Here is a 115,343-nt window from a genome sequence, read left to right as displayed (position 1 = left end):
TTGACCTCGATCTCCTCTTTAAAATATTCTATTAGCCTATTGATAATTTTACCATTTTTAAAGGAATCAAAAAAGAGAGCCTTCCAGTCAAATTGATACTACTGCATCTATATAGCTAACAAAACGAATATTCGATGTTATTCTCACCGTTATACACTACGTTACATATTGCCCGTTTCATTAGCCGAACGCTCCTGACGCACGCCTACTCTCCGAAATTCACCCTTCAAGTAGTGTATATCGTATGCATTATCTTATCATGCAAGCGATGCATAAACCGCATAGAATCGATGTTTACTAACTATGTATAAACGGTGATATGACAGTGCCATGACTGCGGTACGTTCGCTTGAAGCGAATTTTTTAGCTTAACTCGCTTGTAACTGGACTCTCAGTTAAGTTATAATGTTGCTATAAGGATACAAAAAGTATCAATTTTGATAAAAAGGTTCGCATATGATTCTGATGGTGGAGTGATGAAAGTCGCTTTCGGGGATACATGAGTTCACTTAAAGTTAACCTGCTAGATTATTTTTTTTATATGCATGTTGCCTAAGGGGCAACAATGAGCTAAATGTTCTCAAAATGAAGACTTCGCATACCTAATTAGCAAACTACAGGTTTATAAGTAATATTCTACATTAAATGTGGAATACTATATAAAGAAAAAAGTCTCTCAAGTGCTACCAACACTGAAAGACTTTAGATAAAAATATTACTTTTTAGAGTTTATGTATGCTACTAGGACAGTCACTACCAATGACATCATGCCTAGTACAACACTAAACATTGCGCAGACCGCAAGAATAGTTGTTTCGTGCATTTTACTCACCACCTTACGAAGCTTGTCGTACTACCAATACGACGGGCTTTTTTCGTATATTCGTATTATAACCTATCTTGGTTATAGATTCCAAAAGTTATTTTCTATACAAAAAACCACCTTTTTATATAAGGTGAGTTTTGTATACATATATAGCGTGTTTTGTTGAGAAGAAGGAGAAAAGCAATTTACATGAATCTATCAAATACATACCTGCCGAAGATTAAGCGACATGACCGTGTACAGGAAAATAAATTAAAGGAAGTACAAGGTGAAAATACGTCGCATTGATGCGGAAAAGGGAAATAGGTAATTATGCATTAGCGAATCCTGATTAGAGAAAACAGGGTTTAAGTTACGCATAGAGTAGGAATTACAGTAATTGCTTTTGTGGGTATTATTTGTATAATGAAATAGTATTGTATACGTATATATGAAAAAAGGGGGAATGGCAATATGAAAAAAATATTAAAAGCTTTAGGGTTAGTGTTTATTGGATTTATCTTGGGTATAGTAGTAGCACCTAAAGGAGACAATTCAAAAGAAACTGTTAAGGAAGTTGTAAAGAGTGAGGAAACTGCCAAAACAGAAACGAAGTCAAGCGGACAATCAAAGAAAGAATCGGCAAAACCTGTTGAAAAAGCTCCTACGCAAGTGTTTGAAGATGATCGTGTTAAAATTAGCTTTGTAAAATTGGATACAGAGGGTGTTAAATTTCTTGTAGAAAATAAGACAAACGTCAACATTACTATTCAAGCTGATAGTGTATCGGTCAACGGGTTTAGCGCTAATAAAATTACGATGAGTGATAATGTTGCTCCTAACTCTAAAGGATTTGTTACTGCTCGAACTTCTGAATTAAAGGATGTTGGTTATCCAGAAAAGGTATCAGGAAGTCTAAGAGTAATAGATTTTAAACAAAGCTTCAAAACGTATAATGCTTCGTTTACAGAAATTGCTGTTCAATAAAATAGGTAGAGACGATTGTTATTACCATTATACGTACATTTAAAGTTATCGGGCTTAAAATTCGATGGAGGGGTTGCATATCAGTGTTACGAGCGCTGGTATTGCAGCCTTTTTATTTATATACTACATCTCATAATTTGAATATAATTGTTAATGTAAACTCGTGTAATTTTATCGATGAAACGGCGATCCCTTGCTGCTCTAGGGTTACGTGTAATGTGGATAGTTACAATGATTTACGTATATACGAAACTCATAGGGATCGGTACTCGTCGCTACATTTCGGTAGTACTTCGTGTATATCGCTAGTGATTTATGATAGATTGCGTATAGTGATCGTTGTACATCGTTACATATGTGTAGTGCTTCGTATAGATCGCTAGGATTATCTGCGCATTTTTCTTGGCTGCATCAGCGCGCCGCCATATAGAGAGAGCTACTTTGAACTTAGGGGGTTGCGATTTCCTGCGCACAAAAAAGACACCGATGTTATTTCGCCGATGCCTCGTACTCTTTTACCTTCTTATAAAATGTTGCTTTTTTCATATTGACCGCTGCCATAAACTCGACTGCCATGATCTTCTTCGCTTTCCAATCGCTATATAATCGATCCCAGTCCGCAGGAAGCTCCATAACAGGGCGTCCGAGGTGTTTTCCTTTTTCCTTTGCTGCGTCGATGCCTTCACGTTGACGATCCTTTATCGTTCTGCGTTCCTGCTCGGCGATTGACGTATAAACTTCGATGATAATGTTATTAATCATTTCGATCACCCAGTCTTGCCCCGCAGGAACGTCCGTCATTGTCGTAGGAAGGTCGATAATTTTAACGCGAATCTTTTCTCGTTTGAAGTATTCGAGATACTCTTTGATCTGCGCTTTATTACGTCCCAGTCGATCGATGGATTTGATGTATAATGTATCTCCTTCTCGCATAGCTTTAAGCATATTCTGAAAGCCCTCGCGATCCATATCCTTTCCACTTGCTTTATCACTATAGATATATTTCTCATCTGTTACATACGGCTGCAACGCTTTATATTGTCTGTCTAAGTTCTGATCATTTGATGAAACCCTTAAATATGCGAAATTAATTGCCATAATGAAAAGCCCCGTTTCTTTTTAGTGTTAACTTAAATATACACCAACAGTCTACAAACATCAATTATTTTATAGACGTACATAAAGGTTTGTTTTTACTAGTTAATAGACGTGTATATGAGCATTTTCTCAGGGTCTACAAACGTGTACCTTTTTAGACTACTACCCACGACGCATATTTATATAACAATAGCCCGCTATATGTTTTGTGTTATGATACACTGCCATATCATTCGACCAACCCGACCAACCTACGAAGAACACGCCACCATACCTAGCCACGTATCTGATCGACCAACAGGCGCCTACCTATTCGGGATAGCCCGATATGTATACCCCGATATAGGTAGGCTCACACGACTTTATATGCTGCATTATAACGTCTCACCTAATACGATTATGCTCGAATAACCTAGAAGCTTGTACGGTCTAATCTAAGGTATCTGATAGGGTATTGTACGTTGGTACATAACCGCAGGCTATCATACGACTACACTACGATGTACTGCATCAGCGCAGAGATAATCGTAAAGGAATTGAAAGCAGAAGCGATTTTCTTCGATTGTCTTCTTCTTTAATTGTTATCGATTGAATTCGATTGATAAAAAGATTGTGATCATCTTTCTTATTTGAATTAAGTTTCGAATGATTAAAGTCTTATCGATTAAGTTCGTGCGATTCTTTTCGATTGAAGTTATCGATTGCAATTCGTTTCTTCTTTCTTCTTCGCATCGAATTAAGTTATCGATTAAGTTTCGTTTATTGTTTCTTCTTCGTATTTCTTTTCATGAATCTTTCTTCGATTAGGAACTTCGAAACTCTTTTAAAGGCTCTCGCTCGCTGACGAGCGAAGAGGACGACCACCACGGCACGAGCCAGCCCATGAAGAAAAATCTCGCCACCCCCCAAAGCCACCCACCGAGCCGTCGCAGGAGTCCCTTAGAGATAGTATTTGTGATTTTTGAATCAGGGGGTTGATCTCTCGCGAAGTCCTGACGCAGCCCAGCGAATTGCCTTTTACCCAATCCCCGCCGAGTTTCTACTATTATAGATCCGAAAAAATTTCCGCATATATTTTTTGAAATCGGGTAGTTTTACGCCCGATAGATCGATTCGGTGCGCCAATATTTTTCGCGGCATTCACCCAAACTCAACAAAGGTGAGCGTTTATGTACGTGTAAGCAGAAAAAATAAAATAAATTGAAACTTTTTTCGCATAGTTAGCCGAAAACGTGGGCGTACTCAAGTCTATGTTTAGACAGGGGGGATTGACGGCATGATTAAGTTTTGTGCGTGTTCGCTATCTAAATTAAATATTGTGCGTGTATAGGTGATAAAAAGCGTGCGAGTGAATGGGCTAGAGTTATGTGTTAATAAGAATTAAAAATAAGAATTAAGAATAAGAAAATATATTTATTCTTTTATTTAAAAAGATACGCAGCAATAAGGAGGAAACGAGAAATGAAGGCAGAGAAAATAAGGATTGATGCGTGTACAGGAATATATAACAAAGAGACTTCGAAGGGTGCATTTTATCGCATATGTCAGGATCTCGATTTTTATCAATACATTCCGCAGTATAAAGCTTCGATGTCGATACTATACGGGATTATTGCAAATTATTATAACTCAGAACGCGGCTATGCGTATCCGACTCAATATCAGTTATTAGAAAGATATGCGACATCGATCGGAACGCTGCGCAGTCATCTGCGGACATTGGAAGAGGTCGGATTAATTACGATCTATAAAAGTAAGATCGGCAATAATAACTGTTACGTTCCGCATATTCCGTTATCTAAAGAGAAGCTATTCGAGAAATGCCCACAGGTAAAAGCGATCTATGACGAGAAAATGACGTGGATCAAGAGGCGCGAGCATGAAGATCGTAACAGGTTGGACGATCTAAATTCGAAGATTAAGGAACGTCAGAAAGCGGGCGAGGCTGCGAAATTAGAAAAAGAAGCCGTGGCAGATCAGGAGAGTATCGATAATCTTAGCTTTTAAGGAGGGCGACGAATGTTTTTAGGATACATAGAGATTCCCGCAGCGGATCGGCGATATCTAGATTTATCCGATGTGGAAAAGCGAAAATTAGAGAATAAGAAGGCTAGAAAAAGGCGACAGCGACACCGTAAAGTCGATGATTATTCTAAGAAACTAGGAATAAGGGAAGCGGATCTAATGATCCAATTGTCTGCGGACTGTACTGAGATCAATTCAAAAACAACGGACGATCGAAAATTGTATAATAAGCCGCAGAAAAATGAAAAAAGTTTTATCGAAATCAAATTAAATTACGGACGTGATCCCAATAACTGGGACTACGAAACTAATTGCCCGCTATAAAAATTAATGGAGGTAATACAAATGCGAGAAAAAGATCTAATAATCGAGTTAAATCCAACACTCATGATACAGAAGGTTGCCGAGATCATCGATGCGAGAAGGAAACGCGATGAATTGGCGGATCGCATCGACGTATTAGAGAAGGTCAAGGCGCTTGTACTGCTACCTAATATCGGAATGGTAACGACAAGACAAATCGCCGAATTCTACGAAGTGCCATTAAAAACGATCCAAAAAACGTATTCACGTTTTAGAAAAGAGATTCAAAGCGACGGGTATATGTTAACAACAGGAAAGAAACTACTAGTAGACAAACTGTCTACCCGTGCATATACCGTGGAACACGGCTTATATAGATTGGAATTAGACGACGGATCGACTGCGGAAATACCTAACTCAACGATCGGACTATTTTCAGCTCGTGCCGTACTACGATTCGGAATGCTACTACACGGTAGTAAGGTTGCGGAACAAGTTCGAACGCAGTTATTAAATATCCGAGATAATGCCGACAACCAAACGAGAACAAAGGCTATCGATGCCGAGTTAGTCGAATTACGTGAAAAGGCTGCGAAGTATGATGCATTAATTGGCGATATGCCCGTCGAGGTTATCGAGTCCTACGAAACTATCATTAAATACGAGAAGGAAAAGCGAGAAGCAGCAGAACAAAAAGTAACGAAATTCATAGAGGACGATAGCTTAGTGCCATTCGATCATATCGGCGTAAATCATTTGGACGGGATGTCCTCGAATGCACTGCGATCCATATTACAACTTTTAGGCGTACTAGGGCAGCGCAAGACTGGCGGCATTTACCGACCAATCGGCGAGTATAGAAGAAAGAAATGGTTTAGAATCCACGAAACTAAGCGCGAGTACAACGGCGCGATCTATCGACATCTATACGTAACGCGTGCGGGCATCATCGGAATTATAGAGCTAGTCGAAGAATATGAGAGCGGGGGTGATATCGATATAGCGTAAAAACAGTGTCCGTATTGCCGAGAAAGCTACGCTATGCGGATTGTCCTAGCTAAATCGACCACGGAAAAAGAAACGATGTAATAAAAACTAAAGAAAATGTAACAACGTATACAATAAATACCGAGATAGTTGTACATAAGTATGTAGGGAATAAGCAACGGGTTATCACTTTTTTTCTGTCATTTTGATACTATCCGATTATTTTTAAAGTGGCGGGGGTTCTCTCCTTTCCTCGTCGCTATCCATTGGATCGGTTAACGATTGGATCGCGTTAATACGATCACGGACGATCCGTTTTTAACCCCTTTTCGCCATCGCAGGAAATCACATAAAATCGCCAGTCTCCTATATACTGCGGTAGTGCTTGATTATATTACGGAAAATTACGGTTGAGGGCAAAATAAAAGACCAAATTCGGCAACATACGAAAAAGGTCAACTTGCATGTAACGCGGATTATTTGCCCGATTCGCATACCTAATTTTTATTTAAATATACGATGTAACGTTGTTCATAACTTAATAGGATAACGGCACACGAGGAAAAGAGGAATGTTAATGTATCAAATTACGAGCGACAAGCTTCGATTGATCCGAGCGCTAGCGGGCGTCAGTCAACGAGAGTTTGCCGACCTTATCGGAGCAGACAAGAAAAGCGTATCAGCGTGGGAAGTAGGTCGATCGATAGCGAGTCAATATAGCGTTAAAAAGATCGTTCAATTCGTGGGCGAAGATAATTACAAACAATTAGATTCCCTATTCTATGCGATGGAAACGCAGGAATTAACGCAGCGGTTACAAAGAAAGGTAGCGACTAGATCATGATTGTTAACTATCATGGTGAGCATCTAACGATCGGACACGACGAAGATGTTTTAAAAATAGTCGATGGGCTCACATTCGAGCCGACGCCGCTAAACGATCAGGAAAAGCCGATTGGAGTCAATGAACTCCGATGGCTATACGAGCAGGCGAGACACAAGAAAACGCGCGATACCGCTGCACTATATGCGATCAGCCGCGTTAATTATATCTATCAGAACGATAAGAGAAAATCAAACAAATAATAAAAACTAATCGGGGGTATTACAAAATGAAAACATCTAAACAACGAATTCTAGAGGCTAGAGAAATCAAAAAAACACTAACAGGTGAAGTACTGGGAATGGTGCAACTATACCGCGATCAAAAAACGAAGATCGGAGAAAATAAAATGTTATCCGCGGACGGGATTGCACACGAAAAGAAACGACTACAAGAAAAACACGAAGTAGCTGCGATATCACTTCTAAATGATCGCCACAATAAGTATAAACACGCGCTATCAATGGCGAAGGCAATCGCTGAGAAAGAGCTCGTAAAGCAGTTGCCGAAAGTGGACGAGCACGCACAACGCTTATTCGATGCGGACTTAATCCAATTACGCGGAAATATTATGTTGAATTTCGATCATAATCGCAGCGTCGAGCATTTAAAAACGCTAGTGGAAAAGGCTTCGAAACACCCATCGTTAGCAGCGAGCGTACAAGAGGAATTTTTAACGCTAAGCCAATTGGTAATCAGTCGAGAGCCTAACGGACTAGAGGTGAAGAAACTGCGATACGGATTACTAAACGAATTCAATAAATTAAACAAGGCGAGCAAGCCAATCGAACACCAAGAGGCGCTACAAACGATCGCAGCAGTATCGGAAATGGAAAAGATGCAATTCGCATCAGAGCCGATTTTAGGTCGTCCATTCGAAGAAATCAGCGGCAGACATACGTTAATGGAATATGCGAATAAAACAGACGATTATTTAACAGATCATCGCGATCGCGTTCTAAAGGTACAAATGCAAAATAAAGATATGCAGGGCGCATTAATTACCGAATAAAACGATCAAATAAATAACAAGGCTGCGGGAACGATCGGTATACCACCGAACGTCCCGCGCTGATTAAATCGGAGGTATTACAAAATGAAAACAGTAATCGAAATCGAAGCGAAGCAAGGCGAGCAAATTAAACATCGCAATATTAGTCGTATCATGTACGGAATTAACGACCGTTACGGCAATGATATCACGGTTAAATTCAAGACGGACGGTACTCACACGGTCGAGCAAAATAAGAAGAAGTAATAAATGTCAGGGGCGGACGATATCGCCCCAACTATTGTAATTATCGGGGGCTACGAAATGACACGATTAAGAAGAGCGAGATTCTTAGACCATTTAGACAAATTAACGAAATCAGATAAAGAAAATGTAGGTACTATGTTACGAGTAGGGGCGGAAATATACGGTCGCGACGGTTTTAATCTAGTACGTTGCGAAGAGTCTAGCAAATGGCAAGTATATAGGAAGGTTAAGCGAGGTAATGCGGGCATTGACGCATACGAGAAACGCCAACGAGGCTATACAAGCGACGAATGCTTTTAGGATACGTATAATGAAATGGAGAGGCTTGTTATGAGACTAAAAGACGTGAAAATTTCAATCGATCTAAATTCGAAGAACTTCGAGTGACTTCATAAGGGAGTAATTGTATGTCAGCAAGATCGGGCAAGAGGTCGATAGGTTTAGCGAAAATGGGCGGGGATCATCTCGCCTTTCTTTCTTTTAAAATGCAATTATGCATTTATATTTATTTCGCAAATTGCGAAACCCTATAATAGAAAGAGAAGCATAAAAAGGGGGAAAACAACTATGAATATAAAAGATTTATTACAGATGTTGAAAGAAAATAGAATATTAATAGTAGCAAAACAGATTGAGATAAGTCACAAGAAGTTATCCAAAGCACTGAAAGCAGCGGGTTATGAATATAACCGCGGTTTAGGTTGGCATTTTACGTCTAAAGGCGAACAACCTTTGGATGTGGATATTAGAGAATTTATAGTAGATACTGATAATTCACGATCGGAAACTCTAAACGAGGGCTTAACGAAAAATGAAGTGAACGTGCTGCGAGAGATAATTAACGGATGGGATGCGACTAAAACCGCAGTTAATCATATCGCTCAACAAAAGGAGAAGGTTTCGAAATCTAGCGATCCGCAGAAGAATACAAATGCGATTCATTCTTTATATGTGCGTATCGGAAAAAGTGAAGCGAGGGAGAGAGCCAGCAGAACGGTGAATCTCGACAAGGAAGCGTGTACCATGTTAGATAGATTCGAAGATAAGCATCGTTTGAATCGTGATGAAATTGTAGAGATTGCGCTCTATGAATTTTTCGAGAAGTATAAGGCGCAATAATTGCGAGAGGGGGGCGTGGATTTCATTATCTACGTCTTTTTTTTTTGATAAATTCGTCGGAAACGCAATTTATTGCGGTATTTATTTAACGAAATCCACACTTTACGGCTTGTACAAATAGTAAGATGTGCGGTAAAATGTGGATAACGATAAACATCGTTAAGAGTGAACGGTATCAACAACCGTATTGAACAAAAACATTCCTCATTATACGTTTTCAACCTCTAAAGTATCGTAATTAAGCGAACACGGCTTTTTATTATCGATACATAGTCCACATCCCAATATCTTTAAATCCTAATCGCTTATAAATTCGTCCGGCAGCTGGATTGTTATAAAATAAGCAAAGCGTTCGGCCTTCTTTCGTAAAGTCTTGGATCATTTTCTGTAATATGAGCGAAGCATATCCATTCCCGCGATGATTCGGATGTGTACAGACTCCAACAACCATAGCCGATAATGAATTTTCAGCGGATGTAGAGGCGGATGCGATGATTGCACCGTCTTTTTCAATATAGTATGTACGTCCTGTATTTGTTTCGATAGCTTGCCTTAAAATTTTTTCTGATTCATTAGCAGTCGGGAATTCAGCGATGTTCTTTCGTAATTTCATAATTCGTTCTATATCATCGAGTGAGGCAAGTTTAATTGTTTCATGAATTGGTGTGCTAGGTAAGTTGTTGTCATCTAGACATTCGCAAAAATACATTTCATTTTTGGTACCTAGTTGTACACTTGGAGCAGTTTCAAATCTTTCTACAATAGTCGACTTGCCAGAGAGCTTAAGCGGCTTATATGCGGAAAGAAGTGCCTCATAGTAAGTAACGACAAACTCATCTTTACTATACGGTATAAATGTATCGTGAAAGCGAAGTAAAATCGATTTTAATGTTCCATTCTCTTCGAATGCTCCCCATAATTCTTGAAAGTCTGTTTCGTAACCGAAAGCTTCTATATCTCCAATAATAAACAGGTTAAGGGCTGCTTCTTCTTTTAGAAAAGAGAATACTTGTTCATGGTCTTTCTTTGTTAATTTTCGCATCATAACGAATCGACCTCTTTTTTCATTTTTCTAAATATTACAACTTTCAATTTTTGAAATCAATATAAAATTTTATGTTTAGTTCACAAAGTTTCGGAAAAACTAGGAAAGATATGACAAAGGAGGTTATGAACGGTGGATCATCCAATTCAAGGATTAATGAAAGCAGCAATGGAAAATTTGAAGGAAATGGTCGATGTAAATACGATTGTTGGAGAGCCTGTTCAAACGGCTGACGGTGGTGTAGTGTTAACGGTTTCTAAAGTAGCGTTCGGTTTTGGAGCAGGAGGTTCTGATTTCCAGACGAATGATGGACAAAGAGCGAGTGGTAACCCTGCATTTGGTGGCGGTAGCGCGGGTGGAGTTTCAATTACACCGGTAGCATTTCTAGTTGTGAATAAAGACGGGGTAAATATTCTTCATTTACAAAATGCGACACATTTAGCGGAAAAAATGATTGAATTAGCTCCACAAACAATCGATAAAATCCAATCGATGTTCCAAAAAGAAGAAAAGAAAGAGGAAAATCATCACCATCAAAACCCAGATGATATCCTTTAAAAACGCCTGCTTATGAGCAGGCGTTTTTTCTTGTAATCAGTATGTAATAAAACACATGAAATTGTAAATAGTTTTTGAAGTTTTTTCTATGTTTCTAAAATTTTTCATGTTAAAATATGCTATAGAATTGAAACATACAAAACGAAGGTGGCTAGGTGCTTTGTCTGGAGGATCTGACCAAGTAAACAATATGATATATATTAATGGTAATCGTCGGGGTCATTGTTTTATTACATCTGGAATTACGTTTAAAGAGTTTGCAAGTAACATCCCTTCACCGCTTCATCAAGTATTACTTTTAAAGCATAATTTTGAGTGGACAGATTTTCATTATCATACTTTATTTGAATATGTCGAGGAAGAAAACATACATAAACTCATTCAAGCAGAGATTGATGAATTTGATGAATTTTGTTGGGTAGATTTTGATGATGCAAGCGATTTAGATGAGTTAGAGCCAAAAGAAATTGCAGAATTATTATATTTGGCTCACAAAAAAGAACCACTTGGAAGAACGTTTTTCCCGTTACTGAAAAATAGATTCGTTTATTTTTCACATGATGACGGTTGGTACAACAAAGTGTATTACCGTAGAATCGGTGATTTTGTAGGAATGCTAAGTAAAGTAATTCCATATAAACTCGGTTCGTTTGGAAAGAAACGTTTTACTTTCTTCCAAAAATCAAAAATTTTCCCAGCAATTTCAAAGGAAGTTATCCTTGGGCTTGTTCCGTTAATGGAAGATGGGTTATACATTGATTTAGCGGGGAAAATTGAGTCAAGAAGAGGTCTTGAGATTCCGGTATATGTAGTAGGATCATTCGAAAGTACGGATGAGGTACTAGATAATATCGATGAATTGAAAGCGGACGCAACAGAAACAGGTTGGCTCATTTTTGATAAGAAAGAACAAGAGTGGCAATGGGTAGTAGACTAAGAAAACTTGGCGCATGAAGTCAAGTTTTCTTGTCTTTTGAAAGGAGAACAAATGAAGAAATATTATACAATTGTGGGTATGGTAAGTATTATTCTCGTGGCGATATTACTTATAACTTGTCCGAAAGAATCAGATTTCAAATTGTATTTAGAGGATAAGTATGCATTGAAATGTGACGAGAGTAGCTTTGAATGCACGCAAAATGTAGATGAAAAAAAAGAAAAATTACAGTTTGAAAGTATTGATGCGCGAAATGGTGTTTTCTTTATGACTGTAAAGCAAACGTATAAAACAGAAGCTGGTGTTACAAAAGAATATAGCGGAGTAGGGATGTTTGGTACATTTCTTTTTGTTTCAGAGAAGACTTTCTAGTAATAGAAGGTCTTTTTTTTATGTTTATGTTCATATAGATGAAGTAAGACAAGCATAGGAGGGGTATTAATGAAGAAGGAATGTATCGTTTGTGGTGGTGAGGAGTTTTTTTCTTCAACATTATATGCACGTACGAAACAAGATTGGGCATATGCACCAAATATGTACCGATTCGAAAAGGTGTTTATTGAACAAAGGGACGAAGAAAATTATCCAGTCTTTCAAGAAATTACAGCCAAGCATTGTTGTGGATGCGGTCATATCATGTTGTATCATGAATGAACACACCAAGTATAACTTGGTGTGTTTTTTTTAAAACGCTGATAAAGCAAGCGGATATAGTAAAGTGAATAAAACAGAAAAACTGCCAAAGCCAATTGCGGTATATCCAAGTGTTCTCGCTCCAAAGTTGACAGCTAATAAGCCGACTAAAATCGCAAGGGAGCCGAGTGTAACAGGATAAAAAGCAATGGAGAATAACGAAAGAAATAATGCGACATAGCCTATCATTGCTCCGGTATTTGTACCTTCTATTTCATTTGCAATTTCTTTGCGCTCATGTCTAATCGGAATACCAGCTGGTGATATTTCAGCTGCATACTCTTCGTTTTTTTCACCACTTTTAAAATGATGATTCCTCTTTCTTCGCATGTACATCCCTCTCTTTCAATTGGGTGTATCTATAGTATCTTTCATAAGGAAAAGAACATGAGTATGAGTTAAACCCAAGTAAAGCAAAAATTGGAGAAAATAGATGCCGTTGTTATCCTGTACATCCCGCTATTTGCCGTGCAGTAAGGCTCCTGCCTCAAAATTCGGCTGGAGCAAAGAAGTTAGGTGGGAGCCGGATTGCCTGTAAAAGCCCGATTGGTGAGAGCTAATAATCAGTGGGGGACGAACAAAATCCCCACTGATTAAAGTTTCACTTTATCTCCTTATGAAGATAAACAGGAATTTTGGAAAATGATGTAGAATGAAATGAATGATAATAACTGAAGGTAGGGGAATGTATGGCGAAGTTTAATTGGCATGAATCGGCAGAGAAAAAATGGGATAACAATGCAGAGTTTTGGAATCAAAATAGTCAAGAAATGTGGGATAGCGGGAGCAGGAGTACAATCATTCCATTTTTTGAGCAGTACGTGGAAAAAGAAGCACGAGTGTTAGATGTTGGCTGTGGTGATGGATATGGTACATATAAATTAAGTATTACTGGGTATAAAGCAGTTGGAGTGGACTTATCGGAAGTGATGATTCAAAAGGGTAAGGAACGCGGAGAGGGCTCAAATTTATCTTTTATAAAAGGTGATCTTTCTGCATTACCATTTGAAAATGAGCAATTTGAAGCAATAATGGCAATTAATTCTTTAGAATGGACTGAGGAGCCATTACAAGCATTAAATGAAATAAAACGTGTTTTAAAGAAAGATGGATACGCATGTATTGCAATTTTAGGACCGACAGCAAAACCGAGAGAGAATAGTTATCCGCGCCTATACGGCAAAGATGTTGTTTGCAATACAATGATGCCTTGGGAATTTGAACAGTTAGCGAAAGAACAAGGTTTTGAAGTTGTAGATGGCACCGGCGTATATAAGCGCGGAGTAAATGAGAAGATGTTAGGTCAACTGCCTACAGAGTTACAACAATCGTTAACATTCTTATGGGTATTTATGTTAAAAAATGTATAACAAAATCAAAGAATTTTTAGGAGGTAAATAAGTGCAGAAAATACAAAAAACTGATACAATATCATCAGAACCAATTAAAGGGGGACTAGGGTATATGACAACTACTACAACAGTTAAATCTGATATTGAAATCGCACAAGAAGCAAGTATGAAGAAGATTCAAGAAATTGCAGCTAATTTAAATATTTTAGAAGAAGAACTAGAGCCATACGGACATTATAAAGGCAAGTTATCTCTTGATATTTTTAAGCGTTTACAAGATGAGAAAGACGGTAAAGTTGTTTTAGTAACAGCGATTAACCCAACTCCAGCAGGAGAAGGTAAATCAACAGTAACAGTTGGTTTAGGTCAAGCTTTTAATAAAATTGGTAAGAAAACAGTAATTGCACTTCGCGAACCATCTCTTGGACCAACAATGGGATTAAAAGGCGGAGCAGCAGGTGGCGGTTTTTCACAGGTTGTACCAATGGAAGACATTAACCTTCACTTTACTGGAGATATCCATGCGATCACAACTGCCAATAACGCGTTAGCGGCGTTTATTGATAATCATATCCAACAAGGAAACGTACTTGGGATTGATACGCGTAAAATCGTTTGGAAACGCTGTGTTGACTTAAATGATCGTGCCCTTCGTAACGTAGTAATTGGCCTTGGTGGACCGGTTCAAGGTGTACCACGTGAAGACGGTTTTGATATTACAGTAGCATCTGAAATTATGGCTGTATTCTGCCTTGCAACAGATATTCAAGATTTAAAAGCGCGTCTATCTCGCATTGTTGTCGCTTATAATTTTGCAAATCAACCAGTAACAGTAAAAGATTTAGGTGTAGAAGGTGCGTTAACATTATTATTAAAAGACGCATTAAAACCGAACTTAGTACAAACATTAGAAAATACACCAGCTATCATTCATGGCGGACCATTTGCGAATATCGCTCACGGTTGTAACAGTGTTATCGCTACGACAATGGCAGCAAAATTAGGTGATTATGTTATTACAGAAGCTGGATTCGGTGCGGATTTAGGTGCTGAGAAGTTTTTAGACATTAAAGCTCGTGCAGCTGGCATTAAACCAGAAGCAGTTGTTATTGTTGCGACTATTCGTGCGCTTAAAATGCATGGCGGCGTAGCAAAAGATCAATTAAAAGAAGAAAATGTAGATGCATTAGCAAAAGGAATGGAAAACTTACAGAAACATGTTGAAACAATTCAAAGCTTCGGTGTTCCATTCGTAATTGCTATTAACAAATTCATTACTGATACAGATGCAGAAGTTACATACTTACAAGAATGGTGCAATGAGCGTGACTATGCAGTATCCTTAACGGAGGTTTGGGAGAAGGGTGGCCAAGGCGGAGTTGACCTTGCTGAGAAAGTGTTAAAAGAAATTGAAAAAGGTGAAAACAACTACGCACCACTTTATGAATTAGAATTACCATTAGAAGAAAAAATTCGTACAATTGCTCAAAAAGTGTACGGTGCAAAAGATATTGAATTTGCTCCGAAAGCACGTAAGCAATTAGCTCAATATGAAGGAGAAGGTTGGAGTAACCTACCAATTTGTATGGCGAAAACACAATACTCTCTTTCTGATGATGCAACGAAATTAGGTCGCCCATCTGACTTTATCGTTACAATTCGTGAATTAAAACCATCTATTGGTGCAGGGTTTATCGTTGCGTTAACAGGAACAATGTTAACAATGCCAGGTCTTCCGAAACAGCCAGCTGCGCTGCAAATGGATGTAAATGAAGATGGAAAAGCAGTAGGTTTATTCTAAAAGGTTGTAATTCATCTCGTTTATCTGTAAACTATATATACATCAAGTGGCGCCTTTCCATCGAAAGGCGCCTGTTTTTTGGAGGAAATTATGTTTGATCCAACTGCTTTTGAAAATTTAAAGGTAATTGTGGAAGGAGCTGTCTATGATTTCGATTTACACGGTGATATTCTCGTAACAGATCGAAAAGATGTGATGGACCTTGCTTCATTAAGTCGTATGTATAGTATTTCATTTCAACTAACAGAACCATTTAAAACGATGGTAGAGGCGACATTTTCACTATCTGTTGATGCAAAGAATTTATCAGGTGAAATATTAGAAGTACCTCAGTTTATACCAGGTTGTGAAATGAAGCTGGAATTCTCGTTCGAAATGGAACAACCAGAGGTAGGATGCGAAAAAATTGAAGCTTTATTGCATTCTATCTGGGGAAAAGAGCGAATGATTACGCAGAAAATTTCATACGAATATAATAAGCAAGCGATTTCATATCATAATAAGGTAGAGGTTCTATTTCAAAAAGCAATTACAGAAGACCATGTTGATGATTTAATAGCTGTTATTTCACACATGATAGAAACGGTGCGAACAATACAACATTTTCTTCAAAAATAGAGATAAAGGAGAAAAACAAATGATAAAAGATATGCAACCATTTTTACAACAAGCTTGGGAGAAGGCTGGTTTTAAAGAGTTTACTGAAATTCAAAAACAAGCAATTCCAACTATTTTAGAAGGACAAGACGTTATTGCTGAATCTCCAACTGGAACAGGAAAAACATTAGCGTACTTATTACCACTTTTACATAAAATTAATCCTGAAGTTAAACAACCTCAAGTTGTAATTTTAGCGCCAACTCGTGAACTTGTTATGCAAATTCATGAAGAGGTTCAAAAGTTTACAGCAGGAACTGAAATTTCAGGTGCATCTTTAATTGGTGGTGCAGATATTAAGCGCCAAGTTGAAAAATTAAAGAAACACCCGAGAGTAATTGTCGGTTCACCAGGCCGTATTTTAGAATTAATTCGTATGAAAAAGCTAAAAATGCATGAAGTGAAAACAATTGTATTTGATGAGTTTGATCAAATTGTAAAGCAAAAAATGATGGGCGCTGCACAGGATGTAATTAAATCAACGATGCGCGATCGTCAATTAGTATTCTTCTCAGCAACAATGACAAAAGCGGCAGAAGATGCAGCACGTGATTTAGCAGTTGAACCACAATTAGTACGTGTAACACGTGCAGAATCAAAAAGCTTAGTTGAGCATACGTATATCATTTGTGAGCGACGCGAAAAAAATGATTACGTAAGAAGAATTATGCATATGGGCGATGTAAAAGCAGTTGCTTTCTTAAATGACCCATTCCGTTTAGATGAAATTACTCAGAAATTGAAATTCCGTAAAATGAAAGCAGCAGCTCTTCATGCAGAGGCAAGCAAGCAAGAGCGTGAAGCAACGATGCGTGCATTCCGCGGTGGGAAATTAGAAATTCTACTTGCTACTGATATTGCAGCACGTGGAATAGATATTGATGATTTAACACATGTAATTCACTTAGAGTTACCTGACACTGTAGACCAATACATTCACCGTTCAGGACGTACTGGACGTATGGGTAAAGAAGGAACAGTAGTTTCTCTTGTAACACAACAAGAAGAACGTAAATTACTGCAATTTGCGAAAAAACTGGGTATCGTGTTTACGAAACAAGAAATGTTCAAAGGAACATTTGTAGAATCGAAACCACAAGAACCAAAGAAAAAGAAACCAGCATTTACTGGGAAGAAAAAACCTAGATAAATGAATGGAAAGACGTAACTATGCGTAGTTACGTCTTTTTTGTTTGTAAGTTGTCACATAGTAATTTCAAATATATCAACGATTCTATAGGGGATATCGATTTATCGAAAAAAAACGGCAATAGTGTTAGTTTCTAATTTTGTATGTGCATTGAATGGAATGAGTCAGTCGATAAATTTCGTGAAGAAACACATATAAAATATAAAGGATTAATAAGAGCACCTGTAGAAAGCTACTTAGAATATCAAAACCATTAGGGGGAAAATAAATGATTCATAAAGTTGGACAAATTATGCTATATGTAAATAATCAAGATGAGGCAGTAAATTTTTGGACTGAAAAAGTAGGGTTTCATGTAATTGCAGAGGAAGATAATAAGCAAGGAATGAGATGGATTGAAATTGCTCCAACTAATGATGCTGAAACGAGTATCATACTACATAACAAAGAAGTTATTTCCAAAATGAGCCCGGAATTGAATCTTGGTACACCGTCTTTAATGTTCTTCTCAGAAAATCTTGATCAACTATATAAAGATTTAACAAATAAAAATGTTACAGTTGGAGAAATGGTAACTATGCCTTCTGGTAAAGTGTTTAACTTTGCTGATAGTGAAGGGAATTACTTTGCGGTTATGGAAAAAAATAAATAATTATATAGTTATGTAAAAATCCCCCTTGTATATAATGAGGGGGATTAAATATTTGAAGTAAATTTTTTGTTAGCGAGTTGTTCTATAAAAAATGTTCCTTTTTCAATTGCAGTCTCAATATAACCAACGATTTGATCAAATGAAAACACTTGTAAGTTTTCGTGCAAGTGTTGCTCAGGGTATAGCATATCTTCAAAAAGGTATTTTCGAAAAGCTAAAACGTTTTCTTTAGAAACTTCTTCGATATCCACAATGTGAGCCTCTTGATTGAGAAGAGAGAAGAGTTGTTGTTCTTTATCGTAATGATGAAGCAACTTTGCGTTCAACAATTTAAAATCGTTATAGTACATAGGAGCGATAGTTTTGTCATTTTCTATTCTATTTTTTAGCCAAGGTAGAAAAAATCCACTTAGCCAATTATCATCGGCAATGAGGTGGGTATAATAGCCTAAGAGGAAAGGGGAATCCATATGAACTTTATATTTATGAAAAAAAGAATTGAAATCTATCCTTCTCGTATAGTTCTTCGTTGTGCCAGCGTAAAAATGTGAGGTTCCTTTTTCTTCTTTTGAATGCACCGCATCAGGGGCTACACCTCCAAGTAAGAAAGAAGTTTTATCTTGAATAGATAGTTTCTCTGCAATACCGTTAGCGATAATAACATGCATAATTCGTGATCCCATGAATAACACCTCTATTTCAAGTATTCACTCTAGGGAGCTGTCTGAACGTTTAGTATTACTTTCCCTGTACTTTGTCTACTTTCGACCCATTCATGTGCTTTCCCTGCGTCTTGAAGAGGAAAAGATTTCGTAGCTTTAATTTGCAACCTTCCATCACGTAAATAACGGAAAACTTGATTCGCAGTTTCTTGAAGCAATTCAGGACGTTTTTTCCGTGTAGTGCCAAAGCTGAAACCGAGTATAGAACGGCAACTTGCGTGTAAATCTTTCGTTTGAAAACTACCAACTTCTCCGCTAGCATTGCCGAAATGGACGAGACGACCGTAATAAGCAAGGCATTTTAAACTTCTTTCGGACACAGTACCAGAAATAGAATCTAAAACAATATTAACGCCTTCTCCGTTTGTAAGCCGATTTACCTGCTCTACAAAATCTTCATCTTGATGACAAATAACATAATCAGCGCCAGCATCTAAAGCAATTTTTCTTTTTGCTTCACTTCCGACAGTCCCGATTACTTTTTTAGCCCCTAATAATTTTGCGAGTTGAATCGCGGTAGTACCAATTCCTCCAGCAGCTGCATGAATTAGAACAGATTCACCTTGTTGAAGTCTTGCAACATTTGCAAGTAAATTGTAGCTTGTAAAAGATACGATAGGGCAAGCGGCTGCAGTTTGGAAATCAACTTCATCAGGTAATACGAAAGTAAGATTTTCATTTGCAACAACATATTCAGCGTAAGAACCATTTTGAGGAAAAGTAATGACTCGTTGGCCAGGATAAATGTTTTTTACATGAGAACCTACGCGTTCTACAATACCAGCTGCATCTATCCCTGGGATAAAAGGTAAGGCTTTGTTTCCTTTTTTGCCATAACGTGATTTAATATCGGCAAAATTAACACTAGTAGCAACAACGCGAATTAAAACTTGATTATCTGAAATTGTAGGAATATCCATGTCTGTATATTTCAACACTTCAGGACCACCGAATGAAGTTACAACGATAGCTTTCATATACATCCTCCTAAATTTGACTATATATATTATTTTAAATATTCATTAGGAATTGGAAAATTATATAATTGTTATGAAAGGCTATAAGTGAAGCTTATGAACTCATTGGATCATTATATTAATGTATATAAAAAAAATTTGAAAAAATCGAACGAAATATCAATTACTTGCCAATATATAGTGTATGACAAGGGAGGGAAGGTACATGAAGGATGAAACGGTGTATACAGATTTAATCCAATTAACTTTATCAGGCAATAAAGAAGCATATAGCGAATTGTATGATAAAACGATTCAAGAAGTATATAAGACAGCACATTTTTTAATAGAAGATAAAACGGATGTAGATGATATCGTTCAGGAAATATACATACAGCTATATGAATCGCTTCGTAAATATGATAGCGAGAAGCCATTTCGTCCTTGGCTAATTGGACTTGCAATTAAACAAATTCATTCTTATAGAAGAAAGAGATGGATGCGACTGCGAATTGTAAAAAAAGCAGAAGAGCAAAGAAAACCAGTACAAATGGATTTTTCTAGCGATGTTGTAAGTAAACTATCAAATCAAAAACTAATCGAACTCATTCATAAATTACCGTATAAATTGAAGCAAGTTATTATTTTGAGGTACTTACACGATTACTCACAAGAGGAAGTAGCACAAATATTACATATTCCAATCGGTACTGTGAAATCTAGAATCCATGCCGCATTAAAGAAACTACGCCAAAAAGAACAAATAGAAGAAATCTTTTTAGGAGAGGTAGGGAATGTGAAATGAGTTTAGATTGTAGAGTTAGAGAATCTATACAAGAAGAAGCGAAGGGGATTGTTGCTCCGCCGGAGTTAAAAGAAAAGTAATCGTTCAAATAAAAATGAAGAGCGGGGGGAGTAAAAGGAAGAAGCGCCTTATCGCAGGAGTGCTTGCAGCCGCATTTTTAATCCCGACAACTGGTTTTGCTTATCAATCTATTATGGCAGATGGTATATACGGGTCGTTTGAAAATTTAAAGAAGCATGCCGGAGCTATAACATTAGAAGGATACATGCGTTTTAATGCAAAGTTATCACAAGCGAAAGACGAAATGGGTGCAAAGGAATATGAAGAGTTTTCAAAAGAACTAAAGAAATTAACAAATGCAAAGCTTGAGTACGGGGATTCGAACGGTAATATTGATTATGATCAATTATCACCAGCTAAAAAAGAGGAATTGAAAAAGGTAGAAATGGAGCTTCAGCCGTATTTTGATAAATTAAATGGTCATAAATCTAGTAAAGAAGTATTAACTCCTGAAGAGTATGAACAATATATGGAAGCATTAATGGCGTATCAAACCATATTAGTAAAAACGAAATCGAGTGGCGGAATAACAGCAGACAAAGTACCTGAGGCGTACAAAGAAAAATTTATTAAAGCAGAACAGTTTATGGAGTATGTAGATGAAAAGGTGAGATAAGTAAAAAACTCATAGCTTTAGCTTTGAGCTTTCCTTATTGGAATGTAAATATATTAACCACCTATTCCTCTTGCTAGCAAGAGGAAGTATACAAATGCTAGTATTACACCATTTAATGCAGTACCAACTATTCCGAATAACCAATTTTTTGATGCTATCGCAAAAATAATGCCGAGTAATGAAAGTATACTTAGAATCATAATGATTAACGTTAAATTCGCATTAGGGCCTCTTAAAATAAAGAAAGAACATATACTTGCAATAAACGTTAGAAACGAGAAAGTCCCTAATTTCATAATAAGTCCCCCTTGTTTGAAATGTATTTTGATTTAGTTCACGACTTCCTTTAATTTAACATAAATTTCCTATTGTGTATTAATTATATGAATAATAAAAAACGAGTATAAAATCTACGGGATTTCATACTCGTTTTGCTATTATTTAAATTTCCTTACGGCATATATAGCGACCTTTACAAGTAATATCGCAATTATAAATAAGCCGCCGTAACTAACGATACTTAAAAATTGGTCATCAGTTATATTTTTTCATATTCGCATTGTCCTTTTGGATAAAACAATCTAAAAGTGAGTAACCAGCTATTAAGCTAATAATGGTAACGAAAGTTGTATTTACAAGAATAATATTAGTTAAATAGGGTAGGTATTTGCCAACTGGTGAAAAGAGTAGAGCTGGAGAAAAGGAAATTAATATTGTAGGGACTGTAATAGCGATAAACTTATCCGGCTGAAAGCCCCAGTTGTGTTTACTTGTTTCGTGATTAATGGATTGAAGGAATCGTAATAAAATGCCGACCAAAAGAGGGAAGAGTGTATAGTAGAATAACCTTGGATAAAAGTTAAAGTGCACTTGCGCATCTGTTTCTAAATAAAATTGAATTTTCACTCCTACAAATAATAATAAGATGATAAATAATGTAAAGCAGAGGTAAAGTATCACTTTTTGCATTCCATTCCACCATCCTTTACTAAAAATATATTCAAGGAACGAAGATATATACGAAAACTGCGTTGTATATATCTTCGTTTTCAATTAGTTAGTTGTGGATTTTGTTTGTTTCGTTAAGTAATCAATAATGCCCATTGCACTAATTTCTATATCTAGATGTAAAATGTTATAAACGGAATGATTTGATGGAACGTTTAACTTTGTAAGATGAGAAGAGATTTTATCCATTAATAAAGTTTGTAAAGCTTTAGTCGCTTCATCGAAATCATTATACTTTTCAAAGACCTCTTTACCAGTACCAACGAAAATAGGTAACCAATGTTCAAGTTGGTTATATACTTCTGTAACATTGGATGATGCGCCGTAATGACCGAAATAAATAGTAGCTACATTCATACTTTGAATATGATTTTTAGAAGCAATCATCGCATCTGGCTGGAATTGTGAAGGAGACGTTGATGGTAGATATAGTTCTACATCAAGATCTGCGAGTTCTCTATAATAAATTCCTATTGTATCGCCAGTAAAAATGCCGTTTGTTAATGAATCATGAATGCTAATATGGTGCTTCGCATGTCCCGGTGTATCGTAAAATGTAAGTGTACGGTCTTCTGAAATTTTTAACGTATCACCATGTTGTACAATACGAACACGTTCTTCTTCAATTGGAAGAATGGGATCAAAAAGTTTATCAAAATCTTCTTTGTACACAGCTTTTGCACCTAAAATGAGTTTTGTTGGATCAATCATATGACGAGCACCGCGAGAATGCACAAATAAAGTAGCATTTGGACATTTTTCCATCATTAGCCCAGCTGCGCCTGCATGATCTAAATGAACATGTGTAACAATGATGTTTTTTACATCTTTTAAATCAATATGTAATTGTTGTAAGCCATCTAAAATGTAAGGAAGAGAAGGGGCTGCACAAGTTTCAATTAAAGTAATTTCGTCACCTAATAAAACGTACGTACCTGTTCGTTCAATATGTTGTAAATCGTAATCATCAATAAGATATAGGTGAGAAGATAATTGTTCTACTTTTTTCATCTTTACCACTCCTTATATACTTTTATGTTTTTTATTATACGCTAAAAATGCAAAAAGGCAGAAAACGAAAGCTCGTCTTCTGCCTTTTTCTATCGCTGTTATTTCGTTTGTTCTTTATTGATAGACATAACGAACAGTCCAACAATACCTCCAACTATTGGAAGCATAATCTCTCCTGCTAAATTAAAGTAGGAGCTTAAGAATAAACCATTTACATCGATTACCCAACCAGTAACATACAATAACATCATATATAGTACGAAATAAAACTCGCGATTTGAAATTGTTTCATGTTGTGCAGTTTTCATAATGAACACCATCCTTTTCTTTTATAATGGAAATATAAACTGTCACAGTTTGTTCACAATTCAATTGTAAAACTTTCCATCATAAAAGTCTAGTATATTGTGTCGAATTTTTGAACAAAAATAAAGCGCTATCATTTTAGTGTGTAAGTACGTAATAAGAGCTGTATATTCACGAATGTAGTATAGTAAAAACATAGAATGATAGTGAAGAGAGGGGTAGGAACAATGACAGTTTATGATTTTTTAGCTAAAACAATAACAGGAGAAGATAAATCGTTAAAAGATTACGAAGGAAAAGCACTTCTTATTGTAAATGTAGCTAGCAAATGTGGTTTTACACCGCAATATAAAGGATTACAAGAAGTATATGATAAATATAAAGATCAAGGATTAGAAATACTAGGTTTCCCTTGTAATCAATTTGGAGGACAAGAGCCGGGAACGGAAGCTGATATTACTAGTTTTTGTGAATTAAACTATGGTGTGAATTTCCCGATGTTTGCAAAGATTGATGTGAAAGGTGATAAGGCTCATCCTCTGTATACATTCATGACAGAACAAGCACCAGGTTTACTTGGTATGAAAGCAGTGAAATGGAACTTTACTAAGTTTCTAATTGGAAAAGATGGGAAAGTAGTAGGGCGTTTTGCGCCGCAGACGAAGCCGGTGGATTTAGAGGTTGAGATTGAAAAGGTACTTGGGGAATAACTAGGAGTTTCACTTTATTAAAAAACGCCTCAAAGAACTACTTTGTTCTTTGAGGCGTTTTCTTTAAACTCACATTATCAAGATTAAATCACTGTATTGAAGTCATTTGATTTAGGTGGAGAAGCTGCTTTTTTCATAAGCACTTCCCATAAGTGTACGGATTTCTTCCATTCGGCTGCGACCGGGCCCTTTTGATACATAGCGTTCTCATAACTGAAAGTAAGTTGTTGCATATCGGCCGAGTTGTAAAGTGTATCGATGCGAAGAGCGTATTCTCGGAATGTTTGACTTTCACCCCGTGGTATGCCAATTCTCGCAAATTGTTTTAAAAGTGCACCGTAAGCTTTTGGATAAACAGCATCATCTTTTCGGTATTTATAGAAATGAATAATAAAAAAAGTAATCCATTTCATTCTAGTAATGAAGAGAATGTATACCATGATACTAACCGGTATCATAGAGAGGAATACGTACCACCAAGAAAAACTAGTTTTAGAATTTGTAATCTTTTTAGTAGAGGCTTCCTCTGTAGTTTCTATTAAATTTTTGAGTTTTGCTTCATTGTTCCGCTCTTGCATTTGCGCGTTTTGAGAATTAGTTTCTTCGCTATTTTGTGAAGCAGGAGCAGGAGTATTATTTGTGAAATTATAGGGATTTGTAAATCCTTTTGTTGGTTCGAATGGAATCCACCCGTATCCTGGAAAATATACTTCGACCCAAGAGTGTGCGTTATCGTTCGCGATTTTATAAACATTCTCACCTTCAGCACTAGCACTTGTATTCTGGGGAGTTCCTTCTGTAAATCCTTTTACCCAGCGGGCGGGAATTCCGGCAGAACGAAGTAGTACAATCATAGACGTTGAAAAATTATTACAGTAGCCGCTTTTCGTATCGAAAAGGAATTGATCTACATAATCTTGGTTTTTGGCAGGAAATAAGACATTCGTTGTTTCGTATACAAAAGAGTTGTCTGTGAAGTACTTTTCAATAGCTAATACTTTATCATACCGGTTGTCTTTATCATTTGGGTTCTGGTGCAAATAATGAACAAAGACCAAACAAGACATAGATTCCTATCGGAATCAGCTCTTAGGCAGTTACGTCAAACACCTGATGGATACATATATTCTGATTTTGAACAGACTGATCCCTTAATTTAAGTTGCCTTTTTTTGATCATATGCATGGCTTCTATTCCAGCAATCATTTTTCTAGCTGTTTGCAATGATTTCAATCCAAGCATATTTCGGATCCGTTTTTTGATAAACCGATGGTCTTGTTCAATAATATTATTTAAATATTTTTTCACACGAAGTGGCGTACAGTGTGATATGTACTTTTCCTCTTTTAATTCTCGTATCGCAACCGGATAAGCTTTGTCACCATCTGCAGTAATCGTACGAGGTTTTGCCGCATGACAAGAAGCCAAAGCTTTCTTTAGAAAGCGCTTGGCTGCCTTCGTATCTCTTTTCTGACTCAAGTAAAAATCAATCGTGTTTCCTTCAGAATCAATCGCACGATATAAGTACATTTTTTCTCCTTTTATTTTCAGATAGGTTTCATCAACTCTCCAAGAATCATTCGTTGGTTTCAAATATTTTCGCATACGCTCATTTAAAACTGGTCCATATTGATGAACCCAACGCATAATGGTTGTATGGGCTAAGGATAATCCTCGTTCCTCCATCATTTCCACCAAATCGCGAAAACTTAGGTTGTACCGCAGGTACCAACGTACAGTTAGCAAAATAATATCTGGTTGATAATGTTTCCACTTAAATACATTCTCTGTTTCCATACTGATCACGCACCTTTTATAGAATAGTACTATCAGTCTATCCAAGATTTACAAATTCATTGCACAAGCTTTAGAGTTTTTGCACCAGAACCATTGAAAGTGTTACAAATAAAGTAATTCGGCGTGAATGTGGTGCGGTTACTACTTTTATTGGTACTGTTAGGGAATTTACGAAAGGACGTCGTACGCTTTATTTAGAGTATGTAGCTTATAAAACAATGGCGGAAAAACAGCTTGAGAAAATTGGTACTGAAGTAGGAGAGAAATGGCCTGGGACATATGTGGCAATTACACATCGCATTGGTACATTGCAAATTTCTGACCTTGCTGTTGTCGTCGCTGTTTCTACACCACATCGGAAAGCGGCCTATGAGGCGAATGAATATATTATGGAGCGTATAAAACAAATTGTTCCGATTTGGAAGAAAGAGTTTTGGGAAGATGGTGAGTCATGGATAGGTGATCAGTTAGAGAAAATAGCATATGTAAATGGCGAGCCTGGAAAGGAGATGAGAATATGATTGAAGTATTATTATTTGCACATTTGCAAGAAGAAGTAAGCAAACCGGCCTTGCACATAGATTGTGAAAATATTACGGTTGCTGAACTAAAGGAAGTTCTGGTTAAGGAATATAACGTAGCAATTTCAAACGAGATTACGGTCGCCATAAATGAAGAGTATGCAAATGAGGATGACATCATTCAAACTGGCGATATTGTAGCGATGATTCCGCCAGTAAGTGGTGGTTGATTCTTTTCAGCCTAATCATGTTAGGACGTGATTAGGCTGGAGAGAATGAATATAACGATGAATACATAGGAGGGAACAGGATGAAAAGTCCTAATTTTCAATTAAGTTTACAAACTTCTAATCTAGTTATCGGTTTTATGGTATGGGTTATCTTATCATCATTAATGCCATATATTAAAGCGGATATTCCATTAACTGCGGGACAAATCTCTATGGTAACAGCAGTACCGGTTATTTTAGGTTCTATTCTTCGCATTCCAATTGGTTATTGGACGAATCGTTACGGAGCAAGAAAATTGTTCTTTATTAGTTTTATACTTTTATTATTCCCTGTCTTTTACATTAGTATTGCCAATTCTATGATGGATTTAATTATTGGTGGATTATTTGTAGGGATCGGTGGTGCTGTATTCTCTGTAGGAGTAACTTCTCTACCGAAATACTTCCCGAAAGAGAGTCACGGTTTTGTAAATGGTATTTACGGTGTGGGTAATGCCGGAACAGCAATTACTTCTTTCTTAGCACCTGTCATTGCAACTTCAGTTGGCTGGAGAACGACAGTACAGTGTTATTTAGTTTTACTTGCAGCATTTGCACTTATGAACTTTTTATTAGGCGATCGTAAAGAAAAAAAGGTGAATACACCATTAATGGAACAAATAAAAGGTGTATATAAAAATGAAAAACTTTGGTTTTTATGTATCTTTTACTTTTTAACATTCGGATCATTCGTCGCATTTACAGTATATTTACCAAACTTTTTAGTGTCTCACTTCGGATTAGAGAAAGTAGATGCAGGCATGCGGACAGCTGGATTCATCGTATTAGCAACAATGATGCGCCCGATTGGTGGCTGGCTCGGTGATAAATTTAATCCATTTAAAATATTAATCTTCGTATTTATCGGTTTAACACTGTCTGGTATTATTTTATCATTCATGCCTAGCATGAACGTGTATACGTTTGGTTGCTTACTAGTTGCATTCTGTGCAGGTATTGGAAATGGAACAATCTTTAAGCTTGTTCCAATGTACTTCTCTGAGCAAGCAGGGATTGTAAATGGGGTTGTGTCAGCTTTAGGTGGACTAGGAGGGTTCTTCCCGCCATTAATTTTAACATTACTATTCCAACTGACAGGTCATTATGCAATTGGATTTATGGCGTTATCAGAAGTAGCGCTTGCTTGTTTAATCATCACCGTGTGGATGTATAGCCAAGAGAAGCTGTTAGTGATGTTAAAGAATCATTAATAAGGAAAAAGAACCGTCCCAAAGTATATTGGGATGGTTTTTTTAGTAATAGGCTTCAACGTGTTTTTATTGCTATCTCAACAAACGCTTGTTTTCTAAAAGAATGTGGTTTAAAAACAGAAGGGTTATGGAATTTTATGTTAAAATATAGATGTCAGAAGTTATTCAATTAAAGGGCTGGTTAGTTAAAGGAATCTTAAAATTCTTTCAAAGATCGAACTAATTTTTAGAATGCAAATATTTAATTGGATCGGGGTGTTTAGATGAAAAAACTATATAAGTCCACTAAAGATAAACAAGTATCAGGTGTATTGGGTGGCTTAAGCGACAAGTATGGAATTGATGTAAGTATCCTTCGCATAGTAACTGCATTATCAGCATTCTTTACTAGTGGATTTACAGTGTTAATTTATATAATAGCTGCAATTGTTTTACCTACAGATAAAGAAATAAAGGGATAAATGTATGAACTCAAATATAATTCAACAAACGGGAACTTTAAAGGAACAAGTAGATAAAGGTACTCCGCCTCTTACACGTCTAGGATACCAGCCTTTGGTGGTAAGAATCCCACTGACGTTAGTCAGCTGGCCCTTTTAGAGGTAGGAGTGTCAATTGTCTGTCTAATAATAAAAAGAACAAACGTCTATAAAAAACGTTTGTCCGAAATTAATTAATATTTCATCTAAGAGATAAATTACGATTTGTTAGTACGAGAAAGCTTTTTTATAAGTTTAGGAAATATAGATGTTAATTCTTGCTTCATACGCTTCGTAAACGATGGATCCTTACCTGAAGTTGAAATCGTTACAACATATTCATCATTTCGGATGATACCAGGTGTGTGAAATGATGATTCTGTACCATCACTTACAACGTTAACCCATTGGAAATCATGGGCGGCTTGTTTGACCATCATATTTACAGCGTGTTGATTTGTAGCTGCATAAATAAGGTGAGCATCTTTAATATCATCATTACTAAAAGTTTTTTGCTTCCAAGTAATATAAGGAAGTTCCTTCATTTCCTCGCAAATTTCTGGGCTGACAACGGTGACAAAAGCGCCTGTATCTTTTAATCCAGACGCTTTTCGATATGCAATTTTACCTCCACCAATGATAACGACCACTTTTTTATTTAGATTAAGCATAAGAGGGTACATGTTATACATACACACATTCCTCCATTCGTTCTAATAATGTTAATTTCATATATGTATCAAACTGAAGGCAGTTACAAGTTGTAACGTGATCATATTTTTTTGTATGCAATTTGATTTTTTGAAGTAATAAACCGGTAAAGAGAAGATACGGCATGACATATACATGGGACGCAATCGATGTTATAGTCTTGAGCTCAGCAGTAAAAGAGGGAGTTCCTTTCGTTAAAAAGGAACAACATACTGGCATACCGAGTTTTCGTTCGACAGCTGCTCCGATTTGTTGTAATTCATAAATGGGTTGAGGATCACTGCTACCTCTCCCTACGAGTAAAATACTACTACCTTGCAGCGGCATAGTTTCACGTATTCTTTTTACTACAAGTTCAACCATATGTGGATGCGTACTAAAAGGTGGTACAACTGAAAATGTTATATGTGGATATTTCTTTTGTAGTTGCTCTATTTCAAAAGGAATATCACTTTTATAATGAGCTGCCGCAAATAATAAAACAGGTACAATCATTATTTCAGTTGCTCCCTCAATTATTGCTTCTGTAACTACATCTGAAATGGTAGGAGTTGTTAGTTCAAGAAAAGCTATTTTTTGAATTCTTTCGTTACGTTCTTTCATAACAGATTGAATAAAGTGAATGAATTGTTCGTTACCTTCTTGTAGTCGGCTACCGTGTCCAACATATACAATTCCTTTCATCGTACCACCATGTCTTTCTTCATAATAATATCTTGTAATTGATGATCTACGTTATGAAACCCGACTTTATTTGCATAGTGTAAAGTTGGAATATCAGTATACGAGAATGGGAGAGTAAGAATATCGATAAAGTTAAGGCGTTTTATTTCTGCTAGAAACGTATCAATAGAAGCGCGTCCTTCAAATACAATGCTATCCCATGAGAATTCAGAAAGCATACGAGAATGAATTTCATCGAAGCGATGATCAATTGTATACTCATGAGTCATCATATAAGAACCAGCACCAATTTTTTCTTGAATAAAACCAATTCGATTAATGTTTCTGCCTAAATAAATAGTTGTATCGGAAGAGAACGTTGCTTGTTTACTTAACAATCCATATTGCATAAGCTTTTCTTGAACAGAAAGGCTCATATATTGAAGTTCCGCTTGTAAGGATCGAATGTCTTTATGGTTTTTACTGCATGATTGCATCAAAATTTCTACACTTTCAGCTGAACAAAATACAAGGCGATCAACGTTAAAAACTTCATTGATTTGTTCAGAGGTTAATGTGTATTCTTCCTTTTGGAAAGTTGGGATTTGATAAATTTCTGCACCGGATTCTTGTAACTTTTGCTTCATTAAACTTGTTTTATTTGTTGCGGATGCAAATAAAATTTTCTTGCCGTGCAACGGTTTCCGTTCTTTCCATGTGATTCGATTACGTAAGGAAACGACATCACCAACAATTGTCATAGAAGGGTTAGAAATATTTTCGTTTTTGACGACATGAACAATGGTTGAAAGTGTGCCTGTTACAACGCGTTGCTTTCCAGTTGTACCCCACTCAATGACTGCTACTGGCGTATCGTCTTTTTTTCCTGCTTGTAGTAAGTTTTCACAAATTGTAGGTAAGTTTTTTATACCCATGTAGTAGGCAATCGTGTCGCTATTGTGAGATGAATTATATTTTCCATGATCGGTTAAAGGACCTTTTGCATGTCCAGTTAGTAAAGTGACGCTATTACTGTAGTTACGGTGGGTGAGGGGGATACCTGCATAGATACTAGCGGCGATGCTAGATGTAATACCTGGTACAATTTCATATGGAATGTTTGCTTCTGCTAAAGTTTCTGCTTCTTCACCAACACGGCCAAAAATAGATGGATCTCCGCCCTTTAAGCGGACAACGGTTTTTCCTTCTTTCGTAAATTGAAGGAGGTGGGCGTTAATCATTTCTTGTCGCATAGTATGATTGTTTGGCATTTTTCCACAATAAATAAGTTCACAAGTTGGCTTAGTATAGCTAAGGAAGCTAGGATTCAATAAGCGGTCATATAAAACAATATCTGCACGCTTTAAACAATCTATCGCTTTTTTTGTAATAAGCCCTTCATCACCTGGTCCTGCACCAACTAAATATACATATCCATTCATATTCGCACCTCGTTTATTTTTATTTAAAAGGAAGCCAGGGGGAGGCTTCCTTTTGTAAATTACATGTTTATCCCGCTATTTGCCGGGCAGTAAGACCCCCACCTCAAAATTCAGCGAAAGCAAAGTAGTTAGGTGGGGATCAACTGCCCGTAAAAGCCCGATTGGTGAGGGCTAATAATCAGCGGGGGATGAACCAATCCCCGCTGATTAAAGTTTCACTTTATATAAATGTCACCATCAATGACTTCTACTTCGTACGTTTGAATACAACCGTCATCAGGTTTTTGAACTTCACCTGTTAGTAATGAAATTTTCCAATCATGTAGTGGACAAAAGACGAATTCTCCAGATACAATGCCTTCTGCTAACGGTCCGTTTTTATGAGGACAACGATTTTCTACTGCTCGAATATCGCCATTTGAAAGGCGGAATAAGGCGATAGACATACCTTGCATTTGTACCTCTTTACCGATTTGAATAGGAAGATCTTCTGCTCGCATAACTTTTATTTTTTCTTTCGTTTGTAACATATGGATCACAGCTCCTTATTTCACAGTTTCTACTTCATACATCGCTTTTAATGATTTCGTTTCTAGTGCTTGTCCCCAAGCTTCTTTATATGTGCCACGAGCTGTTTGGAAACGCGCATTTAACATCGTGACCATACTTGTATTTTGTAGTATTTCTTTTATATGATCGAAGCCTAATCTCTCTGTCCAGTAGGCAGTACGCTCTCCGTAAATACCAGTTTCACGATAATATTGCATGTAAGCTGTAGCGATGCGAAGGACATCATCTTCAGTAGGGACAATCATTACAAAATCAGCCTCGCGTACTTCAGTACCACCATTTCCGCCAATATAAAGTTGGAATCCATTTTCGACACAAACAACGCCAAAATCTTTCGTCAGTACTTCCGCACAGTTACGTGGACAACCTGTTACACCCATCTTCATTTTATGAGGTGTATCTACCATTTCTAATGATTGTTCAAGTAACATACCAAGTCCTAATGAATCTTTCGTACCGAATCGGCAGAAGCGAGAACCAACACATGATTTTACATTACGTAGAGATTTTGAATACGCATATCCCGAAGTCATATGTAAATCAGCCCATACGTTAGGTAAATCTTGTTTTTTAACACCATATAAGCCGATTCGGCTAGCACCAGTAATTTTCACAAGAGGAACATCATACTTTTTCGCAACTTCAGCAATTTTCATTAAATCATCAGCTGTTGTAACGCCTCCGTACATACGTGGAATAACAGAGAATGTACCATCGTGCTGGATGTTACCATTCATTCTTTCATTAACGAAACGGGACGATTTATCATCTTCATATTCTTCTGGAATCGCCATACGTAAATAGTAGTTTAAAGCAGGACGACATTTTGAACAGCCGTCTTCATGTGCAAAACCAAGAACATTTCGTACTTCTTTTGGAGATTTTAAGCCTTTCTTGTGAATGGCCGCTACGACTTCATCACGGGATAAAGGTGTACATCCACACATACCGGCAGATTGCGCTGAGGCATCAAAAGCATCTCCAAGTGTATGAGATAAAACTTGTTCCACAAGCGGACGACATTTACCACAAGACCCTGCGGCTTTCGTACAGCCTTTAACTTCTTCAAAAGTCGTTAACTCTTGTTCTAAAATGGCGTGAACGATTGTACCTTTCGTAACACCATTACATCCGCAAATCGTGTCATCAGCACTCATAGTAGCAACGTTAAGTTCACTTTCTTCACCAGCTTTGTGAAGAAGGGAAGCTGGTGTATATTCTTGTATATCTTCTTCTTTCTTTAACATGCTAAAGAGGCGTGTACCATCAGCAGTATCCCCGTATAAAACAATACCAACGACTTTATTGTCACGAATTAATACCTTTTTATAGGAACTTTTACATTCATCAAAGATTGATATTGCTTTCGTTTGATCATCTTCATATATTTGGCCAGCAGAGAATAAATCACAACCTGCAACTTTTAATTGCGTACCGACGATACTGCCCACATATCCATCAGTTTGTAAATTTGTTATATGCTTAGCTAATGTTGAACCTTGTTCATAAAGAGGTGCAACAAGTCCATATGCGATACCATCATGTTCCGCACATTCGCCAACTGCATAAATGGATTCATCATTTGTTTGCATATAGTCGCTGACTACAATACCGCGATTTACAAGTAAACCAGCATCTTTTGCTATTTGAGTATTCGGACGTATTCCGACAGCCATTACGATTAACTCACAATCTACAACTTCACCATCTTCAAATAGAATGCCCTCAACATGGTCTGTACCAAGAATCTTTACCGTTTTCTTTTCCATTAGAAACTTCATGCCTTGCGCTTCTAAATCTTCACGTAATAGAGAAGCTGCTTTGGCATCTAGTTGTTGCTCCATTAAGCTTGGCATTAAATGAACAACATGTACGTCCATTCCTAAATCAATAAGACCTCTTGCAGCTTCTAAACCAAGTAATCCACCACCAATGACAACGGCCTTTTTCTTTTCTTTAGCGGTATCAATCATAAATTGTGTATCTTCAATAGTTCGAAATCCTGTTACACCAGGAAGAGTGGAACCTTCGACTGGTAAAATAAAAGCACTAGAACCTGTTGCGATAATGAGTTTGTCATATGTAAGAGTACGACTCTTTTCTGTGATAATGATTTTATCTTCGCGGTTAATACTTTGAACTCTTTCATTTGTATACAAAGTTATTTCGTTTTCTTCGTACCAACTATATTCATTCATAATGATATCTTGCATATTTGTTTTGCCTTGTAAAACATGAGAGAGCATAATGCGGTTGTAGTTTGGATGCGGTTCATCTCCAAAAATAGTAATCTCATATGAATCACTATCATGTTTTAATATTTCTTCCATACAGCGTATGCCAGCCATACCATTTCCGATCATAACTAAACGTTTTTTCATATTTATTTCCCCTTCTATGTGAAATGCTGAACAAAGTATTATATTCTCATTATAGAAAATCAAAAAAGGGGAAGATGTGATGTTTATCACATTTTTATAATGATTCACAAATTGTTAAAATTCGAGTTTATGTGAAGCGAGAAGTGAGAGGATAATTTATTAATATAAGTGGAGAGGCGAGGTGGGGCAGTGTGGATGTTTTTCACGTAATGAAAAAGCAGGACATGAGTAGAAATGCTCATGTCCTGCTTTTATTTATGCTTTTGTAATGGCACGCGGAAATAAAATATTATTTTCTAAATGAATATGCTCAAATAAATCAGATTCAATGGCTTCAAGGCGCTGGTAAACAAGGCGATAAGTGCCGCAAGCTCCTTCTGGTGGAGTAAAGTCATCTGTCACCTTACGAAGTTCTTTAATAATATTGCCAGCGTGGTTATGTTCATTCTCCAACTCATCTACTACTTTACGTAACTTTGTATAGTTTTCATCAGTTGGATTTTGTTCGAAGTCTAAAATTAATGGGAAATCTTCCGTTTCTTCTTTAATTAAATGCTGTTCTAATTCAATCTTAAGTTCATGAAATAGTTTATGAATTTGAGCTAAATGAGGCTGATTTGCCCCATGAACACGTAATACCTTAGTCACATATGGACTTAACTGTGGCAACTCTTCATTTAAATAGCGATGATGCTTATTTATAATATAATCAATCAATTCGCGATAAGAAGCAGTTTTCCAATCAATTTTAGATTCATTTAATAGTTTCGTTTTAGGATAAAGCGTATTTAACTCTGTGATTACCTCAGAAGCTGATAAATTTCTTTCATTAATTGCATCAATAAGTGGTCTATTACCACCACAACAAAAGTCTATTCTATATGATTTAAAAAGGTCACTAGCTTTCGGAAATTGTGTAACAATCTCACCAACAATAGAAGTTTCAGTAAATGTATGTTCCATATGAATGCCTCCATAAAGTTTAAATGTAATATCTAAATCAAGAATAGCGATAATTTAAAATCAATGTGGTGATTGAAATCACTTATTATGTGTCATTTTTGAGAATAATAAAATGAGTTTTATAAAGGGGAGAGTAATTAGTCTCAATACTTTACGATAATAAAAAAAGAAGCTTAGTAGAAGCTTCTTTTTATTACTATTTTTCACACGCGATTCCATCGCCATCACGATCAAGATGAGAGCTATAACCAGGTTGTCCTTTATAAATAGGAGCTTTTCCAGCTTTTTTAACTTCAGTACAATTTTTATAAGTTATATTACTATTGTTACTTGCAGCCGGTTGTGTTTGAGCTTGCTGTGCTTTTTGCTGCTCTTCTTGTTGTTTGCGAGCTTGTTCAGCGGCTTGGCGTTGTTGTTCATCTTGTTGTTTACGAGCCTGCTCAGCAGCTTGGCGTTGTTGCTCTTCTTGTTGTTTACGGGCCAGTTCTTCGGCTTGGCGTTGTTGTTCTTCTTGTTGTTTACGGGCCTGTTCTTCAACTTGACGCCGTTGCTCTTCTTGTTGTTTACGAGCTAGTTCTTCAGCTTGGCGTTTCTCATCCTCTTGCTTACGAGCTAGTTCCTCAGCTTGACGTTTCTCCTCTTCTTGCTTACGAGATTTTTCGTCCGCTTCTTTCTTTTCTAATTCCTTTTTCTTTTCGTCATCTTTTTTCTCTTCACTATTAGAAGCGACTTGTTTATTCGTTGCTGCGTTTTTTCAGAAGAAGGACCTGAAATACCTAATAGCGCAACAAAAATGACAAATAAAATAGCTGTAATAATAAATTGTTTTTTTGCTACACCGGTTTTCTTAATTACAGATAAGATTGCTAGAACAAGGAAGAAAATAAATAAAACAAAGCTTAAAATAGAAAAGAATTCAACAATTGGGTGATTAGAAGTCTCTGCGCCAGTTATTATTAAGACGATTGAAATCATAAAAAGAATAACGGTAGAACGACCATATTGTTTTACTTTACCATTTTTCTTAAAGAACGAGATGATGCAAAGAATTAAAAGGATAAAAGCAATAAAAAATAAAGCCGCACCAATATTACTCAAAACTACCATTTTCATACCTCCATTTGTAAGATTTTCTCTATTGATTATATAGGGATTTATTGGATATTACACGTTTTATATTAATTTAGAAAATTAATATTTTTAATGGACGTATAAACATTTATTTTATATATGAGGAAAAATAGATATATTTACTATTACTTTTTGAAAGAGATTTCATAAATTATAGTATATCGATTGAAAGGAGGAGATTTGAATGGAATTTCAATTATTAGTGAATTGCGTGTTACAAGAAGGGAATGCTTACTTTTTAGTAACAAAAGTAGATGATGTTATTACGTTGAAAGTGCCAATTACAGCAGGAGTAGCAGGTTTATTTTTAGCTTTAGGTGTACCAAGATGTTCTTAATCTAGCTTTTGATAGTAAAAGGATGAGGGACAAGCCTTACCCTTTTACTATTACATAATTTTTTTATGTAAACTAAATGAGTTTTTTAATATTATTTTTGCCATAGCACGTTTAAAACAGACATGCATATACTATAATGTTTCATTGGCCTTTGATGAGAAACGATAGTTTTAAAAAGTGTATCGAAAGTAGAAGTGATACTTTTTTTAATAATGAAAAAATATGAGGTGCTAGTATATATGAAAAGACGGACGTATGATATTCCAGTCGCGTTGCGAAGAGAATGGTTTTTAATAGAGTTAGCGCATTTAACAAAGAAATACGGAATTGAAATTGCAAATGGTAAAATAGAAGATGCACCATTTCTAAGAGATCAAGTTACAGAATTGAAAATAGGAGCTGGTTTGCAATACGATAAATATGATGATGAGTACATCATCGAGTTTTAAATAAAGAAGCTGCGTATAAAAGGTTATTAAAGAGACCTTTTATACGCAGCTTTTTTGTAAAGAGAAAGCTTTATTGAGAAATATTTAAAACGCTTCTTGCAAAAAGGAATGAAGGAATGTTGAGAGAATAACGTTTGATAAAAAGGCAGAAGGGGTAGTTTCTGTTTTAACAGCTTCTTCGGATGTAGAAATACAACTAATATCTCCAAAAGGAAAAGTTTATACAAATAAAGATAGTGCTGTATCTACTGGTGAAGGTGAATCTTTCTATACAGGAGCGACTATAAGAACATTTAAATTTGATAAAATGGAAGCAGGAGAATGGCAAGTTAAAATGATGGCGAAGCAGCCGAAAGATGCATATTTAATCGTAACCGATTACAAAAAAGATGCTCCGTTCGTCCTTCAAATGCCGGCAAAAGTTAAAGTAAATAAAGCAGAGTATAAACTCAAAAAATCACCTGTAGCTCCAGAAATGAAAGGCGATCTTTCAGTAACAGTAAGAGTAATTAATAAAGATGGAAAGTTAGTTTCTGAATCAAATGAATCACAAAATATTAATACAAATACATTTACAGGTGCTTTGAAAAATATAGAACAGCCGGGTGTATATAACGTTACAATTGATATAAAAGGGATGAATAAGGAAGGACAACCTTATAATCGTACGATAGTTAAGTCGGTTTATGTGGAAAAGTAAGAATGAATAGGACTTAATATGAAAAGTGCCGGAATCTTGTGTTAGAAAGATTTTGGCACTTTTTTTAATTTAATAGATTAATAGAAAAGTGAAATGGGAGTTTATGTACTATAAGAGAGATGATAGGAATCGAAGAATACTGTTATTCAATAAAAAAGATGCTGAAATAGCATCTGAATGTGAGGGAATAGTATTAACTTAGTTTTGTAACTGTTAATTCAACTGAATTTATACCATTATCACAAGTTACAATACTTTGATGATTGAAACCACTATTATTTCTAAGTTGAAGAGTTGAATTAGCGGGTACCGTAACAATAGTTTCTCCAACTAGTTGAAGGCATTCGTTATTTGATGAAGTATTCATTTGAAAAGCGAAATCACCTTGACTATTAGCAAGTGGATTGTTATTTAAAAATATAGTTATGACTGGAATATGGGGAAATACAGGATTTAACGTAGTGTTAATACTTGAAATGAAAGAAATTCTATAATCACCAGCTTTACTAAATTGTATAGTAGTCGGATTTAGTAAGGAAACTCCTCCTGCCAAAGGGCCAATGTGATTAAATGGAAAAGGATCGCCAAAAGGGACAGTTATAAATTCAGTTTGCCAAAAAGTGCCGTAAGCAGGCTTAGATGATTTATGTGAATGGTCGCATGAACATTTTTTATATGAACTAGAAGAAGAGTGGCATGAACATCTTTTATATGAACTTGAAGAATGATAGTATGAACCCAATATATTACCTCCTATTATTAATAAATGTATAACACATAGTAGTTTATGCAATCGAAAAGCAATTGGCGTGTATACTTGTCCATATATAAGGTAATAGATTTGGGATAAAAGGCTGGCATAATATAAAGTGCTCTAATGAGGAGATATAGTTTTCAAAAAAGTGGAGTTAGAATATTCTATGTAATGAATTTCGGAGAAGAAAAAGGATGAAAATTTAGCAGATAACTCTATCCAAGGTTTTAAAATGTTGAAGTATTTAAACTTTAAGATAGTATATCGCCAAAGTAAAGAAGAGAAGTATTTAAAGGACAGCATTTTAGTGAAACAGAGAAATGGATAAAGCGATGATTAAGTTTCCAACTTAGTCGTCGCTTTTTATTTATGTAGTTGTGCAGGAAGAAGGCAAAAAATATCGAATGAATGTAATTATACAGAATTGTTTGTATTTAGTATGAATAGTAGTTAAAGATACGTTAGTTATATTTCAAACAGTAAGAAAAGAGAGATTAAATAATAGAGGGAGCAACTTACATGGAAAATATATTAAAGGTATCCTCAAAATCAAGTCCGAATTCAGTGGCAGGTGCAATAGCGGGTGTACTAAGAGCAAGTGGCAATGTAGAAATCCAAGTAATTGGAGCTGGTTCTTTAAACCAAGCGATTAAAGCGATTGCGATTGCAAGAGGTTTTGTCGCTCCAAGTGGAATTGACTTGGTTCTTGTTCCAGCGTTTCAAGAGGTTACTATCGATAATCAAGAAAGAACAGCAATCAAATTAATTGTAGGTCCTAGAAGAAAAAGGTCTTAATAGCGAGCACTAATATAAGGGGATTTGAAAAGATCAATAGACTCCAAAAAGTTAGACACGTTATTTCATTTGACAGTCCCTTGGGCTTGGATACAGTATTGTACCGAATTCATGACTTTTAATTTCCACTTATATTTATCGGATTTTTCTAGAAACTTAAAAATGCCAAATCCTTTGTGACATAAGGGATTTGGCATTTTTGAAGTTTTTATGTATTTAAAATAAATACTAAAACTGCTCATTCTTCTCTCAAGATCCTACGATATAGACTTATAAACCTTGTCATATCAAGATTTATAGACTCTGTTATTTATTAATTCTCACATTTTGCTCACATTAGAATTTTTCGGTTTTTATTTAATGTTTTCATAAGGTTTTATTACATTCTCAAAATTTTCTGCGGCCTGTTGCTGCATGTATTGTGTGATATGGCTATATTTATACCATTGCTATCAGATTTACGTGAGAATGGTCAAATTTAGCAAGATGCGGATTTAATAGCATTCTTATACCGTGAAGATTACTATGACCGCGAGACAGAAAATAAAAACATAACGGAAATTATTTTAGTGAAACAGAGGAACGATCCAGTTGGTCCAGTGTCTCCGGTAGATCCGGTTGTTCCAGTCGGCCCTGTAGGAACTTGAAAAGGTTGCATAGGCGGGAATGTAGGTCCAATCGAACCAGGGTTTAATGCAGCAGAAGATAAAAATTCGTCCAATATAATTCACCTCTGAAAAATTCGTATTACTAATAGTAAATGTGGGAGTAGAGCCAAAGGAAATGGACAAGCGTTGAATATGTGAAATTTAATAAAATCGTTATTTTAGAGAAAGGGGTTATTGGAGAAGAGTTTCAGCTAGCCCCGAACATAGCCCCGATGATAGTAGCAATAATAATGGAAAAGAAGGGGTAGAAAATACTTACAAGTATAAAAACTATAATAGCAAAATTCCTTCCTATACCTTTTGGAGCAAAAATAATTAAAACCAGTGATACAAATATTAAATAAATTAAATTACTATCACTATAAAAATTGAAAAATACGATAATAGTTAACAAAATTGAAATGAAACCGAAGTATTTTCTCATTACTTTAGCCTTTCTTGAAAAAAATAAATGATACAGATTATACCATAAATGAATAAGGTTGAAGTGAAATTTTAACAAAAACGCTATTTTATTAGAAAAGGAGAATGAAAAGTGAACTTAAAGGAGTACGTCGTTTATAAAGGTGAATCATTCGTGTGTCTCGGGACCATAAAGGAATGCGCTCAACATATGGGCGTACTTCCTGAAACGGTTCATTACTATACAACACCAGCCTATCAAAGGAAGTTAGCAAAGCGGAAGAGAGTTAGAAATTACTTAACTGTTTCAATTCTTGAGGAAGATTAATATAAAAATTTCATTTTGTCGAAATAAAAACCCTAGTTTCCTAGGGTAATGGTATAACAGCTCAATATATTTTAATCTTTTATATTGTAACGTAATATTACGTTGAAAACATCAGGTGAATGTAACCAATCGCAGAAAAAGAGCAGCTAGCAAAAGCTAACTGCTTAATACAGAGGAGAGAAGAATTACAGGGACAGTTAAATGAGTTCTGGCTTATCGCCTGTGTATAGCATTTGCGAATTATTAAATTTTATTCAGGAGGAATGGATTTGAAAAGATATCGCGTTGAATTTACTGAAACTAAATCTTATGAAGCATTTGTGGAAGCACCTGATCTAGATAAAGCAATTGATAAAGTTCGTAATGGTCTTGTAGAGGATGAAGAACTAATTGCAAAGGATGTATTTACAAAATAAGAGCAGCTAGCTTAATTAGCTAGCCACTTGTTGTACAAAAGAAAAATAGGCCCTACAAGTTGGGATGTGTAGCTTTAAAGTTACAGTTTTAGTATAAACCGGATTAGAAATGTTATGCGGAAGTGAATGGAGAAAAGCTTCATTTTAGTAGTAAGTGTTCTTTTTCCTAATTACTTTAATAAATTTAATGGTTTTTCAGGTTAATTTAATATAAATTTCATGTTCTGGCTCTAAATGGATTAGTATGTGAGCACGATTAAATTTTTTCTTGATACTTTGTTCTATTCGATCACATAACTCATGCGCTGTTTTGATGTCATAGTGAGATAAAACAACAAGGTGAAAATCTATGTATTCCATTGAACCTGAGCGTCTTGTGCGAAAATCATGAAACTCAATATATTCATCTTTATAAGTTTCAATGATATTTATGATTTTTTGTTCTTCTGCTGGTAATAGACACGCATCAATTAATGGAGGGAAGGACTCTTTCATTAATTTGAAGGCTTCAGTCATAATATAAACAGCTAAAATAATTCCAATGATTGGGTCTAGGAAATACCATTTAGTTAAACTAACTAAAAATAAGCTAATTGCAACACCTAAGGAAGTGTAAACATCAGTGAGTAAATGTAGTGCATTAGATTTCATTGCAATTGAATTTGTTTTTCAGCAGTTTTGTTAACAATTCGTGATACTACAGAATTGATGAGTGCTCCTATCAACATAACGACTATTCCTAAAAATGGGAGTTGAATTGGTTCAGGGTTTATCAATTTAAGAACACATTCATAAATAATCCAAAAACCAGCTATGAAAATTAGTAATGTTTCAATTGTTCCGGATATGTTTTCCACCTTTCCGTGTCCATAGGGATGGATTTTATCCGCTGGTTTATTTGAAATTCGGACAGAAAAGAAAGCGATGATTGAAGCTAATAAATCTAATGATGAATGAATAGCCTCGGAAAGAATAGCGACTGAACCAGTAAATATACCAATAACAACTTTTAAAACAACAACAAAAGAGTTACTTAATACTGATAAAAAAGCTACTTTTGATGAATCCATTGTTATTTATTCCCCCTAAACTCTTATGATTTACCATTTTATGTTATCAGTTCGAAATACAGTGGGTCTATAGCAACCTTTTTGTGAAAGACAATAAAAATTGAAGTGCTCTTAATATGTTTCCTTTAGGCATATTTAATTACAAAATTGAAATATAAGTGAACAGAATATAGTCCGGCTAGAAAACTAGAGGACACCAATTCACTAAAGCAGCAATTTAAACTGTTTTAGGAATAGGTGTCCTTTTTATTTTGAAAAGGGAGATGGGGAAATGAAGGCATTAAAGGATCAGCTACGTGAGTGGAAAAAGCAATCGAAACAAGCAAAGAAGAAAAATAAGAAAAACAAGAAAAAACGAAAAGGAAAATTAAGTACTCGTGACATTGAAGATTTAATGGGGATTCGTGGACCACGTTATGAACGTAGACGTGGAGATTTAAGACAAAAGTAATTAAAAAATAAAAAGGGGTGGTCTTACATGACTAAACAATTATCTTTCTTACCAAAAATCGATAGAACAGCAACGCAAGAAGAATTAGAGGGTGTGTTGGAAAGCGTACGTATACATAGGTAATTTGGGATGATGCGTAAAGAAATGAAAGTCACTCCTTCTTATGAAATGCGTGAGCACGGTCCTACACATGCAGTTGGTAAGCCGTTAGAAGATATTGCCATAGCGAATATTCAACAAAGTAAACGAGAAGAGTTGCTTGAAAGAATGTCATTACGTATTGATCAGTTTTTAAATCGATTAGGAAATGGACGTGCAGGAAGCATCCAAAGAGATATTATTTATAAACGTTATCTAGAAGAAGAGGATGTATGTGATTATATGGTTTATAACGAAATAGGGATGTCAGAGCGCACTTATCGACGTTGGAAGTCTAAAGCGTTTTATAAACTTGCTTTTGCACTTGGATTAGAAGTTTACGAGACAGAAGAAAAGGGAGGTAATGAATAATGAATTTCGTTCAACCAATACGTGATTCAGAGCAAATACAGCAGCTAAAAGATTATTTTAAGGAAAAGAGCTTACGTAATTACATTCTCTTCATTATGGGAATCAATACGGGTCTGAGAATCTCGGATATTTTGAAATTGAAGGTAGGGGATGTCAAAGGTAGTCATATATCTATGAGGGAAAAGAAAACAGGGAAACAGAAACGAATACAAATCACTGCAGCACTGAAAAGAGAACTTAAATGGTTTATTGAAGAAAGAGAAGACAATGAGTATTTATTACAAAGTAGACAAGGTAAGAATCGTCCAATTGGTCGTAGCATGGCATATAAGATACTAAGTGGAGCAGCGGCAGAGTTTGGATTAGATGAAATAGGAACACATACGCTAAGAAAGACGTACGGATATCATATGTACATGCAAACGAAAAACATAGCATTACTCATGGAGATATTCAATCACTCTTCAGAGGAGGTCCCGTTACGTTATATAGGTGTAAATCAAGATGCAATGGATAAAGCAATGACTAGGTTTAGAATCTAATCATTGCTTTTTTCTTTTTAAATCTAGGGGTATCACCCCATGTCCATCAACTTAAGAAAACAAGTTACCCCAAAACGATAAAAATGAGCTGAATTCTTATAAATAACTGCAAAATAATAAAATTTTTGTTTTGTGGACACTTCAAATTACTAGATTGATGATAACGTGGCGGGACTCCTAAAATAGGATTATAATTAGCATTGCTTTTAACAATGTGACAATGATTATTGTCACACTTCCATTTCGGTTACGATCTATTTTGTTATTTAAGGCGTTAAAAGAAAACTTCAGAATAAATAGGTAATTTATGTTAAAATATAAAGAAAAATGAAAAATGATAAATATTATTAATTATGAAAAGGGAAATATTATAAAATTAGAATTTAATTCGGAAGGATTGAGTTTATTTATATATTCTTAGGAGTGATGGAATGGATAATCCTTATAAAATAGCTGTAATTGGTGGCACTGGTAAGGTAGGTCGTTATATAGCTTCAGAATCGTTAAAAAATGGCTACCAAATTCGTATGCTTGTTCGGAATCCTAAAAAATTAAAGTATAACGATGATAAAATTGAGATTGTAACAGGTACTGCGGAGAATGTAGATGCAATAAGACAACTACTCGAAGGTTGTCATATTGTTATAAATTGCTTTGGTCAACCTATGAGAGATACACCTATATATAGCAAAGTTACCAGAGATATACTTGAAGTAATGAAAGAAAAGGATATTAAGAGATATATTGGCGTTACAGGAGGTTCTCTCAACATTATAGGAGATAAAAAAAGTCTTTTAAATAAGATTGGAGCAAAAATGTTTGAAGTGCTCTTTTCCAAAATGATGAAAGATAAAAGAGAAGAGCTGAATATTCTTTTGAAAAATAAAGACCTTGATTGGACACTAATAAGACTGCCTTTTGTAAAGGAGGGTGTTGAAGTAAGAGCAGTCAAAGAAAGTCTTATCGATATGCCTGGGGCAATGATTTCAAATAAAGAAATAGCAAATTTTATAATTAGCCAGATTGATAATAAAGAGTATATTCATAAAACACCTTTTATTGCGATTTAATATAAGGGTAGCGTCACATCGCCATCAAGCTAGAAAATTGTATCCATAAAACGAAAAAAACGCTATTCTTTTTGTAGAAATATACAGAAAGGGGGCGTTTTTGTTATGAATTTATCGATTTTAGATGAACTAGAATTGTTCTCTAAAGAACTACAACGATATATGTCACCGTATGCTTTGGAACAGTTAGCTAGAGAGATAGGATTTGTTCAACGAAAAAGTAAATATCGTGCACAAGACTTAGTGGCTTTATGTGTTTGGTTAAGCCAAAATATAGCTCATACTTCATTGACACAATTATGTAGTCGATTAGAAGCTAACACAGGCATTTCCATGAGTCCGGAAGGACTCAATCAACGCTTTAATTCTCGGGCTGTACAGTTTTTACAACAAATATTAGCGTATTTACTTAACCAACAATTTCATTCCTCCAACTCAAACAAGATTCCAACTTTGTATACAAACTATTTTCGTAGTATTCGTGTATTGGATTCTACACATTTTCAGGTTCCAGATAAATTTGCTTCTACATATCAAGGTTCAGGAGGTAGTGGTCATAGTGCTGGTGTGAAAATTCAATTAGAGTACGATTTGCTTAGTGGTCAATTTTTACATGTTCATGTAGGTTCGGGAAAGCAAAATGATAAAATTTATGGTTCTACTTGCTTAACGTCTCTTCAACCGCACGATGTATGTATACGTGATCTAGGATATTTCGATTTAAGAGATCTACATACGATAGACGAGTGTGGTGCTTATTTTATTTCACGATTAAAGCTCAATACTCGTATATATCAGAAGAATAGAGAACCTGAATACTTTCAAAATGGAACAATAAAAAAGCAATCTGAATACATCCAACTAGATATGGAGCAATTCATTGACCAATTACAGTCAGGTGAAACATATGAAACTTCCTGAGATTTATATTGGAATGTATCAAAAACTTCCTGCAAGACTAATTCTGTACAAATTAACTGAAACGCAAATGAAACGTAGACAAAAGGATTTAGCATCTAAAGAACATAAGAAGCAAATTACCTATAAAGAACGCAGTAAGCGACTTAGTGCAATTAACTTTTACATTACAAATATTCCTTTGGAATATCTACCAAAGGAACAAGTATACGATTTTTACTCCTTACGATGGCAAGTTGAACTTATCTTTAAAACATGGAAATCATTCTTTCGTATTCATCATTGTAATTCTGTAAAATTAGAACGACTAGAATGTCACTTATACGGACAATTAATTAGCATCTTTCTTTGTTCCTCCACTATGTTCCAAATGCGCCAATTACTCCTCAGCAAGAAGAAACGAGAATTAAGCGAATATAAAGCGATTTATATGATAAAAGATTATTTTCCACTTATTTATCAATCTCTACAAAAAGACACCCAAGAATTAACAAAGATATTGTCTCGGCTGTTTAATCTCTTACAGAAAAACGGACGAAAATCCCATAGGTATGAGAAGAAAACAGTCTTTGATATCTTAGGCGTCGTATATAACTTTTCTATGTCTCACAATCATGTAGCGTAATCAAAAAAACTGAAACCCGATAGGGTTTATTTGGTATGCAAATCTTTCAAGAACTTACACTAGATCTTTAGAAAAAAGAAAAAATCTCACATGAAATTAAACTTATATAAGCTTAGCTTGATAGGCATGGGGTATCACCAACAATTACTAAATCAATGATAACGATTGATAATAAAGCTAAAAAAACTCCAATGTATTCACCACAATTTATACTTAAAACAAATTGTGTACAGCGATTAATAATAATATAAATCCACTTAAAGCTGTGCTAAATTGTCCTAATGTCCAAGATCCAATTTTTACATTTGCAACTTTTTTTCCTAATTTAACTCCTAACCAAACAGTTAAAAAGCTGAATATTGCTGCTGATAATGAAATAGCAAATGGAGATAATTTTAATAGCCCTGCACCTAGTCCATTCGTTAGAGCATTCATAGATATAGCAATACCAAGAACAATTGCTTCAAAAAAACTAATATTTCCTGATTTATCAAGGTCAGCTTTTTCAGGAGATTTTAAATATCCAGTAATAACATTTGAAACAGATTCATCGTCATCAAATACTTCTTGATTAACTTTCTTTTTTCTTGGAATTGTCATTAAAATAATTCGCAAACCAATTACAAACAAAAACACTGTACCAATAACGTCAGATAATGTACCAGGAAAAACTTTTGAAATATATTGCCCAAATAAAATACCCATTTCACTAAAAACAAAAGCAATAATCGCAATTATAAAGTTAGCTAAAAAACCTATACGAATATTACGAATACCATAAGATATGCCTACTCCAAAATTATCTATACTAGAGGATAACGAAAGTAATAAAATGGTGATTAAAGCTGTTATAGCCACAATTATCATACTCCCTTTTTGTTCTATGCTGAAACAGCAAGCTATTTTCTGGGTTATTGTATGATATATCAAAAAAAGAGTTCCTATAAATGCCCTTTTAAAAATATTTTTCTACTAGTATTGTGTTTTTTGCTTAGTGTTGTTTTTTCAAAAATGCTGGTGGTACTCCTATACAGTTACTCATAAATTCCGTACTGTGTAACTCAAAAGAGAAAGTTTAATTAAGTCAATGATTGCAAGGGATTCAATGAAGGGGTCAGTTACACACAATATAAGATATGGGTAAGTCATTAAGATAAAATACATAAGAGTGAAGAATGAAAATAAGTGGCAGAGTCGTGACCGCTTTTTGGCAGGAAATGTGCCGGTCGTTTTGGAATGAACGTGATATATTTGTATTGTGAGAAGTGACGGAAAACATTTTTTCACGTTCCTTTATAATTCAAATGGATCGTTAGGCTATGGGTGATGGTTGAGGATTGAATGAGATGTTGTTTCTTGTTTTCAATTCCAAAGTCAAAATCTGTTGTGTAAACGGAGAAGGGCTTTTGCTCTTCTTCCAGTTACTTAATATTGTTGGACGGATAAAAGTAAACAACATTAGGTGGTTGGAAGAAGAATAAAACTTCATTTACCGTATTTATATTAATAGCATAAGATTTTGACGAAAGGGCACCTGGCGCAGGGTTGCTCTTTTATTATGCGGAAAGTGTGTGATTTATCTGATATTTAAAAAAGTATATTATCTTGCTCGATGTACATATTAAGTAACGTGTTTAATACCATACATAAAAGGCGGGAGAATATGAGTGAAAATAAGAAAAATGAAGAATTAAATAAGGTAAAGAAGTATTATTTTAATGAGGATAATCAACCAGTAGCTGGTATAGAGTTAACTTTGCCGCCTGATATAGGAAGTTTGTTAGACCCGAAATCAGATAATGATGAAAGTAGAGAAAGTAATAATGAATAAGTTTAATCTAAGCATCTATTCGGGTGCTTTTTATTTTATAGATAAGGAGTGGGGATAGATGTGTGAGATGCGTACAGAAACAAGATATTTCAATCGTTCTGAATGTTTAGCGTGTGGTCATCAAGATAAGGTGTATCATCCATCTAAAGAAGAATATAAAGAAGTAACTGTTTGTCCGAAATGTAACGGTGCTTTTGTAGATATGTTTAAGTTAGGGAAGTACAAACAATCGGATATCGATGCTGTTCCTATTGTGCTTTATAAAGGCGAAGAGATAAAAGGTAGAGTAAGAGTTAGCTTTGATTGGAAGACAAACTACAATCGTAAATCAGGTTCTTACATTCACGTTGAACCAGATGAACAAGGTATTAACACAAAGATTATACAGCATAATCATCCTATTGTGGAAGAACAGGTAGAGTTCTTTCGGTTATGAAAGAATACAAAACCAAACAACAGAAGCGTAAGTTCTATGACAGTGGTGAGTGGAAGAGCATACGCGAACAAGTAAAGAAGCGAGACAAGCTAGATGGTTTTTCTAATTTTAACGATAAATCTAGCATTACTGCCATTTGTCCACGAGTTGCATTATCACCTGGATTAAAATATCCTTCTGGAGTACCATTAATAATGCCTTTTTCTGATAAATAGTTAATCTCTTTAATTGCCCAGTGGCCAGCTTGGACATCAGGGAAAGATTTAGCACTTGCAAGATTAGGGATGAATAATGATAAAACCATTACAAGCGCTATTAGTAATAAACTAAACTTCTGCAAAATATCGCCTCACTTTGTATATGTTTTAACCCACTTAACTTTAGCATTTCTTACCAATAATTCAAAGCTTAATAGAGTAATATATAATTTTTAGTGCTTTCCCTACAACAGGGTGTTACCTATGTCCATCAAGTTAAAGAATCAAAATCTCCCTATAACGAAATTGCTATTCATTATTGACTACGGATAATGAATAGCAATTTCGTTTTGTTAATCTTACATGTATAGAACATACATTTTTTTTAAAAGTAAAGACACTGGTACAAGAGACAGGTTCTTTTTTACATTTAATATACTAAATGCAAAAAAAAGGAGCTTGATTATTTATGCCATCAAAAAATAGAAATTGTTTCAATCCTTGTGAATTTCCTTATTCATTATTTCCTTGTGCATTTCCTTGTGAATTTCCAGAGCCTGTAAAACCAATAGACCCTACCAAATTTGATTATATCGTGATTGGTGCCGGAACTGCTGGAGGGGTAATTGCCAAAGAATTAACGGATGACAAAAGTACTTCTGTACTAGTGCTGGAAGCAGGAACAAATATGACGAATGAACTAAGTAACCCTAGCATTCTTGCTACCATTAATACAACCCGCGGTAACAGGTTTAGCTTTAATGTTACTTCTGAACTAGAATCAACTATTGCACGTACACTTATTGCAACAAATGGTCGCACCATAGGGGGAAGCTCAGAAATTAGTGATATGTACGCCGTACGTGGGAGTAAAGAGTTGTATAACCAGTGGGCAAGCCTAGTTGGTGATCAATGGAGTTACGACAAGATTAGCGCTTTATTTGTAAAAAATGAAACCTATACAGGAACGACACAAAGCCCTAATGAACGAGGAACACAAGGGCCGATTTTTATTAGACAGCAGAATATCCCCCCTAATGGATTGATCAATACGTTAGTTCAAGCAACAAACACTGTATTGGGAACACCGATTGTTGTGGACTATAATACCGGCATAAGGGATTGTACATTTTATAAAACGCAATATATTCAAAAAGAGATTAGCCCTGGCCAATTTGTCCGATCCTCAACGGCAACAGGCTATTTAAATGACCAAATTGTCAGCAAAGGAAACCAGTCCCATCCAGATGAATTTGGAGTTGGTGGAAGAAATCTGGTTATTTTAGCTAAAACAACCGTTAACAAAATCTTATTTAAGAAAAAGATGGGTTGAACATTGCTGTTGGTGTTGAATTTGTCAAGGATGGCGTTTCACATAGAATGTTTGCAAGAAAAGGTATTATCATCTCTGCAGGATTTTTTTCCTCAGTCATTCTACAACGTTCAGGAATCGGTAAATCGGATGATTTGGCTAAAGCAGGTATACCAACATTGATAGAGAGTCCGAATGTGGGGCACAATCTTCAAACCCAGAATTATATTGGATTAGGGGTTGAGATAGATACTTCCCAAATTCTTCCGATATTTTTTACTGATCCCAACTATCCACTTATTCTAGGTGCTTTCCAAGCAGAGAATCCAATGAATCTATTAGAAAGTCGTCGTCTCCAACTGATAGGAGCTCCTCTCCCATTTTTTCTTCCTGCTTCAGATGTGATCAGCAATGGTTGGAGTTTAGATTTAACTTTTCAAACCACTCCAAGTATCATGAGTTTTGGTATGGTAGACGTGAAAACAAAAAGCCGGGGTACAGTGCTAGTGGAACATAGCGATCCAGAGGCTTATCCATCTCTTAACTTCAATCCGTTGGAAGATCCTAATGACCTAACGTATATGGTCGATCAATATAAGAGAATTTATAATATTATTGTAGAGGCTAGAGATCCACTGAAATACCCAAATAACGGCATCGGGAAGGTTGTATATCCTCCAGAGAGTATATTACAGCTACCTGACAACGATCCTAACAAACAACAGCAGCTTGAGAATTATGTCAGAGCCTCTTACACGAACTTCTCTCTGGGCGGGCATTGTCGGATGGGACGGACGATTCAAGAAGGGGTTGTCGATGGATTCCTTAATGTGTTTGGCACCAAAAATCTTAAGGTTGCTGATCTTTCCATTTCGCCTATTTTACCGGATGGTCAGCCGTCCGCCGCTGCTCAGATGATCGGACTAAATACGGTACGTTTTATAAAAGAGAATCCCTCCTCATATGTAATGACAGATAAGGAACTTGAAGATTATGAAAATGAGATTAAAAAAGCATAAATTAAATATTTATTCAATGTTTTTATTTTAATTTTTTGCTCACATTTTGCTCACAAATTATATAAAAACACGTGAAAAAATATGAAATGAATTTTTATAGTAAAATATGGCGAAATAAATAAAAGTGCTATAAATGCTTATTTAAAGGGCATTTATGGCACTTTTTTATTTTTATATTAAACAATATGAACAACTCTAAAACTGCTCATTCTTCTCCCAAGATTCTACAATATAATGCGCAATCGTCGGATTAAACCCTTTCCCAACTAAAAACATAATCGCAGCAACTTCTGTTAAAGCATGTTTGTGTGATGTATGCTTCGCTTCATTTAAACCGTAATCTACCCAAGGTTTTACGAAATCAAGTACAGGTTTCTTTAAAGGTAAAAACTGTGTGCCGACAACTTGCTGGATTTGTTGTTGCGTTGGTTCTGTAATAGGTCCAGGTGGTAAAATTTGAGGCTGTGTAATATCGAGTGTCGGTCCAGGAGGTAAGATTTGTGGTTGTGTCGGATCAATTGTTGGTGGTGCAGGTGGTGAAACACGTGCGTCATAGTGTGGTTGATACATTTGTTGTTGGTATTGCGGTTGTTGTGGCTGAGTTGGATATGGATTTTGTTGATATTGTTGTTCTTGATTTTGCGGTGCTGTATATGGATTTTGCTGATATTGTTGTTCTTGATTTTGCGGTGCTGCATATGGATTTTGAGGATATTCATAATTTGGACGTGTGTCATATGGATTTTGTTGATATTCAGCTTCTTGATTTTGCGGTGTTGCGTATGGATTTTGTTCGTATTGTTGTTCTTGCTGTTGAAGCTCTTGTTCCTCATATTGTTCTGTGTATCTTTGTTCCTGCTGCTGAGGATAAAATGGTTGCTGTGGATAAGGCGGTTGATTATTATAGAACATATTGATTCCTCCTTCATAATGATGCCTACCACCTAGTGTATGGGCGGACAAGAAAATATGTGATGAAAAAATGTAGGCGTGTTACAATAAGTAACTGGGTGAAGATAAAATGATAAAACAAGAAAAATAAAAAAGACAATAACTTTCGTAAAGCATATTTTAGAAAAAGATGCGAGTGGGCATGATTGGTATCATATTGAACGCGTACATAAATTGGCGATTTCTTTATCCGAGCAAGAAGGAGGAAATCGTTTTATAATTGAAATGGCAGCATTACTTCACGATGTGGCAGATGAGAAGTTAAATGATAGTGAAGAAGCAGGAATGAAAAAAGTTTCTGATTGGTTAGAAGAGTTACATGTTGAAGAAGAGGAAAGTAAGCATGTTCTTCATATCATCGCCAATATGTCTTATAAGGGTGGTCACGGTGGCACAGTTGAGTCACTTGAAGGGAAAATTGTTCAAGATGCGGATCGCTTAGATGCTCTTGGTGCAATTGGAATAGCTCGTACATTTGCATACGGAGGAGCGAAAGAGAGATTAATGTATGATCCCACTGTTCCGCCTCGTGAAGTGATGACGAAAGATGAATACCGAAAAAATAACGATCCATCTTTAAATCATTTTTATGAAAAACTTTTAAAATTAAAAGACTTAATGAATACGAACGCGGCAAAACAAGAGGCTGAAGTTCGTCATCGTTATATGGAAGAGTTTATTGAACAATTTATGAAAGAGTGGAATGCACAAATATGAAAATGTTAACTGTGGAGAACTTATCGAAATCATACGGAGAAAAACCGTTATTTGATGGATTATCATGTAGTATTACAGAAGGACAACGTGTCGGAATTATTGGTGTAAACGGTACTGGTAAATCGACATTATTAAAAATTATTGCAGGGTTAGAAACTCCTGATACAGGTGATATGACGCATTCACGTGGGTATACAATTAGTTATTTATCACAGCAACCAGAGTTTGATGAAAAACTAACAGTATTAGAGCAAGTGTTCCATGGTGATACACCTTTAATTCGTCTTCTTCGTGATTATGAAAAAGCACTATTAAATATCGAAAAAGATCCAAGTAATGAAAAAGTACAGGAACAATTATTTGCAGTGCAGCAACGTATGGATGCAATGAGTGCATGGGAAGCAAATGCAAATGCGAAATCTCTTTTAACAAAATTAGGAATTACAGATTTCACTGCAACTGTTGGAAATTTATCTGGTGGACAGAAAAAACGTATCGCAATGGCACAATGTTTTATTGAAACACCTGATCTATTAATTTTAGACGAGCCTACGAACCATCTTGACCATGAGACAGTTGAATGGTTAGAAGAATATTTAGCAAGATATACAGGTGCGGTATTACTTGTAACCCATGATCGTTATTTCTTAGATCGTGTGACAAACCGTATTTTTGAATTAGATAACGGTAAACTATATAGCTACGAAGGAAACTATAGTACATTTTTAGAAGCGAAAGCACTTCGTGAAGAGCAAGAATCGGCACAAGAATCAAAACGCCAAAATTTATATCGTCGTGAATTAGCATGGATTCGTCGTGGTGCAAAAGCCCGTTCTACGAAACAAAAGGCGCGTATTCAGCGTTTTGATGAGCTAAAGGGACAAGAAGGACCAGCAGCAAAACAGTCAGTTGATATTGCACTAAGTGGAAGTCGTCTAGGAAAGAAAGTACTTGAGTTAAAAGATGTAACGAAAAAATTTGGTGATAAGACGGTATTACATAATTTTAATCATATTGTGAAACCAGGCGATCGTATCGGAATTATTGGGGCGAATGGAAGCGGGAAATCTTCTCTATTAAATATGCTTGCAGGCAAGTTATCTCCTGATAGTGGTGAAGTTGAAGTAGGACAAACTGTAAAAGTTGCTTATTATACGCAAGAAAATGAAGAGATGAATTTAAACCAGCGTATGATTGAATACATTAAAGAGATTGCAGAAGTTATTCATACAACAGATGGAAAAGTAATTGGTGCATCTCAAATGTTAGAACGTTTCTTATTCCCGACGCATTCACATGGTACACCGCTTGGTAAACTATCTGGTGGTGAAAGAAGACGTTTATATTTATTACGTATTTTAATGGGAGAACCAAACGTACTATTACTTGATGAACCTACGAATGATCTAGATACACAAACATTAACAGTACTAGAAGATTATTTAGAAGATTTCCCAGGTGTCGTTTTAACTGTATCGCATGACCGTTACTTCTTAGATAAAGTAGTAGATGAACTGTTCATCTTTACTGGCGGAGGCGAAGTGCGTGAGTTCCTAGGTAGTTATACAGATTATTTAGAAATGGAAAAAACGAAAGAACTTATTGAAAAAGCGGAAGTTCAAAAAGAGAAAAAAGTAGTAGAAGAAGCTCCAAAACAACAACGTAAACGTAAACTTTCATACAATGAGCAGCGTGAATGGGAAACAATTGAAGATACAATTGCCGAACTAGAAGAGAAAATTGAGTCAATTGGAGAAGAACTTTCGAAAGTTGGATCTGACTTCACAAAGGCACAAGAATTATCTGAAGCACAGCAGAAAACAGAAGAAGAGCTAGAAAAAACGATGGAAAGATGGAGTGAGCTATCAGACATCGTTGAAGGATTAAAATAAAAACAAGCTGCATATATTGAAAAGTAAAGAGAAAAACTTTACACTATTGGTAGAACCTATTTTAGGAGGGAAAAAATGAGAACATCTAATCCAATGTTGAAAAAAGAGGCATTTCGTAAAGAGGGAGCAAGCGCTTCTGCGATGACTATTGGCGGAACAGTAGGCAAAACGTTTATAATGCTTATCTTGCTACTTGCAACGTCTGTCTATTCATACATACAGATGATGCAGGGTACGATGAAAATGCCAGTGTTAATTGGTGCATTAGTAATTGCGGCAATCATCGCATTTGCATCTATCTTCTTCCCGCGAATGGCACCAATTGGGGCGCCAATTTATGCGGCGGTAGAAGGAGTTGTATTAGGAAGTATTTCAGCAGTTTATACAATGAAATTTGGCGATTCTATCGTTTTAAATGCTGTATTACTTACAATTTCAATTCTATTTGCAATGTTAGTTTTATATGCAACACGCGTTGTAAAGGTAACTGATAAATTCCGTACGGGTGTAATTGCAGCGACAATGGGAATTATGGTTATGTATTTAATCGTATTCTTATTAAATATGTTCGGTGTAACTGTTCCATATATTCACCAGGGCGGTACAATCGGTATTATCATTAGTGCGGTTGTTATTGTAGTTGCTGCATTAAATTTATTACTAGATTTCGATTTAATCGAAAGCGGTGCACGTAGCCAAGCTCCAAAATATATGGAATGGTACAGTGCAATGGGTCTAATGATGACTCTAGTATGGTTATACTTAGAAATTCTTCGTTTCGTTTCTTACTTTACGAAAAATGACTAATGAAAAAATCCTGCATGAAATGTGCAGGATTTTTTATTTTCAAAGATATATTGAAAATATGGATGTTATCAGCTTGAACTGAAGAGGGTGGAGGAATATGATGAAAGAGAAAAAAGGGATTATGAAAAAACTATTTTCTAAAAGTTTTTTCATAGAACTAGATGAAGCTTTAACGTATCCATCATCAGAAGTTATTACTTCAGCGATTGAAGGATACGCAGCTGAATGCAATGAAAGACTAACATTTGAGAGTAAAACTAAACCGATTACTTTTTACTTAGAAAATGTAATGTACTGTGCTGAAATAAAGATGGCTCGCGGTGGATATTACATCTCTTGCAGTGAAGTATAATTTTTTGAAACCTTACATGTTTAAACTATGTAAGGTTTCTTTTTTTCTTTTGTAAGGTATAAAATAATACTTTTTACATACAGAAATAACTTTTTCCGTTTTTTACCTTTCGCATATTTCTCTTTACAATGAAGAAAAATATGTGAGGTGGTATAACTTATGATGAATCGAGTTGTATTAATCGGTAGATTGACAAAGGAGCCAGAATTATACTACACAAAGCAAGGAGTCGCTTATGCACGAATATGTGTTGCGGTGAATAGAGGATTTCGAAATAGTTTAGGTGAACAACAAGTCGATTTTATAAATTGTGTCGTTTGGCGAAGGGCGGCTGAAAATGTAACAGAATATTGTACGAAGGGTTCACTTGTTGGGATTACAGGGCGTATTCATACGAGTAATTACGATGATGAACAGGGAAAGAGAATATATAGAACTGAAGTTGTGATTGAGAGTATTACATTTTTGGAGAGAAGACGTGAGGGTGCATCGCAATAAAACGTAAAGAGCATTAATAATTAAGAGGGCTATGTAGTATAGCCTTCTTAATTTTGACTGATACCTTCCCAAACAACATCTAACTGTTGATTGAGTAAATTTTTCGTATTTATTTCATTAGCATGTAATAGCGAGTGGGACATTAGTGTATAAAAATAAGTACTCATAATAGTAGAAGTGATGATATTTGTATCCCATGGACTGTGTAATGTTCCTGTCTCTTTCGCTTCTGTAATAATAGAAGACAAACTTTCTTGTAGCTGGTGTATACTTTTTAATTCATTTTCTACTAAGTAGTTAGATTTAATAATTTCAAAGACGGCATGCTTCATTAATTCACCATGCCCAGTAAATCGATCCAGTAAATCTCCTAAAACAAGTTTGATTCGCTCTTTCGGATGTTCCACATTTGAATATGTTTTTAAACTTTCATTCCATAGTTCAATTTGAGAATCACCTAAAAATAATAATATGTTTTCTTTTTTCGGAAAGTAGTTGAAGAAAGTTCCTTTTGCAATCCCGCATGCAGTAGTAATATCTTGAACCGTTACATTTTCGTAACCGCGTTCTTGAAAGAGTTGTACTGCTTTTAGGAATATAAGTTCTTTTAATTCTTTTTTTCTCGTTTCTCTAAGCATATTATCTACTCCTAACATAAACAATTATATCTGTTTATTAGATAATCTCAAACGAAATTGTATTTCATAAACAAATTTACTGTTTAATGAAGTTTAATACAATCATGGGAGTTTTTAGGTCGTGTTGTATTTGAAAACCCTTTGTGGATGTAGCGTTAGAGTTTTCCGTTATTGTAATTGTATCGTCATCATTTACCAAAATTAATAAAGTTTTTATAGATTGATCTTCATATACAATTTCCATTTTACTTGATATGGATTCCATAGTTTGTTTAGTTAAAGAAACCTCTTTAGGTGTACCTGCTTGAATAGACTTAAGCATTTGTACAATAAACCCTTTATTATTTGTTTCGGCTTTTACTGTATTATTTTCCTTCACATTTAACAACTTTACATCTGTTATTTCGTCTGTTTTCAATGTTAGTTTTGAAACTTCTTTAGTTGAAGGGGAGGAAGTACATCCAAGTAAATTAATAATTAATGTAGTTGAAAGAAGGGTAGAAAGAATTCTGTTCATACTTTTTGCCACTTTTCGTTGTAGTTTCTTGTTATAAATGAAAATTGTATAGTTCATGTGCTTGCTTTTCAGAAACCCATTTCGGGATATGTTTCATTACTTCGTTTCTTACTATAATCAAAGGTTTACTTTCCATTTGCGCCATTTTTCCAACTTTCCATGCAGTGTTTGAGATTTTTTCAATTCTATCTCGTCTTTTTTGTTCGTATTCTATAAATGCTTGACGATAGTGGGCATTTTTTTTGATACATTCTGCAAGGATGATAGCATCTTCAATTGCTTGACACGCCCCTTGACCTAAATTAGGTGTAAGTGCATGGGCAGCATCTCCAATAAAGACGATGCGTTTGTCAAAAAATTGTTTCATTGGAGTGATGTCTACAATATCACGATGAATCATATTAACGTCAGATGCGTTTTTTAAAATAGCTGGGATGGGATTATGATAATTTTTGAAATGATTATATAAATCTGCTGTTGTGTAAGCTGTATATTTTTGATCTCTAGCTTTGGCGTTTATGAGCGCATACCAGTATACTTCGTTGTTTGGAAGAGGGACAATGCCAAATCGACCGTTTGTTCCCCATGTTTCAATAAAATCATTTGTTAGAGATAGATTATGAGTTGGAGTTACACCACGCCAACACGTATATCCGGCATAACGATAGCCATCGTTTTGTGTTACTTGTTTTCGGACGACAGAATGAATACCATCAGCAGCAATGAGTATATTGCCGAATGCTTCACTACCATCTTGAAATCATATTTTTAAGGCGTTTTCTTCATTTTGTTCTATTTTTACGCACTCTTTTCCCCACTCGACAGTACCTTCTTGTAGTTCGGAAAGTAGCAATTGATGTAAATCTTTTCTATGGATGGAGTACATTTTTGGATAACAAGCTGGAATGGTCAATTTACTAAATATAGTTCCTTTTTCGGATACAAGGTTAAAACCGTCACTTTCATTGCCGAATTTTTTTATTTGCTCAGAAATCCGGTATGGTTCAAGTGCTTGCATCGCATTTGGGGCAATGATAATACCTGCACCAGCAACAGTAGATTCAATATTTTTGTCATACACTTTTACATCTAATCCTATTTTTTGTAAGGAGATTGCTGCGCAAAGACCAGCAATACCACCACCAATAATCATGACATTATTCATTTGTTATCCCTCCACTTTTAAATGACTTTGATCATAAAATGACTATGGTCATTTTATGAGTTAAGATTAATACCTTTTTTGTTATTGTCAATTAGACTTTTAACTATAGTTCCGGAACGATTAGGTGAAAATAGTAATAATTGAAATTCTAAAAATGTAGAAGAGGAATTAGTAAAATTAAGCATCCGAGTAGGAGTATAGAGGAATAACATGTTACAATACAGCTAAGAACACGCAATAAAGGAGAGTATTTTTACGTGAAAATTAAAGCAATTGAACCAACGCCAAGTCCAAATACAATGAAAGTTATTTTGAATGAAGTATTACCTTCAGGAGCGCGTAATAATTATACAAATGAAAATAAAGAACAAGCACCAATGCAAGTGCAAGAAATTTTGAAAATTGAAGGCATTAAAGGTGTATATCATGTAGCCGACTTTTTAGCAGTGGAGCGAAATGCAAAGTATGACTGGAAAGTTTTATTACAACAAGTTCGTGCTGTTTTCGGCGAAGAAGTAGTGGAAGAGAGCGAAGAACAACAACTTGCTCATTTTGGGGAAGTGAAAGTGTTTGTTCAAATGTTCTTTACAATTCCAATGCAAGTGAAGTTAACAGATGGAACATCGGAAGAGCGTGTAGGCTTACCTGATCGTTTTAAAGAATCCATTATGAAAGTGCAAATGTCTGCACCTAACGTTGTGAAAGAGCGCAAATGGGTAGAGCAAAGTACACGTTACGGTAATTTTGAAGAAATCGGGAAAGAAGTAGTAGAAGAAATTGTTGCTGCTTATTCAGAAGAACGTGTAAATGAAACGGTTAAAGAACTATTGAATCAAGCGGGTGCTGTTGAAGTAACGATTCAAAAGCGTGAGCCATATAAAGTAACAGAAGAGATGATGAAAGATTCTGACTGGAAAAACCGTTTTGCAGCATTAGAACAAATGGATCCTACTGAAGAAGATATTCCAGTGTTGAAAATGGCATTAGATGATGAGAAAGTATCTATCCGCCGTTTAGCAACAGCGTATTTAGGTATGGTAAAAGGTGATGGAGTATTGCCGTTATTATATAAAGCGTTATTAGATCGTTCTGTAAGTGTTCGTCGTACAGCAGGAGATTGCTTATCAGACGTAGGTGATCCAGCAGCGATGTTCGTTATGATTAAATCTCTGAAAGATTCAAGTAAATTAGTACGCTGGCGTGCAGCAATGTTCTTATTTGAACTTGGTGATGAAAGTGCAATTCCGGCACTAAAAGCAGCAGAAGATGATCCAGAGTTTGAAGTGGCGATGCAAGCGCGTTTAGCTTTAGAACGCATTGAAGGCGGCGAAGAAGCAAAAGGATCAGTATGGAAGCAAATGACGGAGTCTCGTAAAGGGGAATAGTTTATGATTGTTTTCTATGATAGTTGGTGTCCGATGTGTACAGCAGTTGCAGAGCGTACGAGAAGATTAGATAAAAAGGGTAAGATGAAATTTGTCTCATTTCGAGATGAAGATGTAGTTGAGAAGTATGAACTTTCTCAAGAATTACAAAGTAAGATGGAACAAAGATTGTATATTTTAAAAAATAATAAGTGGTATGACGGAATTCATAGCATCAACGTATTAGCAAAAGCCGTTCCATCTTATTGGTTTGCAGTGCCTTTTATAAAGCTATCTATCGTACTTGGATTTGGAAGTAAAGTATACGATTATATCGCTAACAATAGAAAACTTGTCCCAGTTGGACATTGCCGTGAAGGGGTTTGTGAAATCCCTACAAAAAAATGAAATCATCGTTATCTTTCTTTTGCACCTATTAATAGAGCGTGATATGATGAATTTGGAATGAAAGTTGAAGGAGAGATTACAAGATGTCAAATGCTTATGAAGAATACATGCGTCAAATGGTAATTCCAATGCGCCAAGAATTAGTGCGCTCTGGATTTGAAGAATTAACTACAGAAGAAGCTGTTACAGAATTTATGGAGAATGCATCAGGTACAACTTTAGTAGTTGTAAACTCAGTTTGTGGTTGTGCAGCTGGTTTAGCACGTCCATCAGCAGGTCAAGCGGTTGTTCGTGCTGAAAAACAACCTGATCATCTTGTAACTGTATTTGCAGGTCAAGATAAAGATGCTACTGCAAAAATGCGTGAATACTTCGGAGAAATTCCTCCATCTTCACCATCTATGGCATTACTAAAAGGAAAAGAAGTTGTTCACTTCATTCACCGTCATGAAATTGAAGGTGCAACTATGGACGAAATTATTACGAACTTAGAACAAGCTTTCGAAAAGAATTGCTAAAGAAGGGGGAGAGTAAATCTCCCTCTTTTCTTTATATAGAGGTGAAATAATGATAGTAACAACAGCGGGAAGAACAAATAAAGAAATGACAGCTTATGCAAATAAGGTAGCAGCAGAATTAAATAGTTCTTTCGTTATACGTAATGATATACCTGTACATAAATTGCATGAACAGCATGGACAAGATGTGCTTGTTGTAGGGAAAAATCGATTAGCCATTTATCCAAAAGGAACGGAAGAATCGTTTTTCTTTCATCCAAACTCAGCAATGTTTCGTGTGAAAAGGTTAATGCGCGGAGAACATGATCCGTTTATACAAGCTGCCAAATTAGAGAGCGGAATGACAGTATTAGATTGTACGCTCGGTATGGCATCAGATAGTATTGTAGCTAGTTATATTGTTGGTGAGAACGGAAAAGTAACAGGGCTTGAAGGAAATGAATATATGGCTTACATCATGGGAAAAGGCTTGCAAAAGTGGTCTTCATCCGTTTCTGAAATCGATGAGGCAATGCAAAGAATCGATGTAAAACAAACTGAGCATTTCGCATTTTTAACGCAATGTGAAGATAATAGTTATGATGTTGTTTACCTTGATCCGATGTTTGAAGAAACTGTCATAGAATCAGATGGAATAAAAGGATTAAAACACTTCGCTTTGTATCATGATATTACTGACGAAACAATTGCGGAAGCGAAGCGTGTGGCGAGAAAGCGTGTCGTTCTGAAAGATCATTTTCGTAGTTCTAGATTTGAAAAACACAATTTTCACGTATACAAAAGAAAAAGTGCTAAGTTTCACTTTGGTGTAATTGACCCTTGCTAATTGTTTGAAAAGATGTATAATAAGCAATAATTAATTAAATATACTGTCTGTGATGAAGAGAGTAGTCTTTTTCAGAAGGAAAGCGAGCTAGGGATGGTGTGAGCCTAGTGCAGAAGAAAAAGATGAAGCGCACTTCGGAGACGCTTCTTGAACGAATAGTAGAGTAAGCCGAGGCCCCCTGTCCTCGTTATAAACGGGAAAGTGGTTCGGAATGAACAACAAGGGTGGTACCACGGGTTAAAACTCGTCTCTTTTTTAGAGACGAGTTTTTTGTGTTTAAAAAATAAGGAGGTTGTAGTATGGATTATAAAACGCAGTTTGTGAAAAATTTATCAAATATTCTTGCGAATGAATTAACACAAAATCAAATTTTAGATTTAATCGAAACACCAAAACAAGATGAATTCGGAGATGCAGCATTCCCATGCTTTTCACTAGCGAAGCAATATAAAAAATCACCAGCTATTATCGCAAAGGAAGTTGCGGAGAAATTAAATGATCCGTTCTTTACGAAAATAGAGGCCGTTGGTCCTTATGTAAATGTATTTTTCAATCGTGAAACTGTAAGTGATGCAGTATTAAAAACGATTTTAGCTAAGAAAGAAGAGTACGGTCAAAATCACTTTGGATGTGAAAAAACGGTAGTTATCGATTATTCCTCTCCGAATATCGCGAAACCTTTTTCAATGGGGCATTTACGTTCTACAATGATTGGTAATTCGCTGAAACATATCGCCGAAAAATGTGGGTATGAAGTTGTCGGAATCAATTATATTGGCGATTGGGGCACGCAGTTTGGGAAGTTAATTACCGCGTATAAAAAATGGGGAAATGAAGAGGTAGTTAAAGAGGATCCGATACGTGAGTTATTTAAGTTATATGTTCAATTCCATGAAGAAGTAAAAGAAGACGAAGAACTAGAAGAAGAGGGGCGCGCTTGGTTTAAAAAATTAGAAGAAGGTGATGAAGAAGCAGTCGAGCTTTGGAACTGGTTCCGTCACGAATCTTTAAAAGAATTTTCACGTATTTATGAACTTCTCGGTGTGGAATTTACAAATTTTCAAGGAGAAGCTTTCTATAATAATTTAATGGAAGATTTTATTGGAATTTTAGAAGAACATGATTTGCTTGAAGAATCAGAAGGCGCATTAGTCGTTAATTTAGAAGAAGAAGGAATGCCGCCATGCTTAATTAGAAAATCAGATGGTGCGACTATTTATGCAACACGTGATTTAACGGCGGCTTTATATCGTCAAAACACATATGGATTTGATAAAGCACTTTATGTAGTTGGACCAGAACAAAGTTTACATTTTAATCAATTTTTCACTGTATTAAAAAAGCTAGGCTATACTTGGGTTGATGGAATGGAACATGTACCGTTCGGGTTCATATTAAAAGATGGTAAGAAAATGTCGACACGTAAGGGCAGAATTATTTTATTAGAAGAAGTGTTAGAAGAAGCTGTTGCACTTGCGGAACAAAATATTGAAGAGAAGAATCCGAATTTAAAACAAAAAGAAGAAGTGGCAAAGCAAGTAGGTGTTGGAGCAGTTATCTTCCACGATTTAAAAAATGAGCGTATGCATAATATTGAATTCTCATTAGAAAATATGTTGAAATTTGAAGGGGAAACGGGACCGTATGTACAATACACACACGCGCGTGCTTGTTCTATTTTAAGAAAAGAAAGTGTAGAATTTGAAACGTGTACTTTTGAATTAAAAGATGATTACAGCTGGAGTGTAGTAAAATTACTCAACAAATTCCCGCAAGTAATTGAAGCGGCCTTCAACAAAAATGAGCCATCTATTATTTCAAAATACGTATTAGATGTAGCACAAGCGTTCAATAAATATTACGGTAATGTTCGTATATTAGAAGAGAACGAAGGAAAAGACAGTAGGCTCGCATTAGCTTATGCTGTGACGGTTGTATTAAAAGAAGGATTACGTTTACTTGGGGTGGAGGCACCTGAGGAGATGTAAAATAATAATTTTGTGCTTATGCGCAGAGAGAAATATTCACATTACTTTACTAATAAACTGCAGATCAAATTAAAGCGTAATATAGAGTAACAAAAAGACAAATCAGGCGATTATTAGCCTGTTTTGTCTTTTTGTATTTTCTTAAATAAACTCTTATCTATATAGAGTTATACGCTGTGAAGTGTAAGAACTCTATAATTTTGTTGCGAAATCAATTAAAATATTTGTAGAGAGGATGGTCCGTATTGATTCGAGGTTTCATTTTACATATTCCTTGTCATAGACTACCGGAAAGGAGTTTTCTTAAACTACAAAAATACATGCCTTTATGTGCTCGATGCACGGGTATGTTAATTGGTTTCTGTATGTTTCCAATTTACTTTTTAATAACACCTTCGTTTAGTCTCTCATTAATGCTATCCTTTTTTGCTCAAATTCCATTATTAATTGATGGATTCACCCAAAAGTGGAAATGGCGAAGCAGCACAAATTTGCTAAGAGTAACTACCGGTTTATTAAGCGGTAATGGTATGGGACTATTTATTGCATCTAGTATTATATGGATTACATCTTAAACCACATATCAACGGAGGTAGCTACTTACATGTTCTGGATTTACATAATTCTAATTTTTATATCAGGTGGAAGTGGAATTGGTTTTATCATTCATGAAAAATATGTAGAAGCCACAATAGCTTTTGTTATTTGCGTATTATTTATGGTGCTACTATATTTTTATTTAAAAAGAAGCAAAAAAAAGAGAAATTTAGATTGTGACGTAATAGAGTGTACCGATTGCTCAGATTGTGATTGTACTAACTAAACTTCTGTTTATTCCAATATTATTATGAAAAGGATTATATATCGTTTCAGGTATGTAATCCTTTTTATTTTTTCAAAATTAGTTTGTCAAATAGGTGGAGAGTAAAGAACATGTACAAATTAACGTTTTAATTAGAACTCAACATCTCCAAAATTTTTAGAAACATAGGAATACATTTATTAAATAGAGAACTATAGTTTTATATATAAAAGGAGGCGTGGGTTTTGGAAGAGTATGATTGGAACAGTAAACTAACATATTTAAAAAATACGAGAGATTTATATTACAATGACGATTATTTAAGTTTTTTAGTAAATACAGTTTGGAAGATTACTGAACCGGTACATATTGTTGATTATGGTTGTGGATATGGTTATTTAGGATTAGTTTTGTTGCCGTTGCTTCCAAATGGATCAAAGTATACAGGCATTGATAGCGGGGAAGCATTAATAGCTGAAGCGAGAGAGTTGTTTCGTTCGCTTCCATATGAATCAGAGTTTCTTGAGGGAAATGCTACAGAAATTGAATTGAAAAATAAATACGATATCGCAATCTGTCATGCTTTCTTATTACATATGAGTTCCCCAAAAACGATGCTAGAGAAAATGATACATTCAATTAAGGAAGGTGGTAAAATAATCTGTTTTGAACCACATTGGATGTCAAATATGTCTTCTTACGTATTAGATGGAGAGAATCAATCGGAAATTATCCAGCTAGGTGTTTTGCAGAAGTTATTTGAAAGGGACACACAGAGAACCGGTAAAGATGGCAATATCGGTATGAAAATACCGATGTATTTAAGTGAATTAGGTGTGAAAAATATCGAGTGCAGAGTAAGTGATAAAGTGAACTTTTTAGATTCTAATATGCATCATAATGATAAACATAGTTTGTATCATTCATTAAAAGAAGAGGGAATTGCGGGCAATCCAGGTGATAAACAGCAATTTATAGAACGTTTAATGGTAAGAGGATTAACATATGATGAAGCGTTAGCTCAATATGAAGCGGAACTACGGTTTTTTAAAGCATTTCATATGCATTCATCTTTAGTATATGCTCCGAATATGAAAATTACATTTGGTGAAATACAATGTTAAAAAGTAGCGATATAATGAAAATTGCTACTTTTAATATTTGGAATCATGAAACATTGTGGCCTGAAAGGTTAGAGGCTATTTGTGAAGAAGTCCAAAATATTGCTCCTCATATATTAGCAATTCAAGAAGTTCGGAGTTGTATTAATAATAAAGGAAAGAAGACAAATGTTGCACAATATATTGCGGAGCAAGTAAATTATCCATTTTGTATATTTAAAGAATATCCAGATTCTCCAGATGAAGGATTAGCTTTTTTAAGTAAGGTTCCTATATTAATGGAAGAGGCTATTTGGGAAACTGATGCAAAGGAAGCTAATTATTGTGCCATTAGAATTACATTTAAATATAGAGATTATAAACTTGGAATAACAAATGTTCATTTGAATTGGAAGTCAATTATGATAAGGCAAGAACAAATTAGCACAGTACATAATTGGATTAAGAGTAAAAGTAAAACTAGTACATATGAAGTACTTTGTGGTGATTTTAATGCCAATCCTAATTCGAGTGTTCATCAATACTTAGTAGATAACCAATGGATAGATGTAGCTCAGTTTAAAGAAGAACATGATTGCACCTTGGCTCAGCCAACTTTAGATTATGGAAAGAATACAAATTTAATAGGGGATGTAAAGAAAGAAGAACGATATGATTGGATATTGATACAAGAAAATGATTCGTTTGAATCTCTAAATATAGAAAATGTAGCTGTATTTGGAGATTCAGCATTAACTTCATCACACGTATTTCCAAGTGATCATTACGGTGTTTTTGTAGATTTAAAGTTTGATGAGTGAATCAATATACCTTGTTGAATCGCTGATATATTTTAAGAATCGCCGATATAATAAAAGATTCGATTGATATATATATCAATTATCGTCTGTATAATTTCATTTACCAGAATAAGATTATACATTATTTCATCAAATTAAACAAAATAACGAGAAAAAGTATCGTTTTTAAGATATTTAGTTAAAAACTTGAATAATATTAAATAATATCGTTCATTATATGAGGTTTTAGTTGAATGCATACTATATGATGTGTAAAATCTAAGCAAGTAGGTTAGAATACTGCTTGCAAATGGCAGTATAAATAATAATTTGAGGTGAATGCATGCTAGATTTTAAGCAATTAGAGATTTGTTTGAAAGAAAAGAGATTTGTAGATGGATTACAGGAGATAAATAATGAAATTGCACATATAAAAGAAACGAATAAGTTATCATACGTGAAGACCTGGCTTTCTAACGTTTCATCATTTACAGAGTTCGATACATTAATTCGCCTTGCTGATGAAGGTTTGATGCATCAATATAGCTCCTTTTTAATTCGTTATACTTATAAAAAATTCCCAAATATGAGAACGCTCTCTTTATATTGTGATGAGTTAATTGATGAGCGTAAAATCCTTGATGCGGAACAATTATTAAAAGATTCTTTGGAAGAGGTAAATGAAGAGGAAACTGATGCGGACGTTTTAACGAAAGCATATTTTACGTTAGTTAGATGTTTGTTAGATATGAAGCGAAATGAAGAGGCCTATGCCTACATGCAAAAGGCGGAAAAGTATAGTACACGTGCAGTTTTTGATAAATGGGGTTACTTATATATACAGACTGGTGAGTGGGAGAAGGCAGAGGAACAACTTTTAGCCGGTCAGCAACATAAAGATTGTGAAGAGCTAGCTACGTACTTATTGGCGCAATTATATGCATATAAAGGTGAACAGCAGCGAGCATTACAACTTATAAATGATGCGATTGCAAAGTTCTCTCAAGTACCATATTTCTATTTTGAAAAAGTAAAATATTTATTAGATTTAGAGCGCTATGAAGAAATGTTAGCGGTAATAGATAAAATCAATCACATGCTTCCGCATCATGCATATACAACTTATTTTATACATTTACGTGCAGAAGCATTTTATAAAATAAATAATATGCATGATTTGCAAGCACTATTGAAAAGTGAAAAGAGTTTGAAAAATTCTCTATATCATCATATAGAAAAAAATCCTGATGGAAAAAAGGTTCGTTTACCAATAGTTCCGGTTGTACAAAAGGATAACTATTGCGTTCCGACAAGTTTAGAAATGATGTTAGGGATATGGGGAGAAAAACGTACGCAAGATGAAATAGCACAACATATTTTTGATGTAACAGGTTCTAAGTTTTCAGATACAGTTACATATATAGAGGAGCAAGGTTACGAATATCGTTATTTTCAAGGGAATGTGGAAAATTATAAGAGATTACTTGATCAAGGTATTCCTGTTTTATTAAGTATAGATATTGAGCACGCTTCCCATGTACAAGTACTTTCTGGTTATGACGACGTGCTGCAAGCTTTTTATATTCAAGATCCGAATTTCTTAGAACCGATTCTTGTGGAATATGATAAGTTGCAAGAAAAATATCGTTATACAGATTGTTTAGCTATTACGTTTACACCAAAAGATAGAATGGAACAACTTTCATTTTTGGATGAGGAAGAACATAATTATTATAAATCAATTTTTTCTCTAACTGATCATTTAGCTGAGCAAGATAAAGAGGGAATTGAAAAGTTAGTACTATTTTTAAAAGAAACAAGTGAAAATCCAAACACTTGGTTATATACGATTAAACATTTAGATGCGGAAGTAGATAAAGAGTTTATTCAGTTTTGTATAGAAAAATTAATGGAAAAGTTTCCGAGCTCTGACTTTGTGAAATTGCATAGTGCACAGTGTTTTATTCGTCTGCAAGATATGGAAAAAGCAGGACATATGCTTCAAAGTGTGGAGAAGAAAAGCAATCAAGCGTTGTATCATTTTATAAATGGGCGGTATTCTTTTGAGCAAGATAATTATGCAGAAGCGATTGCTAGTTTTCGTTCGTCATTACAACTGGATGCAGACCAACCAGTTGCGTGGAGTTTCTTAGCATTATCATACATGTATATGGATCAATCCGAAAAGGGGATAGAGTATTCTCTAACAGCTATAGAACGTAGCCCAGAAAGGTTTACACTTGTAAATCACGGTTTAATTTTAATAGATTTAGAACGGTATGAAGAAGCATATGGATTCTTTAATGATTTATTAAAAGAATATAAGTATGAAGCACACATTTGGTATGAACGTGCAAGATGTGCTCAACATTTAGGAAAAGTGTATTTAGCGGTAAAAGGACTTAAAGTAGCAATTCAGTTAGATAAAACAGCAGCTTATTTATATACGAAGCTTTCGGAAATCTATGAATCAGATTTGGATGATGAGAAAAGTACGAAGGAAATTTTATTACAAGGAATTCGAAATTGTGAAGATCAGGCGTCTTTATATGTTCGTTTAGGAGATTTTTATTTTCAAAATGATGAACTTGAAGAAGCAGAAACTATATATAAGCGCTCTTTAGAAGAAAATAATGAAGATGTATATTCTCATTTTGGTTTAATTCAAGTATACATGGCAAAGGAACAATATGAGGATGCAAAAAATTATATTGTTAGTATCAATAAGCAATTTGAGGACAATCAAGATTTCCTTATGAATGCTGGTATGGTGCTGTGGGATGCTGAAATTGCGTTAGGCGGGAATGAAGCTGAGTTGAAAACAGCACTTTCTAAATTAGAGGACGGTATACGAAAGTTATACAGTAATATAGAGAACGTATTAGAAGAGTATGTAAATAGAATAAAGGAAACAGCTTTCGTGCAACGAGGCATAGCGTTTTTAAGAACGTTACAAAAGAAAAACGGAAGTAATTGAATACGGTTGTTATGCTGGTATTTTATATGAATCTATTGGACAATATGATCAGGCAATGAAGAGCTACAACAAGGCACTCGAACAAAAGAAAACGACATTGCCATATTACCGAATTGGCGAAACACTTATGGCATTAGGACAATTGACAGAAGCAAAGCAAGCGTATGAAACATGTTTAGAGCTTGATGAAAACTTCCCGGGTGTACATTTGCAACTAGCAGAAATATATGAAAAAGAAGAAAATCGTTTAAAAGAACAAAGTCATATGGTTCAGGCGATGAAAGAAGAGCCATTGCATATAAATATGGAATATTTGGCACAGCTTTCAGTAGAAATAAATCTTCAGGAAGAGTTGCTAAAGGAATTAGAACAGCTAGCGGACGAAGTACCTGAAATATGGCGCTTAGATGCGATTGCATATGTGTATGGAGCGATGAATGAAATAGATAAAGAAAAGGTACGAATTGAAGAAGCACTACAATTAGATGAGGGACATACAGAAGTTCTATATCATTATGCAAAAGTATTAGTGAAAAAAAGAGATGTAAAAGCAATTGAGGTTGCACTGAAAGTAATCCAAAAGAATATGGATAGTGAACGTATATTTGATGTATATGTAAAAGCAGTAGAACAACATAAAAAATTGTCTCACATAAGAGATTCTCTTCATACATTAAAGGTGAAAAAATCGGATAGAAGTATGGCATTCATGTATGCAGCAGCTGCGGTTACAGAAAGATGGATTGAACGTCAACAAAATGAACAGCCGAAAAAATCTATATTTACGAGAGCTTTTTATCGTATGAAAAATCGCGCGAAAGAAATTTCAATGATTACTACAATCATTGATTTATATGAAATCTCGTTAAAATTAAACCCGAAAAATAGTATGGCAGCGCAGCGATTTGCACTATTTTACGAGAATGCGGCAATGAATAAAGAAGCAATAGAAGTATTGCAAACGTCGCTAGAAAATAAATGGGATTATGATGTAGCGAAGCAACTTGTAAATCTTTTCATTGAGTGTGAAGAAGAAGGCATGTTACGAGATGCGTTGGAATTAACGAAACAAATGGTTCGAGAGCTACCGGATGATTATGATACGCTTCTTTTACAAGCGCAAGTATTCTTGAAAGCTGGGGAAGAAAGAAAAGCAGAAAAAATATGCTTACAATTAACGGAGAAAACATCGTTTGTAAGTAGAGGGTTCCTTACTTTAGCAGAAATATACCAAAGTCAAGAGAGGTTTGAGGATGCAATTCATTTATTAGAAGATGCTTCTGTACATCATCCAAATGAAACGGCAATTCTTATTGCTTTAGCATCTTCGTATCATAGAACTGGGCGAACTGCCAAAGCAGAAAAAATAACAAGTGATATATTAGAAATTGATGCTACACACTTGTTAGCAAGATACGATCATGCTTGCTACTTAGCATTATTAAACAGAAATGAAGAGGCGAAAGAAGAACTTGAAATTGTGCTTCGTGAAGATGAGACGGGATTCTTTGCTGAACTTGCAGAGGAAGATGAAGATTTAGCGGGATTACGAGAATTTGAAAAGTAATTGTATAGAAATAGATAAAAAGGATATAAATAAAAATATATTTTGAATTAGTTGACAATTAATTGCCTAATGGCATAAAATAACTTTTAATAAAGTATACAAATCTGAAGACGAGAAAGAGTAAAATAGTGAGCTGTTCTCCAGAGAGCCGGTGTATTGCTGAAAGCCGGTGTGCAGACGTTATTTGAAAATCATCTCCGAGGAGCCGTGGCTGAATAAAGTAAGCTCGGACGGATGTCTACCGTTACAAAGAACGCGTATGTTAGTACGTTGCTAAGTGCTATTAGTGAAAAGCTAATAGAATTAGGGTGGTAACGCGGGTAAACCCGTCCCTACTTCATAGGGACGGGTTTTTTGTGTGCTTTTAAAACATTCAAAGGAGTGATTGTAGATGAAGAAAGTAGATGTAAAAGAGTCAGCTGTAGGGAGAGAAACACGTATTCGTAAGCAGTGGAACGAACAGGGCATTTTTGAACAATCAATTCAGAATAGAGAAGGCGCACAATCGTTTGTGTTTTATGAAGGACCACCAACGGCGAACGGTTTACCACACGTCGGCCATGCACTTGGTCGGGCAATTAAAGATTTAGTAGCAAGATATAAAACGATGGCTGGGTATAAAGTGTTAAGAAAAGCTGGCTGGGATACACATGGATTACCTGTAGAATTAGGCGTTGAAAAACAACTTGGTATTTCAGGTAAGCATGAGATTGAAGAGTACGGCATTGAGCCATTTATTCAAAAGTGTAAAGAGAGTGTATTCACATATGAGAAGCAGTGGCGTGAATTTACGGAGAGCATTGGATATTGGGTAGATATGGATGATCCATACGTTACTCTAGAGAATCCATATATCGAAAGTGTATGGAATATTTTAGGGACGATTCATGAAAAAGGTTTGTTATATAAAGGACATAGAGTTTCTCCATACTGTCCAAGCTGTCAAACATCGCTTAGTTCACATGAAGTTGCGCAAGGATACAAAACGGTTAAAGATTTAAGCGCAACGGTTAAGTTTAAAGTAAAAGATAGTGAAAATGAATATTTCCTTGGATGGACGACAACACCGTGGACACTTCCGGCGAATGTTGCACTTGCCGTACATCCGAATATGGAATACGTTAAAGCGAAACAAGAAGGATATGTATACATTGTTGCGAAAGAGCGTGTACAAGAAGTATTAAAAGAAAACTATGAAGTAGTATCCGTTCATAAAGGCGAAGAATTAGTAAACACATCTTATACAGCACCGTTTCCGATGAAGGAAGTTACAAATGGGTACCACGTAATTGCAGCAGATTTTGTAACTGCAGATAGCGGCACAGGACTCGTTCATATCGCTCCAGCATATGGGGAGGACGATTATAGAGTCGTTCAAAGTGAAGGATTGTCGTTCTTACATGTTGTAGATGAGAAAGGTGAGTATACGGATGCAGTACCATTTCTTAAAGGTAAGTTTGTAAAAGATTGTGACGTTGATATCGTTCGTTATTTAGCGAAAGAAGGGTTACTATATCATAAAGAAAAATATGAACATAGCTATCCGCATTGCTGGCGCTGTGATTCACCATTACTTTATTATGCAGGAGAAAGCTGGTTAATCCGAACAACTGAGATTAAAGAAACATTTTTACGAAATAATGATTCTGTTACGTGGTATCCAGACCATATGAAGCACGGACGGTTTGGTAAGTTTTTAGAAAACATGGTGGACTGGAATATTAGCCGGAATAGATATTGGGGAACACCGTTAAACGTATGGGAATGTGAAAGTTGCGACCACCAATTCGCACCGAAAAGCATTGCTGAATTAAGAAAGCATAGTACGAAAGAAACACCAGAAGATTTAGAATTGCATAAGCCATATGTAGATGAAGTGCAAGTTTGCTGCGGAAAATGCGGAAGTACAATGAATCGTACACCAGAAGTAATCGATGTTTGGTTTGATAGTGGCTCCATGCCGTTTGCACAATATCATTATCCGTTTGAAAATAAAGAGTTATTTGAAGAACAGTTTCCAGCAGATGTTATTGCAGAAGGAATTGATCAAACACGTGGCTGGTTTTATAGTTTATTGGCAGTATCAGCGCTATATACAGGAAAAGTTCCATATAAACGAGTTTTATCACTAGGGCATGTTCTAGATGAAGAAGGACAGAAAATGTCTAAAAGTAAAGGAAATGCACTAGATCCAGTTGATTTAGTAAATCAGTTTGGTGCAGATGCTTTAAGATGGGCTCTACTTGTTGACAGTGCTCCGTGGAATGCGAAGCGTTTTTCTGAAAGAACAGTACTGGAAGCAAAATCTAAATTTGTAGATACGTTAGTCAATGTATATAGCTTCTACGTCTTATATGCAAATTTAGATGAGTATAATCCGAATGAAACCTATGATGTAAAGCGAACGAAATTGGATGAATGGGTATTATCAAGATTGCATAGCACAACGAAAAAAGTAAGAACCGCACTTGATGATTATCAATTCACAAATGCAGCTCGTGAAATTGCCACGCTTGTAGATGAAGTAAGTAACTGGTATGTAAGACGTTCACGCAATCGTTTCTGGGAATCTGGTATGAATACTGAGAAAGCAGCGGCGTATGAAACACTTCATGAAGTGCTTGTAACGATTAGTAAATTAATTGCACCATTTACACCATTTGTCGCTGAAGATATTCATTTGAATTTAGAAGGACGTAGCGTTCATTTAGAGGATTATCCAGTTGTAAATGAATCACTTATCCAGCCGAAATTAGAAGCGGAAATGGATGCAGTTTTACAAGTTGTTGAACTTGGAAGAAGTAACCGTAATCAGCATTCTTTAAAAGTAAAACAGCCGTTAGCAGAACTTGTATTACTTGAGAATAAAGAGAATAATATTGATTGGGAATCTTATCGTGATATCGTAATGGATGAGCTAAATGTGAAAGCATTTCATGTTGAACTGGATGAAACGAAGTACACATCATATCAATTAAAGTTGAATTTTAAAACAGCAGGGCCGAAGTTTGGTAAAAATGTGAATGCAGTAAACGGCTGGTTAAAACAATTATCACAAGAAGAAGTACAAAGCTTTGTTTCAACTGAAAGAGCAGTATATGAAGCAGCATCAGGGGAAGAAGTAGTTGTAACGTCTGAAGATGTATTAGTAGAAAAAGTAGCAAAAACAGGATTCTCAAATACGACTAACGGACAATATACAGTTATGTTAGACACGAATGTAACGGAGGAATTGTTACAAGAAGGAGTGGCTCGTGAATTCATTCGGGCAGTCCAAGAATATCGTAAGCAGTTGAATTTACCAGTTAATTTAAGAGTGGATGTTATTCTTGATACAGAGGAAGAACTACAGAAAACTTTAGCAAATCATAAAGATTTGTTGGAAGAAAACTTACTCGTTAAGCAATTCACATTTGATAACTTAACGAATGAAGACGATGAACTTCCTTTAGGTGAGACAAAAGTCCGAATTAAATTAAGCCCGGCTAATTAAAGAAAAAGGAAGTTGGAATCATTCCAACTTCCTTTTTTGTGTGAAGATAAATTAACCAGTTATTTTCCGCAGAATCCATTCGATAGGGCCTCAAGAAAATTTCTTTCTCCATAAAACGCTAAATAATACACTGAAAATGAAAAATGCAGTAGCAAATAATAAAACGACTAATAGTGTTTGATGTTCTATTAAAAATTATAGGGTTTAGGAAATGAATAAAGTAATATATTTCTACAGTATTTTTCTCCATTTACACATAAATATTGAGAAAATTTCACTCATCCGAAATGGAAAGGTAATAGAATTGCTCGTATAGAATTACTCGTAGATTCACTTTATTTCGCTACTTGTGGACAGGAATAGCCTTATAGGAATGGGGTAAAGGTTTCAATTTATTAGGGGGAGTGGTTCTATGTTTAATAAAAAAATGGTGGCAATGGCAATGACTGTACCATTAGTAATGGGGACAATTTCTACTGTTTCAGCACTGGAAAAACAGCAGCAAGTAAAGCTTGAAGGTTATTCACCGCAGAAAAAAGCAATTGAATATTTAAAAGGACATGCTACGGAATATGGATTGAAGGCAGACCTTTCAGACTTACAATATATTTCTACAACAGAAACACCAGTAGCTTCATATGTTAGATTCCAACAAGTGGTCAATGGTGCTCCTGTATTTTCAAAACAAATAACAGTTACTATTAATGGACAGGGGCAGGGATTACTTGCTGTTTCTGATTACCAGGCAGTTCAAAGTGTGAAAGAAATAGCGAATAAGATTAGTGAAAAAGATGCGGAACAAAAATCAATGGCTTATGTTGGAGGAGAAAGTGAGCAAAATCTATGGGCTCCTACAGAGAAAGAATTCGGATATATTATTGAGGATGGAGTAGCTATCCCAGTATACAAAGTTTTAGTCCATTCTAATAAACCTTTCGGTGCATGGGAAACATTTATTGATGCAGAAAATGGAAAGCTAATTAAAAAGGTTGATATAAACCGAAAAGCAGAAGGGACTGGGAAAGTGTTTTTACCTAACCCCGTCGTATCTAGCGGTAGTAAAGTAGGGTTAAAAGATAATAATGATGCAGATTCGACAGCACTAACGAATCAATTAAAAACTGTTACGTTAAAAGGTTTAGATGGTACAGGATTTTTAATTGGAGAGTATGTTACGATTTCTTCAAAAGCGAAGACGAAATCTACAAATTTACAATTTAATTACACACGTGCAAATGATAGTTTTGAAGATGTTATGTCATATTATCATATTGATACATTACAGCGTTACATTCAGGGATTGGGCTTTAAAAATATTAATAATCGTTCGATTAAAGTAAATGTAAATGGTACAACTGACGATAATTCATTCTATTCCCCGTCAACGAAAGCTTTAACTTTCGGTACTGGCGGTGTAGATGACGCAGAAGATGCGGGCATTATCGCGCATGAATATGGACATTCTATTCAAGATAATCAAGTACCAGGATTCGGAAGTTCACCAGAAGGTGGAGCGATGGGAGAAGGGTTTGGAGACTTCTTAGGTGCTACGTATGAAGATGCAGTATCGACAACTGGTTACGGAAAAGCATGTATTGGAGAATGGGATGCGACTGCTTATTCTAGTTCAGATCCGACGTGCTTACGCCGATTAGATATGAATAAAGTATACCCGAAAGATATAACGAATGAAGTGCATAATGATGGAGAAATTTGGGCTCAAGGTCAATACGAAATGGCGCAATCTTTTGGACGTGATGTGGCAACAAAAATTATTTTACAATCACATTGGTCATTAACGCCAAATGCTAAATTCCGTGATGGGGCAAAAGCAATTAAGCAAGCGGATGCTCTTTTATATGGCGGACAACATGCGGCTGAAATTGATCGCATTTGGGCAGCGAGAGGAATTAGCACAAATTAATATAAAAAGTCGTGGCTTTTATAAGCCACGACTTTTTAATTTGCTTAAGAACTGGTACTAGTAAAGTAAGCTATATCAATGATAGTGTGAATTTATCCGCATTCCATTTATTTTTTTTCGTCTTTAAAAACAAAATGCTCTTTAAATTTTCTAGACTCGACTTTTTGACCGTTTCTCATAGAGCGGAAAGGATGTTCTTGCCATGTAATGATCACGTCAACCTCATTGGCTTTTGTAGAAACAGGGAAGTTAGCATGTCTAAATCCAGTTTTTCCACTTGCGAGACGACCTTCTTTCAGGGAAAAGAGTTCATATTTTGTTTTCATATTTGGTTCATTGCGGAAGACTTCAACTTGTACGTTATATACTTCATTTTCTCCGACATTCTTTACTGAAAATTGATATGTTTGAAATTTATCTTTTTTAGCTTGAAGCATATTTTTGCTTATTTTTTTCGGTTCATCAATATTCACTTGCCATTGATCAGAGTTTTGGGAGATTGGTAAAGATTTTGGTGAATAGGCGTACGTTTCGTTTACTACAATTAGGCATAACAAAAGGAGAAAGAAACTAATCGCTTTTTTCATATAAACACCTCGCTACAAAATTTTTATTAATATGCGTAAATGAAATGGGGTTTATGTAATAAAATGGAAAAAGGTGATACTTTGATTCAAATGAATTTAAAAAAACTTGAAGAGGTAGTAGATGGAGAAGGATTACAAGAATCTTTTCATCATATAGAAATACAGGGTGTCTGCATAGATTCAAAAAACATTAAAGAAGGAAATTTATTTATTCCAATCATTAGAGTGAAAGATGGACATGATTATGTGAAAGAGGCAATGGATAATGGAGCTATTGCTTCCATGTGGAAAAAGTCTTACGGTACTCCGCCAAAAGGGATACCAATTATATTTGTAGATGACACTTTGTTTGCTTTGCAACAATTGGCACAATTTTATCGGAATGAGCTAGGTGTAAAAGTAATCGGTATTACAGGTAGTAACGGAAAGACGACAGTAAAAGATATAATAGGAGGCATTTTAAGTACAACTTATAGTGTGCATAAAACAAAAGGGAATTTAAATAGTCAAATCGGTTTGCCGCTAACGATTTTAGAAATGAAACGAGATACAGAGTTTTTAATACTTGAAATGGGAATGAGTGAAAAAGGACAAATTCGAAACTTATCACAAATAGCACAGCCAGATGTATCGATAATTACAATGATTGGGCAGTCTCACTTAGAAACACTTGGATCACGAGAAGAGATTGCGAGGGCTAAATTAGAAATTATAGACGGATTAAAAGATGAAGGACTGCTTTTATATAATGGTGATGAGACATTACTTTCTCGAAATAATAATGTGCTAGGTCTAGAATGTAAGTCATTTGGTGAAAAGGATACAAATGATTTGTTTCCAATAAACGTGCAATTAGATGAATATGGTGTTCATTTTAAATTAAATGATTCCAAAATACAGTATGATGTCCCCTTACATGGAAAACATAATATTTTAAATACGATTGTTGGAATCGCTGTAGGTCAATTTTACAATGTCTCTCCAGAAGAAATAAAGGAAGCACTGCGGCAAATAAATATTACTCATATGCGCTTTCAATTTTCAATTGCAAAAACAGGTTTTACGATTATTAATGATGCATGGAATGCTAGTCCATCTTCAATGAAGGCTGCAATTGAAACGTTAGAGAAGTTAAATGTTTATCAGAAAAAAATCATAGTAATTGGGGATATGTTGGAGTTAGGGAAGGAAGCTGAAACGTATCATAGAGAAATTGGTAAAATGCTAAATCAAGAGAATATTTCACATGTGTTTACTTATGGAAAGCTGGCAGAAATAGTAGCGGAAGAAGCAATGAAGACATATGCTACAGGGCAAGTGCAGTCATATAATAATAAAGCTAAGTTAGCAGAGGAAGTATTGAAGATTATTACGAAAAAGGATGTCGTATTATTAAAAGGCTCACGTGGAATGGCTTTAGAAGAGATTGTACAAAAGTGGATGTAAAAAAAACAGTATATATTTAAAAAAGGCTTGCGTTTTACAAACTAAAGAGATAGAATACTCTGTAAATATAAAAAGTGATGATTAGGAAAAGTACATGATGCAAGGGTCTACAGAGAGCAATCGGTTGCTGGGAAGATTGCGATACCGCATGATGGAAAGACACCTGTGAGTGTTGCTTTGAACGTGTTAATTAGTAAAAGCAAACGGTACCTACCGTTATCAGGGCTAAGATGGTCATTATGACAATTTGGGTGGTACCGCGGAAAAATCCGTCCCTATTTATAGGGGCGGATTTTTGTATTCTTTGAAAGGAGGTGAGTGACCGTGGATGATGACGACGACAACAATAACAATAACGTAAATAAAAATAAAATTAATGGAGGGAAATATAATGGATCAAGTAATGAAGCGTTCACTCACACGAGAATGTAAGGAGCATGTAGGAAGGGTTGTATTACTACAAGGATGGGTAAAAAAAATTCGTCATCTAGGTAATGTTAGTTTTTTATTAGTAAGGGACCGAACGGGAGTTATTCAATGTGTATTAGAAAACGGGTTAGCTGGATACAAAGTTGATGTAGAAAGTGTCGTTCAAATAGTTGGTGAAATTGTAGAGACTTCGAAAACAGAATTAGGGGTTGAAGTACTTGCACATGAAGTGAAAGTACTAAATGGTGCAGAATCACTCCCATTTGAAATAAATAAAAAGAAGTTACAAGTTGGCTTAGATCAATTATTGAATGAGCGGGTATTATCGTTAAGACATGAGCGAATCGCGGCGATATTTAAAGTGAAATCTATACTCGCTCAGAGCTTTAGTGAATTTCTGATAGAGAACGATTTCACACGTATATTTACTCCGAAAATTGTTTCACAAGGGGCAGAAGGAGGCGCGAATGTTTTTAAGCTTCCATATTTCCAGAAGGAAGCTTATTTAGCACAATCACCACAGTTTTATAAACAAATGATGGTAGCTGGGGGACTAGAGCGTGTATTTGAAGTTGCGTCTGTTTACAGGGCGGAACATCATAATTCTTCACGACATTTAAATGAATATATATCGTTAGACGTAGAAATTGGATTTATTCATGATTTTCATGAAGTGATGCAATTAGAAACGGATGTTTTACGATATATGTTTCAACAAGTAGCAAAAAATTGCAAAAAAGAATTACAACTACTCCAAATAGAAGTACCTGTCATTACTGAAATTCCTAAAATCACATTGTTAGAAGCACAAGATATTTTGAAAAATAAATACCGGAAAGAATCGCCGATTGGGGATTTAGATACAGAAGGTGAAAAGTTATTAGGGAAATATGTGAAGGAAACATATAAGAGTGAGTTAGTTTTCATTACACATTATCCGAAAGAAGCTAGGCCGATGTATACGATGCCGAATAAAGAGAATCCATCTATTACCGATTCATTCGACTTATTATATAAGGGATTAGAAATAACATCAGGGGCACAGCGTATTCATAATCATGAAATGTTACTCGCATCTTTTAAAGAAAAAGGATTACATCCAGAGAAATTTCAATCTTATTTAAATACATTCCGATATGGTTGTCCACCGCATGGCGGTTTTGGAATTGGATTAGAAAGAGTTGTATATAAACTTTTAGAATTAACAAACGTACGAGAGGCGAGCGCTTTTCCGAGAGATTGTACACGTCTTACACCATAAAAAAGAATCTTCGCGATTATCGCGAAGATTCTTTTTTACTGTTCTTTCATTTTTATATTTTGTTTAAAAAGTGAAAAATATTTTCTCTTTCTTTCTCTTTTGTCTTTTGATAAAACACTTAATAAAAGCGAGTTCTCCATATAATTTATATCTTTTTCTAATACATTTTGCATACCTGATAACATCATGTATACAGCTAAAATAGCGATAGTGAAAAATAAAACGGGGCCGAATGCTATCCAAGGCAAAACATTTAAAAACTGATGATTGTGGCCAAGTAAAACAAGTGTACCAGCAATGTTAAATGAAATGGTTCGAAATAGTGCTAAATGCAGTAATAAAACTAAAGTTTGCAGCATTTGTTGATTTATCCAAATGAAAATTTTTGGCGTAAGAAAGGGTTTTAAATGTAATTTGCAAATGTGAAAAAAACCACCACCTAATGTTTTAGAACTTGTCACAAATTCATTTTGTAGTAATAAACGAATTTCATTGCTGAAAAGTTGTACTAAATTAGGTACACTAATAAAAATTAAAACGGAAAGCGTATAAGTCAGCCAAAGTTGTTCATCCTCTGGAGATACAAATAATACTGGTGATAATAAAAATATCGCTAATAAGGTGGTAGGGACGTATTGGAATGTTTCAAATAGAATATCTAAAAAGCGTACGTATCGATAAAAGTATGCATGAAGAATACCGAATATAAGTGAAAAGGTTATGCGGAAAAAGCTAATAATCACTGCATAAAAAATTGGTGTTTTTGCATCGTAAAGAGTACGAATTAACACATCATCGCCATCTTTATCAACACCGAGAGGATGAGAAAAAGATGGCGGTGCTGGGGCAGTACTAGTTATTTTTCCGTCAACATATTGATAAGGAGGAATAGGTTTTATTTTTCCTGCGTCTACTTTCTCTTTTGTAATATAACTTGAAATAATAATGGTTACTAAAATAAAAAGACCGATTAAAAATCGTGTATTACAAATTACCTTTTTAAGCATATAAATCCCTTCTTCCTGGTAAAATGCGTTTTAATAGTTCAAAGGAGAGATAGAATGGAATTGTTAAAATTAATATACTTACGGTAATAATTTCTGGTGTTTGGTGCATAATTAAAAATTTAAATAAGCCATAGGAATTAAATAAATACTCTAGTACGATCATATTGGAAATCATAAATAAAAAAATAGATTTTGCATTATAAAAGATAGATAGTAGGGCGTTGATGAGTACGTGTTTATATAATATGTAAAACGGTTTTAATCCTTTTGCGACCGCGACGTTTATATAATCCTTTTGTAGTTCATCGTTATAATTTAACAGGCAAATTTTATATAAGTAAATAATTGGTAAAACGCTCAATGTTAATATCGGTAACAAATATGTTTTTTCTTGCATAGTAGAAAAAGGGACTGTAACGAGTATATTTGTATTTTTATAAATCCAAATGACAAATAACTGTACACAAACGACGAAAAATAAGTCTGGCAATGATTCTAGTACGTGCAAAGTTTTAAGAATAAGAGATTGTATGCGTTTAGGAAAGTAAAATGTAAGTATGGTAAAAGTTGTAGAAAGGAGTACGGCAATAAGGAAAGCACAAATCATAATAGTTAATGTATGGGTATATGATTCTAGTAAATAGGGAAAAAGATCACGGTCTGGCGATTGAGTGCCAGCATTGCTAATTTTATAAGTAATGCTTGTAGGGTGAAACAAAGAAGAAATAACATTTGATATTGAATCGAAATAGTTACTAAAATTCAATTGTAAAGTTGGTGTAGGCGGCATTGCTAGTGATGTTGTTGAACTTGGAGGTGCACCGAAAAACAATTGTGGCAAGGAACAAATCGCAATAATACCAAAGATGATGAAAAATGAGCGGATAATAAAAAAACATCCATTTTTTAAAAGTGACATAACGTATTTTCTCCTTGTATTTTTATTTGTAAATATTTTCTATATGAAGCTATGAGAATCCTTTTCGACAAAATAATTAATATATACCTTGACAGTTACAAATATAACCGATATACTTCATATTAATTTCAAAAGAAAATATATTCTAAATATTAAAATGTGTTGAATAGGAGTAGTAAGGTCGTATATTTGTACAGAGAGCTATGGGTTGGTGTGACATAGTCAAATGACATCCTGAACTCGCCTAGGAGCAGTAAGGTGGAACGGAATCACATTCTTAGTAAATCTTAACGGTTAACCTTCGATATTAGGTTTGTAATCAAACGATTACTACTAAGGTGGATTCATAATGGAATCAATAAGGGTGGTACCGCGTTAAGTAAATGGCTTAGCGTCTCTTTATATAAAGAGACGCTGAGCCATTTTTTATTTTATAGAAAAAGAAATGGAGGGTTTATTCGGATAGATATATAAAATTTATTTATTTATATAAAAAGATTTAATTAGGAGGAAAATAAGATGAAACAGACGGAGCAATGGACTTCGAAATTAGGATTTATAATGGCTGCAGCAGGATCAGCAATTGGACTTGGCGCAATATGGAAGTTTCCTTATATTGCTGGAAAGAGCGGGGGAGGAGCATTTTTTTTAATCTTTATATTATTTACTGTATTAATTGGATTACCGCTACTTATAGCTGAATTTATGATTGGACGTAGTACACAGAAACAAGCAGTTGGGGCATTTAAAAGTATCGCACCAAATACAGGATGGCACTGGATTGGACGCCTTGGCGTTGGAACTTGCTTTATATTACTTTCGTTTTATAGCGTTGTAGGTGGATGGGTTTTAATTTATTTCTTCCGAGGAGTAACGGGTCAACTTATTACTCCAGGACAAAATTACGGTGCATTATTTACGGAAACAATTGGAAATCCTGCTTGGGCTATGATGGGGCATTTCGCTTTTATGTTCATTACGATATGGGTTGTATCAAAAGGTGTACAAAATGGCATTGAAAAAGCAAGTAAATATATGTTACCGGCGTTGTTCGTATTATTTGTCGCTCTTATTATTCGTTCATTAACACTTGATGGTGCAATGAAAGGTGTGAAGTTTTTCTTACAACCAGATTTCTCAAAGATTACGTCAGAAAGTATTTTGTTCGCAATGGGACAATCATTCTTTGCGATTAGCATAGGGATTTCGATTATGGTTACGTATAGTTCGTATTTAAATAAAAAAGAAAGTTTACCAAAATCAGCAGTTACGATTGTTGGATTGAATTTATTCGTATCTTTATTTGCAGGCCTTGCTATATTTCCAGCAGTATTTTCATTAGGAATGGAGCCGACAGAGGGGCCGGGCTTACTATTTATTGTATTGCCATCTGTATTTAGCCAAATTCCATTCGGAGGATTGTTCTTAACTGTTTTTCTTGCGCTATTTACATTTGCCACATTAACCTCGGCATTTTCTCTGCTAGAGACGGTTGTTTCAGCATTAGCAAATGGTGAACAAGAAAGAAGAGCTAAACTTTCATGGATCATCGGTTTCTGCATTTTCCTTGTAGGTATACCATCTGCCTTATCATTTGGAGTATGGAGTGATATTACGATTTTTGGGAAGAATATTTTTGATGCAGTAGACTTTCTATCTAGTAATATATTAATGCCACTTGGAGCGCTATTTATTAGTATTTTCGTATCATTCAAAATGGAAAAGAAAGTGTTAGAAGCAGAATTTTTTGTAGGTGGAAATTACGGAAAGAAAGTATTTATTTGTTGGGCATTTTTACTTCGATTTGTAGCACCACTTGCAATAATCATCGTCTTTTTAAATGTAATAGGGATTATTTAGGGTGAAATGTTATAATATTCAGTAAAAAGAAGGTGATGATTATAAAGACGAATTTGATAGAAGTTGGGAAGTATATAGACATTAGAGGGAAAAAGCTATACGTTGAAACGCATGGAAATCCTAAAAACGAACCAGTCTTATACTTGCATGGTGGACCAGGAGAAAGTTGCTATGATTTTTCATTTCATCGAGCGGAACGATTAAAAAATTCATTATATGTAATTATGATAGATCAAAGAGGTGTTTGTCGGTCAGAAGGAATTACTGAGGACGAACCTTTTGGATTAAATGATTTGGTTGAAGACTGTGAAGAACTAAGAAAAGTATTACAAATAGATAAATGGTCTGTAATAGGACATTCTTTCGGTGGGTATTTAGCATTGTTATATGTAGCGATGTATCCAAATTCAATAGAGAAAATAATATTTGAAGGTCCGACTTTCGATTTTTCATTAACAAGTAGAGCTTTGTTACAAAAGACAGGAACGTTATTAAAAAAGTATGGAAAAGAAGCGGCAGCAGAAGAGTGCCTAGTTTATTCATCTAGTAATGCTAGTTCAGAAGAATTGCTAGAAGCTTATATAAGATTAAGCTCTGAATTAGAAGAGAAAAGAATGGAGATTTACAATTATAAGGAAGATGAGACGGACGATAGTTTATATAGTGACGAAGAGTGGGAACAATTTTCAAATCGTTCAAAAACCCATTTTGATAGATTAAAATCAGAGGGATTATGTCATACGTCATTATTATCAAAAATAAAAGATGTGCAGAACCCAATGTTATTAATTGTAGGAAAACATGATGTAGTAACGTGTGAAAAGCAAATTGAAATATTCAATCGAGATTCTCTAAATGGAAAGTATATCATATTCGAAGAAAGTGGTCATACACCACATTATGAAGAAGCAGATCGACTCGCAGAAACAGTCATTCATTTTTTGAAATAAAAAAGAAAGGGTGCTTCTAATAATGAGAAGCACCTTTTTTAAATTTCTGGATAAGTGATTGTAATGTTAGGCCATTTGCTTTGCCAATTCTTTTTCATAACTCTATTTTTGTACATATGTTTACGTTCTTTCGTTTCAAGAAAATGATGTGTAGGTTTCACTTGTAATGAAAGCACATCTTCTATTCCGCACGGCGATGTTAATATGACATTATTTTTCTCGTCTAATGTAACACCAAGAGCGGTTGCTGTTTCAGGAAATTTAGAAATAGCATCAACAGAAGAAGAGTATGGTGGCATTCCATTCACTACATGCATGCGAGTTTGATTTTTTACTGACCAAGGGATAGAGGCATCCATATTCGCTAGCTTCTGTTCTAATGATTGTTCGTACGCCTCATCTTTATGTAATGGATCATAAAAAATGATATCGACATCTGGCGTAGCCGTTCTTACTTTGTAGTTATGTAAAGTATCCCAAATTTTAGAACGGACAAATCCAGCGCAAATCCACCAATCAGGTAGCTCTAGTGATTTTGCCATTTGTAATACATTCATCATCCACGGATCATTTTGGATCAATTGAATAATATCTTGTTCGGTTTTAATAGTCATTTGATAGTACACCTACTTTTTTTAGAGAGTGAATTAATGCATCAGCTCAATAATCCATAAAATCCAGTAAGCACCTGGTACAAATAAAAGTTGTGCTAATAAGGTGCCGAGAAGTCTAGAAATCATTAGCCAACCATACATTTTACTCATTGCTTCAGCGCCCTTTTCTGATTGTAAAGCTCGTTCTGTTAAAAGAGCAATGCGTGGATCGAGTAGCACTGTTAATAAAATGGTAGCAAAACCATTAACCAGACCAGAAGCTGTACTTGCATTTGTTGCGTAATCTGGGTTTAAAAAGGAAGCGTAAAGGGCTGAAAGTACCCCCGCTGTATAAATTGCAGTAGCAAACATGTTAATAAGCATAATACGTTTTGGTATACCACCGATCCTCATTCGATGAATCATTTCGAATTTGGGGAAGCGTACATATTTTTTTGTGTACTTTAATTTTTGAATGTTATTCGTCTTCATCATTCGAATGAATGAGCCATCTGTTTCAAAGTTTTGAATGACGTATCCAAATAGCTTTGTCAAAGTTGGATAGAGTATAATCGCGAGCAATGTACCGACAGAAGCAGATAATAGAACGAGCCGTATAATATGCTCTAAATTAATAGAAGAATCTAGTTTTGCTTCATCGACAATACCACCGATTAAAAAGGCTTGTAGTAAGTTAGATGTTCTTGAAATAAGCAGTACCATTCCTACGACGGATAAGGCAACGGCAATCTTTTTTAAACGTACACCAGCTAATCGAATACTATAAGAGCTAGTTTCAACCGCATGGATAACAATTGTGAAAGCCATAATAAAAATTAATGTAATTGACATTTGATTCACCAGTTTCTATTAAATTAAGTATAACTTTTTCACTTTATCATATCTTTTGTGATTTTGTAACTGAAAGTATAAGGGTTAGAAAAAGTAATTTTCTGAAAAGTTAAATGGTGATAGTATAGTAAAGGGCTAAGTAGGAGATTGGCTTTAATGGGGTACATATAAAATCAGTGGGGGAATTAAATATGTATAAAACATTTCTATTTGACTTAGATGGAACATTAACGGATCCGAAAGAAGGGATTATAAATTCTGTTCTATACGCTTTGGGAAAAATTGGGATTGAAGAAGTGAATATAAGCGAGTTAGATTCATTTATCGGGCCACCAATACAACAATCTTTTGTAGATAGATATAATATGAATGAAATAGAAGTAGAACGAGCAGTGTTTTACTTTCGGGAATATTTAAAGCAAAGTGGTTTATTAGAGAATAAAGTATACGATGGAATTACAACTCTATTGCAAGAATTAAAGGATGATGGCAATCGTTTGTTTGTAGCAACATCAAAACCTACTGTATTTGCGAAACAAGTAATAGAGCACTTTCAGTTAACAACTTTTTTTGAAGAGATTGTAGGGAGTAATTTAGATGGGACAAGAATAAAAAAGGAAGAAATAATTGCTCATATTTTACAAACAAATGAAGAACTTAAAAAAGAAGAAATGGTGATGATTGGTGATAGAAAGCATGACGTAATCGGTGCGAACAGTAACGGAATTGCTTCAATAGGTGTATTGTATGGATATGGTAGTGAGATTGAATTGAGTGATGCTGGGGCGATTCATATAGTGAAAGATGTCGAAGAATTACAAAGCTTTTGTATAGAGAATAGTACGATAAAACTATAGAAATAGAACCTAGAAATCCCTTTATAACATATGACGATGAAATCGTTTTTGTTTAAAGGGATTTTACATATGTAATCGAATACTATAATTAGACAATTTTAGCATGAAAAATTTGTAATAAAGTGAAACTTTGATCAGTGGAGGTTTTGTCCATCCTCCACAAATTATCAGCCCTCACCAATCGGAATTTTACGGGCAGTTGATCTCAAGCCTAGCTTCCGCGCATTTGCTGAATTTTAAGGTGGGAGTCTTACTGCCCGCAAATAGCGGGATAAAAAGAGGAGGAATGTCATGAAATAAAATGATTTGAAATCACGGTAAAAGTTTGTTATTAAAAGATTGAATTTTCAGTTTAAAAGGGGGGTTATAATTGGAGCTAGTTATTATTTTATTAGCACTTAGTTTACTCATGTTTGTAGCATATAAAGGATTTTCTGTAATATTATTCGCACCGATTTTTGCATTATTTGCGGTATTTTTGACAGAGCCTAGTTTTGTATTACCTTTCTTTTCAAATATTTTCATGGAGAAAATGGTAGGATTTATTAAATTATATTTCCCTGTGTTTTTACTTGGAGCAATATTTGGGAAAGTAGTAGAAATGTCAGGAATCGCTGATTCAATCGCAAAGACGATTGTAGAGTTAGTTGGAGAAAAACGTACAATTTTAGCGATTGTTCTAATGGGAGCTATTTTAACGTATAGCGGTGTTAGCGTATATGTAGTGGTGTTCGCTATATTTCCGTTTGCGGCTAAGTTGTTTCGACAAGCCGATATTCCGAAGCGTTTAATTCCTGGCACAATCGTTCTTGGAGCAGCAACATTTACAATGGATGCGCTTCCTGGATCGCCACAAATTCAAAACGTAATACCTACAACATTTTTTAAAACGGATATTTATGCAGCACCGATACTAGGCATTTTAGGTGCAATCTTTGTTTTAACGTTAGGTTTACTATATTTAGAGAGTAGACGTAAGAAGGCAAAAGCCGCAGGAGAAGGGTATTTTGGTTTTAACGATGGAAATTCTGAAATGGCAGCATCTTTACAATTAGAACAAAAAGATATGCCGATACTAAGCGGTATTGAAATCACAAGAGTGCAACAGGTGATTGCGTTTGTACCACTTATTTTAGTAGGTGTAATGAATAAAGTTTTCACAATCATGATACCAAAGTGGTATCCGAATGGCTTTGATTTCTCAGCTATTGGTATGAAAGCATTTGGAAAAGTTGAATTAAGTGCAGTAGTTGGAATTTGGTCTGTAGAATTGGCACTTATTATAGGGATTCTATCAACACTTTTATTATATTGGAAACGGGTAGTAACTGGATTTCAAGCTGGTTTGAATACAAGTATTGGTGGAGCGCTACTTGCAACAATGAATACAGGAGCTGAGTTTGGGTTTGGTGGTGTTATTGCCGCACTTCCTGGCTTTGCGATAATGAGAGATGGCATCTCTGCAACGTTTACTAACCCATTAGTGAATGGGGCAGTAACGACGAATATTTTAGCTGGAATTACAGGTTCAGCATCAGGCGGAATGGGAATTGTGTTAAGTTCGATGGGGGATAAATTTATTGCTGCAGCAACGCAATATAACATTCCATTAGAAGTTATGCACCGTATTGTATCAATGGCGTCAGGTGGAATGGATACATTGCCGCATAATGGTGCAATTATTACAATATTGACTGTAACGGGATTAACACATAAGCAATCATATAAAGATATTTTTGCTATTACAGTTTTGAAAACGGTTGCTGTATTTGCAGTCATCACATTCTATACTTTAACAGGAATCTATTAATAAGAGTTAATATATGATAAGAAGGGGTGGAGTACTTGCAAGAAGTTGCTGAATTTCGTATGCCGAAGTCTGTATTATATGGGAGAAATTCGCTTGAAAAACTAGGGGAGCAATCAAAGAAGTTAGGGAAAAGGGCTTTTATTGTGAGTGATACAATTATGGAGAAATTAGGGTATGTTGAAAGTTGTATTAAGCAATTAAATGCGAAAGGGATTACTGTTAGTACATACAATAAAGTGAACGCTGAGCCTACAAATATACACGTATTAGAAGCTTTATCTATTTGTAAAGAAGGAAAATGTGATTTTATTATTGGTATCGGCGGAGGAAGTTGTATTGATGTTGCGAAAGCAATTGCAGTGTTATATACAAATGGTGGGGAAATTGAAGATTACGTACAAAAGGATGTTGAAATAGAAAAAGAGCCGCTACCGCTTATTGCAATTCCAACAACTTCTGGTACTGGATCGGAAGTAACAAGTGTAGTAGTAATTACGAATAAAAAAACGGATGTAAAAATGATGATAAAGCATCCGAATTTCACCCCACAAGTAGCGATTATTGACCCGATTTTAACACGTTCGTTACCACCTCATATTACTGCAGCAACAGGGATAGATGCATTATGTCATGCAATTGAAGCTTATTTTTCTAAAGTTTCACAACCTCTTACAGATGTTCTTGCTCTGTCGGCTATTGAAAGCATTATGAAATATTTACGTATCGCATATGAAGATGGAGATAATATGGAAGCAAGAGAAGCAATGATGATTGCTTCATTGCAAGCTGGGATCGCTTTTTCAAATGCATCTGTTACATTAGTGCATGGTATGTCTCGTCCAGTGGGAGCATTATTCCATGTACCACATGGAATATCGAATGCAATACTATTACCTACAGTTTTAGAATATACAAAAGCGAAAGCAGTAAGAAGGTTAGCTGACATAGGACATAACTTAAATAAAGATTTGTATTCTCATTCTGAAGAAGAAGTAGCCAACTACACGATTGCTGAAATTAAGAAACTTTGCTTTGATCTTCGTATTCCTAATTTAAGAGAATACGGAATTGGGGAAGTTGAATTTGAAAATGCTATTTCTAAAATGGCGAAAGATGCAATTGCAAGTGGTAGCCCAAGCAATAACCCGAGAGTTCCATCATATGAAGAAATAAAAGAATTGTATCGCAAGTGTTTTGATTATCAATATGAGCCTACTACAAGGGGTGTTTTCTGAATATTCTATAATTATTTCCGTGGAAATGAATAATATTTCTATACATTCAATCGCATATAAGGATGGGGATTTGATTTATTATAGTAATGAAACGTTATTTATTATATATAAATTACAGTATGAATTATCTGTTTGGAAATATTATTTTAAAGGAGAATATATGAAATTAATAGGTCTTATTGGCGGAATGAGCTGGGAGTCATCTACTGAGTATTATAAAATGATAAATGAAGAAGTAAAAATGAGATTAGGTGGATTACATTCAGCGAGATGTCTACTTTACAGTGTTGACTTTGAAGAAATTGAGCGATACCAATCTGAAGGGGATTGGGATAAAGCGGGAGAAGTATTGGGAAATGCAGCTTCTTCTTTGGAGAAGGGGGGTGCTGATTTTATAATAGTTTGTACAAATACAATGCATAAAGTTATTAAGCATATAAAAAAATAGAATTAGTATCCCAATATTACATATTGCTGATGCAACAGCGAAGGAAATAAAACAACAGGGAATTCAATCAGTTGGTCTACTTGGGACAAAATACACGATGGAGCAGGATTTCTATAAATTACGTATAGAGGAAAATGATATAAAAGTAATCGTACCAACAGAAGAAGATAGAGAGACAGTAAATAAAATAATATATAACGAATTATGCTTAGGAAAAATAAACCAACAATCAAGAGAATATTTTAAAAGTGTAATGGAAGATTTAGTGCAAAGAGGAGCAAAAGGCATAATATTAGGATGTACGGAAATAGGACTATTAGTAAAACAGAAAGATTCAATAGTTACTTTATTTGATACAGCACGCATACACGCAATTGAAGCTGTGAATATGTCTTTGGAAAGTGAAGATAATTTTATTATGTAAACAATGACCGTGTGAGTGGAAAACATTCAGAAAATATTTTATAATGTAAGTGGTTACATTCGAGGGGGAATGCGGATGTTTTCAGTTCAACCAATCGCATTTGTACATAATGAAAGAAAGGAAATAAAAGATGATGAGTGGGGAGATGTAAGATCCTGTATTACTTTAACTGATATGTATACAGAGGAAAGTATACAAGGGATTGAAGACTTTTCCCATATTGAAGTTATTTTTTATTTTCATAAAGTAACAGATGAACAAATTCAATATTCTGCTAGACACCCTAGAAATAATAGTAATTACCCAAAAGTAGGGATTTTGGCACAGCGTGGAAAAAATCGTCCGAACCGAATAGGAGCGACAATTGTTAAAGTGATAAGAAGAGATGGAAAAACAATTGTTGTTGAAGGATTAGACGCAATTGATGGTACACCTATATTGGATATTAAGCCTGTTATGAAAGAATTTATACCGAGAGAAGAAATAAAGCAGCCTGAATGGGCAACGGATATTATGAAACAATATTGGAAGGGGAATAAAGTAAAATGAGAATATATGAGGCAACAATTGCAGATTTAGATGGACTAGCATCGGTTTTTAATAATTATCGCGTATTTTATCGACAAGATTCCGATATTGAAGGAGCAAAAGTATTTTTACGAAATCGAATCGAGAGAAAAGAATCCATTATTTTCGTGGCAGTTGAAGATGGAGAATATATCGGGTTCACGCAACTATATCCATTATTTTCTTCTATTTCGATGAAAGAGTTATGGATTTTAAATGATCTGTTTGTACAAAAGGCGAAGCGCGGAGCTGGAACAGGTAAAAAATTATTAGAAGCAGCAAAAGAATTCGCATTAGAAAATGGTGCAAAAGGTTTAAAACTACAAACAGAAATTGATAATTTATCAGCACAGCGACTATATGCTGAAAATGGATATTTAAGAGATAATCGTTATTTCCATTATGAATTAACTTTTTGAAATACACATAGTTAAATGAGACGTTTTCAAATTGAAGACGTCTCATTTAATTTTTTATTGATGATTTAAAATCCAATTTGTAGCATCTTCAAAGTTTTCTGCAATGTAGTTTGGTTCAATATGTGCCCATTTATCTCGGAACGTATGTAAAGCATCATATCCAGCGCCAGTTTGAACTAATATAGTCGTTGCATTTACTTTTTCCCCAGCAACAATATCCGTCCAGCGATCACCGATTACAGCACATTTTGTTAAATCAAGCCCATGTTTTGCCGCTGCTTGTAGGAGCATACCTGTGCTCGGTTTGCGACATTCACATCCATCACCATGTTTATGAGGGCAAAGGTAAATATCATCAAAACCAAACTCTTTTAATTCTTTCGCAAAATCATTCACGGTCGCTAGTCCATCTGCGATACCTGGTTGATTCGTAAAAGAGAAAAGCTTTATATTTTTTGCTTTTAATTTTTGTAGAGATTCTTTCGTAAAAGGAAATAATGTGAAAGAACCTGGATAATGTATTGTAGTATCACCACCAATTGTTCCGTCACGATCAATGAATATTGCTTCAATGTTTGTCATAGTTATAGTCCTTTCTTTGTACCAGTAGTTTAGAAATATTTTACAAATCGATACCCATTTACTTCATAGCCCAATTTTTCATAAAAGGGGTGTGCTTCTTTGCGGTTCATTCCACTAACAAGCCAAGTACCAATACAGTCATGCTCCTTTGCTAATTGTTCTGCATAATCCATTAACACTTGTCCAATACCTTTTCGACGTATTGTAGAATGAACACTAATAATTGAAATCTCTCCATAACGAGTTACATCTTCTAAATTTTCACGTATACGAAATCCTAGTAATCCAAAAATAGTATTATCTTCCTCATATACATATAAAAAATCAAAAGGGCTCATTTTTACGAATTGTAGACGATTCTTCATATCTTCATTAGAGATAGAGGATCCTTTTAATTCTTTTGTAAGAGAACAAAGTGAATCTATATCATCTATAGTCGCTTCACGAATTTGAACTGACATATGATCAACCCCATTTACTTTAAAATCTTCGAACATTAAATATTCTGTTAAAGTGTTTTTTTTCCTGCTACCGAAACAAATATTTTAGAAATGATATAATACTATATTAAGAGGGATATGTTATCATTTTCCTTGATTGTATTGTAAATGGAAAGAAGGGAAATGTATGCTAGAGGTGAATATCCGCTCAGCTGGATATGAAATTGGTGAAAAGACAGTTCGTGATATTGCATTTGCAATTGAAAAAGGCGAGTTAGTGGCTCTTATTGGTGCCAATGGCGCAGGAAAGAGTACGACAATTAAATCGATGCTCGGTTTGCTAGTCAATATGGATGCTGAAATTTCGTTTGGTGAAAAGAAAAATCCATATGCATATGTACCGGAGCACCCCACTTATTATGATTACTTAACTTTGTGGGAACATATTGAATTGCTAATGGCTGCCCGTGGAAATGAAGTGGGAAATTGGGAGGACAAAGCAAGGGAATTATTACATACGTTTCGAATGGAAAAACATATACACGAATACATATCAAAGTTTTCAAAAGGTATGAAACAAAAGTCGATGCTTATATTAGCATTTTTAACAGAGCCAGATTTTTATATTATTGATGAGCCTTTTATCGGTTTAGATCCAGTAGCTACGAAAGAATTTTTGAATTATTTATATAAAGAAAAAGAGCGAGGAGCTGGAATTTTACTTTGTACGCACGTACTAGATACAGCTGAAAGAATTTGTGAAAGATTTTTACTCATTTCGCAAGGTACATTAGTAGCAGATGGGCATTTAGAGGCGATACAATCGTTAGCAGAAATGCCAGGAAGCACACTGTTAGATTGCTTCGATGCAGTTGTAAGGCGAGAGCAGCATGATTAAACAACAGTTTAATAAAAGGTTACGTCATGAATTACAAAGAAAATGGAAGTCGATTCGTTCTGTTACAGATTGGACAGTCGCATTATATATTATTATTCCAGCACTTATATTTGCGGGGATTTACTATCGTTCACTATGGATGAAAGAATTATCGATGGAAGAGACTGTTTATTTTGGATTAGGCTTACTCGCGTTTTATTTTGTCACATTTTCAAGAGGAGTTCGCTCATTTTTTGAGCAAGCAGATAGCTTATTTTTAATTTCGTATCCAAATCATATGCAAAAATTAATGAGGCTTGGCATGATGTATACGTTTATTCGGATTGCAATAACGAACGTAATTGTAATATTTATTATGTTACCTATATTGATGAAAAGTATGAGAGCGACAAGTATACAAATCGTACTATTTTGGATTTTCTTTACTGTTTTTCGATTTATGCTATCGTTGTTGATGAGATTCATAAATGTACGTGTGGGGAAACGATGGGTTTTATGGATAGTAAAAGATGTTGTATTTTCTATTAGCTTAATTTTTTGGGGAATCAGTATATTTTTTATTTATAAAAATCCGTTGTACTCAGTATTATTTATCGGTCTAGCAGCTTTACTTACTGTAGTCTTAGTAAAAGAAAAGATGAATTATAAAAATTACTTTTTTAAAGAAGTTGAGAAAGAAAAAGAAGAAAGTATGCGCTGGATGAGAGGGATTATGCAAGTTGGTGGACATGCGGCGAAACCGAGTAGTTCGAATAAAAAACCGTGGATGTTCCCTCGGTCTAAAAAGATATTAGGAAAAAAAGCGGATTCACGTATTATTGAATCTTTTTTAAAAGAATTTTTGCGTACAAGTAGTGCTTTAATGTTTTATATTCAAATTGTTTTAATAAGTACTGTAAGCATTATCGTAACTCCGAAGTGGATAACAGCTATTATTCTTGTATTTGCTTTAGTTGCTATTTCTCGCTATGCACGTGATTATTGGAATGAATTTACGAAGAAAATGTTTCTACACTTATATTGTGACGAAGGAAAATTACTATTATTAAGATGGAAGGCGGATCGTTATTTGCTCTTTCCAGCCGTATTCATATACGGGACGGTCATCCTTTCTCAGTTTTATTTATTGCCAGCAGTAATTATTGGGGTTATTTTTATAGTATTCATTGGTTGGATTGTATTTTTACCATAGAAAAAGAGCCGGAAACGGCTCTTTTTCTAGTCTGTAACACATTGATAAATAAAATATACTAAAAGGAGTATGCTTGCGGCGGAGTACATGACATCTAAAGTCATCTGATCGCCTCCTCATTGTTGTTGTATTTATAGTGTATGAAATCTTACAATTTCATATTCAAGTGAAAAATATGTGAACGTTAACAAATTTGTAAAGTGCAAAAATTACAATCATTTTGTATAATAGAAGAAACAATCGTTATATAAAATATAATGAGCGAAAGGGGAGGGAACATAAATGCCAAATTGGTTTAGAAAAACCTTAGTCGCATTAATTACCGTATTTACATTTGGTCTAGTGACGCCTCCTTCCATATTACTTGATAATGCCAAAGCTGCGGACAAGCCTACGAGCACAGCTGGGCAACAAAATTTGGAGAGTACGTCCTATACATATGAAGAAACGAATGATAGGTTAACCACCGATACCTTTATTAATTATGCGATGCAAGAAGCAGAGAAGCAATCTATGCAAAAATTCGGCTCTAAAATTGGGCCTGTAATTGAAGATGAATTTAAAGATGTTGTATTACCTAAAATTGAAGAGGCAATTGCGGAACTTGCCAATGATGTGCCAGAAGAATCGTTACAATCATTAGCGATTTCTCAAAGACCAGCTGGCGGAAATAATGAAAAGATTTTTCATGTTTATGACACGAAAACAGGAAATGATTTACTGCGATTTCATGTGAGGAGAGATCATCCACCGCAAGATGGATATTATTTTAATTTCCACTATCATCGTTTTGATGATGGATACTCAGGACACCATGAGTTAGGAAATATTTATTGGAATACGAATGTGCCGCCGAAATGGCTGTCTTAAAAAAGAACAAGAGAAAATCTTGTTCTTTTTTTATATTTATGAAAGGGTAAGACATTTATGTTGTTGAATAACATATGTTTAGGAAAAAAAGCAAAGGGAGTATGGGGGATGCAAAAATACATTGTTTTTGACTTTGACGGCACATTAGTAGATTCACAAAATATATTTGTACCGATTTATAATCAACTTGCTGAAAAGCATGGGTATAAGACAGTTAGTGAGGAAGAAATTGAGCCTTTACGAAAATTAACTATGTCGGAGAGATGTAAAAAGCTTGATGTACCACTTTATAAACTACCTATATTAGCATTAGAGTTTTATAAATTATATCAACCCGCTATAAAAGATCTCGTTTTATTCCATGGGATGAAGGATGTATTAGATGAATTACATAAAAAAGGATACGGGATTGCGGTCATATCATCGAACTCAGAAGAGCATATTAGGACATTTTTACATAATAATGGCATCGGAAATATACAAGAAGTGTATTGTTCTAAAAACTTATTCGGTAAAGATAAAATGATTAAAAGGTTTTTAAAATCGAAAAAGCTAACAGAACAAGATATGTTGTATGTCGGTGATGAACAACGTGATATAGCAGCTTGTAAAAAAGCTGGTGTAAATGTAATTTGGGTTTCTTGGGGATATGACGTTATTGAAACGGTAAAAGGGGATGCGCCAGATTATATGGTCAATACACCAATAGAAATAATGCAAGTAGTACAGGGAGCGCATTCTTAATATGAATACACTTCGAGCAGGTATTCATCATATTGAATTTTGGGTAGCAAATTTAGAGGAGTCTATTTCTTTTTATGATAGGTTGTTTTCAATAATTGGATGGAGAAAATTAAGCGAAGGAGCATATAGTACGGGAGAAAGTGAAATATATTTTAAAGAAGTAGACGAGGAAATTGTAAGGACGTTAGGACCGAGACATATTTGTTATCAAGCTATTAATAGAAAAGTAGTTGATGAGGTATCGGGATTTTTAGTCGATACTAATGTGAAGATTATACGTGGTCCTATCGAAATAAATCATTATTCGGATGGGTACTATACAATAGACTTTTATGACCCGAATGGTTTTATTATAGAGGTTGCGTATACACCGAATGCGGAAATGTAAGGGGAATAGACATGAAGACAATTACAGCATGGCAAAACAATATACAAATAGTAAAAGATGCAGCGGATATTGAAGAAATTCTCAAAGGTTTCTCACCTGATAAGAAATATATAATTACGAGTGCGAATAATGAAAAATATTTATTTCGGACAGGCGATATAAAAGAGTATGAAAGGAAGAAAATAGAGTTTCAAATTTTAAATGAAATGCAAAATCGTAGTGTGCAAACACAAAAACCAATTGAAATGGGTTTGTTGGCAGAAGAAGGTGTATGCTATAGCATTTTCTCATATTTAGAAGGGGAAGATGCGAAGAAGCTATTGCCTACGTATTCACCAAAAGAACAATATGAGATTGGTATAGAGGCAGGAAAAGATTTAGCAAAAATGCATACATATGAAGCTCCTAAGGATATACTTCCATGGTATGAAAGAGCCATGAAAAAACATCGAAAATATTTAGAGGCATACAAAACATGTGGAATAAAAATAAAAAATGATGATAAAATTATTAAATTTATCGATGAAAATGAAATGTATGTAAAGAACCGCCCGAATCGATTTCAACACGATGATTTTCATTTAGAAAATATAATTGTACGGGATGGGAAATATGTAGGTGTTATTGATTTTAATGGCTATGATTGGGGCGATCCACTGCATGATTTTGTAAAGATTGCATTATTTGCAAGAGACATTAGTATCCCGTATTCAATCGGACAAATAGAAGGATACTTTAATGGTAGAATACCAGAGGAGTTTTGGAAATTATATGCGGTGTACGTTGGTATGACGGTTTTCTCTTCAGTTGTTTGGTGTTTACGAGCAGCGCCGCATATGTTAGATGATACGTTAGAACGTCTTACTATAGTTTTAGAGGATCATAAAGACTTTGAGTTATCAAAGCCAATTTGGTTTCAACCAGAAAAGATTGATATGAAATAGAAAAGGTAGGTGTGATTCACATCTACCTTTATTTTTTACCATTCTTCGTTTTGAAGCAGTTGTAATGCTAACTTTAAATCCACATCTTCTTGTATATGTTCCGGAGTCCAAGGGATATGTATATGCGTTTGTATACCAATTCCGGACATTCCTTCGCCTTTATCTATAATAGAAAGCCGTGAAGTAGGGTAGTAAAGAGCGAATGTATCAGCCCATTCCATTACTGCTAAATTAGAATAATCATTTAAACCAGCAGTTGGACGACCTATTACTTTTACTTTCAATGATTTTTTTGCAACTTCTACAAAAGAATCACCAGAACTTCCGCATGTAACATCTGTTAATATAACTACTCTACTAGGTGATTTTCGTCCGTGTATTTTTAATGATTGAAGTTCTTTTGGTAACCCAGAAGTATCAAATGTAACGAATCCTTTTTTATAATTCTTTTTTAAATCTTGAATAAACATATCAGTGAATAATCTTGAAAGTTCGTCTAAAGAATCATAATCTTCATTTTCGAAGTCTTTCATTCGTAAATGAAAGTTTCTTTCTGTATGATTTAATTGCATTGTATCTGAAGAATCGAAAAGCGAAATCTCTTTGTCTTCAAATAAGTACGGAAGTAAGTTGAAAAAAGCGTCATCACTTCCACCAAGATTCATTCGGACGTCTATAATTAAGTTCGGAAAAGAATCAAGCTCGTTTTTGTATGTATCTATTAATTGATTAACAGCTTCAGTATTTGTGAAGTCTGTCAAAGTAATTAAGAGTGTATCTTCATTATACTTTTCTAATGAATAGTTAGGCGTGTAACCGATTTGTTTATACTTTTGTAAAGGAATAGTTTGGGTTACTCCATCTTCATCTATAATTGTACAATTGGATGACTTCGATAAAGCATAGCCCCATTTTTCACGCTCATAGGTAGTCTCATTTAAATATTTCTTATATTTTATTAATAGCTCAGGAATTTTTATGTTATCTAATGCAAGAATAGTCTGTCCTTTTTTTACTCGTTTTTCTTGGTTAGCTGATGTAATGTATAATCGATCTTCATATCGTTTAACTTGAAACCCAACACTATTAAGTGGTTGTTTTTTTGTAGTCATTTTGAAAAGCATATGATTATCTTTAAAGTCTAATAAGTAATCTCCTACAATTTCAGTAAATTGTACTGGTGTTAACTCTCTATGTTTCTCTAATTGTTCAATCTTGTTTAAATATGGAGTAGGATCGTCCCATCCCTTTTTATCAAGACATCCAGAATAATCGTGGTGAGTAATTGAAACGACTTCTTTAAAAATTTCTGTGTACACAACTTTTCCTCCTTATAATTTAATTAGTTGAATAAAAGAATTCTATACTTTACAATTATTCACCTTTATTTGGATGGAGTTTTCTTGCAAAAATATTACGGCCGAGACATAGTTGTTACCTAGTCATTCATAGAAAAGTAGTTGATGAGGTAGCAAAATTTTAGCTGAAACTAACTTGAAGTTTATACGAGGCCCAAAAGAAATGAATCATTATTCGGATGGTTACTATACAATCGACTTTTACGATTCGAATGGATTTATTGTAGAGGTTGCGTATACAAAATGTAAGGAGAAACTTGACGTCTACTTTATAATATAAAAAGGGGGTGGTTTATTGAAAATCAGGCAAGGCAAATATGAAGAAATAAAATTACGCGATAGAATTCCAGGAATGGTTGAATATATAGAGGACACAATGTTACCTACTGGTTTTCACTATTATATTCCTCCGCACTGGCATAGAAGTATTGAAATTAGCCTAGTCGTATATGGAGAAGTTTTCTTGTATGTGAATGGGCAAAAAAAGAAAGTATCTGCTGGCGAATTTATTTTTGTAAATAGTGGAGATGTTCATGAATTTGAAAAAGTTGAAAATACAAGTTGTGCAGTAATGATGTTAATTATTTCTTATGAATTTCTTAAAGAGCTAAATGAAGATTTTGATAAATATAGATTCAATATAAAGGAATCAGTCGTTCAGAAAACTAACCTCCAGCAAATGTTTTATGAATTAAAGGGGTTAGTCACAAATTCTGATGATTTAACTTACATAAAAATTAATAGTTTAATTTATGAAATTGTTTATATTCTATTACGATATTGCAAAGATGGGGAAAATATAGACAATGATTTTCAACTTGGAAATAGACAGAAAGAAATGATTACGTATATTTACAAACATTATGATGAGGAACTAAAACTGAAAGATGTGGCTAAACATTTTTTTGTAAGTGAAGAACATTTTTCACGTATGTTTAAAAAATCGTTCGGATCAAATTTCACCACTTTTTTAACTAGATACAGGCTCTATAAAGCGTATGAAGATATTATTAGAAGTACAAATTCTATACAAGATATAGCGTTGAAACATGGATTTCCAAATGTGAAATCATTTATTTCACAGTTTAAAGACAAATATGGATATACACCATTACAGTATAGGAAAAATATCATATCAAAAAATGACAATAATCGAATCAAATAGGAACAACAATAAAAATACGTTCCATGGTACATTTTGTACATGGAACGTATTTTTATTTAGTAAACGGGAAGTTATATAATCTCGAATAATGAAAGCGCTTGAATTTAGAGGGGAGAAATATTAGATGACTAGAAAATATGACTTAGACTTATTAGAACAAATTCAAGAAAAACAAGAAACCATCAATGTGCAGGGGGCAAAAGTCTTAGTAAAAAACATACCGGATTGCGATGAAAAAGGAGCGATGGATCCACGCCTTTATAAGGATACGAAGGTTCAAATGAATGTAATGAGGTTTATGCCTAAAAATATGATGAAAATGGATGCTTCTGAAAAATCGGTAAAGAATATGCGAAAACAATTTAATGGAATTAAAAGTGTTCCAATTGTCACTAAAGACATAAATATTGCGCATAAAACAGTGAAAGCGGAAGATGGCTATGATATACCTATAAGAATTTATAACAGTAGTACTAAACGAGAGAATGCACCAATTTTATACTTTATTCATGGTGGTGGATTTATGGCAGGTTCACCAGATGTAGTAGAAGAACTTGTGAAATTGATAGTGGAAAAAACAGATATATTAGCTGTTTCTGTGGATTATCGATTAGCTCCAGAAAATCCTTTTCCAACTGGGCATACAGATTGTTACACTACTTTAAAATGGATTTATGAGAATGCTGGCACATTAGGCGGTGATAAGAATAATATCTTTGTAGCAGGTGATAGTGCAGGAGGGAACTTAACACAGTATTGTACAACTAAAGATTTGGAAGATGGTAGGAAGTACGTGAAGGGACAGTTGCTACTGTATCCTACAATTAACATGTGTGATTATGAAGATGAATTTTATTCTTGGAGTATAGATAAATATGAAATTGCTCCAAAGTATAAAAAAGGATTAGAAAAAATGCTTAATATTATGCATTCAATGGTTGGAGGTATGTCAGAAGTACTTGGTACGAAAGAAATTAATTCTAAGTATTTAAGTCCATATGTTGATGTATCCCCAGACTATCCAAGTACATTTATTACGGTAGGAGAGCATGATTTTTTAATGATAGAATGCTTAGCTTATGCAGCTAAATTAACTAACAAAGGAGTTGATACCGAAACAGTTCTTTATCGTGGTTTAGGGCACGCTTATGGAGATAACGTAGGTGTCTATCCTCAAAGTGAAGATTTAGCAATTGAAATGGGGAATTTTATATTAAAGCATAGTGGAAAGTAGGGAGCATGATGAAAAATAGAAAAGTGATATTAATTGCTAGCTTTGCTATTTTACTATGTATCTTTGCATTTACAGACTTACAAATATCCAATAGTCTATATGAACCAACTAATAAGATTGCTCTTTTTTTACAAGCTATAGGAGAAATTCCAGCGATGCTTATTGCCCTATTTTCTAGTATGTATTTATTTGAAACTAGAAAAAATCAAGGTTCAAGAGGATATTTTCTATCTGGAATTGGCTATGGAGTAATCATTCTTTTGTTCGCTTTTATAGCTGCATGTATGCTAGTACATTATTTAACCATTTCAAAATTCTTAATTCCAATTTTTATGCTTTGCTTTATTGTAGCGTGTTATATGATTTCTAAATTATGGAGTAAATATGATGATGCAAGATTGAGAGACATTGCATTAATTGGTTTATTAAGCGTAGTAATCGTATTAATTACATTTAATCTAATAAAACTAGGATGGGGTAGAGAACGCTATCGTCATATGGTTTCTATTGGATCGTTTGAAGGGTTTTCAAAATGGTTTATACCTCAAGGAATTGCTAAAAGTGATGAGTTTATGTCATTCCCTTCAGGCCATAGTGCTAATGCAGCGCTAGTCATTTGGTTTAGTTTATTACCGGAATATTTCGCTTCACTAAAAAGAAAAAAAATAGGTGTTTGGATTCTCATTCTTTTGTGGATGATAGTAGTGCCAATTAGTCGTATTATGGTAGGGGCTCATTTTGCTTCAGATGTTACAGTTGGAGTCGCTATTTCAGTAACTGTGTTTATGTGTTTGAAAAAATTTATTTGGAGGGATAAGAAAATTAAAAGCACCAATAATCATGAGATTCTTTCACATTCAGTAAAGCAATAACAAGAAAGTAATGTCCCATGAAGAATTATTTTGAGATTATATAATGATTGTAATAAGCTGTTATTTGATGAATTAGCATACGAATTATTTTAAACCATTTATTTAATTAGATAACGAAGTGGTTTTAGATGGAATTTCTATTTGAGAAAAAATAGAGGGAAGCGAAAGTTTCCCTCTATTAAATTTACTATTTCCCTCTGATCTTCCTGCATTTTTAATTACGGCTTTGGCAGCTATTAAGATTTATTTTCTAATCGCACCAGACATATAAGCTTTATACGCATCATATGCTACAAAACTTGCACCGATTGCAAAACATACCCAGTGCCAGTGCCGTTGGAATCAACACCCATTACAGGGGGATTACCCGTATACTTATCAAGATTTATTAAGGTAATTTAATCAAACCTTATTCTAAGGCTACAAATATATCAAAGACTGTTTTTTTCTTATAGAGATAAGATTTTCGCTCATTTTTATGTTAGAGATTGAACAAACGAAGGAAGATTTTTGATAGAGCTTGGGCATTTTGTACACAGTAGAAGAATAAAATCGTTGGTGAAGTAAATGTGCTAAAAGTTATTGTGAAAACTGAACAGCCTGAGCGTTAAAGCATTGATTGAGTCTTTCTGGGCTCATAAAAATGCCTGTGTTAGCTTCTAATCAACTATATAATTATGTCAATGAAGTATGAACTATGTTTTAACTTAACCGAATACATAGGGCCACTAAATCTTGTGTGCGGTATTTATTTTTTTAGTTCACAAATTCTGTATTTCTAGCTAATTTCTTTAAAGCATCATGTGGCACATATCTTTGCAATTTAATAGGATATGTGGACTAAATACCCTCTACAATTGATAAACATGGTATGTAAATATTTTCTTGCTATCGGAGGGATTTCCTAATGGTTGATAATATACAACAACTTATTCAAGAGCATAGACAATTTTTCTATCATGATTTTACAAGAAGTCTTCAATTCCGGCTTAAACAGCTAGAAAAGTTAAAAAAATCTATTCAGAAATATGAAAATCAAGTGTTGAGCGCATTATATCAAGATTTACACAAAAGCGAGTTTGAAGCATATGCTGCAGAAGTTGGTTTCGCATTTAACAGTATCAATTTTATAATGAAATACCTAAAACAATGGATGAAACCTCAAAAAGTAAAAACACCTATTCATTTTACACTATCCAAAAGCTACATAATAAAAGAGCCATATGGTACCGTGCTAATTATTGGACCTTTTAATTATCCATTCCAATCATTAATTGAACCTCTCATTGGGGCAATTGCGGCAGGAAATTGTGTAGTCCTCAAACCTTCAGAAAATGCACCAAATGTTTCAGCTGTAATTAACAAAATAATAAGTGAAACGTTTGATGAGCAATACATTCGTGTAATTGAAGGAGGTAGGGAAACAACTTCTTTATTGATTCATGCACCATTTGATCATATCTTTTTTACTGGTAGCATTCAAGTTGGGAAAATTGTCATGGAAGCTGCGGCAAAAAACCTTGTACCAGTAACATTAGAACTTGGTGGGAAAGGGCCAGCTATTGTCGATGAAACTGCTAATCTCGATATAGCAGCCAAGCGTATTATCTGGGGGAAATTCATAAATGCTGGGCAATCCTGTATTGCACCTGATTATGTTATTGTACATAAAGCTGTCAAGGTAAAACTGATTTCGAAAATGAAAGAAAGCATTACAAACTTTTATGGATTAGACGTATTAAAAAGCAATGATTACGGTCGAATTGTTAATGAGAGACAATTCGATAGACTTAGTTCTATATTAGAACAAGACAAAGATTATATAATCTTTGGAGGGAATTCATCTAGAAGCCATTTATATATTGAACCAACACTTCTTGAAGTAAAATCATGGGATGATGCAGCTATGGAAGAGGAAATTTTCGGACCGATTTTACCAATTATGGATTACAATGATCTAGATGAAGTCATTCATATGGTTAACGACCATCCAAAACCATTAGCTTTGTATGTGTTTACTGAAAATAAAAATGTTGAAAAGCAGGTATTAGGACGAATTTCTTTTGGAGGAGGATGTGTCAACGATACAATGTCACATATGGCTAATCTTCACTTACCTTTTGGTGGAGTAGGAAAAGCAGGATTCGGTGCCTATCATGGGAAACATAGTTTTGATGCTTTTACACATCATAAAAGTATTTTAAAGAAAAGTTCAAGGATAGAGTTAGGATTTTTATTTCCACCGTATAGGAACAAAATAAAAATTTTGAGAAAGATTTTTAAATAATACGATCTGTTAAGTATTCATGTTGATATTAAAGAAGAAATAATAAAGGGAGTCCGGTAGAATGGACTCCCTTTACCTTGTAACGACCTAATCTATTTGTTTAGCTATGGTTATAGCTTTTATAAATGTATTAAATGCTTCTTATGTCGATATGATATCCTTTAGCTTAATAACAATTATGTCAAATCACCATTATTTAGTGAATGTAAGGGGTTGAGTACTTAAAGTTGTAGGAACATGTAATTGAAGTTTCGGAAACTCACCATTTACATTCATATCATAAGCAAATAAAAGCCCCATCTTCATTTGGAACAAATTAATTGATGCAGAGAAAATGTCATAATGATGGTGTTTTAGCTGAAATTCCATATCCCAAAATTGTACATGTAAGGAATCATCTTGCTTGAATACTTGTATTTTTCCATAAGCAGGGTGTTCAAAAGTTCCAGTATAAGCATCTAATGCATGGGAAGGGCTAGTTCCTTTTATTTGTTCAGGAAGGGATGCAGTTGCTTCTTTCATCATTTCCTTCATTTTTTCAGTATCTTCTACAGCACGTTTATGCCAATCGATGCCTTCTAATTCAAGTAGATCGTCATAAATTTGGTTAGCAAGATAAGTAGGGAGTAATGTGCCTCCAGCATTCGTTAAAATGACAAGGCCTACATTTTCTTTTGGCATGAATGAAACAAGTGCCGAAAATCCATCAATATTACCGCCATGATGAATCACTTTATTACCACGATAAGCGCTAATAAACCAACCAAGGCCGTAACTATTTAATGGAGATTCAGGGAGTGATAGAATTGGTTGATCTGGAATGGAATTGTGTGGTGTATACATTTGTTGTAATAATTCAGAGGAGATTAATTCATGATCTCCAAACTTTCCTTCGTTTAAGTGAAGAAGTACCCAATTTGTCATATCTTCAATTGTAGAATTAATACACCCAGCAGCGCCAACTGTATCAATGTTACGGAATGGAACTTCTTTTATTTCACCGTCATTTCCAACGTAAGGTAAAGCGTGATTATCTGTATTTTGTGAGTCTGTAACAGAGAAGTTTGTTTGATCCATATTTAAAGGCTCTAAAATATGTTCTGTAACATATTGTTCCCATGTTTGATTCGTAATGTTTTCTACAATATAACTAATTGTCGCATACATTAAGTTGTTATAAAGAAATGCTGTGCGGAACGGAGCATCAAGTGATAAATGTTTTATTTTTTCTACTATATCTTTTCGAGTTAAAGAAGAGCTGTACCAAAGAGCATCATGACGACTTACCCCAGTACGATGAGAAGCTAAGTCTCGTCCTGTAACTTGTGAGCTAGCAAGTAGTTCAGATAAAGAGAAGTTAGGTATATAACTCTGGACAGGAGTATCCCAATTAAACTTTTTTTGCTGTGCTAATAAACTTAATGAAAGTGTGCCAAAAGCTTTCGTTGAGGAACCAATTGCGAACCGAGTACTCGGTGTAACAGCCTCTTTTGTCTCTATATTACGATAGCCGAAACCTTCCGAAATAATAACTTCACCGTCTTTTATAACAGCTACAGCAGCACCAGGAACATTTAAATCCTTCATCATTTTTTCAACCGTTGTTTGTAAAGAAGTCATAACAGGAGTTTCAATTTTAGACATACTTCTAACCTCCAAATATAAATTTTATCCTACCGCACTATACTTTCGGTAATAGAAAATGAAAACCTTTATAAATGTGGAAAGTTAATAATTTTGTAAGAATGAATGAAATTATTATTTATTTAGAATTTTATTTTTATTATAATTAATTTAAATTAATTATAATAAAAGATGGTGAAGAAGCGTGTTAATAATAAAGAAAGTACTTTGCGATAATAAAATTAATCCGATAGGCATAGATTCAAAAGGTGTTAAAATTAGTTGGCAGCTTGAGTCGAATAACCGAAATGTAAAACAACGTGCTTATCAATTGCAAGTTGCGAAGGATAAAGGTTTTGAAAATATAGTATTTGATTCACAGAAAGTAGAAACAGATCAAAGTTTACATATACCGATCAATTCATTTCTATATAGAACGGAGACACGCTATTTTTACCGAATAAAGGTGTGGGATAATCATGAAGAAGAGTCATCTTGGTCAAAAGTAGCATTTTGGGAGACTGGATTACAAAGTGACGATTGGACGGGAAACTGGATTGCTGCGAAAAACGAGCGAACTCAAGTTATGTCATTTAATAAAAATTTTACTATTAAAAAATTAGTTAAAAAAGCACGTTTATTTATAACAAGTTTAGGATTATATGAGGCTTCTATAAATGGAGAGCGTATTGGAGAGTGTTACTTTACTCCTGGATGGACAAGTTATGATAAAAGGGTACTGTATCAAACGTATGATATAACGCATTTATTAAAGGATGAGCACAATGTTATTTCTGTGCTGGTAGGTAATGGGTGGTATAAGGGGCCACTTACAATGCATCATGTACGTAATTATTACGGGGAAAGACGTGCGACAATTGCTCAAATACATATAACATATGAAGATGGGGCGAAAGAAAAAATTGTAACAGATGAAACGTGGAAGGTAGCAAAAAGCCCTATTTTATATTCGGAAATCTATGATGGTGAAGTTTACGACGCTAGGTTAGAAGAAAGTGGACAAGAGTTTGAGGATGTTGAAGTAATTGAGCATTCTAAACAAATAATTGTTGGACAAGAAAACGAATCGATTCGTAAAATGAAAGTCATAAAACCAATCTCTATTTCAAAACTACCAAATCACGAGTGGCTCATTGATATGGGACAAAATATGGTAGGGTGGGTGCGATTTACAGTCCGTCATGTTTATAATGGGCAAAAAATAGAATTACAACATGCTGAAATATTAAATAAAGACGGTAGTTTTTATACTGGAAATCTCCGAAAGGCAAAACAAAAAATAGTGTATATTGCAAAAGGAGAAGAAGAGGAAAAGTTTGAACCTCATTTTACATATCAAGGTTTTAGGTATGTGAAAATAAGTGGATTAACTCAGCCACCTCAATTAACAAATTTTGAGGGGATCGTATTACATACTAACATGGAAAAAGCGACTGAGTTCGAAACGTCCAATCCATTAATCAATCAGCTTCATCATAATGTGGAATGGTCCCAAAGAGGTAACTTCTTTGATGTGCCGACAGATTGTCCTCAGCGAGATGATCGACTTGGATGGACTGGGGATGCGCAAATGTTCATCGGAACAGCTACACAATTAATGAATGTTCAATCGTTTTTTAAGAAATGGCTTCAAGATTTATCGTTAGATCAAAATGTTAATGGGGCTGTGCCTTTAGTTATTCCGGATGCGTTTGGAAAAAGAGAAGCTTTTGATCTTGATACTTCTGGAGGTTGGGGCGATGCAGCCATTATTTGTCCGTGGGTTCATTATTTGCATTACGGGGATGTATCGATTTTAAAAGAACAATATGACAGTATGAAGAAGTATATAGATTACATACGTTCACAAGGTGATAACGAGTATACATGGGATACAGGTTATCATTTAGGAGATTGGCTTGCATTAGATACGAAACCAGATGTATATGAAGGCGGAACAGACAAGTATTTTATTGCGACGGCTTTCTATGCGTATTCTACATCGCTTTTACAAAGAATTGCTGAGATTTTAGGTGAAAATACAGATGCTAAGTTTTATGAAGAGTTACACGCAAATATTGTTCAAGCATTTCAAAATGAATTCGTTACACCAAATGGTAGATTAATTTCAGATACCCAAACTGCCCACGTATTGGTGCTTTTGTTTGAATTGGTAAATGATAATGTGAAGGAGAAAATATTTAATCGCTTAATTGAGCTTTTAAAAGAAATAAAAATCATTTAACAACTGGTTTTATAGGAACACCGTATTTGAATTTAATATTAAGCAAGTTTAAACGTCATGACCTTGCTTGTAAGCTTCTTTTTCATGAAGATTATCCATCTTGGTTATATCAAGTGAAAAAAGGTGCTACAACGATTTGGGAACATTGGGATGGTGTGAAAGAAGATGGAACACTTTGGAAGGATAGCATGAATTCTTATAATCATTACGCATACGGTTCTATCGTTGAATGGATATACCGATATATTGTGGGGCTAGAAGTGAATGAAACAAAGCCTGGATATAAACATTTTTATATCCAACCTCATTTTGATTCCAATCTAGAATGGATTAATATAAAGCGTGAAACAGCGTATGGAGAAATTAAAATTGATTGGCGTGTAGAACATGAACAAGTTATATTAAATGTCTCAGTACCAGCAAATACTACAGCAACGTTACGAATTCAGGAAGTTGAATGGGAAACGAGAGATAGGATTGAAAAGGAACTAGGATCGGGCGATTATGAATTTACATTTTGTAAGAAAATAAATGAGGTAGAATTCTGTTAATATAGAAATGTTTTTTATTAATTTGGATTATTAAATTCGATGTTTTTCATGTTATGATAAATTGCATATAAGATTGAAAGAAGGTTTTCTTACATATGAAACATGCTGAATATGAATACTTAAATTTATGCCGTCATGTAATGGAGCACGGTACGAAGAAAGAAGATCGTACGGGGACAGGTACTGTATCTGTATTTGGTTACCAAATGCGTTTCGATCTAAGTAAAGGATTTCCTTTATTAACGACAAAGAGAGTCCCATTTCGCCTTGTAGCAAGTGAACTGCTTTGGTTTATGAAAGGTGATACAAATATTCGTTATTTATTGCAACATAATAATAATATTTGGAATGAATGGGCGTTTAAGGGCTGGGTAGAAAGTGACGAATATAATGGCCCTGATATGGCAGATTTTGGTCTTCGCTCACAACAAGATGAGGAATTTAAGAAGCAATACGATGAGCAAATGGAATTGTTTAAAAAGAACGTTCTAGAAGATGATGATTTTTCGAATAAATATGGTTATTTAGGAGACGTATACGGAAAGCAATGGCGTGCTTGGAAAACGACAGCTGGTGAAACGCTTGATCAACTAAAAGATGTAATTGAAATGATTAAGAAAACACCAGATTCACGTCGACTAATTGTTTCTGCTTGGAATCCTGAGGATGTACCAAGCATGGCTTTACCGCCTTGTCATACGTTATTTCAATTTTATGTAGCAGATGGAAAGCTTTCTTGTCAGTTATATCAAAGAAGCGGTGACATATTCCTTGGAATTCCATTTAACATCGCAAGCTATTCATTACTGACACATTTAATTGCACATGAATGTGGTCTTGAAGTTGGCGAGTTTGTTCATACAATTGGAGATGCACACATTTATACAAATCATTTTGAACAAGTAGAAAAGCAATTAGCACGTGAACCACGTCCATTCCCGAAACTTACATTAAATCCAGATGTGAAATCTGTGTTCGATTTTGAAATGGAAGATTTAACGATTGAAGGATATGATCCACACCCAGCAATTAAAGCACCGGTTGCAGTGTAATTGTAGAGGAGATGAAAAAATGATTATTTCATTTATGGTCGCAATGGACGAAAATAGAGTAATTGGTAAAGATAATAATTTACCTTGGCGTTTACCAAGTGAATTACAGTATGTAAAAAAAACGACGATGGGCCACCCGCTTATTATGGGCAGAAAGAACTACGAAGCGATTGGTAGACCGCTGCCTGGAAGACGTAATATTATTGTAACGCGTAATGAAGGGTATCATGTTGAAGGCTGTGAAGTAGCACATTCTGTAGAAGAAGTGTTTGAACTATGCAAAAATGAAGAAGAGATCTTTATTTTTGGCGGAGCGCAAATTTATGATCTCTTTTTACCTTACGTAGACAAGTTATATATAACAAAAATCCACTATGCATTTGAAGGGGATACATTTTTCCCGGAAATAGACATGACAAATTGGAAAGAGATTTTTGTAGAAAAAGGTTTAACGGATGAAAAAAATCCGTATACGTACTATTACCATGTATATGAGAAGCAACAATAATAATAAAGATTGATGTGAAAATTTGCATCAATCTTTTTATTTATATTCATCGATATAAGTTTATAGATGATATTCGATAGTGCTATAATGAAATATAGCATGTGAAAATGCTAAAATTTTCAAGAGTATTAAGATAGAAAGAGGAGGAGAATCGGTTGAGAAAAATATGGGGGATTCTTTTTCTTTGCTTTGCATTAATGCTAGTCGGATGCGGCAAAGAAGAAAAGCCACAAGAAGCGTTTGATACATATGCAAAAGCGTGGAATAAGCAAAAATTTGCTGATATGTATGATCAATTATCAGAAAATGCAAAAAAAGATATTTCAAAGAAAGAGTTTACTGAGAAATATGAAAAGATTTATTCTGGTATCGAAGTGAAAGACTTAAAGGTAGAAACAGGGGAAGTAAAAGAAGATAAAAAAGATGAAGGCCCTGTTCCTTTTAAGGTAAGTATGGATACAGTTGGTGGTAAAATCACTTTTAGCCATGAAGCAAAAATGGTGAAAGAAAAAGACGGAGATAAAGAATCATGGAAAATAGATTGGACTCCTGATTTTATATTCCCAGGTATGACAAAGGATAGTAAAGTGCGTATGCAGACAACACAGCCAAAACGTGGTGAAGTTTACGATCGTAATGGAAAAGGTCTTGCGACGAATGGTAAAGCTTCTGAAATCGGAATGATTCCAGAAAAATTAGGAGATGCTGCTCCACAAACGAAAGAAACTGTAGCGAAGTTGTTAAATGTGTCTGTAGAAGAAATTGATCAGAAACTAGCTGCTAAATGGGTAAAACCAGGGTATCTCGTACCAATTGGAATTTTACCTGAGGGGGAAACGCAAAATACGTACATTGATTTACCAGGTGTTGCAACAAAACCAGTAAATGTTCGTTCATATCCATTAGGAGAAGCAGCAGCACATCTTACTGGTTATATTGGAAAAGTGAATGCGGAAGATTTAAAAACGCTACAAAAGAAAGGCTATCAAGCTGATGATCCAGTAGGTAAAGCTGGTTTAGAGCAAATATTGGAAGAAAAGCTACGTGGTAAAAAAGGTGGCCGTGTCTTCATGGAAGATGCACAAGGAAAAGAAATTAAAAATTTAGCGAAAACAGATGCTGTTGATGGAGAGAATGTAACTTTAACTATTGATAGTGTTGTACAAGAAAAAATTTATAATGAAATGAAAGGAGAAGCTGGATCAAGTGCAGCAATCAATCCGAAAAGTGGAGAAACGATTGCGCTTGTGAGTAGTCCAGCGTACAATCCTAATCTTATTGCGAGAGGGACATCAAAAGCTCAACGTGAAGCTTGGAATAATGACCCGAAAAAACCAATGACGAATCGATTCACACAATTATCGGTTCCAGGCTCTGTATTTAAGCCTATTACAGGGGCAATTGGTCTTGAAACAAAAACGATTGATCCGAAAGAAGAATTGAAAATTGAAGGATTGAAATGGACGAAAGATTCTTCTTGGGGTAATTATTATGTAACACGTGTAAAAGATGCAAATCCGATTGATTTTGATAAGGCGATGAAATACTCGGATAATATTTACTTCGCACAAGAAGCTTTGAAAATAGGTAAAGATAAATTTATGACTGAAGCGAAAAAATTCGGATTCGATGAGAAATTACCAATCGAATACGGATTCCCTGCTTCTAAAATTGCAAATGACGGCATTAAAAATGATATTCAAATGGCAGATACAGGATACGGACAAGGAGAAGTCTTAATGACTCCTCTTCATTTAGCCTTAACGTATGCACCAATTGTCAATGATGGAACGATTCCCACGCCGTACATCATTAAAACAGATAAACAACCAAAAGCTTGGAAAGAAAATGTGATTTCTAAAGGGAATCAGGATATATTAAAAACAGCATTAACGAAAGTAATTAACGATCCAGATGGTACTGGAAAAATTGCTAAAATTGATGGTATGACTCTTGCTGGTAAAACAGGAACAGCAGAATTAAAAGCATCAAAAGAGGCAGAAGGAAAAGAACTAGGTTGGTTTGCTGCGTTTGATTTAAATTCACCTGATATGGTCATTACAATGATGATTGAAGATGTAAAAGGTAGAGGTGGAAGTAATATTCCGGCTGAAAAAGTGAAACATGTTTTTCAAAAGTAATGATTAATAAAGACTATCTCCATGAAATATGGAGGTAGTTTTTTTATTGGTTAAAATCCTAATGCTTATATACAAAAAAATAAACAATAGAATTCTTATTAACTTACGAAAAAAAAGCAGCTATTTTTATTGACATTAAGTATGACTTTTTGTATTATACTTACATAAGGTAAGTTATTTACTTTTGAATTATAAATCTTGAATTAAAGATAAATTAGAAAAAGGGAGAGAATACAATGACAAAAGTACTATTTATCACAGCAAATCCAAATTCAGCAGAAGGTTCTTTCGGTATGGCAGTAGGAGAAGCTTTCATCGAAGCATATAAAAACGAACATCCACAAGACGAAGTTGTAACAATTGATTTATTTAATACAACTGTACCAGCAATTGATGCAGATGTATTTGCTGCTTGGGGTAAATTTGCAGCAGGTGAAGGTTTTGAAACTTTAACGGAAGCTCAACAACAAAAAGTTGCAGCAATGAACACAAACTTAGAAACATTTATGCATGCAGATCGTTATGTATTCGTAACTCCAATGTGGAACTTTAGCTATCCACCAGTAGTAAAAGCATACTTAGATAACGTAGCAATCGCAGGTAAAACATTCAAATATACTGAAAATGGTCCAGTTGGCTTATTAGAAGGCAAAAAAGCACTTCACATTCAAGCGACAGGTGGCGTTTATTCTGAAGGAGCATACGCAGCTGTAGACTTCGGTCGTAATCACTTGAAAACAGTATTAGGATTCATCGGTGTAAATGAAACTGAATATATCGCAGTTGAAGGTATGAATGCTAATCCTGAAAAAGCACAAGAAATTAAAGAAGCAGCAATTGCTAATGCACGTGAATTAGTAAAACGTTTCTAATATAGAATACTTTAAAAATGTCCAAACACTTGTTGTTTGGACATTTTTTCTTCTTTTTCCTTCGTTTGTCTAGTATAATGAAGGTCGGAATGATAATAGGTGGGGGTTCTGTATGATTCAAACGTTTTTTAAAATCTTTTATTTAATTTTAATCGTAATTGCGATTACACCAAGACTGTGGCGTATTAAAAGAAAAGCAAATACGATGTCACCGCAAGAAAAAGATAGTGTTGTGTATAAAACAACAAACTGGTTTGGTAAGAAGATGGTGCGTGTAGCCGGGTCGACTGTAGAAGTAAAGGGACTTGAAAATGTACCGAAAGACAAGCCAGTACTAGTTGTAAGTAATCATCAAAGTAATATGGATATTCCTGTTTTACTCGGTTACTTAAATAAGCCAATTGGATTCGTTTCAAAAGCAGAAATTAAAAAGTTTCCGGTTGTACCAACTTGGATGGAACTAATGAATTGTGTGTTTATGGATCGCAGTGATCGTCGTCAATCTCTTAAAGCAATTAAAGATGGAATCGAGCTATTAAAGAACGGACATTCTATCGTGATTTTTCCAGAAGGAACAAGAAGTAAGGGCGGCGAAATAGGAGAGTTTAAAGCTGGTAGTTTTCACCTTGCAGTAAAATCTGGCGTAGCTATTTTACCAGTAACGTTAGACGGTACATATAAAATGTTTGAGGCAAATGGAAATCGTATGAAGCCGGCACATGCAACGGTAACAATTTCTAAGCCAATTACACAAGAAGAATATGCAAGTATGGATATTAAAGAATTAACAAAACATACACAAGACGTTATTGCATCTCAATTACATAAGTAATAAAAAAAAGTTATATATATACGTATACTTAGTTATTACGTTACTTACGTTACGTTACGTTAGTACGTAAGTAACGTAACGTAACGTAACGTAAACGTAACGTAA

General features: G+C 34.8%; 109 protein-coding genes, 16 pseudogenes and 4 other annotated features (1 of these 129 running past the window's edge). Of the genes and pseudogenes, 87 read left to right on the top strand and 38 right to left on the bottom strand.

The window, feature by feature from the left end; translation table 11 throughout:
• Window position 1, bottom strand: a 1-nt sliver of a protein-coding gene (locus tag CDB3_RS13860) for a DUF4062 domain-containing protein (protein WP_128854885.1). 968 nt of this gene lie to the left of the window's left edge; a 1-nt sliver of its 969-nt coding sequence is all that appears in the window; its start codon straddles the left edge of the window (only 1 of its three bases is visible, at window position 1); its stop codon lies beyond the left edge, outside the window.
• A 1,278-nt stretch (window positions 2-1,279) separates the two neighbouring features.
• On the opposite strand from CDB3_RS13860, the gene CDB3_RS13855 reads away from it, so the two are divergent.
• Window positions 1,280-1,792, top strand: a complete 513-nt coding sequence (locus CDB3_RS13855; RefSeq protein ID WP_128854884.1) for a hypothetical protein — start codon at window positions 1,280-1,282, stop codon at window positions 1,790-1,792.
• 489 nt (window positions 1,793-2,281) lie between these two features.
• Here the strand turns inward: CDB3_RS13855 and CDB3_RS13850 are convergent, their stop codons facing one another.
• Complete coding sequence (locus CDB3_RS13850; protein WP_128854883.1) at window positions 2,282-2,890, bottom strand: recombinase family protein; 609 nt, start codon at window positions 2,888-2,890, stop codon at window positions 2,282-2,284.
• A gap of 1,461 nt (window positions 2,891-4,351) precedes the next feature.
• Here CDB3_RS13850 and CDB3_RS13845 point away from each other — a divergent pair.
• The 9 genes from CDB3_RS13845 to CDB3_RS13810 all read left to right on the top strand — a co-directional run bounded on the left by CDB3_RS13845 (window position 4,352) and on the right by CDB3_RS13810 (window position 9,465).
• Window positions 4,352-4,897, top strand: coding sequence for a helix-turn-helix domain-containing protein (locus tag CDB3_RS13845; protein WP_097829672.1), 546 nt, complete (start codon window positions 4,352-4,354; stop codon window positions 4,895-4,897).
• A 12-nt stretch (window positions 4,898-4,909) separates the two neighbouring features.
• Window positions 4,910-5,239, top strand: coding sequence for a hypothetical protein (locus CDB3_RS13840; RefSeq protein WP_097829671.1), 330 nt, complete (start codon window positions 4,910-4,912; stop codon window positions 5,237-5,239).
• Window positions 5,240-5,260: 21 nt separating this feature from the next.
• Complete coding sequence (locus CDB3_RS13835) at window positions 5,261-6,226, top strand: phage antirepressor KilAC domain-containing protein (protein WP_128854882.1); 966 nt, start codon at window positions 5,261-5,263, stop codon at window positions 6,224-6,226.
• 556 nt (window positions 6,227-6,782) lie between these two features.
• Window positions 6,783-7,049 (top strand): helix-turn-helix transcriptional regulator, encoded by a 267-nt coding sequence (locus CDB3_RS13830; protein WP_179139703.1) that lies wholly within the window; start codon window positions 6,783-6,785, stop codon window positions 7,047-7,049.
• The gene (locus CDB3_RS13825; protein WP_128854881.1) at window positions 7,046-7,291 is read left to right on the top strand and encodes a hypothetical protein; all 246 of its coding nucleotides are present in this window, start codon (window positions 7,046-7,048) and stop codon (window positions 7,289-7,291) included. Before CDB3_RS13830 ends, CDB3_RS13825 begins: the two co-directional genes overlap by 4 nt.
• Window positions 7,292-7,317: 26 nt before the next feature.
• Window positions 7,318-8,100: a hypothetical protein gene (locus CDB3_RS13820; protein ID WP_128854880.1), complete on the top strand. Its 783-nt coding sequence runs from the start codon at window positions 7,318-7,320 to the stop codon at window positions 8,098-8,100.
• Window positions 8,101-8,184: 84 nt separating this feature from the next.
• Window positions 8,185-8,346 (top strand): hypothetical protein, encoded by a 162-nt coding sequence (locus CDB3_RS31695; RefSeq protein ID WP_179139702.1) that lies wholly within the window; start codon window positions 8,185-8,187, stop codon window positions 8,344-8,346.
• 57 nt (window positions 8,347-8,403) lie between these two features.
• The gene (locus tag CDB3_RS13815; protein ID WP_097829802.1) at window positions 8,404-8,646 is read left to right on the top strand and encodes a hypothetical protein; all 243 of its coding nucleotides are present in this window, start codon (window positions 8,404-8,406) and stop codon (window positions 8,644-8,646) included.
• Between the two features lie 267 nt (window positions 8,647-8,913).
• Window positions 8,914-9,465, top strand: a complete 552-nt coding sequence (locus tag CDB3_RS13810; protein WP_097829667.1) for a CopG family transcriptional regulator — start codon at window positions 8,914-8,916, stop codon at window positions 9,463-9,465.
• 259 nt (window positions 9,466-9,724) lie between these two features.
• Here CDB3_RS13810 and CDB3_RS13805 read toward each other — a convergent pair whose 3' ends face one another.
• On the bottom strand, window positions 9,725-10,510 hold the full coding sequence (locus CDB3_RS13805) for a GNAT family N-acetyltransferase (RefSeq protein ID WP_128854879.1): 786 nt from the start codon (window positions 10,508-10,510) through the stop codon (window positions 9,725-9,727).
• Between the two features lie 132 nt (window positions 10,511-10,642).
• On the opposite strand from CDB3_RS13805, the gene ytfJ reads away from it, so the two are divergent.
• The 4 genes from ytfJ (at window position 10,643) to CDB3_RS13785 (ending at window position 12,659) form a co-directional block, all read left to right on the top strand.
• Window positions 10,643-11,068, top strand: a complete 426-nt coding sequence (ytfJ, locus tag CDB3_RS13800) for a GerW family sporulation protein (RefSeq protein ID WP_128854878.1) — start codon at window positions 10,643-10,645, stop codon at window positions 11,066-11,068.
• 160 nt (window positions 11,069-11,228) lie between these two features.
• A complete protein-coding gene (locus tag CDB3_RS13795; protein WP_000014098.1) occupies window positions 11,229-12,005 on the top strand; it encodes a hypothetical protein in 777 nt (258 codons plus the stop codon).
• A gap of 51 nt (window positions 12,006-12,056) precedes the next feature.
• Window positions 12,057-12,377, top strand: a complete 321-nt coding sequence (locus CDB3_RS13790) for a hypothetical protein (protein WP_000761190.1) — start codon at window positions 12,057-12,059, stop codon at window positions 12,375-12,377.
• 69 nt (window positions 12,378-12,446) lie between these two features.
• Entirely contained in the window at window positions 12,447-12,659 is a 213-nt protein-coding gene (locus tag CDB3_RS13785; protein ID WP_000711203.1) for a hypothetical protein, read from the top strand.
• A 30-nt stretch (window positions 12,660-12,689) separates the two neighbouring features.
• Here CDB3_RS13785 and CDB3_RS13780 read toward each other — a convergent pair whose 3' ends face one another.
• On the bottom strand, window positions 12,690-13,028 hold the full coding sequence (locus CDB3_RS13780) for a hypothetical protein (RefSeq protein WP_001253195.1): 339 nt from the start codon (window positions 13,026-13,028) through the stop codon (window positions 12,690-12,692).
• Window positions 13,029-13,387: 359 nt separating this feature from the next.
• Between CDB3_RS13780 and CDB3_RS13775 the strand changes: the two genes are divergently transcribed.
• The 5 genes from CDB3_RS13775 to CDB3_RS13755 all read left to right on the top strand — a co-directional run bounded on the left by CDB3_RS13775 (window position 13,388) and on the right by CDB3_RS13755 (window position 18,310).
• Entirely contained in the window at window positions 13,388-14,068 is a 681-nt protein-coding gene (locus CDB3_RS13775; RefSeq protein ID WP_128854877.1) for a class I SAM-dependent methyltransferase, read from the top strand.
• A gap of 94 nt (window positions 14,069-14,162) precedes the next feature.
• The gene (locus tag CDB3_RS13770; protein WP_128854956.1) at window positions 14,163-15,851 is read left to right on the top strand and encodes a formate--tetrahydrofolate ligase; all 1,689 of its coding nucleotides are present in this window, start codon (window positions 14,163-14,165) and stop codon (window positions 15,849-15,851) included.
• A gap of 90 nt (window positions 15,852-15,941) precedes the next feature.
• Window positions 15,942-16,469 (top strand): hypothetical protein, encoded by a 528-nt coding sequence (locus tag CDB3_RS13765; RefSeq protein WP_128854876.1) that lies wholly within the window; start codon window positions 15,942-15,944, stop codon window positions 16,467-16,469.
• A gap of 19 nt (window positions 16,470-16,488) precedes the next feature.
• The gene (locus CDB3_RS13760; protein WP_128854875.1) at window positions 16,489-17,658 is read left to right on the top strand and encodes a DEAD/DEAH box helicase; all 1,170 of its coding nucleotides are present in this window, start codon (window positions 16,489-16,491) and stop codon (window positions 17,656-17,658) included.
• A gap of 268 nt (window positions 17,659-17,926) precedes the next feature.
• Window positions 17,927-18,310, top strand: a complete 384-nt coding sequence (locus CDB3_RS13755) for a VOC family protein (protein ID WP_128854874.1) — start codon at window positions 17,927-17,929, stop codon at window positions 18,308-18,310.
• A 44-nt stretch (window positions 18,311-18,354) separates the two neighbouring features.
• Here CDB3_RS13755 and CDB3_RS13750 read toward each other — a convergent pair whose 3' ends face one another.
• Window positions 18,355-18,993, bottom strand: a complete 639-nt coding sequence (locus tag CDB3_RS13750) for a hydrolase (protein ID WP_128854873.1) — start codon at window positions 18,991-18,993, stop codon at window positions 18,355-18,357.
• Between the two features lie 29 nt (window positions 18,994-19,022).
• Window positions 19,023-20,009, bottom strand: coding sequence for a quinone oxidoreductase family protein (locus CDB3_RS13745; RefSeq protein ID WP_128854872.1), 987 nt, complete (start codon window positions 20,007-20,009; stop codon window positions 19,023-19,025).
• A 205-nt stretch (window positions 20,010-20,214) separates the two neighbouring features.
• Between CDB3_RS13745 and CDB3_RS13740 the strand changes: the two genes are divergently transcribed.
• Together CDB3_RS13740 and CDB3_RS13735 are read left to right on the top strand one after the other, a co-directional pair.
• The gene (locus CDB3_RS13740; protein ID WP_097829658.1) at window positions 20,215-20,793 is read left to right on the top strand and encodes a sigma-70 family RNA polymerase sigma factor; all 579 of its coding nucleotides are present in this window, start codon (window positions 20,215-20,217) and stop codon (window positions 20,791-20,793) included.
• 94 nt (window positions 20,794-20,887) lie between these two features.
• On the top strand, window positions 20,888-21,469 hold the full coding sequence (locus CDB3_RS13735; RefSeq protein ID WP_128854871.1) for a DUF3600 domain-containing protein: 582 nt from the start codon (window positions 20,888-20,890) through the stop codon (window positions 21,467-21,469).
• A gap of 53 nt (window positions 21,470-21,522) precedes the next feature.
• Here CDB3_RS13735 and CDB3_RS13730 read toward each other — a convergent pair whose 3' ends face one another.
• From CDB3_RS13730 to CDB3_RS13710, 4 genes are all read right to left on the bottom strand, one after another.
• The gene (locus CDB3_RS13730; RefSeq protein ID WP_128854870.1) at window positions 21,523-21,765 is read right to left on the bottom strand and encodes a hypothetical protein; all 243 of its coding nucleotides are present in this window, start codon (window positions 21,763-21,765) and stop codon (window positions 21,523-21,525) included.
• 238 nt (window positions 21,766-22,003) lie between these two features.
• On the bottom strand, window positions 22,004-22,438 hold the full coding sequence (locus CDB3_RS13720) for a hypothetical protein (protein WP_128854869.1): 435 nt from the start codon (window positions 22,436-22,438) through the stop codon (window positions 22,004-22,006).
• Between the two features lie 84 nt (window positions 22,439-22,522).
• Window positions 22,523-23,488 carry an MBL fold metallo-hydrolase gene (locus CDB3_RS13715; protein ID WP_128854868.1) on the bottom strand — a complete coding sequence of 322 codons (966 nt, stop codon included), beginning with the start codon at window positions 23,486-23,488 and terminating at the stop codon, window positions 22,523-22,525.
• A 98-nt stretch (window positions 23,489-23,586) separates the two neighbouring features.
• The gene (locus CDB3_RS13710; RefSeq protein ID WP_000844980.1) at window positions 23,587-23,796 is read right to left on the bottom strand and encodes a DUF3925 domain-containing protein; all 210 of its coding nucleotides are present in this window, start codon (window positions 23,794-23,796) and stop codon (window positions 23,587-23,589) included.
• Between the two features lie 225 nt (window positions 23,797-24,021).
• Here CDB3_RS13710 and bsaA point away from each other — a divergent pair, with 225 nt between their 5' ends.
• Window positions 24,022-24,504 (top strand): glutathione peroxidase, encoded by a 483-nt coding sequence (gene bsaA / locus CDB3_RS13705; protein ID WP_128854867.1) that lies wholly within the window; start codon window positions 24,022-24,024, stop codon window positions 24,502-24,504.
• Window positions 24,505-24,587: 83 nt separating this feature from the next.
• Here bsaA and CDB3_RS13700 read toward each other — a convergent pair.
• A pseudogene (locus tag CDB3_RS13700) lies at window positions 24,588-25,529 on the bottom strand (DUF4129 domain-containing transglutaminase family protein); the annotation flags it as partial.
• 64 nt (window positions 25,530-25,593) lie between these two features.
• Window positions 25,594-26,301 carry an IS6 family transposase gene (locus CDB3_RS13695; protein ID WP_128854866.1) on the bottom strand — a complete coding sequence of 236 codons (708 nt, stop codon included), beginning with the start codon at window positions 26,299-26,301 and terminating at the stop codon, window positions 25,594-25,596.
• A 92-nt stretch (window positions 26,302-26,393) separates the two neighbouring features.
• Here CDB3_RS13695 and CDB3_RS13690 point away from each other — a divergent pair, with 92 nt between their 5' ends.
• From CDB3_RS13690 to CDB3_RS13675, 4 genes are all read left to right on the top strand, one after another.
• Complete coding sequence (locus CDB3_RS13690; RefSeq protein WP_128854865.1) at window positions 26,394-26,822, top strand: molybdenum cofactor biosynthesis protein MoaE; 429 nt, start codon at window positions 26,394-26,396, stop codon at window positions 26,820-26,822.
• The gene (moaD, locus tag CDB3_RS13685) at window positions 26,819-27,052 is read left to right on the top strand and encodes a molybdopterin converting factor subunit 1 (protein WP_128854864.1); all 234 of its coding nucleotides are present in this window, start codon (window positions 26,819-26,821) and stop codon (window positions 27,050-27,052) included. The genes CDB3_RS13690 and moaD overlap by 4 nt, the downstream gene beginning before the upstream one ends.
• 80 nt (window positions 27,053-27,132) lie before the next feature.
• Complete coding sequence (narK, locus tag CDB3_RS13680) at window positions 27,133-28,302, top strand: nitrate transporter NarK (RefSeq protein ID WP_128854863.1); 1,170 nt, start codon at window positions 27,133-27,135, stop codon at window positions 28,300-28,302.
• Window positions 28,303-28,565: 263 nt separating this feature from the next.
• Window positions 28,566-28,763, top strand: coding sequence for a PspC domain-containing protein (locus CDB3_RS13675; protein ID WP_128854862.1), 198 nt, complete (start codon window positions 28,566-28,568; stop codon window positions 28,761-28,763).
• A gap of 236 nt (window positions 28,764-28,999) precedes the next feature.
• On the opposite strand, the gene CDB3_RS13670 is transcribed toward CDB3_RS13675, so the two are convergent.
• The 7 genes and pseudogenes from CDB3_RS13670 to CDB3_RS13640 form a co-directional block, all read right to left on the bottom strand.
• Window positions 29,000-29,473: a precorrin-2 dehydrogenase gene (locus CDB3_RS13670; protein ID WP_070142237.1), complete on the bottom strand. Its 474-nt coding sequence runs from the start codon at window positions 29,471-29,473 to the stop codon at window positions 29,000-29,002.
• Window positions 29,466-30,176, bottom strand: coding sequence for a sirohydrochlorin chelatase (locus CDB3_RS13665; protein WP_128854861.1), 711 nt, complete (start codon window positions 30,174-30,176; stop codon window positions 29,466-29,468). Before CDB3_RS13665 ends, CDB3_RS13670 begins: the two co-directional genes overlap by 8 nt.
• Entirely contained in the window at window positions 30,173-31,597 is a 1,425-nt protein-coding gene (locus CDB3_RS13660) for a uroporphyrin-III C-methyltransferase (protein WP_128854860.1), read from the bottom strand. Before CDB3_RS13660 ends, CDB3_RS13665 begins: the two co-directional genes overlap by 4 nt.
• A gap of 215 nt (window positions 31,598-31,812) precedes the next feature.
• A complete protein-coding gene (gene nirD, locus CDB3_RS13655) occupies window positions 31,813-32,127 on the bottom strand; it encodes a nitrite reductase small subunit NirD (RefSeq protein ID WP_128854859.1) in 315 nt (104 codons plus the stop codon).
• Between the two features lie 15 nt (window positions 32,128-32,142).
• On the bottom strand, window positions 32,143-34,548 hold the full coding sequence (nirB, locus tag CDB3_RS13650) for an NADPH-nitrite reductase large subunit (protein WP_128854858.1): 2,406 nt from the start codon (window positions 34,546-34,548) through the stop codon (window positions 32,143-32,145).
• A gap of 255 nt (window positions 34,549-34,803) precedes the next feature.
• Window positions 34,804-35,511 carry an iron-sulfur cluster repair di-iron protein gene (gene ric / locus CDB3_RS13645; protein ID WP_128854857.1) on the bottom strand — a complete coding sequence of 236 codons (708 nt, stop codon included), beginning with the start codon at window positions 35,509-35,511 and terminating at the stop codon, window positions 34,804-34,806.
• 196 nt (window positions 35,512-35,707) lie between these two features.
• Window positions 35,708-36,618 (bottom strand): annotated as a pseudogene (locus CDB3_RS13640) (excalibur calcium-binding domain-containing protein).
• A gap of 208 nt (window positions 36,619-36,826) precedes the next feature.
• Between CDB3_RS13640 and exsG the strand changes: the two are divergent.
• The 3 genes and pseudogenes from exsG to CDB3_RS13625 all read left to right on the top strand — a co-directional run.
• Window positions 36,827-36,979 carry an exosporium protein ExsG gene (gene exsG, locus CDB3_RS13635; protein ID WP_000395676.1) on the top strand — a complete coding sequence of 51 codons (153 nt, stop codon included), beginning with the start codon at window positions 36,827-36,829 and terminating at the stop codon, window positions 36,977-36,979.
• A 239-nt stretch (window positions 36,980-37,218) separates the two neighbouring features.
• Window positions 37,219-37,428 carry a hypothetical protein gene (locus CDB3_RS13630; RefSeq protein ID WP_128854856.1) on the top strand — a complete coding sequence of 70 codons (210 nt, stop codon included), beginning with the start codon at window positions 37,219-37,221 and terminating at the stop codon, window positions 37,426-37,428.
• 127 nt (window positions 37,429-37,555) lie between these two features.
• A pseudogene (locus CDB3_RS13625) lies at window positions 37,556-38,128 on the top strand (hypothetical protein); the annotation flags it as partial.
• Window positions 38,129-38,321: 193 nt separating this feature from the next.
• Here CDB3_RS13625 and CDB3_RS13620 read toward each other — a convergent pair.
• Window positions 38,322-38,870, bottom strand: a complete 549-nt coding sequence (locus CDB3_RS13620; RefSeq protein ID WP_128854855.1) for a preprotein translocase — start codon at window positions 38,868-38,870, stop codon at window positions 38,322-38,324.
• 531 nt (window positions 38,871-39,401) lie between these two features.
• Between CDB3_RS13620 and CDB3_RS13615 the strand changes: the two genes are divergently transcribed.
• On the top strand, window positions 39,402-39,677 hold the full coding sequence (locus tag CDB3_RS13615) for a stage V sporulation protein S (RefSeq protein ID WP_000427797.1): 276 nt from the start codon (window positions 39,402-39,404) through the stop codon (window positions 39,675-39,677).
• A 443-nt stretch (window positions 39,678-40,120) separates the two neighbouring features.
• Window positions 40,121-40,279 (top strand): annotated as a pseudogene (locus tag CDB3_RS13605) (DnaB-like helicase C-terminal domain-containing protein); the annotation flags it as partial.
• Here the strand turns inward: CDB3_RS13605 and CDB3_RS13600 are convergent.
• Window positions 40,261-40,398 (bottom strand): annotated as a pseudogene (locus tag CDB3_RS13600) (exosporium leader peptide-containing protein); the annotation flags it as partial. The pseudogenes CDB3_RS13605 and CDB3_RS13600 sit on opposite strands and share 19 nt — an antisense overlap.
• Before the next feature lie 482 nt (window positions 40,399-40,880).
• On the opposite strand from CDB3_RS13600, the gene CDB3_RS13590 reads away from it, so the two are divergent.
• Both CDB3_RS13590 and CDB3_RS31690 read left to right on the top strand, forming a co-directional pair.
• Window positions 40,881-41,075 carry a hypothetical protein gene (locus CDB3_RS13590; RefSeq protein WP_128854854.1) on the top strand — a complete coding sequence of 65 codons (195 nt, stop codon included), beginning with the start codon at window positions 40,881-40,883 and terminating at the stop codon, window positions 41,073-41,075.
• A 269-nt stretch (window positions 41,076-41,344) separates the two neighbouring features.
• On the top strand, window positions 41,345-41,491 hold the full coding sequence (locus CDB3_RS31690) for a hypothetical protein (protein ID WP_170961043.1): 147 nt from the start codon (window positions 41,345-41,347) through the stop codon (window positions 41,489-41,491).
• Between the two features lie 195 nt (window positions 41,492-41,686).
• On the opposite strand, the pseudogene CDB3_RS13585 reads toward CDB3_RS31690, so the two are convergent.
• Window positions 41,687-42,561: pseudogene (locus CDB3_RS13585) on the bottom strand (cation diffusion facilitator family transporter).
• 271 nt (window positions 42,562-42,832) lie between these two features.
• On the opposite strand from CDB3_RS13585, the gene CDB3_RS13580 reads away from it, so the two are divergent.
• From CDB3_RS13580 to CDB3_RS13560, 5 genes and pseudogenes are all read left to right on the top strand, one after another.
• Window positions 42,833-43,012, top strand: a complete 180-nt coding sequence (locus tag CDB3_RS13580; protein ID WP_128854853.1) for a hypothetical protein — start codon at window positions 42,833-42,835, stop codon at window positions 43,010-43,012.
• Between the two features lie 27 nt (window positions 43,013-43,039).
• Window positions 43,040-43,522: pseudogene (locus CDB3_RS13575) on the top strand (ArpU family phage packaging/lysis transcriptional regulator).
• Window positions 43,522-44,064: a site-specific integrase gene (locus CDB3_RS13570; protein WP_128854852.1), complete on the top strand. Its 543-nt coding sequence runs from the start codon at window positions 43,522-43,524 to the stop codon at window positions 44,062-44,064. Before CDB3_RS13575 ends, CDB3_RS13570 begins: the two are co-directional and overlap by 1 nt.
• Before the next feature lie 431 nt (window positions 44,065-44,495).
• The gene (locus CDB3_RS13565; protein ID WP_000369880.1) at window positions 44,496-45,134 is read left to right on the top strand and encodes an NAD(P)-dependent oxidoreductase; all 639 of its coding nucleotides are present in this window, start codon (window positions 44,496-44,498) and stop codon (window positions 45,132-45,134) included.
• Between the two features lie 105 nt (window positions 45,135-45,239).
• A pseudogene (locus CDB3_RS13560) lies at window positions 45,240-46,677 on the top strand (IS4 family transposase).
• A gap of 213 nt (window positions 46,678-46,890) precedes the next feature.
• Here CDB3_RS13560 and ytaF read toward each other — a convergent pair.
• Window positions 46,891-47,535, bottom strand: coding sequence for a sporulation membrane protein YtaF (ytaF, locus tag CDB3_RS13555; RefSeq protein WP_205753518.1), 645 nt, complete (start codon window positions 47,533-47,535; stop codon window positions 46,891-46,893).
• A gap of 805 nt (window positions 47,536-48,340) precedes the next feature.
• On the opposite strand from ytaF, the gene CDB3_RS31685 reads away from it, so the two are divergent.
• The 3 genes and pseudogenes from CDB3_RS31685 to CDB3_RS32390 all read left to right on the top strand — a co-directional run.
• The gene (locus CDB3_RS31685; protein WP_179139700.1) at window positions 48,341-48,508 is read left to right on the top strand and encodes a hypothetical protein; all 168 of its coding nucleotides are present in this window, start codon (window positions 48,341-48,343) and stop codon (window positions 48,506-48,508) included.
• A gap of 58 nt (window positions 48,509-48,566) precedes the next feature.
• On the top strand, window positions 48,567-48,944 hold the full coding sequence (locus CDB3_RS13545; RefSeq protein ID WP_128854850.1) for a hypothetical protein: 378 nt from the start codon (window positions 48,567-48,569) through the stop codon (window positions 48,942-48,944).
• Window positions 48,941-49,039: pseudogene (locus CDB3_RS32390) on the top strand (HNH endonuclease); the annotation flags it as partial. The gene CDB3_RS13545 and the pseudogene CDB3_RS32390, both read left to right, overlap by 4 nt.
• On the opposite strand, the pseudogene CDB3_RS13540 reads toward CDB3_RS32390, so the two are convergent.
• Window positions 49,015-49,284 (bottom strand): annotated as a pseudogene (locus CDB3_RS13540) (S-layer homology domain-containing protein); the annotation flags it as partial. The pseudogenes CDB3_RS32390 and CDB3_RS13540 overlap by 25 nt on opposite strands.
• Window positions 49,285-49,610: 326 nt before the next feature.
• Between CDB3_RS13540 and CDB3_RS32985 the strand changes: the two are divergent.
• Window positions 49,611-50,474 (top strand): GMC family oxidoreductase N-terminal domain-containing protein, encoded by an 864-nt coding sequence (locus CDB3_RS32985; protein ID WP_306295565.1) that lies wholly within the window; start codon window positions 49,611-49,613, stop codon window positions 50,472-50,474.
• Window positions 50,471-51,472 carry a GMC oxidoreductase gene (locus tag CDB3_RS32980; protein ID WP_306295564.1) on the top strand — a complete coding sequence of 334 codons (1,002 nt, stop codon included), beginning with the start codon at window positions 50,471-50,473 and terminating at the stop codon, window positions 51,470-51,472. The genes CDB3_RS32985 and CDB3_RS32980 overlap by 4 nt, the downstream gene beginning before the upstream one ends.
• Window positions 51,473-51,667: 195 nt before the next feature.
• On the opposite strand, the gene CDB3_RS13530 is transcribed toward CDB3_RS32980, so the two are convergent.
• A complete protein-coding gene (locus tag CDB3_RS13530) occupies window positions 51,668-52,384 on the bottom strand; it encodes a hypothetical protein (RefSeq protein ID WP_128854848.1) in 717 nt (238 codons plus the stop codon).
• Window positions 52,385-52,510: 126 nt separating this feature from the next.
• Here CDB3_RS13530 and CDB3_RS13525 point away from each other — a divergent pair, with 126 nt between their 5' ends.
• The 5 genes from CDB3_RS13525 (at window position 52,511) to CDB3_RS13505 (ending at window position 56,689) form a co-directional block, all read left to right on the top strand.
• Window positions 52,511-53,140, top strand: a complete 630-nt coding sequence (locus CDB3_RS13525) for an HD domain-containing protein (RefSeq protein ID WP_128854847.1) — start codon at window positions 52,511-52,513, stop codon at window positions 53,138-53,140.
• Window positions 53,137-55,032 (top strand): ABC-F family ATP-binding cassette domain-containing protein, encoded by a 1,896-nt coding sequence (locus CDB3_RS13520; protein WP_000783175.1) that lies wholly within the window; start codon window positions 53,137-53,139, stop codon window positions 55,030-55,032. Before CDB3_RS13525 ends, CDB3_RS13520 begins: the two co-directional genes overlap by 4 nt.
• 75 nt (window positions 55,033-55,107) lie before the next feature.
• Window positions 55,108-55,839, top strand: coding sequence for a Bax inhibitor-1/YccA family protein (locus CDB3_RS13515; RefSeq protein ID WP_001260657.1), 732 nt, complete (start codon window positions 55,108-55,110; stop codon window positions 55,837-55,839).
• A 97-nt stretch (window positions 55,840-55,936) separates the two neighbouring features.
• On the top strand, window positions 55,937-56,191 hold the full coding sequence (locus CDB3_RS13510; RefSeq protein ID WP_128854846.1) for a DUF4318 domain-containing protein: 255 nt from the start codon (window positions 55,937-55,939) through the stop codon (window positions 56,189-56,191).
• 159 nt (window positions 56,192-56,350) lie between these two features.
• Window positions 56,351-56,689, top strand: a complete 339-nt coding sequence (locus CDB3_RS13505) for a single-stranded DNA-binding protein (protein WP_128854845.1) — start codon at window positions 56,351-56,353, stop codon at window positions 56,687-56,689.
• 47 nt (window positions 56,690-56,736) lie between these two features.
• Here the strand turns inward: CDB3_RS13505 and CDB3_RS13500 are convergent, their stop codons facing one another.
• The 3 genes and pseudogenes from CDB3_RS13500 to CDB3_RS13490 all read right to left on the bottom strand — a co-directional run bounded on the left by CDB3_RS13500 (window position 56,737) and on the right by CDB3_RS13490 (window position 59,009).
• On the bottom strand, window positions 56,737-57,327 hold the full coding sequence (locus CDB3_RS13500) for a TetR/AcrR family transcriptional regulator (RefSeq protein WP_128854844.1): 591 nt from the start codon (window positions 57,325-57,327) through the stop codon (window positions 56,737-56,739).
• A 76-nt stretch (window positions 57,328-57,403) separates the two neighbouring features.
• Window positions 57,404-57,844: a hypothetical protein gene (locus CDB3_RS13495; RefSeq protein WP_256869805.1), complete on the bottom strand. Its 441-nt coding sequence runs from the start codon at window positions 57,842-57,844 to the stop codon at window positions 57,404-57,406.
• 31 nt (window positions 57,845-57,875) lie between these two features.
• Window positions 57,876-59,009, bottom strand: a pseudogene (locus tag CDB3_RS13490) (FAD-dependent oxidoreductase).
• A 257-nt stretch (window positions 59,010-59,266) separates the two neighbouring features.
• Between CDB3_RS13490 and CDB3_RS13485 the strand changes: the two are divergent.
• The 12 genes and pseudogenes from CDB3_RS13485 to CDB3_RS13430 all read left to right on the top strand — a co-directional run bounded on the left by CDB3_RS13485 (window position 59,267) and on the right by CDB3_RS13430 (window position 76,776).
• Window positions 59,267-60,394 carry a conserved virulence factor C family protein gene (locus CDB3_RS13485; protein WP_097831906.1) on the top strand — a complete coding sequence of 376 codons (1,128 nt, stop codon included), beginning with the start codon at window positions 59,267-59,269 and terminating at the stop codon, window positions 60,392-60,394.
• 3 nt (window positions 60,395-60,397) lie between these two features.
• Window positions 60,398-60,781: a thiol-disulfide oxidoreductase DCC family protein gene (locus CDB3_RS13480; protein ID WP_097831907.1), complete on the top strand. Its 384-nt coding sequence runs from the start codon at window positions 60,398-60,400 to the stop codon at window positions 60,779-60,781.
• A gap of 83 nt (window positions 60,782-60,864) precedes the next feature.
• Window positions 60,865-61,299, top strand: coding sequence for a BrxA/BrxB family bacilliredoxin (locus CDB3_RS13475; RefSeq protein ID WP_000063703.1), 435 nt, complete (start codon window positions 60,865-60,867; stop codon window positions 61,297-61,299).
• A gap of 49 nt (window positions 61,300-61,348) precedes the next feature.
• A complete protein-coding gene (locus CDB3_RS13470; protein ID WP_128854842.1) occupies window positions 61,349-62,125 on the top strand; it encodes a class I SAM-dependent methyltransferase in 777 nt (258 codons plus the stop codon).
• 40 nt (window positions 62,126-62,165) lie between these two features.
• Window positions 62,166-62,380: a binding site (T-box leader), on the top strand.
• Between the two features lie 44 nt (window positions 62,381-62,424).
• Entirely contained in the window at window positions 62,425-64,113 is a 1,689-nt protein-coding gene (gene argS, locus CDB3_RS13465; RefSeq protein ID WP_128854841.1) for an arginine--tRNA ligase, read from the top strand.
• A 245-nt stretch (window positions 64,114-64,358) separates the two neighbouring features.
• A complete protein-coding gene (locus CDB3_RS13460; RefSeq protein WP_128854840.1) occupies window positions 64,359-64,688 on the top strand; it encodes a DUF2085 domain-containing protein in 330 nt (109 codons plus the stop codon).
• A 29-nt stretch (window positions 64,689-64,717) separates the two neighbouring features.
• Window positions 64,718-64,936, top strand: coding sequence for a hypothetical protein (locus tag CDB3_RS13455; RefSeq protein ID WP_128854839.1), 219 nt, complete (start codon window positions 64,718-64,720; stop codon window positions 64,934-64,936).
• 224 nt (window positions 64,937-65,160) lie between these two features.
• A complete protein-coding gene (locus tag CDB3_RS13450; RefSeq protein WP_128854838.1) occupies window positions 65,161-66,039 on the top strand; it encodes a class I SAM-dependent methyltransferase in 879 nt (292 codons plus the stop codon).
• Entirely contained in the window at window positions 66,033-66,836 is an 804-nt protein-coding gene (locus tag CDB3_RS13445) for an endonuclease/exonuclease/phosphatase family protein (RefSeq protein WP_179139699.1), read from the top strand. Before CDB3_RS13450 ends, CDB3_RS13445 begins: the two co-directional genes overlap by 7 nt.
• Window positions 66,837-67,158: 322 nt before the next feature.
• A pseudogene (locus CDB3_RS13440) lies at window positions 67,159-71,359 on the top strand (tetratricopeptide repeat protein).
• A gap of 98 nt (window positions 71,360-71,457) precedes the next feature.
• Window positions 71,458-71,696: a binding site (T-box leader), on the top strand.
• 54 nt (window positions 71,697-71,750) lie between these two features.
• Window positions 71,751-74,852 carry an isoleucine--tRNA ligase gene (ileS, locus tag CDB3_RS13435; RefSeq protein ID WP_128854837.1) on the top strand — a complete coding sequence of 1,034 codons (3,102 nt, stop codon included), beginning with the start codon at window positions 71,751-71,753 and terminating at the stop codon, window positions 74,850-74,852.
• 412 nt (window positions 74,853-75,264) lie between these two features.
• Window positions 75,265-76,776 (top strand): M36 family metallopeptidase, encoded by a 1,512-nt coding sequence (locus CDB3_RS13430; RefSeq protein WP_128854836.1) that lies wholly within the window; start codon window positions 75,265-75,267, stop codon window positions 76,774-76,776.
• Window positions 76,777-76,883: 107 nt separating this feature from the next.
• Here the strand turns inward: CDB3_RS13430 and CDB3_RS13425 are convergent, their stop codons facing one another.
• Window positions 76,884-77,363 (bottom strand): hypothetical protein, encoded by a 480-nt coding sequence (locus CDB3_RS13425; RefSeq protein WP_128854835.1) that lies wholly within the window; start codon window positions 77,361-77,363, stop codon window positions 76,884-76,886.
• Between the two features lie 63 nt (window positions 77,364-77,426).
• On the opposite strand from CDB3_RS13425, the gene CDB3_RS13420 reads away from it, so the two are divergent.
• Both CDB3_RS13420 and aspS read left to right on the top strand, forming a co-directional pair.
• Complete coding sequence (locus CDB3_RS13420) at window positions 77,427-78,809, top strand: UDP-N-acetylmuramoyl-tripeptide--D-alanyl-D-alanine ligase (protein ID WP_128854953.1); 1,383 nt, start codon at window positions 77,427-77,429, stop codon at window positions 78,807-78,809.
• Window positions 78,810-78,877: 68 nt separating this feature from the next.
• Window positions 78,878-79,089: a binding site (T-box leader), on the top strand.
• 111 nt (window positions 79,090-79,200) lie between these two features.
• Window positions 79,201-80,499 (top strand): aspartate--tRNA(Asn) ligase, encoded by a 1,299-nt coding sequence (aspS, locus tag CDB3_RS13415; protein ID WP_128854834.1) that lies wholly within the window; start codon window positions 79,201-79,203, stop codon window positions 80,497-80,499.
• 35 nt (window positions 80,500-80,534) lie between these two features.
• On the opposite strand, the gene CDB3_RS13410 is transcribed toward aspS, so the two are convergent.
• Together CDB3_RS13410 and CDB3_RS13405 are read right to left on the bottom strand one after the other, a co-directional pair.
• Entirely contained in the window at window positions 80,535-81,506 is a 972-nt protein-coding gene (locus CDB3_RS13410; protein WP_128854833.1) for a peptide ABC transporter permease, read from the bottom strand.
• Window positions 81,499-82,425, bottom strand: coding sequence for an ABC transporter permease subunit (locus tag CDB3_RS13405; RefSeq protein WP_128854832.1), 927 nt, complete (start codon window positions 82,423-82,425; stop codon window positions 81,499-81,501). The genes CDB3_RS13410 and CDB3_RS13405 overlap by 8 nt, the downstream gene beginning before the upstream one ends.
• Window positions 82,426-82,578: 153 nt before the next feature.
• Window positions 82,579-82,827, top strand: a binding site (T-box leader).
• 117 nt (window positions 82,828-82,944) lie between these two features.
• Between CDB3_RS13405 and CDB3_RS13400 the strand changes: the two genes are divergently transcribed.
• Together CDB3_RS13400 and CDB3_RS13395 are read left to right on the top strand one after the other, a co-directional pair.
• Entirely contained in the window at window positions 82,945-84,285 is a 1,341-nt protein-coding gene (locus tag CDB3_RS13400; RefSeq protein WP_128854831.1) for a sodium-dependent transporter, read from the top strand.
• A 35-nt stretch (window positions 84,286-84,320) separates the two neighbouring features.
• Window positions 84,321-85,235, top strand: a complete 915-nt coding sequence (locus tag CDB3_RS13395; RefSeq protein WP_128854952.1) for an alpha/beta fold hydrolase — start codon at window positions 84,321-84,323, stop codon at window positions 85,233-85,235.
• Between the two features lie 38 nt (window positions 85,236-85,273).
• Here the strand turns inward: CDB3_RS13395 and CDB3_RS13390 are convergent, their stop codons facing one another.
• Window positions 85,274-85,849 (bottom strand): nucleotidyltransferase family protein, encoded by a 576-nt coding sequence (locus CDB3_RS13390; protein ID WP_128854830.1) that lies wholly within the window; start codon window positions 85,847-85,849, stop codon window positions 85,274-85,276.
• 33 nt (window positions 85,850-85,882) lie between these two features.
• Window positions 85,883-86,680: a lipid II flippase Amj family protein gene (locus CDB3_RS13385; RefSeq protein ID WP_071745224.1), complete on the bottom strand. Its 798-nt coding sequence runs from the start codon at window positions 86,678-86,680 to the stop codon at window positions 85,883-85,885.
• A 191-nt stretch (window positions 86,681-86,871) separates the two neighbouring features.
• On the opposite strand from CDB3_RS13385, the gene CDB3_RS13380 reads away from it, so the two are divergent.
• The 6 genes and pseudogenes from CDB3_RS13380 to CDB3_RS13350 all read left to right on the top strand — a co-directional run bounded on the left by CDB3_RS13380 (window position 86,872) and on the right by CDB3_RS13350 (window position 92,440).
• The gene (locus tag CDB3_RS13380) at window positions 86,872-87,537 is read left to right on the top strand and encodes an HAD family hydrolase (protein ID WP_128854829.1); all 666 of its coding nucleotides are present in this window, start codon (window positions 86,872-86,874) and stop codon (window positions 87,535-87,537) included.
• 370 nt (window positions 87,538-87,907) lie between these two features.
• Complete coding sequence (locus CDB3_RS13370) at window positions 87,908-89,347, top strand: GntP family permease (RefSeq protein ID WP_128854828.1); 1,440 nt, start codon at window positions 87,908-87,910, stop codon at window positions 89,345-89,347.
• Between the two features lie 35 nt (window positions 89,348-89,382).
• Window positions 89,383-90,582 carry an iron-containing alcohol dehydrogenase gene (locus tag CDB3_RS13365; RefSeq protein WP_128854827.1) on the top strand — a complete coding sequence of 400 codons (1,200 nt, stop codon included), beginning with the start codon at window positions 89,383-89,385 and terminating at the stop codon, window positions 90,580-90,582.
• A 160-nt stretch (window positions 90,583-90,742) separates the two neighbouring features.
• Window positions 90,743-91,454: pseudogene (locus tag CDB3_RS13360) on the top strand (aspartate/glutamate racemase family protein).
• A 75-nt stretch (window positions 91,455-91,529) separates the two neighbouring features.
• On the top strand, window positions 91,530-92,003 hold the full coding sequence (locus CDB3_RS13355) for an SAM-dependent methyltransferase (RefSeq protein WP_000493231.1): 474 nt from the start codon (window positions 91,530-91,532) through the stop codon (window positions 92,001-92,003).
• Window positions 92,000-92,440 carry a GNAT family N-acetyltransferase gene (locus CDB3_RS13350; RefSeq protein ID WP_128854826.1) on the top strand — a complete coding sequence of 147 codons (441 nt, stop codon included), beginning with the start codon at window positions 92,000-92,002 and terminating at the stop codon, window positions 92,438-92,440. The genes CDB3_RS13355 and CDB3_RS13350 overlap by 4 nt, the downstream gene beginning before the upstream one ends.
• Before the next feature lie 54 nt (window positions 92,441-92,494).
• On the opposite strand, the gene CDB3_RS13345 is transcribed toward CDB3_RS13350, so the two are convergent.
• Together CDB3_RS13345 and CDB3_RS13340 are read right to left on the bottom strand one after the other, a co-directional pair.
• Window positions 92,495-93,022: an HAD-IIIA family hydrolase gene (locus CDB3_RS13345; protein WP_128854825.1), complete on the bottom strand. Its 528-nt coding sequence runs from the start codon at window positions 93,020-93,022 to the stop codon at window positions 92,495-92,497.
• 29 nt (window positions 93,023-93,051) lie between these two features.
• A complete protein-coding gene (locus tag CDB3_RS13340; protein ID WP_128854824.1) occupies window positions 93,052-93,483 on the bottom strand; it encodes a GNAT family N-acetyltransferase in 432 nt (143 codons plus the stop codon).
• A 166-nt stretch (window positions 93,484-93,649) separates the two neighbouring features.
• Here CDB3_RS13340 and CDB3_RS13335 point away from each other — a divergent pair, with 166 nt between their 5' ends.
• From CDB3_RS13335 to CDB3_RS13310, 6 genes are all read left to right on the top strand, one after another.
• Window positions 93,650-94,360, top strand: coding sequence for an ABC transporter ATP-binding protein (locus CDB3_RS13335; protein ID WP_128854823.1), 711 nt, complete (start codon window positions 93,650-93,652; stop codon window positions 94,358-94,360).
• Window positions 94,353-95,552, top strand: coding sequence for an ABC transporter permease (locus CDB3_RS13330; RefSeq protein ID WP_128854822.1), 1,200 nt, complete (start codon window positions 94,353-94,355; stop codon window positions 95,550-95,552). The genes CDB3_RS13335 and CDB3_RS13330 overlap by 8 nt, the downstream gene beginning before the upstream one ends.
• 282 nt (window positions 95,553-95,834) lie before the next feature.
• A complete protein-coding gene (locus CDB3_RS13325; protein ID WP_097831932.1) occupies window positions 95,835-96,422 on the top strand; it encodes a YpjP family protein in 588 nt (195 codons plus the stop codon).
• A gap of 108 nt (window positions 96,423-96,530) precedes the next feature.
• The gene (locus tag CDB3_RS13320; RefSeq protein WP_128854821.1) at window positions 96,531-97,166 is read left to right on the top strand and encodes an HAD family hydrolase; all 636 of its coding nucleotides are present in this window, start codon (window positions 96,531-96,533) and stop codon (window positions 97,164-97,166) included.
• Between the two features lies 1 nt (window position 97,167).
• Window positions 97,168-97,554 (top strand): VOC family protein, encoded by a 387-nt coding sequence (locus CDB3_RS13315; RefSeq protein ID WP_128854820.1) that lies wholly within the window; start codon window positions 97,168-97,170, stop codon window positions 97,552-97,554.
• 11 nt (window positions 97,555-97,565) lie between these two features.
• Entirely contained in the window at window positions 97,566-98,498 is a 933-nt protein-coding gene (locus tag CDB3_RS13310) for an aminoglycoside phosphotransferase family protein (protein WP_128854819.1), read from the top strand.
• Window positions 98,499-98,533: 35 nt separating this feature from the next.
• Here the strand turns inward: CDB3_RS13310 and CDB3_RS13305 are convergent, their stop codons facing one another.
• Window positions 98,534-99,817 (bottom strand): S41 family peptidase, encoded by a 1,284-nt coding sequence (locus CDB3_RS13305; protein ID WP_128854818.1) that lies wholly within the window; start codon window positions 99,815-99,817, stop codon window positions 98,534-98,536.
• Between the two features lie 95 nt (window positions 99,818-99,912).
• On the opposite strand from CDB3_RS13305, the pseudogene CDB3_RS13300 reads away from it, so the two are divergent.
• The 4 genes and pseudogenes from CDB3_RS13300 to CDB3_RS13285 all read left to right on the top strand — a co-directional run.
• Window positions 99,913-100,136 (top strand): annotated as a pseudogene (locus tag CDB3_RS13300) (VOC family protein); the annotation flags it as partial.
• A gap of 15 nt (window positions 100,137-100,151) precedes the next feature.
• Window positions 100,152-101,021, top strand: coding sequence for an AraC family transcriptional regulator (locus tag CDB3_RS13295; RefSeq protein ID WP_128854817.1), 870 nt, complete (start codon window positions 100,152-100,154; stop codon window positions 101,019-101,021).
• 124 nt (window positions 101,022-101,145) lie between these two features.
• Window positions 101,146-102,255 (top strand): alpha/beta hydrolase, encoded by a 1,110-nt coding sequence (locus tag CDB3_RS13290; protein WP_071745210.1) that lies wholly within the window; start codon window positions 101,146-101,148, stop codon window positions 102,253-102,255.
• A gap of 8 nt (window positions 102,256-102,263) precedes the next feature.
• Window positions 102,264-103,127: a phosphatase PAP2 family protein gene (locus CDB3_RS13285; RefSeq protein ID WP_128854951.1), complete on the top strand. Its 864-nt coding sequence runs from the start codon at window positions 102,264-102,266 to the stop codon at window positions 103,125-103,127.
• Window positions 103,128-103,640: 513 nt separating this feature from the next.
• On the opposite strand, the pseudogene CDB3_RS33245 reads toward CDB3_RS13285, so the two are convergent.
• Window positions 103,641-103,955 (bottom strand): annotated as a pseudogene (locus tag CDB3_RS33245) (IS4 family transposase); the annotation flags it as partial.
• 79 nt (window positions 103,956-104,034) lie between these two features.
• Between CDB3_RS33245 and CDB3_RS13280 the strand changes: the two are divergent.
• Complete coding sequence (locus CDB3_RS13280) at window positions 104,035-105,414, top strand: aldehyde dehydrogenase (protein ID WP_128854816.1); 1,380 nt, start codon at window positions 104,035-104,037, stop codon at window positions 105,412-105,414.
• 192 nt (window positions 105,415-105,606) lie between these two features.
• Here the strand turns inward: CDB3_RS13280 and CDB3_RS13275 are convergent, their stop codons facing one another.
• Window positions 105,607-107,058 carry a serine hydrolase gene (locus CDB3_RS13275; protein WP_128854815.1) on the bottom strand — a complete coding sequence of 484 codons (1,452 nt, stop codon included), beginning with the start codon at window positions 107,056-107,058 and terminating at the stop codon, window positions 105,607-105,609.
• 184 nt (window positions 107,059-107,242) lie between these two features.
• Between CDB3_RS13275 and CDB3_RS13270 the strand changes: the two are divergent.
• The 6 genes and pseudogenes from CDB3_RS13270 to CDB3_RS13245 all read left to right on the top strand — a co-directional run bounded on the left by CDB3_RS13270 (window position 107,243) and on the right by CDB3_RS13245 (window position 115,238).
• Window positions 107,243-109,833: pseudogene (locus CDB3_RS13270) on the top strand (family 78 glycoside hydrolase catalytic domain).
• A 95-nt stretch (window positions 109,834-109,928) separates the two neighbouring features.
• Entirely contained in the window at window positions 109,929-110,885 is a 957-nt protein-coding gene (locus CDB3_RS13265) for a thymidylate synthase (RefSeq protein ID WP_128854814.1), read from the top strand.
• Window positions 110,886-110,904: 19 nt separating this feature from the next.
• Entirely contained in the window at window positions 110,905-111,393 is a 489-nt protein-coding gene (locus CDB3_RS13260) for a dihydrofolate reductase (protein WP_097831940.1), read from the top strand.
• A 155-nt stretch (window positions 111,394-111,548) separates the two neighbouring features.
• The gene (gene pbpC / locus CDB3_RS13255) at window positions 111,549-113,534 is read left to right on the top strand and encodes a penicillin-binding protein 3 (RefSeq protein WP_097831941.1); all 1,986 of its coding nucleotides are present in this window, start codon (window positions 111,549-111,551) and stop codon (window positions 113,532-113,534) included.
• Window positions 113,535-113,770: 236 nt separating this feature from the next.
• Window positions 113,771-114,406 carry an FMN-dependent NADH-azoreductase gene (locus CDB3_RS13250; RefSeq protein WP_128854813.1) on the top strand — a complete coding sequence of 212 codons (636 nt, stop codon included), beginning with the start codon at window positions 113,771-113,773 and terminating at the stop codon, window positions 114,404-114,406.
• Window positions 114,407-114,518: 112 nt separating this feature from the next.
• Window positions 114,519-115,238, top strand: a complete 720-nt coding sequence (locus CDB3_RS13245) for a lysophospholipid acyltransferase family protein (protein ID WP_128854812.1) — start codon at window positions 114,519-114,521, stop codon at window positions 115,236-115,238.
• Window positions 115,239-115,343: the final 105 nt, after the last annotated feature.

The organism is Bacillus sp. CDB3 (assembly GCF_002081505.1).
GTDB lineage: Bacteria > Bacillota > Bacilli > Bacillales > Bacillaceae_G > Bacillus_A > Bacillus_A cereus_AT.
Note: the sequence above shows the minus strand (reverse complement) of the source record. Positions and strands in the feature narration are given on the sequence as shown.

What these genes read in the sequence shown, in the direction of transcription:
- CDB3_RS13340 (WP_128854824.1), bottom strand. Translation starts at nt 93,483, where the DNA reads ATGTCAGTTCAAATTCGTGAAGCGACTATAGATGATATAGATTCACTT.
- CDB3_RS13390 (WP_128854830.1), bottom strand. Translation starts at nt 85,849, where the DNA reads ATGACTATTAAAACCGAACAAGATATTATTCAATTGATCCAAAATGAT.
- CDB3_RS13615 (WP_000427797.1), top strand. Translation starts at nt 39,402, where the DNA reads ATGGAAAATATATTAAAGGTATCCTCAAAATCAAGTCCGAATTCAGTG.
- CDB3_RS13385 (WP_071745224.1), bottom strand. Translation starts at nt 86,680, where the DNA reads ATGTCAATTACATTAATTTTTATTATGGCTTTCACAATTGTTATCCAT.
- CDB3_RS13660 (WP_128854860.1), bottom strand. Translation starts at nt 31,597, where the DNA reads ATGAATGGATATGTATATTTAGTTGGTGCAGGACCAGGTGATGAAGGG.
- CDB3_RS13500 (WP_128854844.1), bottom strand. Translation starts at nt 57,327, where the DNA reads ATGCTTAGAGAAACGAGAAAAAAAGAATTAAAAGAACTTATATTCCTA.
- CDB3_RS13695 (WP_128854866.1), bottom strand. Translation starts at nt 26,301, where the DNA reads ATGGAAACAGAGAATGTATTTAAGTGGAAACATTATCAACCAGATATT.
- CDB3_RS13835 (WP_128854882.1), top strand. Translation starts at nt 5,261, where the DNA reads ATGCGAGAAAAAGATCTAATAATCGAGTTAAATCCAACACTCATGATA.
- CDB3_RS13280 (WP_128854816.1), top strand. Translation starts at nt 104,035, where the DNA reads ATGGTTGATAATATACAACAACTTATTCAAGAGCATAGACAATTTTTC.
- CDB3_RS13515 (WP_001260657.1), top strand. Translation starts at nt 55,108, where the DNA reads ATGAGAACATCTAATCCAATGTTGAAAAAAGAGGCATTTCGTAAAGAG.
- CDB3_RS13775 (WP_128854877.1), top strand. Translation starts at nt 13,388, where the DNA reads ATGGCGAAGTTTAATTGGCATGAATCGGCAGAGAAAAAATGGGATAAC.
- CDB3_RS13285 (WP_128854951.1), top strand. Translation starts at nt 102,264, where the DNA reads ATGAAAAATAGAAAAGTGATATTAATTGCTAGCTTTGCTATTTTACTA.
- CDB3_RS13420 (WP_128854953.1), top strand. Translation starts at nt 77,427, where the DNA reads ATGGAAAAAGGTGATACTTTGATTCAAATGAATTTAAAAAAACTTGAA.
- CDB3_RS13670 (WP_070142237.1), bottom strand. Translation starts at nt 29,473, where the DNA reads ATGTATAACATGTACCCTCTTATGCTTAATCTAAATAAAAAAGTGGTC.
- CDB3_RS32985 (WP_306295565.1), top strand. Translation starts at nt 49,611, where the DNA reads ATGCCATCAAAAAATAGAAATTGTTTCAATCCTTGTGAATTTCCTTAT.
- CDB3_RS13715 (WP_128854868.1), bottom strand. Translation starts at nt 23,488, where the DNA reads ATGAAAAAAGTAGAACAATTATCTTCTCACCTATATCTTATTGATGAT.
- CDB3_RS13780 (WP_001253195.1), bottom strand. Translation starts at nt 13,028, where the DNA reads ATGCGAAGAAAGAGGAATCATCATTTTAAAAGTGGTGAAAAAAACGAA.
- CDB3_RS13750 (WP_128854873.1), bottom strand. Translation starts at nt 18,993, where the DNA reads ATGGGATCACGAATTATGCATGTTATTATCGCTAACGGTATTGCAGAG.
- CDB3_RS13740 (WP_097829658.1), top strand. Translation starts at nt 20,215, where the DNA reads ATGAAGGATGAAACGGTGTATACAGATTTAATCCAATTAACTTTATCA.
- CDB3_RS13335 (WP_128854823.1), top strand. Translation starts at nt 93,650, where the DNA reads ATGCTAGAGGTGAATATCCGCTCAGCTGGATATGAAATTGGTGAAAAG.
- CDB3_RS13495 (WP_256869805.1), bottom strand. Translation starts at nt 57,844, where the DNA reads ATGAACAGAATTCTTTCTACCCTTCTTTCAACTACATTAATTATTAAT.
- CDB3_RS13855 (WP_128854884.1), top strand. Translation starts at nt 1,280, where the DNA reads ATGAAAAAAATATTAAAAGCTTTAGGGTTAGTGTTTATTGGATTTATC.
- CDB3_RS13320 (WP_128854821.1), top strand. Translation starts at nt 96,531, where the DNA reads ATGCAAAAATACATTGTTTTTGACTTTGACGGCACATTAGTAGATTCA.
- CDB3_RS13785 (WP_000711203.1), top strand. Translation starts at nt 12,447, where the DNA reads ATGAAGAAGGAATGTATCGTTTGTGGTGGTGAGGAGTTTTTTTCTTCA.
- CDB3_RS13355 (WP_000493231.1), top strand. Translation starts at nt 91,530, where the DNA reads ATGTTTTCAGTTCAACCAATCGCATTTGTACATAATGAAAGAAAGGAA.
- bsaA (WP_128854867.1), top strand. Translation starts at nt 24,022, where the DNA reads ATGACAGTTTATGATTTTTTAGCTAAAACAATAACAGGAGAAGATAAA.
- nirB (WP_128854858.1), bottom strand. Translation starts at nt 34,548, where the DNA reads ATGAAAAAACGTTTAGTTATGATCGGAAATGGTATGGCTGGCATACGC.
- CDB3_RS13480 (WP_097831907.1), top strand. Translation starts at nt 60,398, where the DNA reads ATGATTGTTTTCTATGATAGTTGGTGTCCGATGTGTACAGCAGTTGCA.
- CDB3_RS31695 (WP_179139702.1), top strand. Translation starts at nt 8,185, where the DNA reads ATGAAAACAGTAATCGAAATCGAAGCGAAGCAAGGCGAGCAAATTAAA.
- aspS (WP_128854834.1), top strand. Translation starts at nt 79,201, where the DNA reads ATGGATCAAGTAATGAAGCGTTCACTCACACGAGAATGTAAGGAGCAT.
- CDB3_RS13735 (WP_128854871.1), top strand. Translation starts at nt 20,888, where the DNA reads ATGAAGAGCGGGGGGAGTAAAAGGAAGAAGCGCCTTATCGCAGGAGTG.
- CDB3_RS13445 (WP_179139699.1), top strand. Translation starts at nt 66,033, where the DNA reads ATGTTAAAAAGTAGCGATATAATGAAAATTGCTACTTTTAATATTTGG.
- CDB3_RS13520 (WP_000783175.1), top strand. Translation starts at nt 53,137, where the DNA reads ATGAAAATGTTAACTGTGGAGAACTTATCGAAATCATACGGAGAAAAA.
- CDB3_RS13760 (WP_128854875.1), top strand. Translation starts at nt 16,489, where the DNA reads ATGATAAAAGATATGCAACCATTTTTACAACAAGCTTGGGAGAAGGCT.
- CDB3_RS13315 (WP_128854820.1), top strand. Translation starts at nt 97,168, where the DNA reads ATGAATACACTTCGAGCAGGTATTCATCATATTGAATTTTGGGTAGCA.
- CDB3_RS13405 (WP_128854832.1), bottom strand. Translation starts at nt 82,425, where the DNA reads ATGTCACTTTTAAAAAATGGATGTTTTTTTATTATCCGCTCATTTTTC.
- CDB3_RS13840 (WP_097829671.1), top strand. Translation starts at nt 4,910, where the DNA reads ATGTTTTTAGGATACATAGAGATTCCCGCAGCGGATCGGCGATATCTA.
- CDB3_RS13425 (WP_128854835.1), bottom strand. Translation starts at nt 77,363, where the DNA reads ATGAAAAAAGCGATTAGTTTCTTTCTCCTTTTGTTATGCCTAATTGTA.
- CDB3_RS13665 (WP_128854861.1), bottom strand. Translation starts at nt 30,176, where the DNA reads ATGAAAGGAATTGTATATGTTGGACACGGTAGCCGACTACAAGAAGGT.
- CDB3_RS13350 (WP_128854826.1), top strand. Translation starts at nt 92,000, where the DNA reads ATGAGAATATATGAGGCAACAATTGCAGATTTAGATGGACTAGCATCG.
- CDB3_RS13430 (WP_128854836.1), top strand. Translation starts at nt 75,265, where the DNA reads ATGTTTAATAAAAAAATGGTGGCAATGGCAATGACTGTACCATTAGTA.
- CDB3_RS13275 (WP_128854815.1), bottom strand. Translation starts at nt 107,058, where the DNA reads ATGTCTAAAATTGAAACTCCTGTTATGACTTCTTTACAAACAACGGTT.
- CDB3_RS13290 (WP_071745210.1), top strand. Translation starts at nt 101,146, where the DNA reads ATGACTAGAAAATATGACTTAGACTTATTAGAACAAATTCAAGAAAAA.
- CDB3_RS13630 (WP_128854856.1), top strand. Translation starts at nt 37,219, where the DNA reads ATGAAAAGACGGACGTATGATATTCCAGTCGCGTTGCGAAGAGAATGG.
- CDB3_RS13745 (WP_128854872.1), bottom strand. Translation starts at nt 20,009, where the DNA reads ATGAAAGCTATCGTTGTAACTTCATTCGGTGGTCCTGAAGTGTTGAAA.
- CDB3_RS13830 (WP_179139703.1), top strand. Translation starts at nt 6,783, where the DNA reads ATGTATCAAATTACGAGCGACAAGCTTCGATTGATCCGAGCGCTAGCG.
- CDB3_RS13530 (WP_128854848.1), bottom strand. Translation starts at nt 52,384, where the DNA reads ATGTTCTATAATAATCAACCGCCTTATCCACAGCAACCATTTTATCCT.
- CDB3_RS13810 (WP_097829667.1), top strand. Translation starts at nt 8,914, where the DNA reads ATGAATATAAAAGATTTATTACAGATGTTGAAAGAAAATAGAATATTA.
- CDB3_RS13720 (WP_128854869.1), bottom strand. Translation starts at nt 22,438, where the DNA reads ATGCAAAAAGTGATACTTTACCTCTGCTTTACATTATTTATCATCTTA.
- CDB3_RS13395 (WP_128854952.1), top strand. Translation starts at nt 84,321, where the DNA reads ATGATTATAAAGACGAATTTGATAGAAGTTGGGAAGTATATAGACATT.
- CDB3_RS13470 (WP_128854842.1), top strand. Translation starts at nt 61,349, where the DNA reads ATGATAGTAACAACAGCGGGAAGAACAAATAAAGAAATGACAGCTTAT.
- CDB3_RS13250 (WP_128854813.1), top strand. Translation starts at nt 113,771, where the DNA reads ATGACAAAAGTACTATTTATCACAGCAAATCCAAATTCAGCAGAAGGT.
- CDB3_RS13755 (WP_128854874.1), top strand. Translation starts at nt 17,927, where the DNA reads ATGATTCATAAAGTTGGACAAATTATGCTATATGTAAATAATCAAGAT.
- CDB3_RS13850 (WP_128854883.1), bottom strand. Translation starts at nt 2,890, where the DNA reads ATGGCAATTAATTTCGCATATTTAAGGGTTTCATCAAATGATCAGAAC.
- nirD (WP_128854859.1), bottom strand. Translation starts at nt 32,127, where the DNA reads ATGTTACAAACGAAAGAAAAAATAAAAGTTATGCGAGCAGAAGATCTT.
- CDB3_RS13770 (WP_128854956.1), top strand. Translation starts at nt 14,163, where the DNA reads ATGACAACTACTACAACAGTTAAATCTGATATTGAAATCGCACAAGAA.
- CDB3_RS13710 (WP_000844980.1), bottom strand. Translation starts at nt 23,796, where the DNA reads ATGAAAACTGCACAACATGAAACAATTTCAAATCGCGAGTTTTATTTC.
- CDB3_RS13325 (WP_097831932.1), top strand. Translation starts at nt 95,835, where the DNA reads ATGCCAAATTGGTTTAGAAAAACCTTAGTCGCATTAATTACCGTATTT.
- CDB3_RS13260 (WP_097831940.1), top strand. Translation starts at nt 110,905, where the DNA reads ATGATTATTTCATTTATGGTCGCAATGGACGAAAATAGAGTAATTGGT.
- CDB3_RS13765 (WP_128854876.1), top strand. Translation starts at nt 15,942, where the DNA reads ATGTTTGATCCAACTGCTTTTGAAAATTTAAAGGTAATTGTGGAAGGA.
- CDB3_RS13815 (WP_097829802.1), top strand. Translation starts at nt 8,404, where the DNA reads ATGACACGATTAAGAAGAGCGAGATTCTTAGACCATTTAGACAAATTA.
- CDB3_RS13345 (WP_128854825.1), bottom strand. Translation starts at nt 93,022, where the DNA reads ATGACAAACATTGAAGCAATATTCATTGATCGTGACGGAACAATTGGT.
- ric (WP_128854857.1), bottom strand. Translation starts at nt 35,511, where the DNA reads ATGGAACATACATTTACTGAAACTTCTATTGTTGGTGAGATTGTTACA.
- CDB3_RS13545 (WP_128854850.1), top strand. Translation starts at nt 48,567, where the DNA reads ATGTGTGAGATGCGTACAGAAACAAGATATTTCAATCGTTCTGAATGT.
- argS (WP_128854841.1), top strand. Translation starts at nt 62,425, where the DNA reads ATGGATTATAAAACGCAGTTTGTGAAAAATTTATCAAATATTCTTGCG.
- CDB3_RS13570 (WP_128854852.1), top strand. Translation starts at nt 43,522, where the DNA reads ATGAATTTCGTTCAACCAATACGTGATTCAGAGCAAATACAGCAGCTA.
- moaD (WP_128854864.1), top strand. Translation starts at nt 26,819, where the DNA reads ATGATTGAAGTATTATTATTTGCACATTTGCAAGAAGAAGTAAGCAAA.
- CDB3_RS13675 (WP_128854862.1), top strand. Translation starts at nt 28,566, where the DNA reads ATGAAAAAACTATATAAGTCCACTAAAGATAAACAAGTATCAGGTGTA.
- CDB3_RS13790 (WP_000761190.1), top strand. Translation starts at nt 12,057, where the DNA reads ATGAAGAAATATTATACAATTGTGGGTATGGTAAGTATTATTCTCGTG.
- CDB3_RS13825 (WP_128854881.1), top strand. Translation starts at nt 7,046, where the DNA reads ATGATTGTTAACTATCATGGTGAGCATCTAACGATCGGACACGACGAA.
- exsG (WP_000395676.1), top strand. Translation starts at nt 36,827, where the DNA reads ATGGAATTTCAATTATTAGTGAATTGCGTGTTACAAGAAGGGAATGCT.
- CDB3_RS13400 (WP_128854831.1), top strand. Translation starts at nt 82,945, where the DNA reads ATGAAACAGACGGAGCAATGGACTTCGAAATTAGGATTTATAATGGCT.
- CDB3_RS13505 (WP_128854845.1), top strand. Translation starts at nt 56,351, where the DNA reads ATGATGAATCGAGTTGTATTAATCGGTAGATTGACAAAGGAGCCAGAA.
- CDB3_RS13245 (WP_128854812.1), top strand. Translation starts at nt 114,519, where the DNA reads ATGATTCAAACGTTTTTTAAAATCTTTTATTTAATTTTAATCGTAATT.
- CDB3_RS31685 (WP_179139700.1), top strand. Translation starts at nt 48,341, where the DNA reads ATGAGTGAAAATAAGAAAAATGAAGAATTAAATAAGGTAAAGAAGTAT.
- CDB3_RS13510 (WP_128854846.1), top strand. Translation starts at nt 55,937, where the DNA reads ATGATGAAAGAGAAAAAAGGGATTATGAAAAAACTATTTTCTAAAAGT.
- CDB3_RS13455 (WP_128854839.1), top strand. Translation starts at nt 64,718, where the DNA reads ATGTTCTGGATTTACATAATTCTAATTTTTATATCAGGTGGAAGTGGA.
- CDB3_RS13330 (WP_128854822.1), top strand. Translation starts at nt 94,353, where the DNA reads ATGATTAAACAACAGTTTAATAAAAGGTTACGTCATGAATTACAAAGA.
- CDB3_RS13265 (WP_128854814.1), top strand. Translation starts at nt 109,929, where the DNA reads ATGAAACATGCTGAATATGAATACTTAAATTTATGCCGTCATGTAATG.
- CDB3_RS13380 (WP_128854829.1), top strand. Translation starts at nt 86,872, where the DNA reads ATGTATAAAACATTTCTATTTGACTTAGATGGAACATTAACGGATCCG.
- narK (WP_128854863.1), top strand. Translation starts at nt 27,133, where the DNA reads ATGAAAAGTCCTAATTTTCAATTAAGTTTACAAACTTCTAATCTAGTT.
- CDB3_RS13580 (WP_128854853.1), top strand. Translation starts at nt 42,833, where the DNA reads ATGAAGGCATTAAAGGATCAGCTACGTGAGTGGAAAAAGCAATCGAAA.
- CDB3_RS13310 (WP_128854819.1), top strand. Translation starts at nt 97,566, where the DNA reads ATGAAGACAATTACAGCATGGCAAAACAATATACAAATAGTAAAAGAT.
- CDB3_RS13730 (WP_128854870.1), bottom strand. Translation starts at nt 21,765, where the DNA reads ATGAAATTAGGGACTTTCTCGTTTCTAACGTTTATTGCAAGTATATGT.
- CDB3_RS13805 (WP_128854879.1), bottom strand. Translation starts at nt 10,510, where the DNA reads ATGATGCGAAAATTAACAAAGAAAGACCATGAACAAGTATTCTCTTTT.
- CDB3_RS13410 (WP_128854833.1), bottom strand. Translation starts at nt 81,506, where the DNA reads ATGCTTAAAAAGGTAATTTGTAATACACGATTTTTAATCGGTCTTTTT.
- CDB3_RS13845 (WP_097829672.1), top strand. Translation starts at nt 4,352, where the DNA reads ATGAAGGCAGAGAAAATAAGGATTGATGCGTGTACAGGAATATATAAC.
- CDB3_RS13820 (WP_128854880.1), top strand. Translation starts at nt 7,318, where the DNA reads ATGAAAACATCTAAACAACGAATTCTAGAGGCTAGAGAAATCAAAAAA.
- CDB3_RS13475 (WP_000063703.1), top strand. Translation starts at nt 60,865, where the DNA reads ATGTCAAATGCTTATGAAGAATACATGCGTCAAATGGTAATTCCAATG.
- CDB3_RS13565 (WP_000369880.1), top strand. Translation starts at nt 44,496, where the DNA reads ATGGATAATCCTTATAAAATAGCTGTAATTGGTGGCACTGGTAAGGTA.
- ileS (WP_128854837.1), top strand. Translation starts at nt 71,751, where the DNA reads ATGAAGAAAGTAGATGTAAAAGAGTCAGCTGTAGGGAGAGAAACACGT.